The sequence below is a fragment of the Streptomyces sp. NPDC043738 genome, from assembly GCF_056436545.1.
On sequence record NZ_JBWKCJ010000006.1, the window covers coordinates 115343 to 230685 of the forward strand.

The following is a 115343-nucleotide window of genomic DNA, read 5'->3' on the forward strand; positions in this document are numbered from 1 at the left end:
GCCTCGCCCTATCTGCTGCATCTGGCCGTGGCCGCCTCGCTGTTGACGGCGCCCGCCGCGGCCCCGCCCCTCGCGACGCCCGACGTCCCCCGACTCTCGACGCCCGAGGTCCCCCGACGACGCATCCCGCGCTGGGCCCGGAAAACGGAGGTGACCTGAGCATGCACGTCCTCGTGGTGCACAACCGCTACGCCTCGGCGCAGCCGAGCGGGGAGAACAAGGTCGTCGACCAGGAGGTGGCGCTGCTGCGCGGGGCCGGCCACCGGGTCGAGGTGTTCGAGCGGCGCAGCGACACCATCGCCGGCCGGTCCCTGCTCGCCAAGGCCGCGGTGCCGCTGCTCGTGCCGTGGAACCCGGCGGTCCGCAAGGAGCTGGCCGCCCGGCTTCGCACCGAGCGACCGGACGTGGTCCACGTCCACAACGTCTTCCCGCTGCTGTCGCCCGCGGTGCTGGCCGCCTGCGCCGACGCCGGCGTGCCCGCCGTCGCCACGCTGCACAACTACACCCAGGTCTGCCCACCCGGCACGCTGCAGCGCGACGGCCGGCCGTGCACCGAGTGCGTCGGAACGGCGCCGCTGCCCGCCGTCCGGCACGGCTGCTACCGCAACTCCCGTCTTGCGACGGTGCCGCTCGCGGTCAGCCTGTCGGTCAACCGGCGGCGGTGGTGGTCCGGCGTGGAGCGGTTCTTCTGCATCTCCGCGGCGCAGCGCGACGTCCTGGTGGGGGCCGGCATGCCGGCCGAGCGGCTGGCGGTGAAGCACAACTTCGTGCCCGACCCGGACGCCCGCCGGGCGGGCGCCGGCGAGCACCTGCTCTATCTCGGCCGGCTCGCGGAGGCCAAGGGCGTGCGGCTGCTCATGGCCGCATGGGACGAGATCGCAGCGGGCGGCGGTGTGGGCGTGCCGCTCGTGCTCGCCGGCACGGGGCCGCTGGAGCGGGAGGTGACCGCCTGGGCGGCCGGGCGGGGCGACGTGCGCTACGTCGGCCTGTACGACACGGCGCAGTGCCAGAAGGCCATCGCGCGGTCGGTCGCCGTGGTGGCGCCCTCGACGTGGCTGGAGGCGTTCGGCCTGGTGGTCGTGGAGGCGATGGCGGCTGGAGTGCCGACCGTCGCCGCCGGTCACGGCGCCTTCGTCGAACTCGTCGAGGACGGCGTCACCGGGCTGCTGCACCGGCCGGGCGAGCCCGCCTCGCTCGCGTCCTGCATACGCCGGATCGCGGCCGAGCCGGCCCGCAACCGGGAGATGGGCCAGGCGGCCCGGCGCCGTTACGAGCAGGGCTTCAGTCCGGCCGTCGGCCTGGAGCGCCTGGTGGAGGGGTACCGCACCGCGATCGCGGTGCGGACGGAATCACTGGGGGAACCAATCAATGGGGGGCAGTAAATGACAAGTTGCCGACTCTGCGGCTCGGCGACGCTGGCGAGCGTCGTCGATCTGGGGGCGACCCCGCCGTGTGAGAGCTTTCTCGCCGCGGACCAACTGGACGAGCCGGAGCCCGCGTACCCGCTGCACCTGCGGGTCTGCACCGACTGCTGGCTGGCGCAGATCCCTCCGCTGATCACGCCGGAGGAGACGTTCAAGGAGTACGCGTACTTCTCCTCGTACTCGACCTCCTGGGTGGAGCACGCACGCACCTTCGTCGCCGACGCCGTACAGCGGGTGGGTCTCGGCCCCGACTCCTTCGTGGTCGAGGTCGCGAGCAACGACGGGTATCTGCTCAGGCACGTGGTGGACCGGGGGATCCGCTGCCTGGGCATCGAGCCGTCGGTGAACGTCGGCGCCGCGGCACGCGACGCGGGTGTGCCCACGCTCACGGAGTTCCTGAGCCCGGACACCGGCTCGGCCGTCCGCGCCGAGCACGGCCCGGCGGACCTGGTCGTGGCCAACAACGTGTACGCGCACATCCCCGACGTGGTCGGGTTCACCCAGGGGCTGCGCGCCCTGGTCGCCGACGACGGCTGGGTCTCCATCGAGGTGCAGCACCTGCTGACCCTGATCGAGGACAACCAGTACGACACGATCTACCACGAGCACTTCCAGTACTACACGGTCGCCTCCGCGATCCGGGCCCTCGCCAGCGGCGGACTGGCGCTCGTGGACGTCGAGTTGCTGCCCACCCACGGCGGCTCCATCCGGCTGTGGGCCCGGCCGGCCGAGGTGGCAGGCGCGCCGTCGCAGGCGGTCGCCGACGTACTGGACCGCGAAAAGGCGGCGGGCCTCGGCGAGCTGTCCGGCTACACCGAGTTCTCCGCGCGGGTCGCCAAGGTCCGCCGCGACCTGCTCAAGTTCCTCGTCGAGGCGGCCGAGCAGGGCAGGACGGTCGTCGGCTACGGCGCCCCCGGCAAGGGCAACACCCTGCTCAACCACTGCGGCATCCGGCCCGACCTGCTCGCGTACACGGTCGACCGGAACCCCTACAAGCACGGCCGGTTCACCCCCGGCACCCGCATCCCGATCCTGGCGCCCGAACAGATCGCCGCCGATCGGCCGGACTACGTCCTCGTCCTGCCGTGGAACCTGCGGACCGAACTGGTCGAGCAGCTGTCGTACGTCCACGAGTGGGGCGGCCGTCTCGTCTTTCCCATCCCGGAACTGAGCATCGTCGAGGTCACGTCGTGAAAGAGGTCACAGCATGAAGGTGGTTCTGTTCTGCGGCGGCTACGGGATGCGGATGCGCAGCGGCGCCGCGGACGACGTGCCCAAGCCGATGGCGATGGTCGGCCCCAGGCCGCTGATCTGGCACGTCATGCGCTACTACGCGCACTTCGGGCACACCGAGTTCATCCTGTGCCTCGGCTACGGCGCCCACCACATCAAGGACTTCTTCCTCCACTACGAGGAGACGACGTCCAACGACTTCGTCCTGCGCGGCGGCCGCACCGAGCTGTTGTCGACCGACATATCGGACTGGACGATCACGTTCGCCCAGACCGGCATCGAGTCGCCGATCGGGGAGCGCCTGCGCCGGGTGCGCCATCACCTCGACGGCGACGAGATGTTCCTCGCCAACTACGCCGACGTGCTCACCGACGCCCCGCTGCCCGAGATGATCGACCGGTTCGAGCAGCGTGACGCCGGTGCGTCAATGATGGTCGTGCCGCCCCAATCGTCCTTCCACTGCGTCGAGTTGGGCGAGGACGGCCTGGTCGGCGGGATCACCGCGGTGAGCGAACTGCCGCTGTGGGAGAACGGCGGCTACTTCGTGCTCCGCCAGGAAGTCTTCGACCACATACCTGAGAACGGTGACCTCGTCGCCGACGGCTGCGCCCAACTCGCCAAGCAGGGAAGGCTCGTGGCACATCAGCACCGCGGCTTCTGGAAGCCGACCGACACCGTGAAGGAACGGGCCGCGCTCGACGCCGCCTACGCCCGGGGCGAGCGCCCGTGGGCCGTGTGGGAGCGGGACGGCGCCGGGGTGAGCGCGTGATCCGGCTCGGGGCCGGCCCCCTGAACCGGATCGTCGCGGTGGGCGCGCACTGCGACGACATCGCCATCGGTGCCGGCGGCACGCTGCTGACGCTGTGCCGCGCACGGCCGGGACTCCGCGTCGACGCCCTGGTGCTGTCCGGTGGCGGCACCGAGCGCGAGCAGGAGGAGAAGGCCGCCCTCGCGGCCTTCTGCCCCGGCGCCGACCTGCGCCTGACCGTGCTCAAACTGGCGGACGGCCGGATGCCCGTGCACTGGGACGAGGCCAAGGCCGCCGTCGAGGACCTGCGCGCACAGGCCGACCCGGACCTGATCCTGGCCCCGCGCACCGACGACGCGCACCAGGACCACCGGGGCCTCGCGCAGCTGATCCCCACCGCGTTCCGCGACCACCTCGTGCTCGGCTACGAGATCGTCAAGTGGGACGGCGACCTCGGCCGGATGGCCGCGTACCAGCCGCTGTCCCCCGAGATCGCCGAACAGAAGGTACGGCTGCTGCAGGAGCACTACCCCTCGCAACGGCACCGGCCCTGGTACGACCGCGAGGCCTTCCTGGGTCTCGCCCGGATCCGCGGCATCGAATGCCACGCCCGCTACGCCGAGGCGTTCGCCGTCACCAAACTCACGCTCGACCTGGGCGCTTTCGCCCCGGGCACTTCCAATCTGGGGGAATGAACCTTGCGCGTACTGCTGACCGGACACCAGGGCTACCTGGGCACCGTGATGGCCCCGGTCCTCAAGGCCGCGGGACACGACGTCGTCGGCCTCGACTCCGGCCTGTTCGCCGACTGCGTCCTCGGCCCGGCACCCGCCGACCCGCAGGGGCACCGCGTCGACCTGCGTGACGTCACCGCCGAGCACGTGGCCGGGGTGGACGCCGTGATCCACCTCGCCGCGCTCTCCAACGACCCGCTCGGATCGCTCGCGCCGCAGCTCACCTACGACATCAACCACCACGCCTCCGTCCACCTCGCCCGACTGGCCCGCGACGCCGGTGTGAAGCGGTTCCTCTACGCGTCCACCTGCTCGGTCTACGGCGCGGCGGGCGGCGACGAACTCGTCGGCGAGGACGCCCCGTTGCGCCCCGTGACGCCGTACGCGGAGTCCAAGGTGCGGGTGGAGGACGACCTGCACGCACTGGCCGACGGCGACTTCACCCCGGTGTTCATGCGCAACGCCACCGCCTTCGGCCACTCGCCCCGGCTGCGCGCCGACATCGTGCTGAACAACCTGGTGGGCCACGCCCTGCTGTCCGGCGAGGTGCTGGTGCTCTCCGACGGCACCCCCTGGCGCCCGCTGGTGCACGCCGCCGACATCGCACGGGCCTTCACGGCCGCGCTGACCGCGCCGCGCGAAGCGGTGCACGACCGGGCGTTCAACATCGGCAGCGAGACCAACAACGTCACGGTCGCCGAGATCGCCGAACAGGTCGCCGAGGCGGTGTCCGGCGCGAAGGTGGTGATCACGGGGGAGACCGGTGCCGATCCGCGGTCGTACCGGGTGGACTTCTCCCGGTTCCGCGATGCGATCCCCGGCTTCGACTGCGAATGGACGGTGAAGCAGGGCGCGCTCGAACTCGCCGACGCCTACCGGAAGTTCGACCTGACCCGGGAGGACTTCGAGCGACGCTTCACCCGCCTCGCCGTGCTGCGCGCGGCGTCCGACGCCGGCACCGTCGACGACACCCTGCGGCGGCGCCGATGACCACGCCCGGCGAAGAGATGTACGCGCTGGTGGAGCGGCTGTACCCGCTCTGCCGGAGCATCACCGGCGACGGTGTGCGCGCCACCCTGGAGATCGTCGGCGAGTACGTCCCGCTGCGGGTGCACGAGGTACCGACCGGGACGCAGGTGCTCGACTGGACGGTGCCGCAGGAGTGGAACATCCGCGACGCCTACGTCGCCGACACCGCCGGCAACCGGGTCGTCGACTTCGCCGCGTCCAGCCTGCACGTGCTCGGCTACAGCGTGCCGGTGTCGCGGACCATGCCGCTCGCCGAGCTGCGCGAACACCTCCACACCCTTCCCGACCACCCGACGTGGGTGCCGTACCGCACCAGCTACTACCAGCCGGAATGGGGATTCTGCCTGGCCCAGGAGACCCTGGACGCGCTGCCGGACGGCGAGTACGAGGTGCGCATCGACTCCACTCTCGCGGACGGCCATCTCACCTACGCCGAGCACGTCGTGCCCGGGCAGGTCCCCGACGAGGTGATCGTCTCCTGCCACGTCTGCCACCCGTCGCTGGCCAACGACAACCTGGCCGGTATCGCGGTGGCGACGTTCCTGGCCCGTGCGCTGGCACAGGAAACGCCGTACTACACCTACCGGTTCCTGTTCGCGCCCGGCACCATCGGGGCGATCACCTGGCTGGCCCGCAACGCGGAGCGGGTGGACCGGGTCAAGCACGGGCTCGTGCTGGCCTGCGCCGGGGACCCGGGCCAACTGACGTACAAGCAGAGCAGGCGAGGCGACGCGGAGATCGACCGCGTGCTGCGGCACGTCCTCGCCGCCTCCGAACGTCCGCACCGCGTCGCCGAGTTCACTCCGTACGGCTACGACGAGCGGCAGTTCTGCTCGCCCGGGTTCGATCTCGGGGTGGGCTCGCTCACCCGGACCCCGTACGCCGGCTACCCCGAGTACCACACCTCGGCGGACAACCTGGACTTCGTCTCCCCGGAGGCGATGGCGGACACCCTCGCCGTCTGCCGCGAGGCATTCGCCGTGCTGGACCGCAACCGGCGGTACGTCAACCTCAGTCCCTACGGCGAACCGCAGCTGGGCCGGCGTGGGTTGTACGACTCGCTCGGCGGCCGCAGCGACGCCAGGCAGGCCCAGATGGCCATGCTCTGGGTGCTCAGCCTCTCCGACGGCGAGCACGGTCTGCTGGACGTCGCCGAGCGGTCCGGCCTGCCGTTCGACACCGTCGCCGCCGCGGCCGGTGCCCTGCACGGCGCCGGGCTGATCAAGGCATGACGCCGATGACCACCGAGGGGGAGAAGGCGACGGCACCGGCCGGATCCGTCCGGCGGGCCTTCGTCGGCCGGCTGTCCTGGGGGCTGGCCGACCAGGCGGCCTCCAGCATCAGCAACTTCGCGGTGGGGATCTATGTGGCGCGCTCGCTGGGGGTGACCGCGTTCGGCGTGTTCAGCCTGGCCTGGGTGACGTACGGCGTGGTGCTCAACGTCTCCCGGGGGCTGGCCACCGATCCGCTCGTGGTGCGCTTCAGCGGCGTGCCGGACGCGTCCTGGCGCGGGGCGGTGGCCCGGTCGTCGGGTACCGCGCTCGGCGTCGGTGCCGCCATCGGCGCGGCGTGTCTGGTGGTCGGCCTCGCGCTCGGCGGGCGCGTGGGGCCCGCGTTCGCCTGCCTCGGTGTCATGCTGCCGGGGCTGTTGCTCCAGGACGCCTGGCGGTACGCCTTCTTCGCCGCCGGCGCCGGGCGGAAGGCGTTCGTGAACGACGTCGTGTGGGGCGTCGCCCTCGTCCCGGCCATGGTCGTGGCGGCCCGCGTGGGCAGCGTGGCCGCCTTCGTGCTCGCCTGGGGCGCCTCCGCCGCGGTGGCCGCGGGGTACGGCTACGTCCAGTCCGGCATCCTGCCCCGGACGGCCCGGGCACGCGCGTGGCTGCGCGAGCAACGCGACCTCGGCTACCGGTACCTGGTCGAGAACGTCAGCCTCAGCGGCGCGAGCCAGCTGCGGGCGTACGGGCTCGGCGCGATCGCCGGGGTCGGCGCGGTGGGTGCGGTCCGGGGCGCCGAGCTCCTGCTCGGCCCGTTCCTCGCCGTGCTGATGGGTCTGTCGCTGGTCACGGTCGCGGAGGCGGCGCGGGTGCTGCGGCGGGCCCCGCACCGCCTCGGCACGTTCTGCCTCCTGCTGGGCGGCGGGCAGGCCGTCGCCGCGCTGCTCTGGGGCGGGGCGCTGCTGCTGATCCCGGACCGGCTCGGCGAGCTCGTGCTCGGCGACGTCTGGCACTCCGCCGCACAGCTCATCGTGCCGGTGACCCTCGGCGTCGCGGGCGCCGGCCTCGGCACCGGCGCGGCGGCGGGGCTGCGCGCGCTCGCCGCGGCCCGGCGCAGCCTGCGCTGCCAGCTGTTCGCCTCCGCCTGCTACGTCGCGGGCGGGCTCGGCGGGGCGGCCCTGGCCGGCCCGGTCGGCTCGGCCTGGGGGGTCGCCGCCGCCACCCTCGCTGGCTCGGCGGTGTGGTGGCTCCAGTTGCGGTCCGCCCTGCGCGAGCGCCTGAAAGAACCCATCCCTGAAGTGAGGACGTCATGACCGCCCATCCCCGGCTGAGCATCGGCCTGCCCGTGTACAACGGCGAGGAGTACTTGGCCGAATCACTCGACGCCCTGCTCGGCCAGACCTACGAGGACTTCGAGCTGGTCGTCTCCGACAACGCCTCCACCGACGGCACCGAGGACATCTGCCGCAAGTACGCCGCTCAGGACTCCCGCATCCGGTACGTCCGGCTGCTCCGGAACATCGGGGCCGCACCCAACCACAACTACGTGTTCACCCAGTGCCGCGGCGAGCTGTTCAAGTGGGCCTCGCACGACGACCTCTACGCCAGGGACCTGCTGCGGCGCTGCGTGGAGGCGCTGGACGAGCGGCCGGACGTGGTCCTCGCGCACTCCGACCAGGCGGTCATCGACGGCGAAGGGCAGGTGAAGGTCCCGTACGAGTACGGGCTCGCCACCGCCTCGCCGCACGCACCGGAGCGCCTCCGCAGTTTCCTGTTCGAACCCGGTGGCGACGACTTCTACGGGGTGATGCGCGCCGAGATGCTGCGCCGGGTGAAGCCGCACGACAGCTACCACCACGCCGACCGGACGTTCGTCGCCGAGATCGTCCTGCACGGTCCCTTCCATCAGGTGCCGGAGCTGTTGTACTTCCGCCGCGACCACCCCACCCGCGCCGAGCGGGCGAACCCTTCCAAGCGCTCCCGGTGCGTCAACCTCGACCCGCGCCGGGCGGGCCCGCTGCACCCGACGCCGCGGCTGCTCGCCGAGTACGTCTGGGGCTTCGCCTCGGCCATTCGGCGGGCGCCGCTCTCCGCGGCCGACCGGCGGGCCTGCTACCGCCACTTGGCCGCGTGGATGACCAGCCGGGTGCGGCCGGGCGCCGGCGAGCGCGTCGAGGACCGCGCCCCGGTCGACCCGGCGAAGCTCACCGTCTCCGTCGACGCCCTCGTCGCCGGCCGCGAGGGGCGGCAGACATGACAACTCCGGTACGCGTCGGGGTGTTCGGCCTGCTCGGCTCCGGCAACCTCGGCAACGACGGGTCGCTGGAGGCCGTGCTCGGCTACCTCCGCGCGGAGCACCCGGAGGCGGTCGTGGACGCGCTGTGCGGAGGCCCCGAGGCCGTCGCGGCCCGGTACGGGATCCCCGCGACGCGGCTGCACTGGTACCGAGGGGAGTACCGGACCGCGTCGCGCGCGGGCGCGATCGCGGCGAAGGCCCTCGGCAAACTCGTCGACGCCGCCCGGACCGCCGCCTGGGTGCGCCGGCACGACGTGGTGATCGTGCCGGGCATGGGCGTCCTGGAGGCCACGCTGCCGCTGCGGCCGTGGGGCTTCCCGTACGCGCTGTTCCTGCTCTGCGCATCCGGCCGGCTGTTCGGCACCCGGGTCGCGCTGGTCGGCGTCGGCGCCGCCCCGATCGGCAACCGGCCGACCCGGTCCCTGGTGCGCTGGTCGGCGCGGCTGGCCGCGTACCGCTCGTACCGGGACGCGCCATCCCGCGACGCGATGCGGGAGATGGGCGTGGACACCGCGCGCGACGCCGTCCACCCGGACCTGGCCTTCGCCCTGCCGGCGCCGCGGAAACGGGACATCCCCGGCTCGGAGCTTGTCGGAGAGCTTGGGGAAGCGCCCTCAGCGCCTGTTCCGAGTCCGCCGGGCCCGGTCTGCGTCGGTGTCATGGCCTTCCACGGCGGCAACGACGACCGCGCCCGGGCCGAGGAGATCCACCGGCGCTACCTCGACGGGACGACCCGCTTCGTCCGCGCGCTGGCCGAGGACGGCAGGCCGGTCCGGCTGCTCACCGGCGACGAGTGCGATGCGCCGGTGGTCGCCGCGATCCTCGACGCGGTGGACTCGCCGCTGGTCACCGCCGCCGAGACGGCCTCGCTGGCCGACCTGATGAAGGAGATGGCGGCTGCCGACACCGTGGTGGCGACCCGCTACCACAACCTGATCTGCGCGCTGAAGGTCGGCGTGCCCACGCTCGCACTCAGCTATGCGGCCAAGAGCGACGCGCTCATGGCCCAGATGGGCCTCGCCGCGTACTGCCACCCGGCCCGCGAGGTCGACGCCGACCGGCTGCTCGTACAGTTCCGGGCGCTGGAGCGGCGATCGGCGGAGCTGCGGCGGACTCTCGACGAGCGGAACGCGGTGGCCGCCCGGCGCCTCGAGGACCAGTTCACCGAGTTGACCGCGGCCCTGTTCCCGGCGACCACCCAGGCCCACGCCCACACCATCCGGGAGGCTCCATGAAAGCGACCGCAGTCCCGGCGATCGACGGCGCATACCTCTTCGAGCCGACCCCGTACGCCGATGAACGCGGCTTCTTCTGCCGCACCTTCGACGCCGACGTGGTCCGCTCGGTGGGCATCGACCCGAACGCCTTCATCCAGGACAGCCTGTCCCGCTCGGCCCGGGGCGTGCTGCGCGGCCTCCATCTGCGCTCCGGCGCCGGCGAGGCCAAGCTGGTGCGCTGCTCGTACGGGAAGATCTTCGACGTCGTCGTCGACCTGCGGCCCGGCTCACCGACCTACCGCAACATGGCCTCCTTCGAGCTGTCCGGCGAGACACAGACGACCCTGTACATCCCGGCGGGATGCGCCCACGGCTTCCAGGCGCTGACCGAAACCGCCGACACCTCGTACCGGATCGACCGCCCGCACGATCCGGCCGAGGACGTGACGATCGCCTTCGACGACCCGGAGCTCGCCGTTCCCTGGCCGCTTGTGCCCACATCGATGTCCGAGCGGGACCGGAGGGCGCCGAGCCTCGCCGAGGTCCTGAAGCAGAAGGAGAGCTGAAGTCGCCGTGGACACCGAAGAGGTCAGCCTGCCCCGGTCGCGGGCGGCGAACGAACGGCTGCACGCCCTGATTCCCGGCGGCGCACACACCTACGCCAAGGGCGACGACCAGTACCCCGAGGACCTGGCCCCGGTCATCAGCCACGGCCGCGGTGCCCACGTGTGGGACATCGACGGCAACCGCTACATCGAGTACGGCTCCGGTCTGCGGTCGGTCAGCCTCGGCCACGCCCACCCACGCGTGCTCGAGGCGGTGCGACGGGAACTCGACCGCGGCAGCAACTTCGTCCGGCCGTCCATCGTGGAGGCCGAGGCCGCGGAACGCTTCCTGGCCACGGTGCCGACCGCCGAGATGGTCAAGTTCGCGAAGAACGGCTCCGACGCCACCACCGCCGCGGTGCGCCTCGCCCGCGCCGTCACCGGGCGCCCACGGGTGGCCCTCTGCGCCGACCATCCGTTCTTCTCCGTCGACGACTGGTTCATCGGCACCACACCGATGTCCGCCGGCATTCCGACGACGACCAACGACCTCACCGTGACTTTCCCGTACGGGGACCTGTCCGCCACGGAGGAGCTCCTGACCCGCTACCAGGACCAGGTCGCCTGCCTGATCCTCGAACCCGCCACCCACTGCGAGCCCCCGCCCGGATACCTCGCCGGCCTGCGCGAGCTGGCCGACCGGCACGGCTGCGTACTGGTCTTCGACGAGATGATCACCGGCTTCCGGTGGTCCGAGGCGGGCGCCCAGGGCCTGTACGGCGTCGTCCCCGACCTCTCCACGTTCGGCAAGGCGCTGGGCAACGGGTTCGCCGTCTCCGCGCTGGCCGGGCGCCGCGAGCTGATGGAGCGAGGCGGGCTGCGCCACTCCCACGACCGGGTGTTCCTGCTGTCCACCACGCACGGCGCGGAAACGCACTCACTGGCGGCCGCGATGGCGGTGCAGAGCACCTACGTCGAGGAGGGCGTCACCGCGCGGCTGCACACCCTCGGCGAGCGGCTGGCCGCCGGTGTCCGCGAGGCCGCGGCGGGCATGGGCGTCGGCGACCACGTCGTCGTCCGGGGCCGGGCCAGCAACCTGGTCTTCGCCACCCTCGACGAGAGCGGGCGGCCGTCGCAGCAGTACCGCACCCTGTTCCTGCGCCGGCTCCTCGCGGGCGGAGTGCTGGCCCCGTCGTTCGTGGTGAGCAGCGCGCTCGACGACGCCGACATCGACCGCACCGTCGAGGTGGTGGGGGAGGCGTGCGCGGTGTACCGAAAGGCGCTGGATGCCGGGGACCCCACACCCTGGCTGGCCGGCCGACCGGTGAAGCCGGTGTTCCGCCGCTTGGCGTGAGGCGACGCCGATGGTGCTCCGGCGCTTGACGTGAAGGTGACGTGAGGTGACGTCAGTGCTGCTCCGGCGCCTGGTGTGACGTCAGCGGCACCCCCGCCGACCGGCGCCGGACAACCGATCGGTCAGCCGGTCGGCCGTCCGGTCGACCAGCCACGCGGTCGCCGGCACCACCGCCAGCGCGGTGCACCACCCGCCCAGGACGTCGGTCGGATAGTGCGCGCCGAGGGTGACCTGCGCCCAGCCCATGACGGCGCCGGCAACCAGCGCCGCGGCGAGCACGAGGGACGTACCGGCCGTCCTGCCGAGGCCGAACCGGCCCGTCACGAGCAGCGCCACCATGAGGGCGAGCGCGGTGAGGAAGGCGGTGTGCCCGCTCGGGTAGGACAGGTTGTCGTCGCCGTGGATGGTGCGTCCCACCAGGTGCTTGAGCAGTGTCGCCGTCCCCACGGCCATGCCGGCACCGGCGACGAGGAGCACCGCCGCGCGAGGGCGCCGAAGCAGCACGCAGCCCGTCACGGCGGCCACGACCAGCACCGCAGCTCCCAAGGGCTCCCCCAAGAAGTCCGTCGCCAGGGCGACATACCGCCACGCCGGCCCCACACCGTCCACCGCCGCCCAGATCCGCGCGTCCACCGCGCCGGGCTCGCCGGCGTCGGCATACAGGACCCCGAGCACGACGACCACCAGCGAGGCGAGGGCCGCAATCAGCCCGAGCCACGCGCGCAGCAAGGGGGGCAGCACCGCGGGCACCGGCCCGCCGTCCACCCGCCCACCGCGTCCGGTCATCCGACAGATGCGACGCACCTTCCCCTCCCCTTGGGTCCGTTGACGCCATGTCACCCGACGCTGGCGCGGTGCCGCGCCCCGGGAGGCTCGACGGAGTGCTGAGAGCCCTTCTCGTACCCGAAGTCGATCAAGCCTCCCGATCCCCCGTTACAGCCAATCCCTCCGCTTGAAGACGAAGTACAGACTCACGCACACCACACCCATCAGCAGAATCGCGAACGGGTACCCGAACGCCCACCCCAGCTCCGGCATCCGCTCGAAGTTCATCCCGTAGATGGTCCCCACCAGTGTGGGGGCGAACAGGATCGCCGCCCAAGAAGAGATCTTCTTGATCTCCTCGTTCTGTTCGAAGCCGGCCTCCGCCAGGGCGCGCATCTCGGCGTTCTGCTGCTGGTTCACCAGCGTCGCGTTGACGGTGAGGATGTCCTGCAGGGCCTGCCGGAACCCGTCCACGCGCTCCGTGGTGTGCAGCACGTGGTCGGCCACGTCGCGCAGGTAGCGGCGGAGCTCCGCGTCGATCGCGTACTTCTCGAAGCCGGCGGTGAGGCTCTCCAGCATGGTGTTGAGGGGGCGGGTCGCGCGCTGGAACTCCACCACCTCGCGGGAGAGTTCGTAGATGCGGCGGGAGACCCCGGGGTCGCCGCCGAAGACCTCGGTCTCGATCTCGTCGATGTCGTTCTGGACGCCGGCGACGACCGGTGCATAGCCGTCGACGACCGCGTCGAGGATGGCGTAGAGCACCGCTTCGGGGCCGCGCTTGAGGAGTTCGGGGGTGTCCTCCATGCGGCGGCGCACTGCTGACACGTCGGGGGCGCCGCCGTGCCGGACGGTGATCACGAAGTCGCGGCCGACGAAGACGTGCAGCTCGCCGAAGTCGACCTCTTCGGGGTCGTCCAGATAGCGCGCGGCGCGCAGTACGACGAAGAGGGTGCCGCCGTAGCGCTCCAGTTTGGGGCGCTGATGGGCCTCCAGGGCGTCCTCGACGGCGAGCGGATGGAGGTCGAACTCCGAGGCGAGGGTGACCAGTTCGGAAGGGGTGGGGCGGTGCAGTCCGATCCAGGCCAGGGTGTCGGCGGTGGCACGCTGCTGGCGGAAGGCGTCGGCGAGGGTGTCGTGGGTGCTGACGCGGTGTCCGTCCCGGTAGAGGGCGGCGCTGATGATGCTGCTGTTGTTGTTCTCGGTTGACGGTTCGGGGGCCCCGGCGCCGTCGGCGGGCTCGGCGGGCGGGGGCGCGGCGGCCCCCTTCTTCTTCGCGGGTTTGCGCAGGCCGCGCAGGCCGCGTGGCCGGCGACCGGGAGGTTCAGTGCTCACGACAGAACCGACCTCCGTCACAAGGGGGGATGAACGGGCACACAGAATCTCGACGCAGGATATCTGCCGAGGATGTCAGCACAGGTCAGGGGGCATGGTGCAGGATGGAACGGGCGCGGCGCGGCGTGTGTCGCGTCCATCAGGCTTTGTATGTTTATCTCTAGAATTGTGCGATGCAGATACCGCAGATAGCCAGCGCTCCTCTGAGTGAGGTGATTCGGTGAACGGCCCCGATGCCACCGACGAGCAGTGGGAAGGGCTCGCCGAGGTCGTCCCGCTCCGCAGCAGCAGTGAATGGCCTTCCTGGCCCGACCACCGCGCCCTCCCCGAGGACGAGCCGGCGGAGGAGATGCGGCGGTTCATCGTCATCCGCGTGCAGACCTTCGCGGACGCCCGTGAGGTCGCCGAGTACTTGATGGCGCAGATCCCGGTCCTGCTGGACCTCAGCAGCGCGGACACCGATGTCGCCAAGCGGATCCTGGACTTCTCCAGCGGCGTCGTCTTCGGGCTCGGCAGCGGGATGCACCGCGTGGACACCAATGTCTTCCTGCTGGCCCCGGTGGGCACCGAGGTCGACGAGGCCGCCACGGGGGCCGTCCCCCGTTCGTAGGAAGAGAGATCGGGCGTAACGGTTCTCCGGCCGGGCTGCTGCATAGCGTCCACGCATGAATACCGACAGTGTGCGGCCGGCCGTCACCGAGTTACGGCTGTCCGCCTTCAAGACCCATCGCGGCGTCACCCTGCCGCTCGGCCCGCTGACGCTGCTGAGCGGCGAGAGCGGCACCGGCAAGTCCAGTGTGCTGCAGGCGTACGAGATGCTCGCCCGGCTCGGTAGCGGGGAGCCGCTCGCACGTGCCGTACAGGAGGTGGTGGGCGGCCCGTCGGCCTGTGTGCCGGCGGGGGCACGCCCCGACGGACAGGGGCGGCGCGGGTTCCGCATCGGCTGCACGGTCGACGGCCCGGCCGGTCCGGTCAGCCTCGATCTCGCCGTACAGGCCGAGCCCGAACTGCGCATCGTCGGCGAGCGGTTGACCGGCGGCGGTGAGACGCTGCTGACCACCGCCCTCACCGACCCCACCCGCCCCGCCGTCCAGGCGGCCTGGCACACCGCGGGCGCGACCCCCGTGACCCGCGCGCCACTGCCCGACGACCGGCTGGGCACGTCGCTGCTGCCGCTGCGCGTAGCGGGGAAGACGGAAGGACAGCGGCTGGTCCTGGCCGCGGCCGAACAGGTCGTGGTGGCGCTCCGGTCGGCGTTCGTGTGCGACCCCCGGCCGGAGGCCATGCGGGGGGCGGGAGCGGGCGGGACGAGCGGGGGCGGCGATTCCGGTGGACGGGGTCCGGACGGCGCCGGGGGGCGGGCAGGCGGGGCCCGGGGCGGCCGGGCGGCCAGCGCGGGAAGCTGTGCGACCAAGGCCGGCGGGGGTACACGGGGGCGCAGGGGGAGCGGAGGGGGCGGCGAGGCCGGTGGCTGGGGCCGGGACGCGGAGGAGGACGAGGGGCGGTTGCGGTCGTCCTGCGACAACCTGCCCGTGGTCTTGGAGCGCACCAGCCGCGAGTGCGCGCGGCGGCACGCGGTGCTGGTCGCGGCCGTGAGGGAGGCCTGCACGGGGCCGGTCGACGGGCTGCGTGCCGTGCCGCGCCAGGCGGGGGCCGCGGCGGAGGGCGCGGCCGCCGCCCCGTCGGCGCCCGGCCGAGGCGGACCGGCGGCCGTTCGGCACACGGGGCAGGAGGCATGGGAACCGGGCGTACGGGCCGTCCTTGACCGGGGCGCCCTGGGGGAGATGCCCGTCGAGCAGCTCGGTGACGGGGAGCTGCGTTTTCTGGCGCTGGCGCTGGTACTGCTCACCGGGCCGGGGGTGCTGGCGATGGACCCGGCCGGGGAGGTCCCGTCGGCCCAGCAGCAGATGACGGTGATGGCGGACGGTATGGACCGCTGCATGGACCACAGGCAGGCCCGCGAGCTGGTGTCGCTGGCCGTCCGCATGGCGGAGCGGGGGCATGTCCGGTTGCTGGGGACGGTGCGGGATCCGTCGGTCGCCGAGGGGCTGCCCGGTGTGCAGGTGCTACACCTAGGGACATGAGCGAGGATCTTCATGCGCTGCAGCGACGGCTGGCCGAATTCGCGGCCGCCCGGGACTGGCAGCAGTACCACACCCCCAAGAACCTGGCCGCGGCGCTGAGCGTCGAGGCGGCGGAACTCGTCGAGATCTTCCAGTGGTTGACGCCGGAGGAGTCGGCGAAGGTGATGTCCGATCCGCGGGCGGCCGGCCGGGTCGAGGACGAGGTCGCGGACGTGCTGGCGTATCTGCTGCAGTTCTGCGAGGCGCTGGGGATCGACGCCCTGGCGGCGCTCGCCGCGAAGATCGAGCGCAATGAGTCGCGATTCCCCGCGGTTCGCAGGGCGCGGCCGGACCGGTCCGGGGAGGACGAGGAGTAGGAAGCGGAGCCGTCGTGGCGGAGCAAGGGGGCGCCGGGCGGGGCCGGGTCGGGGCGGATCGGGTCGGACCGGGGCGGGGGTGGGAGCGGCATCAGCTCCCACCCCCGCTTTTCATCACGGCGGGCTCCGGGCTCGTTCGGTCCGTACCGGCGCGGCGATTCAGGCCGTTCGGGCGTTTTCCGTGACTTATGTCCGCCGTGTGAGAGCTGGGGGCACTGTGTCGGGTGGGGAGGGCGAAGAGTCCGCACCCGCCAATCGTCACTCTCCGGAGTGATTGATCTCTCCACAGCGCCTTGGTTGTCCACAGATTTGCGAATTCCCCTGGCTTTTTTGGGCGTTCACCCTCACTCTGGGTAGTGGAAGAAGTGCAGGGTGCATGCGAATGGAGCGGGAAGGAGGGGAACGGATGGATGCGGTGCGGATCATCGCGGCCGGTCGACGCGGTCTGGCGGAGGCGACGACGGTCCAGGAAGTGATCGTCGAGGCGTGGCAGGCGCAAGCGTTGGCGGAGGCGATAGGAAGCCATCTCGCGATATTCGGGCCGTACGAAGTGCGGTCAAGGGCTCAGAGTCTGGGCGACGCGGGCGGGCGGTTCAGCGGGGGACTGCTGTGCCCGGCATCGGTCACCGGCGGCTTGCGAGCGGCTCAGCTGACCGAGGTGCGCGACGTCAGAGCCGCCTTGACGAGCCTGAGCCGGCTCTTGCGGGAAGTGTGCGAGGCGCTGGTGGGAGTGGTGTTGCTCGCGGACGAGGAGGGGGCGTACTGGACCTGTGTCGAGGCGATGGACACGGTCGACGAATCGAGAGATCGCGTCGCCGGAATCCTGGAGAAGCTGGAGGTGCGCGACCGGAACCCGGCCTGAGCGGGGACCGGACAAGACAGGAATGCTTACGCCCGGCGCGTCGACGGTGGGACGTCACGCCCGCCGACAGGTGACGGTAGGCCCACCGCCGTGCTTGCCTTCACCACTGCCACTGCCACTGCCACTGCCACTGCCACTGCCACTGCCACTGCCACTGCGCGGCTGCTTGCGCCCTCCGTCTCATCTGCCACTGATGTCAGTGACCGCCGCCTCCGCGTCCTCGCAGCCGCACTGCCTACCGGGAGCCGGCCCGAACGTGCCACGCCGTGCCTTGCCAGGCCACGCCTTGCCGCGCCACGGCGACGGTCGCTGCACACCGCCCACACCCTCACCGTGACAGCGGCTGACCCGATTTCACCCGGCTCTGACCAGCTCTGACCCGAACTGACGTAGCGACTTGATGCCTCGACACACCTAACGGTTGGTTTCCCGTTCGGTGTGCAGGATGGAGGTATGGACCTACGAATCTTCACCGAGCCCCAGCAGGGGGCTTCCTACGACACCCTTCTGACGGTCGCCAAGGCCACGGAGGATCTCGGCTTCGACGCGTTCTTCCGGTCCGACCACTACCTGAGCATGGGCAACGTCGACGGGCTGCCCGGTCCGACGGACGCCTGGATCACACTGGCCGGCCTCGCCCGTGAGACCCGGCGCATCCGGCTCGGCACGCTCATGACGGCCGGCACCTTCCGGTTGCCGGGCGTCTTGGCCATCCAGGTCGCGCAGGTCGACCAGATGTCCGGCGGGCGGGTCGAACTCGGCCTCGGCACGGGCTGGTTCGAGGAGGAGCACAAGGCGTACGGCATCCCCTTCCCCAGGGAGAAGTTCGCGCGAATGGAGGAACAGCTGGAAGTCATCACCGGCCTGTGGGCCACAGACACCGGAAGGAGGTTCGACTACCACGGGACCTACTACCAGCTGGAGAATTCGCCCGCACTGCCCAAGCCCGCTCAGGGCAAGGTGCCGGTGCTGATCGGTGGACACGGTACGACGCGCACCCCGCGCCTTGCGGCGCAGTTCGCCGATGAGTTCAACATTCCCTTCGCCTCGCTCAAGGACACTGAAGCCCAGTTCGGGCGGGTGCGGGCGGCCGCCGAAGCCGCCGGACGGAAAGGGGATGAGCTGGTGTACTCCAACGCCCTCGTCGCCTGCGTCGGCAAGGACGACGCCGAGGTGGCACGCCGCGCCGCGGCCATCGGGCGGAACGTGGACGAACTGAAGGCCAACGGGCTGGCGGGCTCGCCCGCCGAGGTGGTCGACAAGATCGGATGCTATGCCGCTGTCGGTGCCTCCCGCGTCTACCTGCAGATCCTGGACCTCGATGATCTCGACCACCTTGAGCTGATCTCGGAGCAGGTCCAGTCGCAGGTGAGGTGAGGTGAGGTGAGGTGAGCTCGGGCGAGGTGGGCTGAGGTGAGGTGAAGCGAGTCGGGCCGGGGCCGGTGAGTCCGGCCGGGCCGGGCCTGCCGGGCCGGGGTGGTGGGCGGTGCTGTGGGAAAACTGGTGGGGAATCGGGACGGACTGCGGCAATACTCGGACGCGTGTTCCTGACGATAACCACCACCGGCAGCGCCGAGCGTCCCGCGACCGACCTCGGGTTTCTGCTGCACAAGCATCCCGACAGGTCGCAGCAGTTCTCGACGTCGCACGGCACCGCACACGTCCTCTACCCGGAGGCGGATGCGGAGCGGTGCACGGCCGCACTGGTGCTGGAGGTCGATCCCATCGCCCTGGTCCGCCGGGGCCGGGGAAAGGGCCGCGGCGGCGCTCCGGACTCGGCGCTCGGACAGTATGTGAACGACCGTCCGTACGCGGCCTCCTCGTTGCTGGCGGTGGCGCTGCGCAGCGTCTTCGCGAGCGCGATGAAGGGGCAGTGCACGGCGCGGCCCGAGCTGGTGGCACGGGCGATGCCGTTGCGCGTCGAGGTGCCGGTGCTGCCCGCCCGGGGCGGCGCGGAGCTGGTGCGCAGGCTGTTCCAGCCGCTGGGCTGGACGGTGCTGGCCGAGCCGGTGCCGTTGGACGAGACGTTCCCGGAGTGGGGCGACTCCCGCTACGTCCGGCTCGTCCTGGAGGGCGAGCGGACGGTCGCCGAGGCGCTGCGGCACCTGTATGTGCTGCTGCCGGTGCTTGACGACGCTAAGCACTACTGGGTCGCCCCGGACGAGGTCGACAAGCTGCTGCGGGCCGGCGAGGGCTGGCTGGAGGACCACCCGGAGCAGCGGGTGATCGTCGGACGCTATCTCGCACGGCGCTGGTCGCTGACGCGCCAGGCGATGGAGCGGCTGGAGCTGGAGCGGCTGGCCGAGTCGGACGGGGTGGCGGCCGAGGAGATGGACAACGCGGTGGACGAGGAGGCGGATACCGAGGACAAGCCGGTGCCGCTCGCCGTACAGCGGCGGGAGGCGATTCTCACCGTGCTGCGCAGGGAGCAGGCGGCACGGGTGCTCGATCTGGGCTGCGGACAGGGCCAGTTGGTCGGTGCGCTGCTCAAGGAAGGGCAGTTCACCGAGGTCGTCGGCGTGGACGTGTCGATGCGGGCGCTGCACGAGGCACGGCGTCGGCTGCGGCTGGACCGGATGTCCGAGCGGCAGGCCGAGCGCGTACGGCTCGTACAGGGGTCGCTGGCCTACACGGACAGCAGGCTGAAGGGGTATGACGCGGCGGTGCTGAGCGAGGTCGTCGAGCATGTCGATCCCGCGCGACTGCCGGCCCTGGAGTACGCGGTGTTCGGTTCGGCCAGGCCGCGGACGGTGGTGGTGACGACGCCGAACGTCGAGTACAACGTGCGCTGGGAGTCGCTGCCGGCCGGCCATGTGCGGCATGCGGACCATCGCTTCGAGTGGACCCGAGAGGAGTTCCGGCAGTGGGCGCAGGAGGTGGCCGCGCGGCACGGCTACGAGGTGGTCTTCGGCCCGGTGGGGCCGGACGACCCGGAGGTGGGCCCGCCCACCCAGCTCGCGCACTTCCGCATCTCCGGCGACGACGGTGACGACGGCAAGGCAGCAGGTGGCAACGGCGCCCGTAACAGCGATGCGGGTGGCAGTAATGCACGGAACGGCGGCGCACGGAACGGCGGCGCACAGGGAAGCGGTGCGCGTGGTGACGGTGGTTCGGTGAGTGGGAAGGAGGTCGCGGCATGACGGACGCGGATCGTACGGAGTCCCAGGACGGGAAGGCGCACGGGCACGGGCACGAGGAGAGCCGGGAGGCGGTGCGGCGCACGCTCGGCGTGCCGGATCTCTCGTTGGTGGTGCTGATCGGGGCCACCGGCTCCGGCAAGTCCACCTTCGCCGCCCGGCACTTCAAGCCGACCGAGGTGATCTCCTCTGACTTCTGCCGGGGGCTGGTCAGCGATGACGAGAACGACCAGAGCGCGAGCGGCGATGCGTTCGACGTGCTGCACTTCGTCGCGGGCAAGCGGCTGGCGGCCGGGCGGCTGACGGTCGTCGACGCCACCAATGTGCAGTCCGAGGCGCGGGCGCAGCTGGTGCGGCTGGCCAGGGAGCACGACGTACTGCCGGTGGCGATCGTGCTGGACGTGCCCGAGCAGGTCTGCGCCGAGCGCAACGCGGCGCGCGCCGACCGGGCCGGACTCCCGCGCCGTGTCATCCAGCGTCACCAGCGTGAACTGCGCCGCTCCCTGAGGCACTTGGAGCGCGAGGGCTTTCGCAAGGTGCACATCCTGCGCGGCCAGGCGGAGGTGGAGTCCGCCGAGGTCGTCCTGGAGCGGCGGTTCAACGACCTGCGCCATCTGACCGGCCCGTTCGACATCGTCGGCGACATCCACGGGTGCCGTTCCGAACTGGAGACGCTGCTCGACAGGCTCGGCTATGCGCTGGTGCGCGACGAGCTCGGCAGGGCCGTGGACGCGGCGCACCCCCAGGGCCGGACGGCCGTCTTCGTCGGCGACCTCGTCGACCGCGGACCGGACAGCCCCGGAGTGCTGCGCCTGGTGATGGGCATGGTCGGGGCCGGGCACGCACTGTGCGTCTCCGGCAACCACGAGAACAAGCTCGGCCGCTACCTCAAGGGCCGCAAGGTCCAGCACACCCACGGGCTCGCCGAGACCGTCGCGCAGCTGGGCGAGGAGGACGACGCCTTCCGCGCCGAGGCCGGGGCGTTCGTCCACGGCCTGGTCAGCCACTACGTCCTGGACGGTGGCGGGCTGGTGGTGTGCCACGCCGGGCTGCCGGAGAAGTACCACGGCCGGACGTCGGGCCGGGTGCGGTCCTTCGCGATGTACGGCGACACGACCGGTGAGACCGACGAGTTCGGCCTGCCGGTGCGCTACCCGTGGGCCGAGGACTACCGAGGCCGCGCCGCCGTCGTCTACGGCCACACGCCCACCCCGCGGGCCACCTGGCTCAACAACACCATCTGCCTGGACACCGGCTGTGTCTTCGGCGGCGCGATGACCGCGCTGCGCTGGCCGGAGCGCGAGCTGGTGGACGTACCGGCGGAGCAGGTCTGGTACGAGCCCGCGAAGCCGCTCGCCACGGAGGCACCGGGCGGGGCGGACGGCCGTCCCCTCGATCTGGAGGACGTGGCCGGCCGACGGATCGTGGAGACCCGCCACATGGGCCGGCTCGCGGTCAGGGAGGAGAACGCCGCGGCCGCGCTGGAGGTCATGAGCCGTTTCGCCGTCGACCCGCGGCTGCTGCCGTACCTCCCGCCGACGATGGCACCCTGCGCGACCTCGACGGGGCGGACCCGTGAGGGAGCCGGTGACGAGGGTTTCCTGGAGCACCCGGTGGAAGCGTTCGCCGGATACCGGGCGGACGGCGTACGGGAAGTGGTGTGCGAGGAGAAGCACATGGGATCGCGCGCGGTGGTCCTGGTGTGCCGCGACGAGTCGGTGGCCGGCGAGCTCCCCCATAGCCCTAAAGGCATGGGAGGTACCCCCATCGGCGTTCCGAAGGGCGTGTCGGGCGCCCTGTACACCCGCACCGGCCGGCCGTTCTTCGACGACCCGGAGACGACCGAGCGGATCCTGCGACGGATCGGGGCGTGCGTCGAGGAGGCCGGTCTCTGGGCGGAGCTGGAGACGGACTGGCTGCTGCTGGACGCGGAGTTGATGCCGTGGTCCCTGAAGGCGACGGGCCTGCTGCGCAAGCAGTACGCCGCGGTCGGCGCGGCGTCCGGCGCGGCCTTCCCGAGCGTGCTCGGCGCGCTGGAGGCGGCCGCCGCCCGCGGTGTCGAGGTGGGGCCGCTGCTCGACCGGCAGCGCGACCGGGCCGCGGACGCCGCGGCGTTCACCGAGGCGTACCGGCGCTACTGCTGGCGCGTCGGGGCGGCGGAAGGGACGGCGGAAGGCCCGGCGGAGGGACCGGCGGCCGGCGCGGATGCGGCGGGCGGCGGCACGGAAGCGGCCGCGGCCGCACCGTCCGGCGAACTCGGCGACCTGGAGGGTGTCCGGCTCGCGCCGTTCCAGATCCTCGCGGTGCGGGGGCGCAGCCTCGCGGGGCTGGCGCACACCGAGCAGCTGACGCTGATCGACCGGATCGTCGCGGCCGAGGACGCGGTGACGTCCCGGGGCGGTGCCGCGCCACGGGACGGCGCGCGGGAGCGTCCGGGGCTGCTCGCCACGACGCGGCGCATCCTCGTAGACACCGAGGACGAGGCGTCGGTCGCGGCCGGTGTCCAGTGGTGGCTGGATCTGACCGCGGACGGCGGTGAGGGCATGGTGGTCAAGCCGGTACAGGCGCTGGTACGGACGGCGGACGGACGGCTGGTCCAGCCGGGCGTCAAGTGCCGTGGCCGCGAGTACCTGCGGATCATCTACGGTCCGGAGTACACCCGCCCGGAGAACCTCAGGCGTCTGCGCATACGCCATCTGGGGCACAAGCGTTCGCTGGCCCTGCGGGAGTACGCGCTCGGCCTGGAGGCACTCGACCGACTCGCGGAGGGCGAACCGCTGTGGCGGGTGCACGAGGCGGTCTTCGCGGTGCTGGCGCTGGAGTCGGAGCCGGTGGACCCGAGGCTGTAGGCGGACCGAGGGGGGGGGGGGGGGGGTGCCGTTCCTCCCCCGCCTCGGTCCGTCATGCCGCCCGTGCCGCCCGTCGTGGCGTCGGCTCTCGCAGGGATCCGGCGTCCTGATGGTCGCCCGGCAGGTCGGTACGGCGCTCGGCGTGGCCGTGCTGATCGCCGTGATGGATGATCAGCAGGGCTGGGCTGATGCGGAGTTGTGGGGCAGCCGGCGCGTCCTCGCGGTGGCCTCGGCGGCGGTGGCCGCGGCAGCGCCGACCCTGCGACGGTCCGGCAGACGATCTGCGACGGTCCGCCCAGTGCCCCGGGCCCGACCAGTGCCGCGAGTCCGGGGCACTGGTCGGCCCCGCCGCCCCGCCGCCCGCCGCCCCCGACCAGCCGACATCGCCCGACTCCCTCCCCCCGGCACCGGAAGCGGCCAAGATGGGTGGATGGGATTCCATGTTGACTCCGAGGCCGGGCTGCTGCGCCGGGTCATCCTGCACCGACCCGACCTGGAGCTGAAGCGGCTCACACCGTCCAACAAGGACACCTTGCTCTTCGACGACGTGTTGTGGGTGCGCCGGGCGCGGGCCGAGCACGACGGGTTCGCGGATGTGCTCCGCGACCGTGGTGTGGAGGTGCACCTCTTCGGGGATCTGCTGGCCGAGAGCCTGCAGATCCCCGAGGCGCGGACGCTGGTCCTGGACCGGGTCTTCGACGAGAAGGAGTACGGGCCGCTGGCCACCGACCATCTGCGTGCCGCCTTCGACGAACTGCCGGTGCCGGAACTCGTCGAGGCGCTGGTCGGCGGCATGACCAAGCGCGAGTTCCTCGAACGCCACCCGGAGCCGACCTCGGTCCGCTTCCATGTGATGGACCTGGACGACTTCCTGCTGGGCCCGCTGCCCAACCACCTCTTCACCCGCGACACCTCGGCGTGGATCTACGACGGGGTCTCGATCAACTCGATGCGCTGGCCGGCCCGGCAGCGCGAGACCGTGCACTACGAGGCGATCTACCGCCACCACCCGCTCTTCCGCGACGAGGACTTCCACGTCTGGTCGGAGGGGCAGGCGGACTTCCCGTCCACGATCGAGGGCGGCGACGTCCTGGTGCTGGGCAGTGGCGCGGTGCTGATCGGGATGAGCGAGCGGACCACCCCGCAGGCGGTCGAGCTGCTCGCGCGCGGGCTGTTCGCGGCCGGTTCCGCGCGCACGATCGTGGCGCTCGACATGCCCAAGCGCCGCGCGTTCATGCACCTCGACACCGTCATGACCATGATCGACGGAGACACCTTCACGCAGTACGAGGGGCTCGGCATGCTCCGCTCGTACACCATCGAGCCGGGCTCGGGCGACCAGGACCTGAAGGTCACCGACCATCCGCCGGAGCATATGCACCGCGCCATAGCGGCCTCGCTGGGCCTGTCGGACATCCGGGTGCTGACCGCGACCCAGGATGTGCACTCCGCGGAGCGCGAGCAGTGGGACGACGGGTGCAATGTGCTGGCGGTCGAGCCGGGGGTGGTCGTGGCGTACGAGCGGAACGTCACCACGAACACGTTCCTGCGCAAGCGCGGCATCGAGGTGATCACGATTCCGGGCAGTGAGCTGGGGCGGGGCCGGGGCGGCCCGCGCTGTATGAGCTGCCCGGTGGCGAGGGACGCGGTGCCCGGGGCAGCCTGAGGCGTGGCAACCGCCGGTGCACCCGCCGATGCACCCGACCGCGCGTCCGGAGGGTACGCCGGACGCTCCGTATATAGATACGGCTGTTCGTATACACTTCCAGGGTGCGGGGCCGCGTGCCCCTCCCTTCATGCGACCGTACGCCTTCCGTACGCACCCCCGTCCCACCGCCGCGAATCAGGAGCCCACCCATGGCGATAGATCTCAGGGGCCGCCACTTCCTCAAGGAGCTGGACTTCAGCGCCGAGGAGTTCCGCCGACTGATCGACCTGGCGGCCGAGCTCAAAGCGGCCAAGCGCGCCGGCACCGAGGTCCCCCGTCTCCAGGGCAGGAACATCGCCCTGATCTTCGAGAAGACCTCGACCAGGACCCGCTGTTCCTTCGAGGTCGCGGCCGCCGACCAGGGCGCCTCGACCACCTACCTCGACCCGTCCGGCTCGCAGATCGGGCACAAGGAGTCGGTCAAGGACACCGCCCGGGTCCTGGGCCGGATGTTCGACGGGATCGAGTTCCGCGGCAGCCGGCAGTCCGACGTCGAGGAGCTGGCCGCCCACGCCGGCGTACCGGTCTTCAACGGGCTGACCGACGACTGGCACCCGACCCAGATGCTCGCCGACGTGCTCACCATGGTCGAGCACGGCGGCGGCCGCCCCCTGGAGGAGACCGCCTTCGCCTACCTCGGCGACGCCCGCAACAACATGGGCAACTCCTACCTCGTCACCGGAGCCCTGCTCGGCATGGACGTCCGGATCGTGGCCCCGCGGCAGCTGTGGCCCGAGCAGTCGGTGATCGACCGGGCGCAGGCGCTCGCCGAGGGCAGCGGTGCCCGGATCACGCTCACCGAGGACGTCGCCGAGGGCGTGCGCGGCGCGGACTTCGTCGCCACCGACGTCTGGGTCTCCATGGGCGAGCCCAAGGAGGTGTGGGGCGAGCGGATCGCGCTGCTCGCTCCGTACGCGGTCACGATGGACGTGCTGCGCGCCACCGGCAAGCCGGACGTGAAGTTCCTGCACTGCCTGCCCGCCTATCACGACCTCGGTACGGCGGTCGGCCGGGAGATCCAGGCCCGGTACGGCCTCACGTCGCTGGAGGTCACCGACGAGGTCTTCGAGTCCGCGCACTCCGTCGTCTTCGACGAGGCGGAGAACCGGATGCACACCATCAAGGCGGTGCTGGTGGCGACGCTCGCCCGTTGAGCGGCGGTATCCACCATGTGCGGCGGCATCGCATGAAAGATCGCATTGCATAGGCATACGTCCGGATGGGCGATCATGCGGATGGAGCGGCTACCATCGAGCCGCTCGCGGGGTTCGGACCCACCGGTCCGGACCCCGCTCCTGTGTGCGGCCCACCCCCGCCGCGCGCACCGCACCACCAGAAAGAGAACCGCCCCCATGCGCCCGCCCGTCTCCCGCCCCCGTCCCCAGGAGGCGCTGCGCGCCGCACCCGGCGCGCCAGGTCCGTCCGGACTGCGCATCAAGTCCCCCGACGTCCTCGTCGCCGAATCGGGCGCGGACCTCGAAGGCAACGGCCTCAAGCGCAGCATGGGGCTCTTCCAGCTCGTGTGCTTCGGCATCGGCGCCATCGTCGGCACCGGGATCTTCGTCGGCCTGTCCGACACCGTCGCCGAGGCCGGCCCCGCGGTCCTGGTGTCCTTTGTGCTGGCGGCCGTCACCTGCGTGTTCACGGCCTTCTCGTTCGCGGAGCTGGGCGGCGCGATACCGGTCTCCGGCAGCTCGTACTCCTACGCCTACGCCACCCTCGGCGAGCGCACCGCCTTCCTCGTCGGCTGGTGCCTGCTGCTCGAATACGGCGTCTCGGTCTCGGCGGTCGCCGTCGGCTGGGGCCAGTACCTCAACGAGCTGCTGGGCAGCCTGATCGGCTGGCAGCTGCCGGCCGCGCTCGCCAGCCCGCCCGGCGACGGCGGCATCGTCAACATCCCGGCCGTCGTCGTGATCCTGCTCGCCGCCCTGCTTCTCGTCCGCGGCATCCGGGAGAGCGCCCGGGCGACCGCCGCGATGGCCGTGCTGAAGCTCGCGATCCTGGTGCTCTTCTGCGCGATCGGCTTCAGCGCCTTCCGGGCCGGCCACCTCTCGCCGTTCGCGCCCGAGGGCATCGCCGGCATCACCTCCGGTGCCTCCCTCGCGTTCTTCTCCTACATCGGCTTCGACGCGATCACCACGGCCGGTGAAGAGGTGAAGAACCCGCGCCGCAACATCCCCGTCGCGATCATGGTCTGCATCGGCGTGGTCACCGTGCTCTACTGCCTGGTCGCGCTCGCCGCCATCGGCGCGCTCTCCTCCGACCAGGTCGCGGGCCGGCCCGCCGCGCTGTCGCTGATCGTCAACCGGGTCACCGACTCGGCGCTCGGCGGCGGGGTGATCGCCTTCGGCGCGGTCGTCGCCATCGCCTCCGTCGTCCTCGCCGTGATGTACGGCCAGACCCGCATCCTGATGTCGATGTCCCGGGACGGCCTGATCCCGCGGGTCTTCGAGCGGGTCTCGCCCCGTACGTCCACCCCCGTCACCAACACCTGGATCGTCGCGGCCGTCTTCGCCGTGCCGGCGGCGGTCGTCCCGTTGGACGTGGTGATGAACCTGACCACCATCGGGACGCTGGCGGTCATGGCTGCGGTCAACCTCAGCGTGATGGTGCTCCGCCGCACCCGCTCCGATCTGCCGCGCCGCTTCCGCGTCCCGTTCTTCCCGGCCAGCCCGCTGCTGGGCATCGGCTTCTGCCTCTACCTGATGTACGGGACCGGCCCGGCCACCTGGCTGCAGTTCGCCGGCTTCCTGGTGGCCGGCGCGCTGGTCTACGCGCTCTACGGGCGGCGCCACTCCAGGCTCGCGGCGGCCCCGCAGCCGACCGGTGAACCGGCCGTCAGCGGCGTTGGTGCCGCTGCCGCAGCTCGGGAAGGGTGAACCAGACGGCCTTGCCCCGCGGCGTCGGGCGGCAGCCGGACGCGGAGCTGAGGGACCGGACCAGCAGCAGACCGCGGCCGCGGGCACCGGCCGGGGCGGCGGTGCCGTCGCCCGGGGGAGGGGGAGCGGACGGAGCGGCGGGAGGCGCCCCGAGCCCGTCGAGGTGTCTGCCGTCCCCGTCGTGCACCTCCACCCGGCAGCCCCCGGCCCCCAGCTCCACCACCAGCTCGACGGGGTCGGTGCCGCGGGTGTGCTTGAGGGCGTTGGCGACCAGCTCGGCGGCCAGCAGCTGAGCGGTGGTCCGGTCGGCCGTGGCCCGCAGGTCCTGCATGGCGCATCGGACCATCGCCCGGGCGATGGGGACCGCGGTCGCGCCCCGCGGCAGCGCGATATGCCAGGTCGTGGGGGTGGGCGGTGCCAACATGAGCGGTACGTCCCGTTCGCAGACGGCCGGATCGGATGCCTGGGACCGGATCGGGTGCCCAAGGCCCGCGCCGGGTGGCCGCGGCTCGCGCCGGGGACCTGCCGGTCCGGTACGTCCACCGTAGGAAGCGCGGCGGAGCCCGGGGCAGAGGCGAGCGGCCGGAGCCGGGGGGACCTATGGCCCATGGCGGACGGGACCTTCGTCCGGGTCATGGCCGAGAAACGGCGTATCGCGCCATCGTGACGACAGTCACAAAGCGGTGATAACTTCGAAGGGCATCCGGAAGAGCATCCACCGGCCGACCCGCCAAAGGGGGCAGGCAGTCCGATGAGCCCGTTCACAGGATCCGCCCGCAGCACAGACTCCTGGCAGCACATCCGCGTGACCAGGAAGGACGGGATCGCCACGGTCACCCTGGCGCGCCCGGACAAGCTCAACGCGCTCACCTTCGAGGCCTACGCCGACCTCCGCGACCTGCTGACGGAGCTGTCCAGGGAGCGCTCCGTACGCGCCCTGGTGCTCGCCGGGGAAGGCCGCGGATTCTGCTCCGGCGGCGACGTCGAGGAGATCATCGGCGCCACCCTGGGCATGGACACCGCACAGCTGCTGGACTTCAACCGGATGACCGGCCAGGTCGTACGGGCGCTGCGGGAGTGCCCGTTCCCGGTGATCGCGGCCGTGCACGGCGTCGCGGCCGGCGCCGGCGCGGTGCTCGCGCTGGCCGCGGACTTCCGCGTCGCCGACCCCTCGGCGCGCTTCGCCTTCCTCTTCACCCGGGTCGGACTGTCCGGCGGCGACATGGGCGCGGCCTATCTGCTGCCCCGCGTCGTCGGACTGGGCCACGCCACCCGGCTGCTGATGCTCGGCGACGCCGTACGCGCGCCCGAGGCCGAACGCCTCGGCCTGATCAGCGAGTTGGCGGAGGAGGGGCACGCCGACCAGGCGGCCGCCGCGCTCGCCCGCCGGCTCGCCGAGGGGCCCGCGCTGGCGCACGCCCAGACCAAGGCGCTGCTCACCGCCGAGCTCGATCTGCCGCTGGCCGCCGCGGTGGAGATGGACGCCGCCACCCAGGCGCTGCTGATGAACAGCGCCGACTACGCCGAGTTCCACGCCGCCTTCATGGAGAAGCGGGCGCCCAAGTGGCAGGGGAAGTAGCCGTGCGGGTCGCCGTCATCGGCGGTGGACCGGGCGGGCTGTACTCCGCGGCGCTCCTCAAGCGGCTCGATCCCAGCCGCGAGATCACCGTATGGGAGCGCAACGCCCCCGAGGACACCTTCGGCTTCGGCGTCGTGCTCTCCGACGAGACCCTCGGCGGCATCGAGCACGCCGACCCGGAGGTCTACCGCGCACTCCAGGCGGAGTTCGTCCGCTGGGACGACATCGACATCGTGCACCGGGGCCGCACCTTCACCTCGGGCGGGCACGGCTTCGCGGCGCTCGGACGGCGCCGGCTGCTGGCCGTACTGCACCGGCGCTGCCGCGACCTCGGCATCGACCTGCGCTTTCGCACCGAGGCGCCGCCCGCCGCCGAGCTGGCCCGCTCCCACGACCTGGTCATCGCCGCGGACGGGGTGCACAGTGCGACCCGCACCGCGCACGCCGACGCCTTCCGGCCGCGGCTGACCACCCACCGCTGCCGCTACATCTGGCTCGCCGCCGACTTCGCCCTCGACGCCTTCCGCTTCGAGATCGCCGAGACCGGGCACGGTGTGGCCCAGCTGCACGCCTACCCCTACGCCCGCCCCTCCGGGGCGCCGTGCCCGAGCGGTGCCAGCACCGTGATCGTCGAGATGCGCGAGGAGGTCTGGCGCTCGGCCGGACTGGACCGCTGCGACGCGCGGGCCTCCGCCGAATGGTGCGCCAAGACCTTCACCGAAGCGCTCGGCGGCCGGCCGCTGCGCTCCAACAACTCCACCTGGACCGCCTTTCGCACGGTCGTCAACGACCGCTGGTCACACGGCAACACGGTGCTGCTCGGCGACGCCGCGCACACCGCGCACTTCTCCATCGGCTCCGGCACCAAGCTCGCCGTCGAGGACGCGCTGGCGCTGGCCGCCTGCCTCCAGGAGCAGCCCGACACCGCCGGCGCGCTGGCCGCCTACGAGGCGGAGCGCCGCCCCGTCGTCGCCTCCACCCAGCGCGCCGCCCGCGCCAGCCTGGCCTGGTTCGAGGAGCTGGCCACCTACATCGGCCAGCCGCCCCGCCAGTTCGCCTTCAACCTCCTGACCCGAAGCCGCCGTGTCACCCACGACAACCTGCGGCTGAGGGACCCCGGATTCGTCGCGGCCGTCGAGGGCGAGGCGGACACGCCGGCCGGCACACCGCCGATGTTCACGCCCTTCCGGCTGCGCTCGCTGAACCTGCGCAACCGCGTGGTCGTCTCGCCGATGGACATGTACTCGGCGCGGGACGGCGTCCCCGGGGACTTCCACCTCGTCCACCTGGGCGCCAGAGCCCTGGGCGGGGCGGGCCTGGTGATGACCGAGATGGTGTGCGTCAGCGAACAGGGCCGCATCACACCGGGCTGCGCCGGGCTCTACACCCCGCACCAGGCCGCCGCCTGGCGTCGGATCACCGACTTCGTGCACACCCAGGCGCCCGGCACCGCGATCGGTCTCCAGCTCGGCCACTCGGGCCGCAAGGGCTCCACCAAGCTGATGTGGGACGGCATCGACGAACCGCTCGACGACGGCAACTGGCCCCTCGTGGCGGCATCCCCCCTTCCGTACAAGCCCGGCAGCCAGCGCCCCCACGAGCTGACCACGGGCGAACTCGCCATGATCCGGGACCAGTTCACCTCCGCCGCGCGCCGCGCCGTCGACTGCGGCTTCGATCTGCTGGAACTGCACTGCGCCCACGGCTATCTGCTGTCCGGATTCCTCTCCCCGCTGACCAATCAACGCACCGACGCCTACGGCGGTTCCCTCTCCCGCCGGCTGCGTTTCCCCCTCGAAGTCTTCGACGCGATCCGCGAACTGTGGCCGGACGACCGGCCGATGACGGTCCGCATCTCCGCCACCGACTGGGCGGAGGGCGGCACCACCGCCGAGGACGCGGTGGCCATGGCGGCGGCCTTCGCCGACCACGGTGCCGACGCCATCGATGTCTCCACCGGGCAGGTCGTGGCCGACGAGCGCCCCGACTTCGGCCGCTCGTACCAGACGCCGTTCGCCGACCGCATCCGCAACACCCTGGGGGTGCCGGTCATCGCGGTCGGCGCCATCTCCTCCTGGGACGACGTCAACTCCCTGGTGCTCGCCGGGCGTGCGGACCTGTGCGCGCTGGCCAGGCCCCATCTGTACGACCCGCACTGGACGCTGCACGCCGCCGCGGAGCAGGGGTACACCGGGCCGGGCGCCCCGTGGCCGCCGCCCTACCAGGCGGGCAGCCGTACCCCGCCCACCGGTCGTACCGACGCGCCGAAGCCCCGCCTCACGCTGCGGTGACGGGGAGACACGGGCAGCGGGGCGGGGCCGTCCGCGGAGGAAACGGTGGGCCTCCGGCGGCTCCACGGCGGCGCCTCAGCGAATCGGCAGGCCGGTGACACGCGCCGAGATCACCGGTTTGCCGTGCTGTTCCACGGCCACGTCGACCGGCATGCGGCCGTCGGGGTCCTGCGCCGAGGCCCGCCGCGTGGCGGTCCGCGCCCGTACCCAGCACGGTGCGTCCAGTTCGGCGTACCGCTCGAAGGTGCACTCCATCGCTATCGGCAGGGTGACCCCGGGCGTCGCCGCCTGCGCGGCCTGGCGGGCGGCCTCGATCATCAGCATGCCGGGGGCGTGGTCGGCGGGCTGGTCGAAGAGCACCGGATGAGAGGTGTCCACCCGCAGGCGCCACAGGCCGTGGCGGCCGGTGGGGGAGAGCACCACATCGTGCTCGCGCTCCCGGGCGACCAACTGCGGGGAGACCGGCGCGGGCAGCGGCAGCCTGCGGGCGTTGGGCGTCGGCTCGCTGTACCTGCCGCGCAGCCGGCGGTAGACGGCCGGGCTGTGGCACGCGTAGTCGAGCGTCGCGGTGGCCAGGTCGGCGCCGTCGCACCGCACCCGGAAGTCCTGGCGCGCGCTGAGCAGCCGCTTGCCGCGGCGGACCACCTCATGGTCGGTGACGTGCAGTTCCACCTCCGCCGGCGCGCCGGCCGTGCCCAGCGCCTGCGGCGCGAGGTCGTAGGCGATCCGCTGCCAGGTGATCGGGTGGTCGAGCGGCACGCGGTGGGCGAGATGGCTGAGCAGTATCCCGGCCTGCCGCATGGTCTCGACCAGCAGCAGCGGATCGTGCAGCCGTTCGCGCCCGTCGACCGGTCCGTAGAAGCCGTGTGCGCGCGGCCACCGGGCGCTGACGACCCAGCCGTCGGCGGTGTCCCGCCGCCAGTTGGTCAGGAACACCTCCGGCATTGCCGCACGGCGGCCGTACCCCTGCGGCGCGGTGGTACTCAAAGGGGACGTTCGGTTTTCGTCGGCGAACCCGCCTCTGCCGTCGTGGCGCTGATCCGGAGACGACGGCATGAGGATGGCTCTGGCCATAGGTGTCCTCTCTGAAGTGCGGCCCTCGGTGCCCAGACGGGCCGAGCCGCGCTGGCGGTCCCCGCGGCTCCAAGATACGGACCCTGCGGGGGGTTCACCAGTGCTAAGGGGCGCTCCTCGGCCAGGCTCGGGAGGGCGGCGAAGCCGGACGGGCGGACGTCAGACGGAGACCCGCGCCGAACGGCCGTGCGGGTCGAGATGGCTCATCGCGCCCGGCGAGGCGAGACCCGGCAGGGTGTGCTTCCACAGCGCCGTGACCCGCTCGGGGAGATCGGCGCGGTTGGTCGCGGCGCGCGAGAACAACTGCACGCCCATATAGGCGGCGACGAAGAACTCGGCGGCCCGGTCCGGCACCACACCGGGCAGCAGCTCCCCCTTGTCCCGGGCCTCGCTGAACATCGTGCTGATGATGTCGGTCCAGGCCTGGTAGGGGACCAGCGGCTCGTCGCTGAACGTCGTCTCGACCGCGATACGGGTGCCGGCCTGCAGCAGCGGGTCGCTGCGCAGCGCCAGCGCCACCCGGTGGGTGAAGTCGATGGCGTCCTGCAGCCGGGAGTCGCTGATCTGCGGAAGGAACGGGTCGGCCTGCTCGGTGATGACCGCGCGGGCCAGTGCGCCCTTGGAGGTGAAGTGGAAGTACACGGCTCCTTTGGTGACACCGGCACGCTGGATGATCTCGGCCATGGTGGCGGCCTGGTACCCGCGGCTGCCGATGACGTGAGCCGCGGCTTCGAGGACCGCGCGCCGGGTGCGCACTGCACGTTCCTGCTTGACCACCGAACAGCCTCCGTATGCTCTCTTGGAGTTGCGCCGAGTGCGACCCGTCGCACTGGCCGCGCAGTCTCTTTCGGCATCATAAGGAAGCCAACCAGGCGGTATTGAATCTGCGCGCCGTGGCGTGTACTACGACTTCTAGGAGCTGTCCGATGTCCCCCACCGCTCTGCCCGCCGCGCAGCGCGAGATCCGGCTCGTCCGCCACGCCGAAGGAGAGCTGACCAGCAGGCACTTCGTCGTCGCCGAGGTGCCGCTGCCCGAACCGCAGCCGGGACAGGTCCTGGTGCGTACGCGCCTGATGGCGGTGACCGCGGCGATGCGGACGCAGATGTCCGGTGACTCGAAGCCGATGCCGCCCTTCGTACCGGGTCAGGCGCTGTGGGGCTCCGCGATCGGGCAGGTGGTGGCGGCGCCCGGCGGCGGCTTCACGCCGGGCGAACTGGTACACCACCGCTACGGATGGCGGGAGTTCGCGGTGGTCGACGAGTCGCAGGTGCGCCGGCTGGACCTGGACGCGCTACCGGATCCCGCCGCGCACCTCTCCCAGGGCGCGACGGCCTGGGGCGCGCTGCGCAGGGCCGCCGAAGTCCGGCCGGGGGACACGGTGTTCGTCTCCGGCGCGGCCGGCGGTGTGGGCAGTCTGGCCGGGCAGCTGGCGCGCCGGATGGGCGCCGCCCGGGTGGTCGGCAGCACCGGCTCGGAGCGCAAGGCCGCCCGGTTGCGCGCCGAGTTGGGGTACGACGACACCATCGTGCGCGGCGCCGGCCCGATCGAGCGGCAGCTGCGCCGGGCGGCTCCGGACGGCATCGACGTACTGCTCGACACCGTGGGCGGCGAGCAGTTGACCGCGGCACTCGAGGTGGCCCGCCCCGACGCCCGCTTCGCGCTGGTCGGCGCGCTCTCCAGTCAGCTGGGCGCGACAGGCGGCAGCACCGCCCCGGTGGAGCTGGACACGGCGCTGATCATCACGCGGCGGGTGGCGCTGCGCGGTTTCGGGCTGCGTGCGCACCCGGATCTGCCGCAGGAGTGGGCGAAGGAGTTCGGTCAGGGCCTGCGGGACGGCTCCCTGGTCTTCCCGCACGCCCTGCTGAAGGGCATCGAGCAGGCCCCGCGGGCGCTGTGCGAGCTCACCCAGGGCCGCCATATCGGGGCCGTGCTGGTCGAGTTGTGATCCGCTCGCGCCCGCTCGTGGCGTACGGCTCCTGACGGCCTGCCGGGTCAGCCGGCGGCGGGGGCATGTGCCGGCTCCGGGATGCCGGCTGCCGGGATCCGCTCCGCCGAGGCCGACAGCAGCCCCCACAGGCCGACCACGGCCTCCCGGTCCCACCACGTCCCGTCCTCGCCGCCCAGATGCAGCAGTCCCACCACGATGGAGGTCAGCAGCTGGGCGGTGCGGCGCGGTTCGGCGTCCGGTGCCGCCGCCGCGGTCGGCCGGCCCGGCTCCCCGGTCCCGCAGGTCACCGCCTTGTCGAGGAAGAGCGCGTACCAGCGCTGCTCCAGGGCGTAGATGCCAAGACCCGGTGCGGTCTCCGGCCGCAGGCGCAGTCCGGCGCGCAGTACGGCGTCCGTCTCCACCCGGCTGAACAGCTCGACGGCGAAGTCCTGCACGGCGGTCGCCAGCGGCCGCGGGGAGCGGGCGAAGCCGTTCTCGATCTCCTGCAGCGTGGCGAGTGCGGCGTCGCGCACCGCGAGGGTGAGGTCGTCCTTGGACGTGAAGTGGAAGTAGAGGGCTCCTTTGCTCAGCCGGGCCCGCCGGCTGATCTCGACCATGCCCGCGGCGGGAACCCCCTTCTCCAGGAAGGTCTCTGCGGCCGAGCGGATGAGTGCCTGGCGGCTCTGGATGGCGCGATGCTGGGTGGGCACGGTGTCCGTCCCGTCTCTAGTACGGCTGCGAAGCTGATTGCAGTCTACATAGAAAACCAACCATGCGGTTCGATATGGTCGGGGTGAATGGCCTGAACTGGTACGCCCTGGCGAGAAGCCGATGTTCGGCCGCGGATTCCGGGCCTCCGGTGGCGCCTGCGCGTCCTGTGTTGCCAGTCTGGGCTTGCGGGGGAGCGCTGTCGACCCGTCAGGATGTGACAAAGGCACATTGACAAACAGCGCAGGCGGTTTTTAAATCTCCGAAGGCGGTAAACGGGACGATCCGTTCCGATGGAGCCGCCGCGACGGTCGCGTACCGCCCTTGGACAGCGTGTGCGCCATGGCGAGACCGCCTCCGCCCCTTACCAGTCGCCGACCGCAGGCCGCCCAACCAGCAGAGCCAGCAACGTCACCCGAACCCCCGCACCCCGCACCCCCATCGGAATCCGGAAAGGTCTCCAGCCATGCGCGTAGCAATGGAAGTCGGCGAACGTCCCGCGAGAGGCGCACGGGTCGCAGGAGGCGAGACGATCAGGGCCGCCGTCTTCGATCTGGACGGCACCCTGGCCAACACCTTGCCCGCGATCAGCAAACTGCTGGTCAAGGTGGCCTCGGAGCAGGGCTGTTCGGTGACCGCGCGGCAGGCGGCCTCCGCCATCGGCAAGCCCCCCGGCCCCGCCTTCGGCCGGCTGCTGGGCAAGCCCGAGGACGACGGCCGGGTGCAGGCCGCCATCTCCCGCTACCGCGAGCTGTTCGCCTACGAGGTGCTGTGCCAGGGGCCGCAGCTGCTCTTCCCCGGCGTGACGGCGGGGCTGTCCGCGCTGCGCGCCCATGGTGTCGAGCTCGCCGTCGCCACGTCCAAGACCACCCGCAGTGCCGAGGCGCTGCTCGACGTCATGGGCATCCGCGACCTGGTCGGCCCGGTCATCGGCCAGGACATGGTCCGGCGCGGCAAGCCGCATCCGGAGATGGTGCTGCGGGCGGCCGGCCGGCTGGGCGTCGCACCCTGGCAGAGCGCGTATGTGGGGGACACCGTGGGGGACATGAGGATGGCGGTCACCGCGCGCATGGCGCCGGTCGCGGTGACCTACGGCGTCGGCACGTTCGGTGAGCTCGCCGCGGTCGCCGGGACCCGGATGTGCAGTTCGTTCAAGGACGTGGTCTCGGTGATCGCCGCGGCCAGGCCGCGGCCGGCCGTCGCGGTGGGGGCTCAGCAGCGCCGCCGCTGAGCCGCGGCTGTCGCCTTACGGACCGGCCGTCGCCTGGTGCGCGTAACGGGCGCCGGTGGTCCGCAGCATGCCGTGCAGCCTGCTGAACACCTCTGCCGCGCGGCCACCCGGCCAGTCCTCCGGAAGGAGGGGAGAGGGCAGCCCGGGATCGGCGTACGGGAGGTGGCGCCAGGCGTCCAGGGCCAGCAGATAGTCGTGGTAGGCCGCCTCCGGCGGTACCGTGCGCCGTCGTGACCAGCGCCGCAGGACCGGCTCCTGTTCGTCCAGGAAGGCGCGGTACTGCGCGGCGATGGCGTCCAGGTCCCACCAGCGTGCCACCGCGTCCGCCGTGGCGGCGAAACCGGCGTGCGTGCCGGTGAACAGATCGACGTACGGGGCCAGTTGCAGCCGTTCCAGGGTGTGCCGGGTCTCCTCGTAGAGCTGTGCGGGGGCGATCCACACTCCCGGTGCGGCGGTGCCGAAGCCGAGCCGGGCCAGCCGGGAGCGGAGCAGGTGCCGTTTGTGCCGCTCCTGCTCGGGGACGGAGAACACGGCCAGCACCCAGCCGTCCGAGGGCCGCGCGGCAGGCCGGCCGAAGATCCGCCGATCGCCGTCCTCCAGGAGCTCGTGGGCCGCGTCGGACAGTCCGTAGGCCGCCGCACCGGTGGCCGTACGCGCGGGGACCAGCAGCCCGCGCCGCTTGAGCCGGGAGACCGCGGAGCGCACCGACGGCGGATCCACCCCGAGCCCCCCGAGCAGCCGGATCAGCGCGGCGACCGGCACCACGGCGGCCGCCTCGTCCGTCGCGCCCGGTTCGCCGCGACCGTAGGCGCCGTAGAACGTGACGATCAGGGACCGCGGGGTGTGCTGTGTTTGCTGGTCGGTCACCGGGTCACTCTAGATCGGCGCACGCAGCCGGAAGCGCTGGAGCTTGCCCGTCGGGGTGCGGGGGAGGGCGGTGTGGAAGACGATCTCGCGGGGGCATTTGTAGGGCGCGATACGGGTCTTGGTGAAGGCGCGCAGCGCGGCGACCGTGTCCTCTTCCTCAGGGACGCCGGACCGCAGCACGACATGGGCGACGACGACCTGTCCGCGGTCCTCGTCGGCCCGCCCGACCACCGCGGCCTCGGCCACGTCGGGGTGCTGGAGAAGGGCGTCCTCCACCTCGGGGCCGGCGATGTTGTATCCGGCCGAGATGATCATGTCGTCCGCGCGGGCGACGTAGCGGAAGTAGCCGTCGACCTCGCGGACATAGGTGTCACCGGTGAGGTTCCAGCCGTCCCGGACGTACTCGGTCTGCCGGGCGTCCGCGAGGTAGCGGCAGCCGGTCGGGCCGCGTACGGCCAGCAGGCCCGGCTCGCCGTCCGGTAGCGGTGTGCCGTCCGTGCCCACCACCCGGGCCTGGAAACCCGGCACCGGCAGTCCCGTCATACCCGGCCGGATCGCCTCGTCGGCGGCCGAGATGAAGATGTGCAGCAGCTCCGTGGCGCCGATGCCGTTGATGATCCGCAGGCCGGTCGCCCCGTACCAGGACTGCCAGGTCGCGGCGGGCAGGTTCTCGCCGGCCGACACGCACCGGCGCAGCGAGGAGACGTCGTGCCCGTCGAGTGCGGACAGCATCGCCCGGTAGGCGGTCGGCGCGGTGAACAGCACCGAGATGCGGTGTGCCGCGATGTCGGAGAGCAGCCGCTCGGGCCCGCCCCAGTCGGTGAGCAGCGTCGAGGCACCGGCCCGCAGCGGGAAGACCACCAGCCCGCCGAGTCCGAAGGTGAATCCCAGGGGAGGGCTGCCGGCGAACACGTCGTCAGGGGACGGGCGCAGCACCCGCGCCGAGAAGGTGTCCGCGATGGCGAGCACATCGCGGTGGAAGTGCAGGCAGCCCTTGGGGCGGCCGGTGGTGCCCGAGGTGAAGGCGATCAGCGCGACGTCGTCGGCCGCGGTCGCCACCGCGGTGTACGGCGCGCCGGGCCGGGCGAGCCGGCGCAAGTCGTCCGGTCCGTCCCCGCCGTAGGTCGTGATCCGCAGCCCCGGGACCCCGGCCGCGGCGAGGTCGTCGACACAGCGGACGTCGCACAGCGCATACCGCACCTGGGCGATCTCGCAGATCGTGGCGAGTTCCTTGGGGCGCTGCGCGGCCAGGACGGTCACCGCGACCGCCCCCGCCTTCATCACGGCGAGCCAGCAGGCGGCCAGCCACGGGGTGGTGGGGCCGCGCAGCAGCACGCGGTTGCCCGGCAGCACCCCCAGCCGGTCGGTGAGCACCCGGGCGATCGCGTCGACCTGTGCCCGCAGCTGCCCGTAGGTCCACACCGGACCGCTCGCGTCGCGCACCGCGGGACGGTCCGCGCCGAGCCGTGCGATGGTGCCGTCGAGCAGTTCGGCGCCGCAGTTCAGGCGGTCGGGGTAGCCCATGTCGGTGAGGTGCGGCCACTGCTCGCGGGGCGGCAGCCGGTCGCGCGCGAAGGTGTCGGCGTGGGCCGAGGACCGTAGCTCCATGGCGGATGCGCCCCCTAGGGCGGCCGGGTGGCCGACTCGGTTGGCTGCTCGTCCGGCCGGCCGGGGCCGGTGCGACGAGTGGTCGAGGACTGCCGTTCGGATGCTTCGTCAGCGTAACGTGTTGGTGACGGCAGTCAACAGACCGCGATAGAGGACCGCTACCAGGGAGCCGCCTCGTGACTGTATTCGCGCTGGGACCGGACGAGCGGCAATGGTGCGCCGAGCTGCGTGCCATGACGGCCGAACGGCTGAGCCCGCTGGCGGAGAAGGGCGCGGCGGGCCGGGTCAACCGCCCGCTGGTCGCCGCCCTCGGCGAACTGGGTCTGCTGCGCCGCCTGTTCCCCGCCGACGGAGCGCTGCGCGCCCTGGACCTGTGTCTGCTGCGGGAGTGCCTCGCCCAGGAGTGCACGGAGGCGGAGACCGCGCTCGCGCTCCAGGGCCTGGGCGCCTACCCGGTCGTCCAGGCCGGCACCGATGCCCAACGTGCCCGTTGGCTGCCCGAGGTGGCCGCCGGGCGTGCCGTCGCGTCCTTCGCGCTGAGCGAGCCCGGCGCCGGCTCGGACGCCGCCGCGCTGTCCCTGGCCGCCGAGCCGGACGGCCCGGACGCCTGGCGGCTGACCGGCGAGAAGTGCTGGATCTCCAACGCCCCCGAGGCCGACTTCGCCACCGTCTTCGCCCGCTCCGGGGGCGCGGCGGGCGCACGCGGCGTCACCGCCTTCCTCGTCCCCGCCGACCGGCCGGGCCTGACCGGCGAGCGCCTGGACATGCTCAGCCCGCACCCCATCGGGACGCTGGTGTTCGACGGTACGCCGGTGACCAGGGCGGATGTGCTGGGCGAGGTGGGCGGCGGGTTCGCCGTCGCGATGGCCACCCTGAACCTCTTCCGGCCGAGCGTGGGCGCCTTCGCGGTCGGTATGGCGCAGGCCGCGCTGGACGCGGCGCTGGCGCACGCGGGCGCGCGCACCGCGTTCGGCGGCCCGCTGAAGGACCTGCAGTCCGTGGGCCACCAGCTCGCCGAGATGGCCACCCGGGTCGAATCCGCCCGCCTGCTGGTGTACGCGGCCGCCTCCGCATACGACACCGGGGCCCCGGACATCGCCCGCCGCTCGGCCATGGCCAAACTGCTGGCGACCGAGACCGCCCAGTACGTGGTCGACGCCGCGGTCCAGATCCACGGCGCCCGCGCGCTGCGCCGCGGCCACCTCCTGGAGCACCTCTACCGGGAGGTCCGCGCCCCGCGCATCTACGAGGGCGCGACGGAGGTGCAGCGCTCCATCATCGCCAAGGAGCTGTACCGGCACTGAACGTCAACCGCCCGTGCCGGTACCGGACTCCGCCGCGCGGCCCGACCCTTGAGGCCTCAGCCGTTGACCTTCCACACGCTGCCCAGCGTGCACTTGCCGGACAACGTGCCCTGCTCGCTGGGGCTCTTGATGAACGTGCCGGTCACCGTGGTGGGCAGGGTCTGGCCCGCGGCCACCTTGAGCGAGGAGATCTGCACGACGCCGACGTAGCCGCCGGAGGCGTCGGTGAACCGCACACTGCCGTTGTAGGTCGCGGGGCTCGTGGAGTTGCCGTTGGTCACGCTCAGCTTGGCGGTCAGCGTGGCGGCCGCGCTGTCGACCTGGCAGTCGGTGATGCGGATGTCCGACTCGGGCGGCGTGGTGGAACCGGAGGACGGCGAACCGGTGGTCGTGCCACTGGTGGTGGTGCCACTGGTGGTGCTGCCGGAGCTGCTGTATCCGCCGCTGGACGTGCTGCCGGAGCTGTACTCGCCGCCGGAGCTGCTGCTGGAGCTGCTGGAGCTGTGGCTGCCGCCGCAGCCGCCACCGTGCGAACCGCGCGCACCGGTCAGCGCGACGACCACCAGCGCGCACACGGCGACAGCGCGAACATGGCGAATCTTCATCCCGAGTTCTCCCCCGTGACAAGCGGCCGCCTCCGTGGGCGGCCGCTGCGTACGCGTAGCCGTACGCGTACCCGATTGATGACGCGCCCGCCGGGCCCCTCGATGCGGGATTCCTTGACGAGCGCGCGTCAGGCTAGCAAGCGGACGCCCGCAGGCCGAATCCCGGGCGGTGGGCGGCCGACGGGCGAGTGTCAGTGGCGGATGTCAGGCTGAAATCACGAAGGATCCGCGAAGGGAATCGTCATGATCACTACTGACTTCGTCCCTGGCTCCCCGTGCTGGATCGATCTTGGTGCGCCCGATGTCGAGGTCGCGGCGGCCTTCTACCGAGCGGTGTTCGGCTGGCGGGCCGAACCGCACGGTGAGCAGGGCGCGAGCGGATACACCCTCTTCCGGCTCGACGGGAAGGCGGTGGGCGCGGTCGGCCCGCTCACCGAGGACGGCGCCCGCTCCGCCTGGACGATCTACTTCCAGACCCCTGACGCGGATGCCACGGTCGAGGCGGTGGCCCGGGCGGGCGGCTCGGTCCGCTCGGCGCCGGCCCCGGTGGGGGCGGACGACGGCCGGCTCGCCCAGCTCACGGATCCGCAGGGCGCGGAGTTCGCCGTCTGGCAGCCGGCGAGACATCCGGGCATCGAGGCCGCGGACGGCCCGGGCACTCTGGGCTGGACGGAGCTGTACACCACCGACCCGGCCGCCGCGCAGACCTTCTACCGGACCGTCTTCGGCTGGCACACCCAGGACATGCAGCTCCCCGGAGGCGGCGGCACCTACACCCTGCTCCGCCCCGCGAACTGCAGCGAGGAACGGATGCACGGCGGCCTCATAGGCGTCCCCGCCGACCTGCTCGGGCCCGGCGGAAAGCCGTACTGGCACCCGGTGTTCGTCTCGAAGGACTGCGACGCCACGGTCGGGCTGGTGACGGGCAACGGCGGCACGCTGTCGATGGGGCCGGAAACCGCCGAGGACGTCGGCAGGCTCGCGGTCTGCACCGACTCCTCGGGCGCGGAGTTCGTCGTCCTCACACCGCAGGCGGGCGCGCTGGGCTGACCGCCCTTCGCCCCCCCCGACGTTCGACGACGCCCCTCCCGCCCCGGGCGGAGGCACCAGGCCCGCGCCTTCCCGTATCCCCCGCTGCACGAACGCGGCGTGCCGCATGCGGTGTTCGGCCCGGACGCCGCCGCCCTCGCACGGGAAGCCCGACAACGCCGACCACGCCGAGACCGCGCGCCGTTGCGGGCGCCGCTGACCGGTGTGCCGCGGCCGCGCCCAGATTCGGCGCGTCGCTCGATGCGGATGGGGACTTTCCGATTAGCCTTTCGTAACTGTACGAGGTTGATCAATTACTGATCGCATCCGTTCAGAACACCGGAGATGACATGCACAAGCTTCGTAAGGCTGCCGTCGTGGCGGCCGTCCTCGGCAGCGTCGCCTTCCTCGGCGCCGGCTCGGCCTCCGCCGACGGCGGCCAGCACAAGGGCCGCACCGAGTTCAACATCAAGCAGGGCAGCTCCTGCCGGTCGCACGACCTGAACGTCGACGTCCTCGGCGAGGTCGGCATCCTCAACGGCGTGCTGGGCAACGCGCTCGGCGGCGAGGGCGCCCCGGGTGCCCAGGAGACCAAGATGGGCTCGTCGATGGGCTGCAACAACGCCTTCGGCGACGGCGGCGGCAAGGACGGCCGGGACGACAAGGACGGCAAGGAAGACAAGGGCTACTAAGAGTCCGCGACGGCCCCGGGCATCCGCGTCACCGGCTGGGTGCCCAGGGCCCGCTTTCGCCCTTCGGCAGGGGCCGGGCGTCGTCACCCGGCCCCTGCAGGGCAACGGAAAGACCACTGGCCAGGCTTCCCGGGGGAATCCTGGCCAGTGCTTGTCGTCAGGGGCCGGGTCGGGTGGGCCCGCACGGGGGAGTCCGCCGCTTCTGGCTCAGCGGCATTCTCTCGTCAGATGTCCCGGAAGAGACCAGGGGGCGCCGTGACCTGCTGCGATGGGTGGATACACGTCGCTGACCTGCGCGGATGGTCTTTCGGCTGTTTCACGCTCGTGCCCGTTGGTGCAGCCGGAAGTCCCAGAAAAGTCCCAGGGAACTCCCACTGCCGAGGTCCGCTCTTTCGGCTCTATACAGGGTGAGGGGGTGCGGTGTGGGCTGGGGCTCGTGCATCGGTGGTCCGCCTTGAACGAACGCCAGCGCGCGCTTCTGGAGCGGCTCGCGGCCGGTGAAGAACGTGGAGCCTGGGCGCCGGGGGAATGGCGCTCGGCTTATGCCCTGCGCGACCGTGGTCTGCTGACGGTCAGCAAGAGTGGTGGGGATGTCCACGCGGAGGTCACTGCGGCCGGCCGGTTCTACCTTCGGCACGGTCGTCATCCTGACGATCCGGCGTTCGCGGACGACGGCGTTCAGGTGGCGCCCGTCGGACCTTCGGGGCTGGCGAAGGGCCGAGCACGGCGCGAAGCGACGGGTCCAAAGCGCAATCCGACGCCGTACAGTGAACGGCCCATCGCGCGTGCTCGACGGGCGAAGGCCCAGGAGCTGGTCGATCGTCTGGTTGCCGAGGGGCGGGTCCGCCTTGCCGACCCCGATGACGACGAGGTCGCGGAATGGCGACGCGTCGTCGATTACGCGAAGCGGCACGGTCTGGAACCGCAAGGCAGACGCATCGAAAAGGCCCGCTTCGGCACACGCGGGCTGGAGATGTTCCTCGCCGAAGGCCCGCATCCCAACGCACGGAGTCAGCGTCCGAAGACCGACTCCCCGGTGGTTCCGGTTCCCGCACGACTGAGTTCCCTCCATCCAGCTGTGGCTGCTCTCAGGGACGATGATGGACAGCTGGTCATTCCCCCGGTGCTCCGTCGCCGTTCACTCCTGATGCTGCAGGCGCTGGCTGCCGAGGCAGTACGGCGAGGGTACGAGGTCAGGCAGGGCCGATCGTACTATTCGCGGCGCGAGGGCGGAGTGGACGTGCTTGTCGATGGCTTCCCGTGCACCACCACTGTCAGGCAGGAGTTCCCGCAGTCCACGAAACCAGAGCGGTCCGCGCGTCTCGTCGTCGAGCTTGACCATGGCCGATCCGGTCGGCCGGGCCGCTGGCGCGATCGGAAGGCCCGGGCGCTTGAGGATGTGTTGGGCGTAATTCTCGGGGAGATCGAGGCGCGAGCGCTGGAGGACGCTCAGCGCAGAGAGAACGAGGAGCGGACCAGGGCGGAGCGGGAGGCTCGCCGGCGTACGGCCATGGAGGAGGCGAAGAAGCGCGCTGTTCGGGATCAACTCGCCGAGGTGCTTCGCGAGGAGGTCGGACGCTGGCAGGAGGCCGCCGTACTGGGTGCGTACTGCGATGCTCTGGAACGGCGTCTTGCCGAACCGGGCAGCATCGTGGACGCCTCGGCTCTGGAATCGGCCAGACGCTGGTTGGAGTGGGCACGTGAATTCGTGTGTGAGATCGACCCGTTGAACCAGCTTCCGGAGATGCCAACTCCAGGGGAGCCGACGCCGGACGAGCTCAAGGCGCACCTGAAAGAGTGGAGTCCCTACGGCCCAGAACGCCGAGGTGGAGGGTGAAGCACAGAACGGGCGGTTCGCTGACTGGCTCCATGTGTTCCCGATGACGCATCATGTGGAGTGCGTTGTGGTGCTGGAGAAGGCGGCCAAGGGCGCCTGACCTGCGGTTTCGTGTGTGCGCATTATGTGCGTTGTGGGCGTTACGGGCGATATCTTGACGCTGAATTGACGCTCGTGACGCTCGAATGACGCTCGTTCTGACGGGGCGTCACCTGACTGATCGTGCAGGTCGTGCCAGGTGGAGGGCGTGTTTCCTGCGGGCTGTCTTTGCAGGAACTTGAAGGAAACTCGGCCGAGTTCCTGCATGCCGTAGTTCGGCGGGCCGGACGTTGGCGGAGCGGGCGCTCAATAGGTCGGTCCGTAAGGGCTCCAGTGGCCGAGGAAGGGCCTTAGGTCGTCGGCTTGCGGTTCGGGGACATCGGGCAACCGGGGTGGTGAGCTCAGCGGGTCGAGGCGCTCGACGGTGGCCGTTGCCCAGCTGATCCATGCTTCGGCGTCGGTTCTGGCCTGCCCCGGCGGCATGGCCTCGACTCGCGTGCGCACAGCGCTCACGTACTCGGTCAATCGGGTGGCGTGGCGCCAAGCCTCTTCCTGCGCTTCGAAGTGCCTGATGCGGTACGCCTCCGCGTACCGGATGCGGGCTTCTTCCATGGCAGCTTCCCAGCGAATGCGCTTCTGGCGTGCCGCTTCGATCTCGTCCTGGCGTCTGCGTTCAGCGTCCTCGCCGCGGAGAGTGACCTCTTGGGCGATCTCGGCGAGCTGCTCTTCCAGGGAGCGGCCGAGGGTGTCGGCCCATTCGCTCGCCCGGTGCGGCTGGCCGCCGCTGAGCACGAAACGGAGCCGTTCGGACGGGGTGTAGTCGAAGTGGGGGATCCTGACCCAGGAGTCCTTCTTGGCCGCGGCGAGTTCCTTCTCGGTGGCGACATGCTCGGTCCGGTCTTGCTCCTGGAGGACAAGGAACCCCACGGCCTGGCTCCGTGCGGTGATGGTGAAGTGGGGAGATGCTCTGCGACGGCGATGAGGCGGGGGAGCGAAGCCGGTCCGTCCAGCAGAAGTGGAATGTCCTGTGGCCTCGGCAGCGGTGATGAGCGCTTGGATGAGCCGGAGGGCACGTCCTTGGACGGGCTTCGTGAGGCCCAGCGGTTGGGTTTCGCTCTGCATGACCCGTACCACGGTGTGCGGACGCGCGAGCCGCGACGGCACGGAGATGGGTTTGAGGACGGTAAGGCGCCAGGCGGGGATGTCGACGAGCTTGATCTCGTACCCGCCACGGCACCAACCCCCGCATAGCTCCTTCGTCTCCGGGACCCTTCCGGACCTACGTGCCGCGGCGACGCGGGACGGCCACTTCTCCAAGTCCGGACCGCTGCCGCTCTTGACGATCCGGCCGCCGGCGTCCGCGAGCTCCTGCAGCAGCTGTTCCGTGAACGTCACACGAGGCTGTGACGGAGGGCTTGGCGACCGCCCGGCGGCCGGGGTTTCGTGCGCTCGGGGGGACCGGGGTCGTGGAGCGGTGGCTTGGGACTTGCGGGGGTGTGACCCGCGGGGAGGGTAGGTGCCGTGCGCCAGGTAGTGCTGGCCTGCACCCGTCAGGGCGACGCTCCACTGCCCGCCCTTCCGGGAGACAGTGACCAGGCCCCGGTTCTGCAGTGCCTGACACGTGGTCTTGTAGGAGCTGGTCGCCCAAACGCCAGCGGGACACCCGGCTCCCACCCACTGCAGCACTGACAGTTGCCGCTCATTGACCTGTCGCTCCAATGGTCCGCCTTCGACTTGAGGTTGACATACGACGGCGGCATGTTGTCAGTTCCGTTTGTAAGCGACGGGCGGTTCGAAACAATTCGCTCGAACGAACTGGGGCTGACGCGGGCCGTGTGTACGCGGCGATGGCGGCGTAGCGCCGACCGGTGCGTGGCCGGCTCTTCGCCGAAGGGAGCGATGAGCTGCCATTGAGCGGGCGAACTGGATGTCCGTGCGGGCGGCGAATTCAGCCGTTGCCGTCTGTTCGGCCTCCGTGAGCTGCTGGCGAGTCACCTCGGGGGCTTCGGTCAGAGCCTTCAGCCACTGAGCTTCGCGCGCAAGCGTCGGCTCGTGGTGCCCAGGACGGGGTTGATGGCGTGCTCCAGACCGGGAACGGGCGGGGATGAGCCACCCGAGCAGACTCCCCGCTGCCACCCGGAGGACGTCGACCTCATTCCGGGCTTCGCCCGAGACGTGTCCGGTCTCGGTCACCATAGGACGGGTGATCTGGAGGTGCAGCTCCGTACGCCGCGGGACGTGGAGCGGGCTCAGCATCTGTTCCGGGCAAGCTATGGGCGGCGTGATCGGCTGCCGCTGCCTGCTTCGTAGCGGGCTGCGCTTCGTGTCGCGTGCGGTCGTGGGTGGAGCCTCGCGACGTGGGGGCCGGGTACGGCGGTGGACTATCTATGGTGCGCGGGATCGCCGGTTTGGCCAACCGGTCATCCCGCGCTGTTTGTTGCCCCACATCTTGCCCGCCAGTGATTAGCTCGAACAGCTGGCGGCTACCCCGGCCGTGACCGCCGGAACCATCACTCCAAGGGCGACAACAGGGCCGCCTGGCGCTCGGTTTCCCAGAAACTTCGAACTGTGCCAGAGGTACAGATCTCATGCACGATGGCGATGGGGCTACCCGGCCCACCCGCCTTGGAGCACACCCCCTCAAGATCCGAAAGGTAGTGGCTTCTACCGGTCATCGGCTCGGGTGTCCCGTATGGTTCGGTGCTGTCGCATGCTGGCCTGTTCGTGGATTCAGGGGATGCCGATGACACAGCAGCTTTGGAGCAGCCGGAGGCATCAGACCGCGATCGGCCGAGTCGGCCTCTCGATGCCGGCCCGTCGCGCCCTCGGCGACCTACAGCTGGAACCCGCCATGCGAGTACTGGACTACGGGTGCGGGCGTGGCGGCGATGTACGGGCACTGCAGTACCTCGGCTTCGATGCCGCGGGGTGGGACCCGATGCACTTTCCGGACGGGCGGCGCGAGCTGGCCGAGGTGGTCCTTCTCACCTATGTCCTGAACGTCATTGAGAATCCCGCCGAACGACGAGAGACACTTCTACGGGCTTGGGACCTCGCCAAATCGGCGCTCGTGGTGTCCGCGCGGTTGAGGTGGGAGCGCAACCAGATCAAAGGCACGGAGTACGGCGACGGCATCCTCACGCAGCGCCGCACCTTCCAGCACCTTTACGCCGCCGGCGAGCTTCGCGACTACGTCGAGGAAGCCACCGGTGTGCGCTGCGTGTCGGCGGCGCCCGGCATCGTTTACGCGTTCAAGGACGATGCGGCCCGCCTGAGCTACCTGGCCCGCCAGGTCGCCCCCGAGGGGGGATGGCTGGCGTCCGAGGACACCGCCTCGGCGATCACCTCGGTCGTCGATCATCTCGAACAGCGCGGCAGGATGCCTCAGCTGGAGGAAATGCCGCAACCCATCATCAGCCTCCTCGGCCACCTGCGTCCCGCTGAGCTCAAGCGCCTTGCCGAGCAGGAAGCCGACCCCGTGAAGGTCGAGCGGAGCGCCGAGTGTGGAGCCCTCGACACTCTGCTGTTCCTCGCGCTGGAGCTGTTTCACGGCCGAGGCCCGGTCAGCAGTCTGCCTCTGCCGGTTCAACTGGACATCCGTGCCTTCTTCCCTTCGTACACCGAGGCGTGCCAGCGAGCGGATCGGCTGCTGTTCAAGTTGCGTGACGACGCATACGTCCGTCGGGCGATGAACGGATCGATCGCCGGTAAGTTCACCGCAACCGCCCTGTACGTGCACCGCCGCGCGCTCCACCGGATCCCGGCCGTGCTGCGCCTGTACGAGCAGTGCGCGAGTATCGCTGCCGGCCGCCCTGGCGAGTGGTCCGTCGTCAAGCTCCGCCATCAGGGTCGCGGCGTCAGCTGGCTCGACTACCCCGAGTTCGACACGGATCCCCACCCGCGGATCGCGGCCTCGTACGCCGTCGACCTGAAGACCCTCAAGTCCTCCTTCACCTCGTACGCGGAATCCACCAATCGTCCCCTGCTGCACCGTAAGCACGAGTTCCTTGCTGAGGACGATCCCGACGCACCCAAGTACCGGAGGCTCACGGAGGCCGAGGTGCGCGCCGGCCTCTACGAGAGTCCGCACCTGATCGGCACGGAAGAGGGTTGGGAGCGCGAACTTGTACGCTGCGAGCGGGAGTTGCGGGGTCACCGGCTCGTACGCCGCACCACCAGCACCTGAGCGTCGCACCGGCTCTCGGCACCGGAGCGATTGTCAGTGTCGTGTGCCACGCTCCACCCATGACCACTACCCGGATGCAGAGCCCCTGCCTTCCCTCATACCGCACGCTGTCCGCCCTCGCGCTGTCCGAGCCCGAGGACCACGTCCGTGAACTCACCGACTGGGTGGAGCACGCCTCCGCCGTTGCCGCCCTCCCCGGGGCACAGAACAGCTGGGATACGGCCTACAAGTGGCTGCGACTCGCCCAGGGCCTGCGCACGGTTACGTTGGACATGTCGTACGACGACGGCGGCATGTGCTCGGCGGGCCTCGACTTCGACGCTGTCTGGACCGAGATGATGGAGGAGTGGCAGCAGCACCAGGTCCGTCTCGGCTATCTGCGTGCAGCACTTGAAGGATTCGGCCGGCTGCTGCACCCGGACGCTGCGGAGCCTGGACTGGCAGTCGAGGCCGCGGAACAACGGCTGCACCATCATGCCGACGCATGGCCAGTGCACGCTCGCGCGGTCGCCGACCACCTGCGGACACATGCCCCGGACGGGGTGCCAGGCGCCGGCATGCCGGTGGCGGCAGCGGTGACTCAGGCGATTGCCTTGCACGAGATGGTCGTTCACGGCCGTGCTTTCGTCCCCGAGCCGGACAGCGACGCGGACGGGAAGGTCTTTCCCACCGGGCACGCTGAGGTCTGCGCGGTCAAGGAAGCCTCCACAGTGCTGCTGCTGGGGCTACAGCTACTGATGGCGGCAGCGGTGCAGGAGGACCGCGTCGCCGTTTTCGACGACAAGTACCTTCTCGACGGCATGTGGATTCCCGACTCCTCGGGCGGCAGCCGCTGGGTGGATGAAGAGATGCCCTACGGCGAGTACCTCGCCGTCCTCCACCTTCAGCCCGGTGAGCCGCCCGAGCTCTGACTCCGCCACAGAGCGGCCCTGCGGCGGCCACGTCGGCACGCCAGGGCAAATGGTGGGTGGGGCCCGCACCCATGGCTGCGGGCCCCACCCATCGCGGCCTGCTCGGCGGGTATCAGGTCATGCACCAGCCGGAGTCGCAGGCCCCCTCATCGTCATCGACGCCATCTACCCCCGGGCCCCGGTCGGGGATGGCCTGCGTGAGGGGGATGCCGTACCTCGTGAGATACACGGCATCCCGCCCGAGTGCGGCCCGCCGATGGTTGATTGTCTCCTCCAGTCGGACCGACTGAGCGAACAACTCGGGCTCGTGCCGACGCTGGTGGCGCCAGGCGCCAACGGTGCGGAAGGGGCAGAAGAAGCAGGAGCTCTTGGGCGGTACTGGCAGGCCGGCCTCGGCGATGATGCGCTCGCAGTCGTCCCGGCGCAGCCCGAGGTCGAGGAGGGGGTACTCGATGACCTCGTGGGCTTCCCTCCGCCGGCGGTTGGCGCGATGGATTTCGTCGACCGATATGCCGATACCGACCGCCGCCGGGCCCTCAGCGGTGGCGCCATGCTCCCGAAGCCACTGACCGACCACCTTGATCTTGAAGTCGGCGGTGCAGTTGCGGCGGCCAGGAGCGCCGTTGGCCATGCGGACCGGGATGGGGATCGACCGGGTGTCCGGCCGGTTCAGCCGCTGCATGAGCGTTTCCGCGGCCCCGTCGCGGCGGCGCCGCTTGAGCTCGTGGACGTCCAGTCCCGCACGTGTGGCGTACGGGATGGCGATCTCGCGGATGTAGGCAAGGGTGGCGGGGTGCTCGCTGTCGTCGCCGACGTTAGCGAACAGGAAGGTGCGGAAGTCGATCTCACCCTGAGCGGCCAGCACGAGAAGGGCAGTGCTCTGGACACCGCCTCCGTAGGAGACGACCTTCATCGGACGGATGCTGGGCTTGCTGGAAGCGACGCGTGAAATGGAGTCGGTGGGATCGGCGTGATGGGCTCCGGAGGTCTGCTGCAAGATCGTCATGTGAGAGAGAGTATGGATAGGGCAGCGAGTGGGCAAGTGTTTCTCTCACTGCTGTCGGCGAACGCGGATGCCGGTCGAGGGCTATGGCTGAGGCTTGATAGTGACGGAATAGCCTTGGGCCAGGACGGACGCGAGGAACTCGGCTGCGGCGTCATGGTCGGCGCTGGTGAAGGTTTGTGGAGCTGGCCGTGGCTGACGAGGCGGTCGCGTCACCGGGGCGGTGAGCCTTCGGCCACGAGGCTTCTGAGCACGGCGCTGTCCTGCACGGAGGGCGGCGACTTCGGCGGCAACGATCGTTCGCTGTCGCTGCCGCCCGTCGTCCAGGATCGTCTCAAGGAGCCAGAGCGGAGAGCCGGAAAGGAGAAGGTCAGCCTCAGCGATCCGCTGCCGGTTGCGCCAGCGTGAGATCGCCTGCGCGTCCTGACCGAGAACGCGTGCTGCCTCCTGGATGCCAACGACAACCGGGAGTTGTTCCTTGTTCGGTAGGTCATAGCCGAGAGGGATACCGGCTTTATACGTCGCCAACCGTTCCCGGTCGACCGCGCGATCGCCCTCGCCATCGAGTCGCATGACGGTACTCAACAGCCAGTACGGATTGCCCGATGCGATCAGATCGGGCTCGTCGAGCGTGCCTTCCGTCCGCCACCGTTGGGACGTCTGCCGCTCTATGTGGAAGAGGAAGGCGATCTCGGTGTGCCCGAGGAGGAACGGGACACGTACCTCTGCCATGAAACGGCCTTCCCCATCACCTTGTGTCCGCGTGCGTCGGCGACGCGCTGGCAGGCCACGCCGTGGCTGTGATCTTAGGCGTGCTCTATGCCAGGTCGCAGCTCCCACGAGCCCACTTCGGTGTAGTACCGGCCGAAGTGCTGGAGCCAGGCCGAGAGTGTCTCAGTCGTCCTGCGCGCCTGATCTTCCGTATCTCCAGTCCGCTCAGCGATGGCGCGCTGGAGCTCGACGTTGCTGAGACGCTGTTCTGCGGTCAGCTGACCGAGTTCCGGGATCGCATGCAAGCGGGCCTCGACCTCGGCGTTGAAGGCGCCTTCAAGAAGGCCAGCGGTCACATCGAGCATGGCCAGGTCCCGCACGATGCCAGCCTCCACTCGCGACGTGAAGCTCTGCCGCCCGCTGTAGAGGGCGTAGACGTTCTCCGGTCTCCTCGTTTCGGGGAACCAGTAAGGGGCCGCTTCGTCCTCAGACGGCGGAGTGACGCGCTCGCTCCTCAGGAGTTCTGCCTGCTCTCGTACGAGGGCTGCCATGTGGGGTGTGGCTCTTGTCGAGAGGGCGTCGATCTGAGCGAGGACGCGCTCTATCTCGGGGTGATCAGTCGCCACCTCCAGCAGGAGTTCCACGTTGGCGTTCGGCACGCGCCCAGTGGCCTTGCCAGTCAGGTTTGCGGAGCCCACCAGACAGCGGCCGTCGGCACGGTAGAGCTTGGCGTGCAGAGACGGACACAGGGCAATGGAAATGCGGTCGTCGTTCTGGGCAGCTTCGATGATCTCCGGGTCGGAAACCCCGGCGGCTACCTCCGCCGGAGTCCAACGAGTGACGCACGTGATCTTCCGGACTGACGAGGGCACCGAGGCGATGGTCTCCTCGAAGATCGCCTTCTTGATGAAGGGGGCGATGACGACCACCTCCTCGGTGGCGTCCTCCATCAGGTCCGCGATCTGCTGCCAGACATAGTCCGGCTGCGTCACTCCTCTTCGCTCCCGTCCTCGATGAAGTCACGGGCGTAGCGTCCCCAGTCGCTGCGGGCATCCGCGATCACCCGGCGCTCCTTCTTGCTTGGGATCTCGTCCTCCATCCGTGCCCAGCTGAAGATGAGCAGCTTGAAGGTCTCGGTCGCACGGGCGAGCCGCTGGCGGAGCTCTGCGTCGTTCGCGTCCTCGGGCACGTCCTCAAGGACGGCCATCAGTTTGCCGTGCAGGGGGTGTTCCGTGTTGAAGGACACCTGGAGCATGCCGGCGAGCAGGTCGATGTTGAAGAAGGCCGAGGAGTCCTGGGGGCTGGAGATCCATCGCACTCGCCAGTCGTTCTCCAGGGCCTCGTCGACCAACGTCTGGGCGGTGTCCTCGTCGACGTGGTGTCGCTCGGTCAGCGCAGCGAACTGCTCCTGGCGCTTGTCGGTTTCCGTCGCCTCCTCGGCGAGGCGGTCGGTCGTGCCGGTGTGCCCGTCCTCCTGGCGGCGCTTGACGGCGTCCGTCGCCTTGGAGGCGACGTCCTCGTCGTGCCGCTTCTTGCCCTTGCGTCCGCCGAGCGTCTGCTGCTTCAGCTTCTTGCGCATCTTGCCGAGCAGGCCCTTGAGGTACTGGGCGAGGTCAATCAGCGGCAGACGGGGGTCGCCCAGTTCCCGGAGACGGTCCTTGAACTGTTTGGGAGTCTCGTCGGGGTCCTGCTCGGCCGACCAGTCGAAGTCGGCGAGTGAGGAGAACACGACGGCGGTCTGCTTGTTGTTGGTGACGCCGAACACTTCGTCGAGCTCGGGCGGGAAGTCCACCTCGACGCCCCACCAGCGCTCCACGGGGTCGTAGCCGATCGCCCACGAGGTGTCGAGATCGAGTTCGCGGCCCTTGCGGACCAGCGAGACGCCGACGTTCCGACGGGCGTGCTTCCCCCACTTCTGGAAACCACCCTCCCGGTTGGGGATGGCGGAGTCGGGCCATGGGTGGCCGGCTACATCGGAACGGCGGGCCTCGGGCCGGGCGATGGATGCGCGCACCGTGACGGTGTGCTGGGTGCCGTCGACCGTGATGGGATAGCGGTAGACCCCGGGTTCGGCGTCGTTGCCCATGTGGAAGGGCTCGAACATGGGAGTGCTGCTGAACGGCGCGGGCGTGCCGGTCTCCGCCATCAGGTACAGAGGGTCGTTGGGCTCGGCGTAGTAGGCGCCGTTGTCCCCTTCGGTGACCTTTTCGATGACCTTCCCGTCACGAACGGGGGCCATCTTGATGTCCACGGATCCGTCGTGCAGGTAGTGCCGGTACACGCGCCCTATCAACTCGGCGGTGTTGCGCAGGGTAGCCCCGGCACTGTGCCACTTGACGCGGTCCAGGTTCGTCCAGACGACAAGGGTGCCGCTGGTGCCCAGCTGCGCTTCGCTCAGGTCATCCCACTCGTCCGGCACACGGCGAGGTACAGGCGCGGGAACCTCGTCCTGCCCGTTGGTGATCGCGTCCAGGTCGAGGTAGGTGTACAGAGCGTTCGCGGCGCCGTACTTCCAGGACCAGACCTCGACCTTGGTGCACTGGGACATGCTGGAGTTGGGCAGGCCCATGCCGAAGCGGCCGATTCGGTTGCGGTCGTCACCGAGGCCGTCTCCGTACTTCAGGGCGCGGCGCAGGAGTTCGCTATCCATGCCCTTGCCGTTGTCGAGGACGGCGATCTTGTCCACCCGATACCGAGTCTGGGTGGCGCCTGCGATGGGGCTCTCGCATGCGAAGACCTGTACGAGCGTGGCTTCCGCGTCGATGCTGTTGTCGATCAGCTCGGCGAGCGCGTAGGCGGTGTTCTTGTAGCCGCTGTCGCGCATGGCCTTGACGGTCAGCGAAGGGCTGACGATCCGGTAGTTGTATCCTTCGCCGGTCACGCTGTCTCCCATACATCTTCCCAGTTGGTGAATGCTTCGGCGACGTCGCCGAAGCCGGGGAGCTCCGGGTCGACGACGGTGACGATCTCGCAGGTTTCGGTTCCGCCGGCCTTGGGGCCGCGGATGACCCGGCCGACCATCTGGCTGTAGAGCACCAGGGACTTTGTCGGCCGGGCGATGACGGCGGCGCTGGCTGCGGGCGCATCGAAGCCCGTGGTCAGGACTCCGAAGTTGCACAGGATCATGGGCCGGCGTGCTGCGCTCTTGAAACTACGGATGGCGTCGCTGCGGTGTCGTGGAGATGATTCCCCAGTCACGAACACCGCGTGGAGGCCGGCCGCGGACAGCACCGAAGCGATGAGCCGGCAGTGCTGCACCGATGCCGCGAACACGAGGATCCGGCGGTGCTGCTTCTCGAGCAGCTCCATGATCGTCTGGATAACCTTGAGGTTCCACTGCTCGTCCTTCGCGAGCTCGGCGATGATGCTGTCCGGGATCTCGAACGCTCGCGCCAGGTTCTGTTGGTCCCGGGCTGACAGGTGCATGCCGGCTTCCGCGGCCACCGTGCGCATGATCGGTTTGGCCAGGTAGCCCTGGTCGATGAGGGCTGTCACGGGATTCGTGTAGCCCTCGATCTGCAGCATGACCTTCTGGCGGGAGAAGAAGTCGGCGAGTTCCTCATCCTTGCCGATGTCCGCCCACGTGCGGCCCGGGGTCGCGGTGAGGCCCAGCAAGCTGGAGTCGTGGCGCACTGTCAGGTCGTCCACCACGCCCTGAAACGTGGGGGCGATGATCTGATGGGCCTCGTCGAACACGGTCAGAGTGGCGCGGGATGCCAGCGTGCGCAGGAACTGCGGGTCGGACTTGGCGGTTGCGACGGCCTTCTCCAGCCCGAGAACGACCAGTCCGTCGGTCACATCCGCAAGGTCCGGGGGAGCACTGCCCCACACGCGGAGGACCGGCAGGGGACGGTCGCCGATCCTGCCCCAGGCGCGTTCGAACTCGGCCGCGGCCTGCTCCAGCAGCTCCTGCCCATGAGCCAGCCACACCACCAGGGTGGGCCCGTGCTGCCGCAAGTGGTCGCAGATCATGCTCATGCCGGTCCGCGTCTTGCCCACGCCTGTCGGCAGATGGAGCACGGCCCGGCGGGGGCCGTCATACAGCAGCTCCTTGACCCGCCGTGCCGCCCGGAGCTGATGAGGAAACAGGGCGTAGTCGGGGGCCGTCTCCTGTCTGAAGGAGGGCAGTTGAGGCCGAACGCGCTCGACCGTGAAGCCGAAGAACTCGAGCAGGGCCCTGCGCTCGTCTGGCGTCCACTTCAGTGCCTGCAGGTACTGAAGCGGCTGCTCGTCACCCAGCGACCCAAGCCGTTGCGCCAGTTCCGCCTGCTTGGGGCCGGGAACGAGGTAGAGCACTACGGCGCGCTCGTCCTCGTCCGCCACCAGGAGCTCAGCGTCGATCGCGATCGCGGCGACGGCTCGCAACCGCTCATCACCCGCCGTTCCTCCTTCGATGAGGTCAAGGAGGCCGCACAGCTCCTTGCCGAGGTGCCGGCGGATGTAGTCCATGGGGGCGTTTGCCAGGACTGCCTCGAAGGGCATTCCCGGTGACCACGTCGTCACAGCCTCACCTGACCGATGCGGCTGACGGCAAGTCGTGAGCCGCTCGCACAGGACCGACCATCATCGCGAAGTTCCTCCCCAGCTCGACGCACACCAAGCAGCGCTTCAACGTGCAGATACTGCGCCGCTTCAACATGTCGACCACCCTAGACGGGGCCACTGACACCAGGAGCACCATCAGACTAAAAGACCAGCCACCGAAGGCATTTGGCCACACAGTCGTCCCGTCTTTCCGCCGCGAGACGGCCTTTTCGGGAGTGGTCCGTACGCGAGGCGCGCAATATAGAACATGCATTCGGTAAATGGCTTGCGACACCACGCGTTGGAGTGATTCAAAGAGTGGATCTCGGCTCGCGGCTAGGATCACGCGAGCTACTGGTGGAACCCCGGATGCGGGAGAAGGTTTCCACCAGCAGTACATTGGTGTGCGACACGAGCGAGGCGGGGTGGCAGATGATGAGCGGGCCGAATGGGCCGGATACGTCCTATTTTGACTACAATGCCACCGCTCCGATCCGGCCGGAGGCCCTTGCGGCCGTCGTCGAGGCCATGCAATCGGTCGGCAATGCCTCAAGCATGCATCAACCGGGACGGCAGGCGGCTGATCGGGTCGACGTCGCCCGTCGGCAGCTAGCCGACCTCCTCGGCTGCTCACCCGGCGAGATCATCTTCACCTCTGGGGCGACCGAGGCGAACAACCTGGCACTCCGGGCCTCGTACTGCGCCGGAAATCCCCTGGTTACAAGCCCCGTTGAGCATCCGGCTGTCCTGGAAACAGCCCGCGCGGTCACCGCCGGAAGCCCCGAGGATCTTGTACTGCTGCCGGTCGGCACCGACGGCCTGGTGGATCTCGACGCCCTCGATCAGGTCTTCGCCTCGCGTCATGGGGGGGTGGTCTCCCTGATGGCGGCGAACAACGAGACCGGCGTCCTCACCGATCTCCGCGTCGCGACCAAGGCGGCCCGTGAAGCCGGCGCACTCGTCCACACCGACGCCACGCAGATCATCGGCCGCCTCCCCGTGGACGTCGCTGAACTCGACGTCGACCTTTTGTCGCTGTCGGCCCACAAGTTCGGCGGACCGCAGGGAGTCGGCGCCCTGTATGTACGGCGCGGCTCAGCACTCCCGCACCGGCCGCTCCTCGTGGGCGGTGGACAGGAGCGCGGCTGGCGCGCAGGCACGCTGAACGTGGCAGGGATCATCGGCATGGGGGCAGCGGCCGACGCCGCGCGCCACGGCCTCGGTGAGGAGGCCGAGCGGATCGGGGCCCTGCGTGACCGCCTCGAAAACCTCGTGACTGGCGCCCTGCCCGGCTGCCGTATCAACGGCCGACGCGATCAGCGCCTGCCTGGTGTGACGAGCATCACCCTTCCAGGGGTGCCTGCGGACGCGGCGCTGGCGGCCATGCCTGACGTCGCCGTCTCGGAGGGCAGCGCATGCGCGTCCGGTGCTCCGACGCCGAGCCACGTCCTCCTGGCAATGGGTCTGTCCCGGGAAGACGCCGACAGCACGATCCGCTTCTCGCTGGGCTACGCCACCACGAACGCCGAGATCGAGCACGCCGCGCACGCCGTCAAACGCGCCGCGACGCAGGTACGTGCCGCGCTGGCCGAAGCCCGCGGCCCCCGCTGACCGTTATCCCGTTTACCACCTCGTTAGAGCAATCGCATTGGACACAGAGAGGTCCCGGATGTCAGACAGCCGGCTTGGGGAAGCCGCCCATTTTGCCTTCGCGCGACACGAAACGTTCGCGCCCCGCTTCGGCTGGCTGCACAAGGCGTACATGCGGGTCAAAGATGACCAGAGCGCGTTCCTCGCGGACGAAGCGCCAGTGAAGTTCGGCGTGGGCAAGAACATGGTCAACGCCATGCGCTACTGGTCGCGCGCATTCAAACTGACACGCGAGCAATCGCCCACGAAGAAGGGCGAAAAAGGCACACAGGCTAAATTCTCCTACCCCACCTGGGAGGCCCGCTGGCTCCTAGACGAGCTGGACGGAGCGGACCCGTACCTGGAAGAGAACGGTAGCCTGTGGCTGCTGCACTGGTGGCTCGTCTCTTCCCGTCCCGGAGCCAGAAGCCACGCGCCGGCCTGGTACACGGCCTTCCACCTCGCGCCGTTCTCCCGGTTCACAGTCGCGGACATGACGCAGGTGGTCACCCGGCATGTCAACTTCTCCTACGACAGGAGCCCGGAAGAGGCGTCGATCGTCCGAGACGTCGAATGCCTCACCAAGATGTATGCGCGCAGCGCCCCAGAGAAGGCCGGCTCGCCGGGCAGCTACGAGGACCTACTCGCTTGCCCCTTCCGCGACCTTGACCTGCTCACCTTCGTCGGGACGCGCGGCAAGCCCGAGTGGCAGTTCACCAGCGGGCACCGCACCACCCTGCCCGCCCGGGTCCTGGCTTACGCCTGCCTCGACTACGCCGCAAAGTTCTCTCGCCAGGCCAACTCCATCTCTGTAGCCCGCCTCGCCAACGAGCCGGGCTCCCCGGGGCGCGCCTTCCGGGTCCAGGAGAACGAGATCGTCATGGCGCTGCAGAAGATTGCCGCGGACCACCCGCAGCTCAACCTGACCGAGGCCGTGGGACAGCGCAGCCTCGCCTTCACTGCCGACCCCTTCGATCTGGCCTGGGAAGTGCTCGACGAGCAGTACGACTTCGTCACCCGCCGTCCCGGCTTCCCCACCCGTGAGGAGTGGGCCGCCAAGTTCCCCAAGCTCGCCGAGGCCGAGCAGAGGGAACTCGCCGAGGCCGAGCAGCGCGCCACGAAGGCCACGGACACATCCGACACCACCGAGACACTCTTTGAGGAGACCGCGTGACCACCGCAACCCCCACGCGGACCCCGAGCAGCCCGGCGAGCTCCGCCCCGCAGTTCCCCGCCGGCATCGAACTCGTCGGCTCCCAAATGCGCTCGACCAACCTCGAGCGCGACGTCGAGGACACCCTGCACGACCCCTACGTCGGCGCTCGGGCCGTCGACGTCCTGGAACGCATCGCCAGCGCGCTGGCCGACCAACGCCGCACCCGCGCCTGGTCGTTCACCGGCCCCTACGGCTCCGGCAAATCCACCCTGTCCAACTTCATCGACGCTCTGCTTGGGCGGGATGCCAACCGGCGCAGCGAGGCCGAGCGCATCCTCGACGAAGCCAGCCCCGCCCTCGCCCACCGCCTTGCCACAGCACGCGACGCCATTGCCCCCGAGGGATTCCTCGGCGGCGTGGCCACCGCGCGCCGCGAATCCGTCGTCGCCACGCTCGCCCGCGCACTGCACACGGCGGCAGCGCGACGCTGGGGCAAGCGCGTCCCGAAGACCATCGCAGCAGCCCTAGAGGCGTGCGCCGACCCGGACCGCGCCGGAGCCAAGGAGATTCTCGCCGCCGTCACCGCACTGACCTCGGACGGCCAGCAGCCTCTGCTCCTTGTCATCGACGAGTTCGGCAAGACGCTGGAACACCTAGCCGGTCACAACGAGTTCGCCGACGCTCAGCACGACCTGTTCCTGCTGCAGGAACTCGCCGAGAAGGCGGCCGGCCCCAATGGGCTGCCTGTCTACCTGATGACCTTGCAGCACCTGTCGTTCATGGACTACGCCTCGCGGTCCAGCGAACTCAAGACCCGTGAATGGGCCAAGATCCAGGGGCGCTTCGAAGACATCACCTTCGTCCCCCACCACGGCGACTCCCTGCACATGCTGCGCCGCCGCCTCGACCACTCGGCTGTCAACTCCGCGGGGCAAGCTCTGATCACCGCCTCGGCCGAGGCGTCCGCGGACATCTGGACGCAGCACGGTCTCGGCGTTCTGGCCGAACTTGGCCCCGACCACTTCGCGGATCTCTACCCGCTGCACCCGATCACGGCCCTGGCCGCGCCGATCCTTGCCGCTCAGATCGGCCAGCACGACCGCAGCCTGTCGGGCTTCCTCAACAGCGGGGAGCCCAATACCGTCCGCCACTCGCTGGCCCGGCACGGCAAAGAGAAGGCCGTCCGCGCCAGCACGGTGCGGCTGCCGCAGCTGTACGACTACTTCCTCAACTCCGGACGCACCACCCTGCTCGCCTCCGCCAACGCGAGCCGGTGGATCGAGGTCGACTCACGCATCCGAGACGCCAACGGCCTTCCGGAGGCCGATCAGGACGTACTGAAGACCATCGGCGTTCTCAACCTGATCGACTCCGACGGGGCCCTGAGCGCCACCGCGCCGATGATCCACTTTGCCCTCCATGACCCCACCGACGTCGCTGACCCCGACGCCTTCAAGGCGCTCGAAGAGCGCCTCGCCGACCTCGTCAGCCGGGGCTTCGTGGTCCACCGCGAATTCAGCGGCGAATATCGGGTCTGGCAGGGCACGGACGTCGACATCGACGGTCGACTTAAGGACATCATCAGCCACTTCGATGACGCATCGGTCATCGACCGGCTCGGCAGCCTCGTACCGCAGGCATTCGTGGCTGGCCGTCACAGCCAGGTCACCGGCATGATGCGCGTGTTCTACACCGCGGTCAGCGGCCCAGAGACCAAGACCGTCGCCGCCCCGGACGAGTTGAAGGAGCCGGCCGACGGCCTTGTCGTCTTCCACCTCGGCACCGACGCCGACCGGCCCGAGGTCCACTCACCCCTGCCAGTGCTTGTCGGTACCACCCCCAACCCCGACGTGGTGCTGACTACAGCCACCTACCTTGTCGCGCTTAAGGAACTCAGCAACCAACAGGACATCGACCATGTCGCCCGACGGGAAGTCATCGAGCGGCTCGTCCAGGCCGAGGCCGAGCTGCTAGAGCTGCTGCAGGACGCCTTCTACCCGCCGTCCTCCGAAGCGACCTGGAACTTGTGGCACACCGGCATCGCCGCTGGCGAAGAACCCGCCGCCTCCGAGCTGACGGCCCGTAGCCTGAGCGGACTGGTCTCGCTGGCTTGCGAGTCGGTGTATCCGGGCACGCCGCACATCCGCAACGAGATGCTCGGCCGTCACGTCCTGACCAGCCAGGCCGCCCAGGCCCGCGGCATACTGCTGACGGCCATGCTCTCCGCCTCGGGGCAGAAGAACCTCGGCTTCAGCCGCGGCTACCGCGCTGAGCGCGCTATGTACAGCGGCGTGCTGGCCCACCTCGGTCTACACCGTCAGAACGGGGGGTCCCAGGCGGAGAGTCAACAGGAGAGCCTGATCCCGTACGGCTTCTCGTCGCCTGGCGAAGGCCACGAGCACGCCCAGCCCGCCTGGAATGCGCTGAACGAGGTGCTGACAGGGGCCACCGAGCGCCTGAGCATCGAGGAGGTCATCCGGACTCTGATGAGCCCGCCCTTCGGGCTTAAGGCGGGCGTTGTCCCGGTGTTCCTGGTGCCGGCTCTGATCATCCGCCGGCATGACGTTGCCTTGTTCGAGGAAGGCACGTATCTGCCCCGGTTGACCATCGACGTGGTCGAGCGTCTCGTCAAGGGGCCGGGACGCTTTGAAGTGAAGTACACGCCGGCTGGAGAGGGTCAGCGCGGCAGCATCGTCAAGAAGCTGATGGTCTCGCTCGGTGTGGAGGCGCCGCGGTCAAAGGCCCTGCGTAACCCTGACCTGCTCGCGGTCGCGAGCGCCCTGGTCGTGCGGGTGGCCGATCTCAACAAGTACGCACGCAAGACCAAGAACATCTCCAGCGACGCTCTCGCGGTGCGCTATGCCATCGACAAGGCAGTAGACCCCGACGAGATGATCTTCCACGCGCTGCCGAAGGCTCTCGATCTGCCAGAAGTCACGGCGCGCACGCGCGTCAACGCAGAACAGGCGAACGCGTACGTCGAACGTCTCACCGCGGCGGCGGACGAACTCGTCGCGATCGACAGTCGGTTGCGCGCCGACGTCGTCCGGGTCCTGGCCGAGGAGTTCCGCCTGCCGGACGAACTGTCCAGGTTGCGCACTCAGCTCGCGGCGCGTCTGCGTGGGTTCGCAGACGCCGTGCTGACGTCGGAACTGAGGGGTTTTGTCGACTTTGTTCTCAGTGACAGTCTTGAGGACGACGACTGGCTGGAGCCCATCGTCGTACGCCTGACCAACTCCGCTCTCGGCGACTGGGACGACCACGAAGCCAAGGTCTTCCCCCAAAAGGCCCGGGCGATGGCTGCAGCCCTCGACCGCGTCGGGCACCTGCACCATGCCGAGCGTGAGACCCGCAGCCGGGAAGAGAAGCTCGATGCACAGTTGTTGACTCTGACGGACAGCGCCGGCGTGGAGCAGCGCACCCTGATTTACGTACCCGAGCAGTCCCGCAGCGAGGCCAGCACCCTCGCCGCCGACGTCCTGAAGCAGGCCGAGAAGGCACTTGGCCCGGACGGAGCACGGATCCTGCTCGCTGCCCTCGCCCAGCGCGTTACGGATGCCTCGCCTGCGGCGAGTGAAAGGAAGGCACAGGGATGAGCGACGAAGCCGACACCCAGAAGGCTCGGCACGTGCTCGGTATCTCCGGCGGCAAGGACTCTTCGGCGCTCGCCGTCTACATGCGCGACCGAGTCCCGGAGATGGAGTACTTCTTCTGCGACACCGGCGCCGAGCTGCCCGAGACCTACGAGTACCTCAACCGGCTTGAGGCCGCCCTAGGCAAGTCCATCGTGCGGCTCAACGCCGACCGCGACTTCGACCACTGGATGGAGGTCTACCAGGGCACCCTGCCAAGCCCGCAGATGCGCTGGTGCACCAAGAACCTCAAGATCAAGCCTCTGGAGGACTGGGTCGGCGACGACAAGGTCATCTCCTACGTCGCCATCCGCGCCGACGAGAACCGCCTCGGCTACGTCAGCACCAAGCCGAACATCGACGCCGTCTTCCCCTTCCGTGAAGACGGCATCGACAAGGACGGCGTCATGCGCATCCTCGACGAGGCGGGCATCGGCCTGCCGGACTACTACGAGTGGCGCACTCGCTCCGGCTGCTACTTCTGCTTCTTCCAGCGCAAGCACGAATGGGTCGGCCTCAAGGAACGCCACCCCGACCTCTTCGACCGCGCTGTTGAGTACGAGGACAAGGTCCGCTACCGGCACACCGCTATGAAGGGCCGCAACTACACCTGGTCTCAGGGCGAGTCGCTGCCGGAGCTGATAGAGCGCAAGGATGAGATCGAGGCCAAGCATGAGGCGGCTCTTGAGCGTGCGGCCAAGCGCATCAAGCCGAACCGCCCCTTGCTAGAGGTTCTTTCCGACGCACTCGACTCAGACGACGACGAGGCCGGCTGCTCCGTCTGCCACCTCTGACGCGCAACCACACACAGCGGTCCCAGCAGCTCGAGCTGGGGCCGCTGTTGCTTTCCCGACTTCCAATCACGCTTGTCCGGCTCGTGGTTGTGGCCTCGCCCAGACTGTGTCCCAGACCTCCCGAAGCAACGCGGCGCACTCGCCCACGACAAGTCGAGTTTCTCTGTGATGGAGTGACGCAACGTCACATGTGCGGCATGATGGGCGCATGGCGCTCCTGCTACCTCTGTCGACCACTTATATGCCACCATGAGTGACGACTCACTCACAGGCGCGGAACGGTGACGGAGAGAAACCGGGATATGCAAACTCGCAGGTATTTGATGCGGCACGGATGTCAGCTTCTCAGTTCTTCAGTGAGCCCAGTCAGTGGCTCTATGTTCCTTCGTATCGGTGCCCATGCAGCTGGAGCTGCCAGAGATAAGGCGCCTTCTGGGTGGGGTCGCGCATGGCCTTGACCAGCTTGCTGAGTTCGAGGACTCGATCTGTTTCCTCGATACCGTCATCGCGCTTCGCAACACCAACTACACGATCGTTGAGCATAAAAGCAGGTTGCAGGTCCCTTCCAAGGCGATGCCGCATCTGATCTGAACAAACCCGCTGAACGAAAAGGGGCTACGCATGCCTACGCAGGCCAAGGAAATATTCGAGGCGCAGAGTAAGAGTGTCCGCGAGCTGCTTTCTGACAATGGCTTGGGCCTCTACCTGCCGCCCTACCAGCGTCCGTACGGCTGGGGCAAAGACAAGGTCGAGAAATTGCTCGACGATACACTGCATGGCCTCAAGAATCTAGGTAAGGCGCCGGACAGCTTCACCTTCTTGGGGACCGTCATCACCATCCATGATGTCAACCACGTCACGGTGAAGCCAATCGTCAAGTCCGAGGTCCCGTCCAAGGTCCTTACTGTGATCGATGGGCAACAGCGTCTGTCGAGCCTTCTTATCCTGCTGGTCGGCCTGCACAACCTCATTCGTCAGCGTGCATGGAAGATCTTCAAGGGCAAGACGCCGGATCCGACCGACAGTGCTCGGACTCACCTCTACTCGGAAACGAGCGACATCCTGCAGATGCTCGGGGCGGCGTTCTACGAGCGAAAGAACTTCGGAACTACGCCGATCTACCCGCGCCTCATTCGAGCCTTCGATGATCAGTGGGCCAGGGACGAGAAGCTCAAGAAGTATGAGTCGCCGATCGCCAACCTAATCTACCAGTACTCATTGCTGGTCGATAGCGAGCCGGCAACCTCTAATCCGACGGACTTCAAGCCGACAGCGCGACAGAATGCGGGCGACGGCGAAGGTGACCTCATCAAGAGGTACAACGAGATCCGCACGGGGTTGAACAAGCTGTCGCAGCGAAAGTCCATCGAGGAGCTGGAGGATCTGCCGCCGCTAGCAACCCTTGCCACCAACATCGAGTTCCAGCGTGCGCTCTTCAACCATGAACTTGACTCCGAACTTTGCGCTTGGCTGGGAGAGTTGGAAGACCAGCCCGAGGCCGAGCTGATGCGACTCGTCATGTTTGCCGCCTATGGCTTGAACCGCATCGCTCTGACGGTCGTCCAAGGCAAGGACGAGGACTACGCCTTCACGATCTTCGAGTCTTTGAATACCACGGGCGAGCCTCTGACCGCCTTCGAGACCTTCCTCCCTCGGGTGGTGATGGCAGAGAAGATTCAGGACTACCAGGAATCGGACGCACACGAATACATGAAGGCGGTTCAGGGCTACCTGGACCGTTTCGCCGTCGGAGACAAGCTTCAGAACGCAACGCGAGACCTGCTGGTCACTTTTGCGCTGGCAGAGACTGGAGAGAAGCTCTCCAAGCGCCTCCCGGATCAGCGGGTCTACATGCGCGATACCTTTGAGCGCCACAAGGGCTCGGCCGATGATCGAAGCGCGTACCTGCGCCACCTACGCGACACCGCGGCCTTTATCGGAAATGCCTGGGAACCCGCGAATAACTCGCCTCGCGCGCTACCCGGGCTAGAAGCGTCCGCCATGACGGACACCGTGAAGTTGTGTCTGGCCTTCCTTAATTCACTCAAACACACCATTGCCATCGCGCCGCTCGTGCGCTTCTACTCCGAGGCTGTCCACGCGGACGAAGGTGAGGCGAGGGAAAAGCGCATCGCCGAGTTCGAGAAGGCGATCAAGGCAATCACTGCCTTCACAGTCTTCTGGCGAGCAACCCGCCGCGGCACGGGTAACATCGACAGCCAGTACCGGGCCGTCATGGCCGGGGCGGACTCACTCACGGGCATTGGACCCCTCGCCCGGCAGTGGGCAGAGCCCGATGCAACGAAGCCTGATCCGGTCGTCGACGCTGAGGCGCTGAAGAAGGAACTTGCGGCGCGTTTGTCGGACCCTGAGGGTAAGGGCGGCGTCCCGAACTTGGCGTCGTTCCTGGCAGATGCTTCCGCACTGCCGCTCTATAAAATTAGCCCCTCGCTGGCGCGTTTCCTTCTTCTGGCTGCATATCACGACACAATTGAAGATCCGGATAACCCGGGACTGATCATCCAAGGTAAGGCGGGGGTCGCCTCATGCTTCACCGCAGACGGTTGGGAGGACGAGACGCACCTCACGATCGAACACATCGCACCGCAGTCGGCCACGAGTGGGTGGGATGAGGAGTTCTATAGCGATAAGGAGACCGTCCACAAGCTGGGTAATCTGGTCCTGGCACCAGGAGCTGCCAACGCGTCCCTCAGCTCGCGGCCTTGGGCAGAGAAGAAGGTCCTGTACGCGGCACTCGGTGCCTCGACGGCCGACGACGCCGAGTCAATCCTCAACAGTTCTGGCTTCACTTTCGCGCAGACGACTGAAGACCTAGCGGCCATGTCGCGCTATCTCCCGCACCTGCGAGCACTGGGCCAGCGTGAGGACAAGTGGAATCCGACGTTCATGGAACAGCGTGCTGACGTCCTCCTACGTCTGGCCTACACACGACTCAAAGGCTGGCTCGGCCTGGAGTTGTCTGACTCCAGCAGCGAACCGGTGGTCAAGGTCGAGGATTTGGAGATCGAGAACGATGAGCTCGACGAGAGTGCGGATGCCGGGGGAGCGGTCGCAACGGCGTAATGCCACGGGCGAGTTGGGTGGCGTTACGGCCCGGATTCCGTGGGGCCGACCGGAGTGGGTGGGTTCATCGGAGTGCTCGTGCGCCGGCGGCGATGGCTCGCGGTGGCGGGCCGGGCCGGGAGACGGCCGGGCTGCGCGACGCGCGAGGCGCGGCTGGTGTGGCGGCGGTGCTGCGCTGCCACCGGGTTCGCAGGGCGGTGAGATCTGCCAGGGCGCGGCGGCTACTGGTGATCAGCTGGTGCGGCGTGTTGGCCAGATCCTGGGCGTAGGCGGTGATCCGAGTGGCGACGTCGAATACGCGGGGCCGGTGACTAGCGGGTCACCGATGTCGGCGTCAGGGCCCAGGAGCTGTTCGGCGACCTTGGCCGCGTCGTACGCTTCCTTGACCACGCGGCTGGCCAGCTTGTAGCGCACCAGTCCTGGCCCGGCTTCCACGAGTGGGATCGCGGCAGCCGACGTTCATCTCGCGCAACTCGCTCTGGCGCATCCCGGACAGCGCCACGATGACCAGGTGGGTGGCGGTCTTCACCACCCCGGTCAGCGTTCGCAGGTCCCGCTACGCCAGCGTCAGCGACCAGGGCACCTGGCCCCGGCCGTCTGCCCGTTGCATCAACGCGGCGTTCCGGCAGAAGGGTTCGGCCACCGAGCGCGCTGCCTTCGACCGGGCGGCGGAGATCCTTGAGACCCTGCCGGACGCGTAACGGCTGGTTCTGTCAGGTCCCGGCCTGGCGCGCGATGGAGCGGGACGACGACGCAGTGGCCGGGTGGGTCAAGGAGGTGTGGCCCTGCGCGGAAGAGAAGCGGCGGCCCGTGGAGCCTGGCTCGTCTTCGAGGACGAAGCCGGATTCTCCATGACGCCGCCGCAGGCGAAGACCTGGTCGCAGAGCGGCCGGACCCCGGTCGTGCGGGTTCGCGGCCGTTCCCTAGGCGGATATCGATCGCCGCGCTGACCTGCTACAAACCCGGACACCGATCGAGGCTGATCTACCGCCCGCGCCGGGACGACGGCCGGGGCGACGGGCGCAAGAGCTTCTCTTGGCGCGACTACTGGGACCTGCTGATCGCAGCCCACCAGCAGCTCGGCGGCCCGATTGCGCTCGTCTGGGACAACCTCAACGTCCACAAGGCCACCGACCTGCGAGAGTTCGCCGTCTCACGGGACTGGCTGACCATTCACTGCCTGCCGCCCTACGCACCCGATCTCAACCCCGTCGAAGGGATCTGGTCCCTCCTGCGACGCGGCTGGCTCTCCAACGTCGCCTACAGCACCCCCGAACACCTCATCCAGCGCATCCGACGCGGCTTACGGTACATCCAGTACCGAAACGACCTCATAGACGGCTGCCTCGCCGAGAGCGGCCTGAACACGACACGACACCACGAGTTCAGCCTCAGTAGTCGCGCGCGACCCGACATTCGGGCTGGACTGATCCCGGACACGGACGCGTACTGAGCCCGGTTCAAGCCCTGATCGCCACATGCTTCGCGGGAATGGGCCTGGCCCAGGTTAACGGGAAACGGGCGAGGATCTCGAAGGATCTGTTTCTACCGATAAAAGCTCGATGTTCAGTTCACGCGTGTGGGCCGGATTAAACGCCCTTTACGATATGGCCGTTGCGGTGTTCAGCTCTTCGAGGAACTGATCGGTTAGCGATTTTCGGTCTTTACGGGATAGCGCTCTGATGAACCTTGATCCGGGAGGGTGTATTGCAGACGCGCGCTTTGGACTGGGGGGGCGTGGCTGCCGATAGAGCAGGCGCTTAGAAGGCACCTGGTGATATTCGACGAGTAGGGCCTCTGACATGCGGTGGCAGGGGTGAGCGTTGGTTCACCGACCGGATTTTCGGTGTTTTCGGGAAGATGGGGATACCGCGATGTACCTCGGCGAGATCGTGGCAGCACGATTTCCTGCCTAGATAGCTGAGCGACCCAGACGCTCGGGCGTGCTGGGCACATTCATCAGCGGGCTGCTAGTCCTCGAATGCTGGAGGGCCAGCGGTCATGGGTGTGGTCGTCGGCCCTTGGGTGCTGTTCTCCGGCGGCACCTTACGGCTGGACTGCCGATGTTCTGTCCGGGGAGGTTGTGGACAGGTGAGGCAGGTCTCGGCTGAGGGATCTTGAAGGGTGAGGGCCTTCCGGGTTCGGTGTGGATTGCGACGTCTACACCGACCGAAAGGCCCTCGTGCCCCACCGTAATGCACCCCTGACCGAGACCGGCCGTCTGCGGCTGGCCCACTGCGTCGTGGAGGACGGCTGGCCGTTGCGACGGGCTGCCGAACGCTTCCAGGTCTCGCCGACCACCGCACAGCGGTGGGCACAGCGTTATCGCGAACTCGGCGAGGCCGGCATGAGCGACCGCCCCTCCCGTCCGCACCACAGCCCGCGCAGGACCCCGAGCAGGACCGAACGCCGGATCATCAAGGTCCGCCTCCTGCGCAGGTGGGGCCCTGCCCGAATCGCCCACCTGCTCGGCCTGGTGCCTTCGACCGTGCACCGGGTCCTGGCCCGTTTCCGTCTGGCTCGCCTGTCCCATTTGGACCGGGCCACCGGACGCGTCATACGCCGCTACGAACGTAACCGCCCGGGCGAACTGGTCCACGTGGACATCAAGAAGCTCGGCAACATCCCCGACGGCGGCGGCCACAAGGCACTGGGCCGGCAAGCGGGCCGCAGGACCCGTTCGGGCGCCGGATAGAGCTACATCCACACCGCTGTCGACGACCACTCCCGCCTCGCCTACAGCGAGATCCTCACCAACGAGAAGAAGGAGACCGCGACCGCCTTCTGGACCCGGGCCCAGGCGTTCTTCACCACCTGCGGCATCACCGTCGAACGGGTCCTGACCGACAACGGCGCCTGCTACAAGTCCCACACCTGGCGCGACGCCCTCGCAGCAGCCGGGATCACCCACAAACGAACCCGGCCCTACCGGCCACAAACCAACGGCAAAGTCGAACGCCTCAACCGCACCCTGCTCGACGAATGGGCCTACGCAAAGCCCTACCGCTCAGAACAGGAACGACGCGACGCCTACCCGCAATGGCTGCACTCCTACAATCACCACCGCGGACACACCGCGCTCAAGGGCAAACCACCCGCCAGCCGCGTCCCCAACCTCACAGGGCAATACACCTAGACCGCGAATTCGGTCGGCTTTCGGCATCGCATGTTGGTGCAATGGTGACCGCAAGGGGCAAAATTGCACTTATGCAGGCACTTTTAGGCAAGGTTGATCACGGTCGAGGCGCCTGCGGGTGAGAATGCCATGATCGTCACGTGTCGGATGAATTCGAGATTCCACCGAGCCAGCCGTTCATGCGCATCGTGGAGATCACCCCCGAGTTAGCCGCCGAACTGCTGTCCAGGGAGAGCCCCAACCGCCGTCTGGACCGCGGATACATCGCTACGTTGGCGGATAGCGTCGTGCGTGGCCACTGGCAGCTGACCCACCAGGGGATCGCCCTGGACGGTCCGTTGGCTTCCGGCGCCGTCATCGACGGGCAGCATCGCCTGCACGCCGTGGCGAAGGCGGGCATCCCCGTCCGCATGATGGTCTTCGAGAACATGGCCCGCCAGACATTTCCCGTGCTCGACACGGGACGTCGGCGCAGCGGAGCGGACGCCCTGTCGCTGCAGGGTGAGAAGGACCCGGCGCTTCTCGCCTCCACCGTGCGCCACGTCCACCTCTACCTGAACTCGCCGGACTCCCTATGGAGCGGGCACAAGTCTCGGATGACGAACGACCAACTCCTCGAAGCCCTCGCAAAGGACCCGGACGGCTACCGGCAGGCCGCCTCCGTCGGACGGAACCTCGGGAAGCAGATCTTCGTCATTCCCACTGCCGCCGCCGTCGGGTACTACGTCACGGTGGACGGCAGCGCCCCGCCGGCCCGTGTCGAGGAGTGGGTCTACGGGCTCGCTTCCGGGGCCAACCTGGGGCTGAGGGATCCACGACTGGCACTGCGCACGACCATCAACGCGATCCGTGGTAACTCCGCAGGCCGACGGCAGAGGTCGACCCGCACCCAGGCAGGTCTCTACGTAAAGGCGTGGAACGCCTGGGTCCTCGGCAAGGAATTGCGCACCGTGCGGTTGCGGAAGGGTGAGAAGCTGCCGCAGCCCGTTCGTCTGGGGGCTTCGTCCCTCGGCGTAGCGGAGTAACGGCGACGTTAACTGCCGCTCCAGTCGGGGCCGTGGCCGATCAGCTTCCACGTCTCCTGTGTATCGCCGCCCGACCCGCCGCCACTCAGCCCGGCTGTCGACGCGGCAAGGCGATCGACGATGTCTTGCCGGAGCATCGGCCAGCCGGGCGGACCGGCGTCTGGACCTACCGCCAGGTCGTGGAGCAGGCGCGGTCCACTGGCGTTCGGCCGGAGGCCCGTGCACCCGTCAGTTAGCCGTTCCGTCCACGGGGACCGGTGGATGCTGGCGCGGAGCGAGCGGTCCAGGAACTGGTAGCCCAGCCCGCGCAGCCACGCGGCGATGGTGTTGACCGGCAGCGGACCGGAAGCGGCATAGAGCGTCAGCCTGGCGGCCTGTTCCAGCGTTCGGGGTCCCGGCAGCGGTCCGTGCCGGTAGAGCGCGTAATGGCCGGCGCCCGCCCAGCAGAACCGCGGATCCCGGTACAGGAGCGTCGAGGTGGTTCGGCTGGAGATGTCCCTGTCGTACACCGTGCGCGTCTGCTGAACCAGCTGCGCTGCGGTCTGCGGGACCTTAGCTGTGCAGGCCGCGGCGTATAGCAGGTCCGCGTTGCGGGATCCGGCAGGCCCGAGGCAGCCGCACCGGTCCACCTCCCATGGGCTGAGGGTGGCGCGGCAGTGTCGGCATGCGTTGCCCCAGTGTCCGGCGCCTCCGGTCGGACGGCGCCATGCGCCGGTCCGCTCCTGTACCAGGCTTTCCAGGGTGTACAGGGTCACCCCTCGCTCCAGTCGATGGTGCCCGGGGTGCCAGTGAGCCCTGTCTCGCGTGGCCTGGGCGGGGCCGATTCCTCCAAGAAGCGCTGGACGTCTGCGATGTCGATGCGCGGGAGGTTTTCCGCCGCGGCGGACGACAGGACGATGTGCGCCTTTCGGAGGACGTCGCGCGGCTTACGCGTAGAACGGTCGAAGAGGTAGGCGATCGCATCGGGCGTGAAGGGGAAGAGTTCGTCGCTGCTATCCCGGATCGCCCCGTTCTTGGTGGCCGCCGTCAGGTAGGGCCTAAGCAGCTGCGTGGCCTGGGAGGCGTCCCGGAGGGCGGGAAGCTTGACCGTGCTTTGGCGGTTCGCCTCCGTCAACTCGAACGCTGGCAGGTCAGCCAGCGCCCAGGCCGTGCCGATCGTCAAGGAGGCGCGCGGATGCATGGTCACCACCATGGTGACCATGTCGGCCATTGGGAGCGTCTCCACAAGCACGTCGCGGAACCTCTCCACTTCCAAATTGCGCTTTGCCTTGGCTGTCGTGGTACTCGCGAGATCCTCCAACTGGTCGCAGAAGACCAGTACGTGCTTGACACCAGCCGCCGCCGTAAATAGGAGAAACGTTGCCATGTAGGACGCACCGTTGCGGCTGCGCGACATCGGCGTTACCAGTCTCAGATGTTCCGCTGCTGGACCCCGGTTCTCCTCGCACAGCGCGACGATGAGCTTGTCGTCCGGCGGGCCGAGAGTCCGGCCCCTAATAGATCGATGCTCGTCGGTGACCGCTTTTACCAGGTCGCGCAGGTCGTCGCTGCCCACCCGCTGGATCAGTCGATCGCGAAGGCGCTCTGCAAGGGTTTGCTCGCCCGCCGCTGTGGAGTACGTGATGGCGTACTCCACAGCGGCGAAAAGCGCAGCCCCAAGGGATCTCACCTGGGCCGTGTCGAAACTAGTGAGCAGGCAACAGATTGGGACCTCCGCCGCGTCCTCCTCGTCCAAGCCGGCGGAGAGGTAGGCCCACGTGCCGAAGTCCTCGTTGATGCGCCCGGCCAAGTGCTGCATCAGCACAGACTTGCCGAAGCCCCGTGCGTCCGAGTCTCCTGGCACGATTCCGACCGACCACAGATAGCCGAATTTCAGGCCGGAGTACGACATGCCGAGAATGAATTTATCAATGGCTTCCCGGAGTTGCTCGGCGTGGACCCCTGGCTCGTAGAGCAGACCATTTTCGCGTGCGTCCTGACCTCCGATCCTGGCCATGCCTGTCGAAGGGAACGGGTTTTCTCTCATCTGCCATTCACGTTTAATCCAGACAATGCCGGGGACCGTGTGCGATGTGGTCATAGGGTGGTGACCTCCTCTCGGCGTACGTCGTAGAGGCGCATGACGTGGAAAACTCGTGGAACCCCCGAGGAGGTCTCCAGAACGAGTGGTTGGGTGGATCCGGGGGTTCGGGTAGATGACGCCTCGTCCAGGTGTACCCGGAAGGGAAGCCCGCGAATGTCACCGCGGTAGGCGGCGATGAGTGCCGCGTCGAACTCCCGGTCGCTGATGCGCTGCTCCCAGCACACCGCTGCCCGGATCTTCCATACCGCGCAGTATCCTGTGCTCCCTCCCGAGCGCTCCGTCTCTTCGTGGCAGATGCGGGGCAGGGCGGTCAGCGCCGACTGTCGCACGGTAGGCCCGACGGAGCGTTCGAAGGTGGCGTGGTCGCCACTCCCGACGACAGTCCCGGTGGCCCACAGTCGAAGGGCGGAGGGCCCCGGCGCGTAGTAGCTAAAGTTAGCCAGGCCCATGAACCGGCTCCAGCGGCGGAGCAGTTCGTGGCTGATGTAGTCCATGGCGCAGCCGGCTGCTGTGAAGGCGAGGCGTACAGCGGCCTCCTCACATAGGGCGGCGATCCGCTTGTGTGTCAGAGGGGGCGGCGGCTTGGCCGCTTCCCCGCACTCGTTGCAGTCGGCCGCTCCATGTGTCCGCTTCGCGTCCCGGGCCTGGCGCTGCTCCTTCTCCCACCGTGCGATGCGTAGCTCCGCCCGACGCACGGCCGCGGTCACATATCCATGTACAGCTGCTTCGACGGCGGTCGACTCGGCGAACCAGCCGAGGTCGCCCTGTCGGACGGCGTCCACCAGGTGTGTGACAAAGCCGCGCAGGAAGTCCTCGGCGCTTCCGTAGGCCGCCCCCTCCCAACGCAACAGCGGGATGGTCAGTTGGTCGTTCTCGCTGTTCGGCCGTGCTCCAACGAGCCGTAGAAAACCTTCGAACTGAGGGTGGGCGTCCAGGAGTGCGCCGGCCAGGGCGTTGAAGCCCGCTCTGATATCGCTCGCTACGAGTTCGGTCCAGGCGCGGCCCGAAGAGGTGGTCTCGAATACCACGTGCGCGTGCGCGTACGCAGACCGAGGCGAGGAGGGCAGGATGTGGCGCTCAACCCACCCCAGCCGCATCAACTCCTTGAGGACGTCGACCGTGTTGCGCACGTATCGGCGATGATCCGAGCGCAGCGCAGCCCACTTGCCGGTGTCGAACGACCCGTCGCGGTCCGCCTTGCGTGCGGCCTTCTCGGCTTGGTCCACCATGGCCACCCTGATTTGCTCGAACGAGTCGCCCCGGGCCACGGCCAGTGCTGCGGTCTCGATGTAGGTCAGCTCCTGGAGACGGGGAATCCCCGCCCCACCGACGCTCACCGAGGTTTCTCGCTTCGGCGGGGCCGTTCGGGTGATCTGGTCATGGGCGTCCTTCCGGGAGTTTCCGGGGTCTCATTGCGAGAAGTGCTCGAACAGGTCTAGGGCGGAGCGGCTGGAATACGTAGAAGTGACCCCCGGGAACACCGAATCCACCCAGTAGAGGGAAATTGCTCTCATGGCCCATGAGAGCCCGCTGAGAAACTTTATCGGGCCGAGGGGTATCCAGAGTGCAGCGAAACGCGACCGCTTTTCCTAAAGTCGTTATGCGTTCGATCGGTGTCCCAGAGCGGAGGAGCGACAGCTCGGACGCGCAGTTCGGACACCGGGGAAACGCGGACGCAGCCGTCCCGTCGGGGCAACCGGGCCACCGGCACTGCCCGCCCCACCGACGGCAATCCGACACGCCCCTTCTCGGGCATTCCCATGCCCGGAACAACCCCAGGGAGAGGTCATGACGCAGGTAACAACCAATTCGCAAGCCACCGCTGAGCCATACGGGATGCCCGAGTCGTACGAGTCGTGCCCGCCGCAGCCCACCGCCCTGGCCGGCGGCGGTTCCTTCTCAGTGGAGCTGCCCGTCTCCTTCGATCCCAGGTGGAATCGGCTGCCCGGGGTCACCGTTCACGGGCACCGCATCACTGTGGACGCGGAGCGCTACTTCTTCCGTTTCGAGTCCTCAAGCTGGCTCGTGGCGGACTGGGAGCTGGTCCGGTCCCGGCTTCTGCCAATCCAAGAGTCCACCACCAGCGCCGTCGAACAGATCGCCCTGGACTTTGTCAGGTCCTACGCCCGGCCAACCGACAGCCCCTCGCTGGTGCTTAGTACCGCTCACGAGGTCTACGCCTACCTGTTCCGCGAGGAGCATCTCAACGGCCTCGGCATCGCACGGTTCAACCGAGCACACCTGCGGATGCTCCGGGAGGCAGCCACGCTGATGGCCTTGAACAAGGTCGAGTTGGACGGGCACATCTCCAACGTTGGACCGTGCTGGTTCTTCCCGGCGGCCACCTCCATCGTCTTCGACCTCGACGACGACACGGGTGCCATGCTCGACGAGGTCTACCACGGCAGCTGGTTCAACGAGCATCGGCGTATTGAGTCGATCAAGGCTCACGCCGCCCTTGGCGGGCGCCTGGTGCACGGCTGCCAGGCAGTGCCCGACCAGTCCGGCGGTGTCGTCGCTCCTTATGGGACCTCCATGTCTGCCTTCCGTGAGGACCTTGGAGCCTTCAAAGCTGAGTGGCTGGACCGGGTCCACTCCTACCGCGCTGCCATCAGGCGATGAGCATGTGCCTCCTGCCGGGTGCGGCCGTCCGGCCCGGCAGGAGGCGTCCAACGAGGCGTCAATGCTCTGACGCCACCTTGTTCCCTACCTATGCCTCCACGACCCTGTGCCCTCGGCGGGCGCGCCGCATGCCCGCGCAGGGGCACGCCTGTCCTCTTACTGGAGCCGATGTGATTGATCTGACTTCACCGTGGCACGCGTACGCAGCGCAAGCCCCGGCGCCGTCCCCCGGCCCTGGGCCCGTACCCCAGCGAATGGAATGGGGCACGTTGCCCGGCAGCGGCCCCGGAGCAGCCGCCCTCGGAGGGGAGCTGATCGGGCGCCGGATGCTTGAACTGGGCTGTGGCCAGGGGCACAACGCGGCGCACCTCGCAGGACGCCACAGAGCACGGGTTGTGGGGATCGACGTGGTCGAGCTTCACGTCCGCCGGGCCCGTGAACGGTACGGGCATCTCGGCGACGTTACGTTCCTCACCGCCGACGCCCTGCGCTATCTCACCCACGGTTCCGAGTTGTTCGATGTTGTCTACTCTGTCTTCGGTGCCGTCGGTCTGGTAGCCCCGGACCGACTGTTTCCGGCCATTGCCCGTCGTCTACGTCCGCATGGCCTGCTGGTCTTCTCTGTCCCACACCCTCACCGCTCCGGCGTCAAACCTGTTGCCGGGGCAGGTCCCCGTAGGGACCTGCTGCTCCTCCCGGACGGCGCCCGACGTCCCGTCATCCGCTGGGAACTCGACACCCCGCAATGGACCAGGGCGCTTCTGCGATCCGGTCTGCGCCCGCTAGGTGTACGCGAGTTGGGCGACCCTCGCCGATCCCGGGCGACGACGCTCATGATCAGCGCGCGGCGATTCCTGCCCGCATCGCGGACTGGCCTTGGGTGACTGGCGTGTCGCCCTCGTGGAACGCCGGCGGTCGAGGCCCTCGGTGCCGAACCCATGGTGCTTGTCTGGTGCGTCGGCGGTCAGGCGACGATCAATACGTCCATCTCTGCGCGGTGGATGAGCCGTTCGTAGAGGAAGGCTGACGAACCGGGCGGCGCACTTGGCCTTCTACTCTCCGTGGGGCAGGTCCCTCGCTGTGCTGTGTCCGCTGCCAGCAGACGTGGTCGGCCCGCACCATGCTGGACGGTGCGGACCTTCGCGATGTGCTACGCGTCGAATTCACCTTCCCAGGCAAATTCGAGCAGTGCCTGAGGGAGGTAGGGAGAGTCGATTTCGATCGGAATGCTGACCGCTCGGGCTAACAGAACAGCGGTATCGAACATGGAGTTGATCATCTCCGAGAACTGCTTGAGATCGTCGATGTCCTCGGTCAGGTCTTGGCCCAGCTCCTCTGCCCACTCCGCGGCATTGGGTCCTGGCGCACCATGCCGGGCAAAAGTGACGGTCACGGAAGAGTCCCCTTGCTTATGCCGAACCCGGGCAGGCGCTCAGGGCGCCTGGTCCAAGACGGCTGGGGCGAGGCTTGCCCGTGGTTCCTCATTTGCATATGACCGCTATGTGCCGAGGGGTACCCTGAGTTCGCGTATCTCGACGGTGAGCACGCCGCCCTCGCTCGCGGGGCACAAGCAAGGGATCGGAGGTGTCCATATGGCGCCGCGCGCTTTCAACGCCGACGTCCTAAGGGGCCGCCCAGGGCGCAGCGAATCAGCACAGCTTCCGCGTCCGACCGAGTTCATGCTCACTGGTGAGCGTCTAATCCTCGTCCAAGGCGTCGAGTGTACCCACGTCAAGCGAAGTCAGCGGTTCGGTGGCGATATGTTCCTCCCACGTCGTCAAGCGAACGCGACTGGCCACAAAATCGATGAACCCATTCTCGACCCAGAACCCTCCACCTCGTTCGAAAAGCAAGATCAACGGCTCGAACGGGTCCGGCAGGTTGGGGAACTTCGCGAGCGATTCTTCTGGAAGTGACGCCCAATTCAAGGCAGCGCGACAGACCCTGCCTGTAAGCAAGCTACTCGCATGTTCGGACAGAAATTCGTTAAGGCGGCTTGCAACCTCTTCGTCGGCGCGCACCAACGGGTCGACCCGTTGTGCAATGTCGAAGAAAGGCCAGCGGTCCGACTGGGCTACGTCAAAGAACGGGCGATGCTCTTCTTTTTGGAGCTCCTGGACCCAGAGTGCCGCTCGGCGAAGATACTCGCGCATCAACCAAGCGCGCGATGTCCCGTGCTCGAAGCTGTCTTCAGCTCGCCAGTTGATGGCGATGATTCGTTCCACCAAGGCATTCGCACGTCCATTGCTCATGGCAACTTAAAACCCTTCTTCGCCGCTTCTACCAGGATGTCCAGGTTGGATAGATCGTCGGCGAGAGTGAAGTTAGGAATCTCCAGCCCCATCTTGGGCCAGAGGACCAGGGTACCCTTCGCGGTGGGCGGGGCGCCTCGGAAGGAAATCGGCGCCACATCGTGTGCGCCTATATGCCCATTGGACCAATCGCGATTGTCCGCCCAGGCCGACGGGTGACCGGACGTGAAGGGCGCCCCTGCCTCCAGAAGCCGACTTTCCACGTACTCGTGAATCAGTAGCCCGCGGAAGGATCCCTCCATATCCTTCAAGGTTCCCTTTTCTGCCCGAGTCCACAGATCGGCAATTTCATCGTATGCGGTAAAGTAGACACCCGACTTGAAACCCTCGGGGCCGGGGCCGTTGTAGATGTCATGCTTTTCTAGGAAAAGGTTGCTCTTGGCTCGCTCCACCACTGCCGGGTCAATTCCATAATTCTCTGCGATTCTGGGTACATCGTCCGTCGTCGCACGGATGCGCTCGTATGCCGCAACCGCATCTTCGTCAGGCTTGAGCGCATAGTTGACCGGTTCATCGTTGTAGGTGCCCCAATTCTCCGATTCATCGGCACCGTGCGGGCCCGTGAGCTGGTCAGGCGCCTCCTCGTGCGGCGGACGTGTATCCGTGTGCTCATGACCAGGCGCGCCAGTTGGACCGCTATCAACATGTTCACCGTGCGGAAGGTCCTGGCCAGGATGCTGCACGTCATGGCTGCCCTGGTGCGGAACGCTCGGGCCGTGGCCACTGCCTGAAGGTGTGGTGTCCGTGTGGGATCCGACGCCGCTCGGTGTGGCGTCACCGAGACCCCCGCTTGCAGGGGTGACGTCGTTGCCGGCGCCGTTCCGACCATCACCATGGCGGCCGCTCGACGGTTCATAGCTGGCCGAGGGGCCCCGCCCAAGGTCGTCGGCGTGGTTGCCTGGGCTGTGGCCCGCGTTGTCGCTGGCGCGGGCCGGGTCGGGTATCTCCGAGCCGACGCGTGTGATGTCGTCGCCGCGTCCGCCGACGCCTGCCGGGACTCGCTGTTCCTGGCGGGCCGGGGTCTCGACGCGTGGGTTGTCCGCGCCGGTGGCGGGTTGGGTGGGGTTTTCCTTGTTGGCGTCTTCGGCGCGGTGGAGGAGGCTGCCGTCCTTGCTGTAGACGTCGCCTCTGGGGGTCATGTACCCGCCGGTGGCTGGATCTTGCATCGCGCCTGGCGGGAGGGTGGCCGTGTCTTCGGGCAGCTTGATTCTGTCGCCCGGGAGCCTGGTCGCCCCGTCTGGGATGGCGGCGTCCTTGGGGAGCTGGATTGTGCCGTCCGGCAGTTTTTGGGCGCCTTCGGGCAGGCTGTAGGCGCCGTCGGAGATCTTGGGGACCTCAAGGTGGCCGGCGTCCTTGAGGCCGGCCACTACGCCGCGGAGCTTGGTCAGGCCGGCGCCTGCGCCCTTGGCGACGTAGGTCATCGGGTCGATGGCCTGGGCCACCTTGCTACCGACAGAGATGACCTTGGCCGCCGTGGCGGCCTTGCCCGCGCCCGCCACGGCGCTGCCGCCGCCCCGGGTGATGACGGCGCTTAGGACGTTGAAGGTGACAGCGCCTGCGGCCCGAGAGTTGTTCTCTTCCCACTGGTCCCAAGCGACGAACGCCTTGCCGGTCTCGACCATCGCGGTACGCGATTCCCGCAGCCAGGAGGGGAGCATGTGCCCGGGTGTCGTGAAGTAGGCGGGGGCTAGGAAGGGCATGGCGGTGGTGATTGTGATGCCGGTGGAGAGCTTGGCCAGGCCGAGCCATGCCTCGCCGGCGGCGTCCCCTCCGTTCCCGCCGAACAGGGTTTTCAGCGCCTCGACGCCGGCCCCGGCGCCGTCGACGACGAAGCCTTTGCCGAATTCCCAGGCGTGCTCCCACACCTGCCACCCGGGAATGGATTCCTCGACCGCTTCGCCCCAGGGCAGGCTCTTGGACTGCTTGAGGTCTTCGGCGTTGTAGCCGTACCCCGTCTTGTGGGTGGCGTCGATGACGTGGAGTGCCTGGCCGTGGACGAGGCCGATGATCTTGGCGTGGCAGTTGCGTTCGGCTTCCTGGAAGCGGGTCCAGACTTCGGCGATCTTGTTGCGGCGGGCCAGGTTCTCGTCGGTCAGGTCGCCGTCTTCGCTCCAGTCGTCTTCGGCGGCCTCGTTGGCCTGGAAGTCGGCGGCTTCTTTCTTGAGCTGCTTGAGCTGCTCGATCAGCGGGGTGATCTCGCGGGCGTAGGTGCCCAGCGCTTTGGTGATGACGCGCATGTCCTCGCTGAGGTCATGCGCGGTGTCCGCCACCGGTTTGGTGACGCCGAACAGCTGCTCCGCCTCGGGCGCCTTGTAGAAGGCGGCAAGTCCGCCGAAGGACTTGTGGACGTCCGAGCCGGCGGTTTCGATCGTGGAGCCGCCGTGGGAGAGCGCCTTCACCTTGGATTCGAGAACGTCCAGGTCACCGGTGAAGACCGGTACCTCGGCCGGGTCGACCGGTCCGCCGCTCACTGCTTCTTCCCCCCGAAGTCCTTGAGAGCCTCCAGCCGCACCTTGTGGGCGGCGCTTTGGGCGTTCTTGGCCGCTTCCAGGTCTCCCTGGACGTATTCATTGGTGGCTTTGGCGGCGCCCAGGACGGCGGCCTGGCAGCGGTCGGCCATCGCCTTCATGCCCTTCATACGGCCGTTGACATACGCGACCAGCGCGGCGGCGACCGGGCCCGTTGCCTTCTTCGGCAACAGGTCCGGGGCTACCGGTCCCACCGGCTTGTACCCCGACGCCGTCATCAGCCCGCTCGGCGACCTTGTGGCTTGCGAGCCCGGCACGGCCGTACCGGCCGCCTGGGCTGCCTCCTGGATGTCGGCGAGCAGTGTGTTGAGGGCCTTGCCGAGGTCTTCGGCGTGCGTGCCGACGACCTTCAACTGGCCCTGAACGCCCTGCGGCTGAATGTCCCATGACGCCATGACGCCCCCTGCATTCCTCTCTTGCACCGCCGCCACGACCCGCGTGGCGGCGTCCCCCTACGTGCCGACAGCCGTCGGCACACCCCGAAGAGAGTGCTTCTCCTGCGGGGTACGCTCGGACCGGCTCAGCCGATGTTGTCGACCGCCGCCTTCGCGCGCGCCAGCGTCTGGTGCGCGGTCCCGTCGTTCTTCTCCAAGGTCGTCTTCAGCAGCTGGATGATGCTCCGCACCTCCTGCGAAGCGCGGTTCCAGCGCAGTTCCTTGCCGTGGTACTCCTCGGCGACACCGTCCGCCGCGAAGTCCGCCATCGCCGCCTTGACCTGCGCATCACGCGCCGCGATCACCTGCTCCAGACGGCCGATCACCGCCTGGATGTTGCCCTGCGCCTCCGCCGATGCGCCCGAGTCGTACGAACGACGGTCCATGCCAGCAGCCATCACAATCACGCCCCCAAGAAAGATCTGTGTACTTCCGCAGCTATCGGGCTGTCAGCGGCCTGAGAAGCGAGCCGCGTCGAAGTTCGCCGCTGCCATCTGCGAGCGGGCGTTGTCGGCCTGCTCCTGTACGCCCGAGCCGAACGCCGACTCCATCCCCGACTGACCGCCCACAATCGCGGACAGTGCGCTGTTCAGCGACGCCGTGATCTCGTCCGCGTTCGACTTGAACGAGTCGAACGCCGCCTTGCCGGCGCCGTTGAACTTGCCCTCCAGCGGCTGCGCTGCCTGTACGAGCTGGTGGATCAACGTCCCCAGCTCCGTGCTCGATCCCTGCGACTTCGACCTCAGGGTCGAGAGCGTCTGCGCTCCCATGTCGAACTTCATCGGGCTCCCCCTGCCGCACTTGACGATCGTATGTACGGTCATGCCTATCAACCGGGACATGACCGGTGCAATTCACAATCCCGATGCTATGACGAGGGTGTGACAATGGCTCAAAGGTGACAGGAGCCACACCCGCCACTTGCGGCGAGCGCCGGGCGTGGAGATGCATCCATTCACGGTGCCGGTCCGAGCGACCAGGCGCTCTCACGCGCCTTTCAGATGCCGCATCAGGCGTTCGAAGTCCTGCCAGCCCGACAGGTCCGAGGGGTCGCCGGGCAGTGGGTAGTACAGCGCGGGGCGGGTCTTGGGGCCGAGGGGGACGGGCGGCTGGGACAGCGGGGTGTTGCGGGCGTGGTCGTCGGGCATCTGGTGGACTTCCTCTGCGCCGAGGACGAAGGCGAAGGGGACGCCGGGGCCTTCGAAGCGGGGTGGCACGGCCAGGTCGCGGCGGGCTTTGCGGATCTGTACGAGCATCGAGGTGAGGCGGTGGCGGGTCGCGAGCACTTCCGCAGCCCTGGGCAGGGCCTCCAGCGGCGGTTCCTCGTCGGGCCCGTAGCCGAACGCCAGCGTGACGTACTCCTCCACGCCTGCCTTCGTGCGCTTGACGCGGAGGGTGGCGAGGCCGGGCCGCTCCGGGCTGCCGACCACCACGAACCAGGTCGGCGCCGGTGCCCGCTCGTAGGCGATATCGGTCAGCTGACGTGGTGACCAGGGCAGGGTGGCGGGTTCCGCGGTTCCCCATCCGGCTGGGGGCTCGCCGGTGAGTTCGCGCCATATCGCTTCGAGCGCGCCGCCGAGCACCAGGCGTTCGTCTGCGGGGTGGGTGGTGCGGAAGGTGATGGCCAGCTGACGCTCACCTGTGGCCGTGACTTCCTGGTAGGAGGCGGCCAGTGCGGTGCCGGGGGCGTCGGCGGTGGCGTCGGGCGACGGTACGGGGGCGAACATGCCGTCCTGCCAGGACAGTACGGCTCCGCTCAGCCCGTCGTAGTAGCCGTCGCGTTCGTCCCGAAGGACCCAGCGGGAGGGCCAGTGGCTGAGGCTGTCGCGTACGGCCGGGGAGAGTGTGGTTCCGGGCGGGGTGACGACCTGCAGACCCAGCTCGGCGTTGGCGGCTGTCTGGTAGGCGTGCGAGAGCCAGGCCGTCATGGCGACCACGGGGCGGTCCTGGATGACGACGGCGACGTTGTCGGTCAGGACGTCGACGGTGGCCTGCCCGGCGGCGGGGTCGGTGGGGGTGGGTGCGACGTTTACGCCTTCGGTCTTGACCACGGCCAGGTTGCGGGCGGCTTCAGGGGGCCAGGCGGAGCCGTCGGCCAAGGTGGCCAGACGGGCGGCGAAGGTGCCCGCGAGGCGTTCGGCGTGTTCGACGCCGGTGGTGGCGCGGGCTTCCGTCCACCAATATGGGACGGGTGGTGGGGTGGCGCCGAGGAGCCGTTCGGCTTCGCCGGCGACCTGGACGAGTAGCGGGGCTTCGACTGAGACGAGGGGGCGGCCTTCCTCGTCACACAGGCGTATGACGGCGCCTTCGCCGGTCGTGTCGACGAGATTGTCGGGGCCTCCGGAGAGCAGGCCCGCGAGCATGGTGGCTGGGTTGGGCATGCGCTGGGTGAGGGCGATGACGTCCTTGGTCATGTTCTCGTCCGGTCCTAATTCTTCGTCTGGTGCGGCATGGATGCCGTGGCTCTCGTGTGCGTGCGCGGGAAGGACTCTCCCTAGTACGTCACTGGGCGGTGTACACGGTCTGGATCAGGCGGTTGGACTGTCCCCTGCGGATGAGGACGCCGCGGCCCGGCGGCTGCTGGGAGGCGTAGACGCCGGGGAACAGCTGGCCCTCGCCGCGATCCCCCGCCATGAGCAATGCCGAGGATCCGGACTCGCGCAGGCCCTGGACCAGGGGTTCGTAGATGCCGCGTGAGGCGCCTGCGACGCGTCGCGTGAGGACGAAGTGCAGGCCGATGTCGACCGCGGAGGGGATGTAGGGCAGGAAGGGGGCGAGGGGTTCTTGGCCGGCGGTGGTGAGGACGTCGTAGTCGTCGACGAGGACCACGATCCGTGGGCCGCCGCCCCAGCTGCCGGGCTCCAGGTCCTCCAGGCGCGCGCCGTCGTCGGGCAGCCGCTGCTCCAGCACGGTGGCGATGCCGGTGGCGAGGCCCGCGCAGAGCTTGGCGTTGTAGGCGTAGCCGCCGTTGAACTCTTCGGGGATGGCGCCGCGGAGGCTGCGCCGTGGGTCCATGACGGCGAAGACCAGCTCGTCCTCGCCGTAGCGGTCGATGAGGCCGCCGGCGATGGTTTTGAGGAGGTTGGTTTTGCCGCATTCGCTGTCGCCCAGGATCAGCAGGTGCTGGTCGTGCTGGAACAGGTCGAGCAGTACGGGTTCGAGGGCTGTCTGGTCCAGGCCGATTGGCACGCGCTGGGGTTCGGCGACCGGGCCGGGAAGGAGCTGGGGCTCCAGGAGGTGCGGCAGGACCCGTACCGGCTGGGCGACGTCGCCGCTCCAGGTGGCGCGGATGGTCCGGGCCGTGCGTTCCAGGACCGTGCCCAGGTCTGCGGTGTCGGCCAGGCCGTCTGTGCGGGGGAGCGCGACCTGCGCGAAGAGTTTGCGGTCGGTCAGGACGCGGCCGGGCTCGTCGGGGGAGAGGGTCTTGGCGAGGTTGTGGTCGATGCTGGATTCGCCGGGGTCGTTGAGCCGCAGCTCGATGCGGGTGCCGAAGTTGGACTGGACGGCGATGCGTACGTCATTCCAGCGCAGCATGCCCGCAACCACATGGATGCCGTAGCCACCGCCGCGTTTGAGGATGTCGGCGACAGCATCGTCCAGCTCCTCGAAGTCGTCGCGCAGCGCGCCGAAGCCGTCGATGACCAGGACGATCTCGGCAGATGCCAGCTGCGGTAGGTGGCCTGCGGCATGCAGGTCGCGTAGCTGTGCGAGGGAGTCGATGCCGTGCTCGCGGAAGAGGTCCTCCCGGGCCGCGAGCATGGCGCGTATCTCGTCGACGGTGCGGGCTGCGCGTTCGCGGTCGGCGCGGCCCGCGATGCCGCCGACGTGCGGCAGACCCGATAGCGCTTGGAGGCCGCCGCCGACTAGGTCGAGGCCGTAGATGCCGACCTCCTGGGGGGTGTGGGTCAGGGCTAGGGAGAGGACGAGGGTGCGCAGGAGCGTGGTCTTGCCGGACTGCGGGCCGCCGATGACGGCGGCGTGCCCGCCCGCCACCGTGAGGTTCAGGTACCACTGGCCCTGCCACTGCCGGGTCGGGTCATCGAGCAGGCCCAGCGGTATCTCCAGCGGGCCGCGGCGCTTGGCCAGCTGCATGCCGCGTGTGCTGACGTCCAGGGGGCCGGCGACGGTGTCCAGGGCGATCGCGTCGGGCAGCGGGGGCAGCCAGATGCGGCGCACCGGGGCGGCGGCGTTGGTGAGCTGATTGACCATGACGCCCAGCTCGGTCGGGCCCATCTCGCGGCGCCGCACCGTCGGCTCCTGCGCGTCCGCATCCTCCGCGGGGGAGAGGGTGTTGAAGGCGTCGTAGGGGAGGGCGAGGGGCCCGGTGTCCTCGTCGTCCGGACGCTGCACGGGGCCGCGGTAGGCGCCGGAGACGTAGCTTGCCTTGAAACGGGCGTAGTGGCTGGTGTCGACCTTGAGGTAACCGAACCCGGGCAGGGGCGGGAGGTGGAAGGCGTCAGTGGTATCCAGGACCGTACGGGACTCGTCGGCAGAGAAGGTCCGCAGGCCCAGCCGGTAGGACAGGTAGGTGTCCAGGCCCTTGAGATTGCCGCCCTCGATGCGCTGGCTGGACAGCAGCAGGTGCACGCCGATGGAGCGGCCGATGCGGCCGATGGACAGGAACAGGTCGATGAAGTCCGGTTTGGCGGTGAGGAGTTCGCCGAATTCGTCGATGACGACGAACAGATGCGGCAGCGGCTCCAGGTCGGGGCGTCGGCTGGCGCGCAGTGCGGCGTAGTCACCGATGTCGGCGACGTTGCCGGCGTCCTTGAGGACCTGCTGGCGGCGCTTGACCTCGCCGGCGAGCGAGGCATGGACACGCTCCACCAGGCCCGCCTGGTTCTCCAGGTTGGTGATGACACCGGCGACGTGCGGCAGGTCGGCGAACGGCGCGAAGGTCGCACCGCCCTTGTAGTCGACCAGGACCAGGGCCAGGTCCTCCGGCGGGTGGGTGGCCACCAGGGCCAGGACGAGGGTGCGCAGCAGCTCCGACTTGCCCGAGCCGGTGGCACCGACGCACAACCCGTGCGGTCCCATCCCCAGCTCCGAGGACTCCTTCAGGTCCAACAGCACCGGCTCGTGGGAGTCGTTGATGCCGATGGGCACGCGCAGGAAGGCACGCTCGCCGCGCGGCGCCCACAGGTGCGAAAGGTCCGCGTGCGCCACGTCGTCGACGCCAAGCAGCTCGGCGAAGTCGACGGGCCCGGTCAGCGGGGCGTCGGTGAGCGACTCGGCGGACAGGCGCAGCGGCGCCAGCATCCGGGCCAGACCCTCGGCGAATGCGATACCGACCTCGTCCACGGTGCCGTGGGCGCCGACCGGCTCCTGCGCGCGCAGGTCCTCGATGACTATCTGGTCGCCGTCGACTGTGATCCGGACGGCGACATGTCCCGGCTCCTGCACCCGCTGCTCCAGCAGGTGCAGGACGGTGACGCCCATCTCCCGGAGGCCGACCGCCTCATCCGGACGCGGCAGGTCGACGGCGTCGTCGCCGTGTCCGTCGGCGATCACGAGTAGCCGCGACGTCATGGACAGGGCGTCGTTGCCGGACAGGCCGCGGCGCACCTCGGCGGCATAGGAAGCGCGGCGGCGCAGTTCGGGGCCGACCTGTCGCGCGAGCTGCGGGATGGAGGGGGCGATACGGCGCGCGGCGACGGGACCGTCGAACTGCTCGCCATCGAGCAAATGCGGCAGCCACTTCGCCCACTCCCAGTCGACGAGCCGGTCCCTGGGCACCGCCAGCGCCATCGCCGCATCGTCAGGCGCGTGCAGGGCTGCGGCTTGGACGAGCAGGGCACGGGCGACGCGCAGGCAGTCCTCCCGGGGGCCGATGACACTGACATTGCCGACGCGGTCGAGCGGCACGGTCAGGGGAAGTTCGATGCCGGTGCGGAAGCGGGCTCTGAGCGCTGATGCCTCATTGAGCATGAAACGGTCCGGCGGGGTGAGGACCGACGAGCCCTGCTGCGCGATCTGCAAATCGCGCACCGGCATCTCACCGGTGCCCACGCGCACGCGCAGGAAGTCACCATCGATACGGCGGCGCTCCCACAGGCGCGCCGGGTCGCGCACGATGTCGTACAGGGCGGCGGGCTGTGGGTTGAGAACCTCCGCGCGCTCACGCCGCTCACGCTCCTCGGCAGCCAGCTCCTCGCGCAGGTCCTCCAGGTAGGCGAGATACGCCTCGCGCTGGGTGCGGCGGGTGCGTTGGGCCTTGCCGCGCTGCGAGAAGACCAGGGCGACGGAGCCGATGATGGTGACGACGAGGATGATCGCACCGAGCCCGGCGAACTGGCTGTTGCGCACGACCGTCATCATCACAACCGACGACATGACCCCGGCAACCGGTAGCAGCGACATCGCGATGTTGCCAGCCTTGCCCTCGGGGAGGTTGGGCGGCGCCTCGATGATGCGCGCCTCGGAGGCGGCCGGGGGCCTGGTGGTCCTGGCCGGGCGGTGGATCAGTCGGGTACTCATCGGCGTCCGTCATTCACGGTTCGTCGTCCGTTGTTCACGGTCGGGCTCGGCATCCGGTCAGTAGCGTGTCTGGGAGAGTTGGAAGGCGTCCGCGGCGATCCGCGCGGCGGCCTCCCTGGTCGGGGCGGCGAGGAACTCGGTACGGACCGGCCCGCCGGCCGCCAAGTGCCTGTCGTACGGCAGGACCTGGACGCTCACTCCGGTGGACTGGAGTTTCTGGGCGGCCTCGTTCAGGTCGAGTCCCGAGTGGGGCACCAATTCGGTGAGCACGACCACCGTGCCGGCGAGCACATGCCGGGGCAGCCCCTGCATCCACTGCAGCACCGAATACGTACTGTTGACGCCCTCCGGCGTGGCAGGTGTGGTCAGAACGCGGCCGTGGGCGGCGGCGAGCGCGACCCGGGCGACCTCGGCGGGCAGCGTCTCGCAGTCGATCACCATCAGACCGAAGTAGCGGCGCAGCGCGACCACGGCTCGCTCGTACGCCTTGCTGTCCAGCTTTACGCCGATCTGTCCCTGGCTCGCGGGCAGCAGCCAGGCGTTGTTGGGGAGCTGGACGAGGTAGCCGGTGACGTCGAGCAGCGACATGTCTGGCTTGACGAGGTCCGTGATATCGCTGGTGGTCCAGCGCCCCGCGTGGGCGCCGAGCCGCAGCGGCAGCGAGCCGAGTGCCGGATCGGCCTCCAGGAAGAGGACCGGGTCCTGCCGGTAGTGCGCGTACGTGGTGCCGAGCAGCGTAGCGACGGTGGACTTGCCGGATCCGCCTCGGATGGAGGTGACGGCGATCTGCCGCCCGGTCGTCACGGACTGCTGGAGCACCGCGGCGGTGCGGGTGACCTCGGCGACCTCGCGCGCCGCTGACGAGGAAAGCGTGCGTCGCAGGGCGCGTGCGGCACGCGCGGCGAAGGACTCGCCGTGCTGCGGCTTGAGCCGCACCGCGCCAGCCAGGCCCTCGTCCACCACGGGCCGAGAGCGGGGGGCGCTGTGAGGTGGTTGGGGCCTCGGGGCGTTCGTGGGGGCGGGACCCTGTTGCTGCTGCGCGTGAGCGCTGACTTGCTGCGGCCAGCCGCCCTGATGGCTCGCCTGCTGCTCCTGCCCTGGGTACGGGTAGCTGGCCTGCCGGGACGCACCACCCCCATGGGCGGTGTCCGGCGCCTGGGCATTCTGTGCAGGCAGGCCCGGACCCGATGCGGAGGCACGATATGCCTGCTGCTCGAAGGGGCCCTGTGCACCCTGCTGTGCGCCGCTTCTCAGGTCGCGCAGCACATCACCCTGCCAGCTGTCTCCATTCGGCATGCCTGCCCCTCACCCCCAAACCTGTCTGCTGCCCCGCCCGGACCGCCTGCACCTCGACTCAGAACTGGTTGAGCAGCTGCCCATACACACCGAACACACCGAAGGCGAGCGGAAAGAGCCCCACCATGCCGACGGACTCGACCAGATCGGCCATGCGCCGCAAGCGCACCTGCAAGTGCTCAGGCACTCGCACCGCCAAGGCGACCAACGGCAGCACCGCAGCCACACACAGAACGGCAAGCGGCCCACCGCCACCCGCGTGCTCCATCCACAACATCACGAGACGCACGAGGAGGCACGACGCGGCAAGGAAGAGCATGACGACCTCGGCGGCCAGCGGGAAAGCCCGCGCCCTCGACACGAGGACCACCACGACGAGCGATGCCAGCATCACTGTCCATACGGTCGGCACCTCGGCCAGGGTGAGCAGCCAGCCGGCGGAGACTGCCGAAACCGCGGTGACCGTCGTCGACAGGGCAAGACCGCGATGCGTCGCTGCAAGCGCGGTACCCACCTGGTGACGGCTGACAGAGACGCCGCCCGAGCGGCGGTCGTCGAGCGCGGTGAGCCCCGATGCCATCAGAGCCAGCCGCGGCAGCACACCGAGCAGCACGAGAGAGAAGACAGCCATCACGGCGCCGAGCCGTGCCGGGTCACCCTGGAGGGCAGCGACTGCCTCCCACACGATGCTGATCGAGGCGGTGGTCACGGCGCCAACGAGCCCGCCCTTGCCGAGCGGCGAGAAGTAACCAAGGAACACAAACGTCACGACCAACGCGCCCGCGACGGCAGCGAACCGCGCGGTCCCCGGCCAGACGTACGCATCGGCGGCCGTCCACGCAGTGAGAACGCCAAGCCCACCGGAGGCGACCAGAAGCGCGGTCGCCAAACCCCGATTTCCCCGTCCCACCTTGGCGACGAGCGCACCAGCCGCCAGCAGCACGACCGTGACAGCCGAGAAAGCACCGGTCAGGGCATCGAGTGCGAACTCACGTCGGGCGAGCAGCGCAGCGATCACCGCGAAGGTGACAGTCGCCACGCCCGCGCTCGCCCGCCGCGCGGCGGGGCGCCAGCGCCAAGCCCGCAGATCGAGGTCGTCAGCCACCTGGTCAGTGACGTCGTGGACTACGGGGGCGGGCGGCGCGGAGTGCATCGTGACGAGCCGGAGCACGGCACCATCGGCTATCCCGGCCGACGCAAGCGTGCTCTCATGCGGCAGGACGGAGCCGTCGGACGTAACCAACTGCCGCGTCATCGGCTGCGATGCCGGCCGGTCATCCAGCAGCTGCAGGACTTCCGGGATCAGTTGCCCTACCGGCGTATCGGAGAGCAGAACGACATCAGCCCGGCGTCGCTCACCGACCAACGTCACTCGGCTCAGCTGCCCCCGGGAAGTCATTGCTCTGCTCACCACTTACGGGAACCTATCATCGCGGCGTTGACGAACTCTCGGGCCAAACCGGACATGCCTGTGCTGCTGACTTCCACTGACTTCCACCCCGGCCCCGCTTCAGGGAACCCTTCGCGCATTTCCCAAGAATGCTGCGACTCTGTCCGAATCTGATCCCTGGACTTCTACGATTTCGCCGACCTCGTCGGCTGCTCGTAGTTCTGCACCTGACGCTGCTGTTTCTCCTGCTCGGCCTTCTGCTGTGCCAGCGTGTGCTGCAGAAAGGACCACCCCACGCACCCAGCGCACAGAACGGCCGTGATGGCGATCCCCGCGAAAACCTTCCCGAGTCGCTCATCCGCCGTACGCCGCCCTCGCTGGGCGCCGAACAGCAGGGCATCCCGCATCCTGCGTCGGCGTACTGCTACCGACTCCAGTAGCTGGCTGTCGTAATCCCGTGCCATTTCGTCGTCCGTCGCCTCAGTCGTCCGTCATCTCAAGTCATTGTCGGTGACTCCTCGGTCGTCGGCGGACACGTGTGCCCGGCCGTCAGCCCGAGCGCCTCCTGCACGACGACACTCTTCCGCGTCAGCCGCCGCGCGGTCGGCTCGACCGGCACCATAGTGTTCCGGCCCTGGGAGGGCGAGAGAACGCCGCGCGCTTCTGGTTCCCCGTCGGAGCGCTTGTTCAGGGCACGCATAACGCCCATCGGATGCTGTGTGCGCCCGCCCCGGGCGGGCGGCACCCGCAGTGGTTTGTCGATAAGTGGCCATTTTAGGTGGCCCCGCTTTCAGGCGGTCTTCGGCAGTCTCGATGCGGCTCGCTCTCGTACAGCTGGGTCGGTGCTCAGCGTGGCATCGGCGAGTAGGTGAATGTGCCAGTAGAGGTGGAGCAGTCCTTCGGCGGCGGGGTCGGACTCTTCGGCGATGGCGATGGCGATGGCGAGGACGGGGGTGGGGTCGTCGAGGCCGAGGCGTACGGCTAAACGACCTAGGTCGGAGTGCCTGTCTCCGTAGATGGCTAATTCCCAGTCGATCAGGAGCCGGCGGCCTGCCGATTCGTCAAGCAGGTGTCCCGGCTGCAGATCGTGGTGCAGTAGCACTGGCCGGACGTTCATGTCGGCGAGCTCGATCTTCTGGTGAAGTTGCCGCGCTACAGGGCTGAGATCTGGTGCGACCGCCGCGTACCGTCGCAGACGGTCGTGGAGGTAGTCGGACCATCTGCGGTGTCGTCGGGCGCCTGCCAGGCGACCGACGTGTGTGCCGGCTATGCGGTGCACGGCGGCCAGCGGCTCGGCGAGTTCGTCCAGGAAGCGGTCGGCAGGTATTGGCCGTGCGATGACCAGGGACTGCGCGGTCCACGAGGGTGTGGCCTCCGCCTCCGCCTCGGCAGCGAGTAGCTGGGGTCCGGCTACTCCGTGCTTGGCGAGTAGGCGGAGTGCGGCGGCTTCGTTGGCGGCGCGGGCGGGGTCGTCGTAGTGCTTGAGGATGTACGGGGTGGGTGCGTCCACCGACCAGACGCGGTTGGCCTGGCCGGTGGTGAGTTCGCGGGCGCCGGGTGGTACGCGGCCGTCTATGCCGTGGACGGCGGCGTCAGGCGACATCGCCGAGGTAGGCATCGGGAGCCGTGGGGGTGTTTGAGAGGTCCGCGACGGGCTGCCGGATCGTGCGCGGCAGCAGGTTAAGGTCCGGGACTTTGTGCAGCGGCACCCATTCCAGGCCGGTCTGTACGTCGTCTTGGGCATGGCCGCCGAGTTGGTGAGGGTCGCTGGTGGGGGTGCACAGGAAGATCGCTTCGATGCGGTGGGTCTTGGCCTCCTGCACAGGACGGTCGTGGTTGACGCCGATGTATTCGCGCAGCCACAGCAGCCGGTCGACGGTGACGGTCAGGCCGGTTTCCTCGTCGACTTCGCGGCGGACGGCGTCGCTGAGGTTTTCACCGGGGTGTTGGCCGCCTCCGGGGAGGAAGTAACACTCCTGATCGCTCCATGTGGCCCGCATGAGGAGGACGTGGTCGTCGCGGAGGACGACAGCCTTGGCGGAAGTGCGGATTTCGGGGGTGACGGGGTCGCTCACGGTGCTGGTCCAACTTCCTGTTTCAGCTTGGGTGATGGCGTCTCAGCGTTCAGTCTTGCCGAAGGTGGTGGGGCGTCGTGTGATGCGGCGGAGAATCATCCGCCAGGGGCCGGCGAGGCGGATGAACGGCTGGACGGGGCTGGCAGCGATCAGCGCGGTGCGGCGGCCGGGGACGAGCTGTGGTGCCGCCGCGATGTGGCTGTTGGTGGGGAGTACTGCGGCGTGGAGTAGTGGGCCCAGCCGGAGCAGGCGGGTAGTGAGGACGGGGCCATGGGTCAGGACGCCTACGAGGGCGACGACCAGCCACAGCGGCCCGGCCCACCAGGAGCAGACGATCGCGGCGGTGATCAGTGGGGCACCGGCCAGCCAGGCGATCTCGTCAGCCCATTCCCGGAGTATCAGGAGTCTTCTGCTGGTGCGGGAGAGGGGGCTGGGTAGGTGGGCGACGGCTCTCGCGTGGCGGTCGGGGTGGGCTGATGTGCGGAAGGCGAGGGCGTGGAGGTTGGCCAGGCCGCGGGGCTCTGTGTAGGGCTCGTCGAGGACGGCTACGGGGGATGGTGCGATGTGGGCGCCGAGGAGGGAGAGGCGATGGCCTGTGCCGAGGTCTTCCATCGGTTCGGGAAATCCGCCGAGGGCCCGCATGGCGGGGAGGTGAACGGTCATGCCGCAGCCGACGCCGTAGATCATCGGCCGTAGCAGGGCGGTGATAGTGGGCGGGAGTTGGGCGGAGGAGAGCCAGTGGTTCAAGCGGATCCGGGCGAGCTCGATGCCGAGTGAGCGGCGGAGCTGGTAGAGCCATTCCTCTGCCAGGAGCAGGCCGGTAGGTCCGGGCGGGAAGGGGCGGCGAGCCAGGAGCGGGAGCCGCTGTTGCTGGATCAGCGCAGGCGGTCGGCCTGTGCGGGCCTGGTGGCAGGTGGCGGTCTTGGCGAAGGCGTAGAGGGTGCGGACGTCTGGGATCGCGTCGGCGTCGTATACGCAGAGGTAGGTGTTGTCCGCGTCGGTCTCGTCCTGCCAGCCGAGAGGGCCGAGGATCTCGTCGAGGTGTTCGGTGGCGTGATTGAGCTGACCGGGCTTGCGACCGCCGCGATCCGGCTGGTGCAGGTGCACCAGACGCAGGCTGGCGGCCGCCTGCTGTTCGACGAGGGCGGTCACGGTCTGACGGGTAGTGGGTTCAGCGTCGTACAGCGCGGTAAGGATGGCGAGGCGTTCGTCGACGGGGGCGGTGTTGATCTCGTGGGCGACATCTTGGCAGCGGGCGCGGGGGAACAGTCCGTGCAGCTGTGCCTCGGTGAGGTGGCTGGTGGCAGCCAGGGCGGGCAGGCGAGCGCGGGCGCGGCGGCGGGCGTTCTCTTCTCGTTCGGTGGTGATGACGACGACAGCCGTACGACCTGGCGGGTAGTCGAGGGATGTGAAGGCACTGATCGTCTCGGCAGCGACGGTCTGTTCGCGCAGCATGGGCAGCAGGACGACCAACCACGGCGCCTCCTGCCCCGCAGTGGCGTGGTCTCGGTGGGAGTTGGCCAGTAGCCAGCGCGCGGATAGTTCGGTCGCGACAAGTGCCCACAGCGCGCGGGCCAGCAGCAGGGTGAGCAGGGCTGGAACGGTGAGGTGGAGCCAGAGCCCGGCGGCGGTCATTGTTCGGCCTCCAGCAGGTCGTAGACGGTTCGGATCTGGTCGGCGATGCGTGGCCAGGAGAAGAGTTCGGCGCGTTCGCGGGCTGCGGCACGTCGTAAGGCGTGGTCTGCGGTGCCGAATTCTGTGAGGAGTTTGTCGACTGCCTCGGTGGCGACTGGTCCGTCGCCGGGTGGGGTGAGGATGGCGGCCGGACCGGCTCCGGCGTAGTGGGGGATGCCGCCGATGTCGGTGGCGACAACGGGGGTGCCGCAGGCCAGGGCTTCCAGGAGGGCGTTGTTGGCGGTGGCGTCCGTCAGCGGCAGCAGGACGGCTGTGGCTCGGCGGTAGAGCTGGGTGAGGGTGAGCTCAGAAATGCCTTCCAGTACGCGGGCGGCCGGGTGCCAGGTGCGCTGATTGGCCTGGCGGGTGACGACGAGAAGTTCGACAGCGTTTCCGTACCGGCGGTGGAGCTGGTCGTGGACGGTGTCCAGCACCTGCCAGTCGCGTAGCCACCAGCCCACGGTCAGGATCAGCGGGCGGGAGGCGGGCTCCGGCAGGCCGGCGGGGGTGAAGGCGTCGGTGTCGATGCCGTGGGGGACGAGGTGGACGCGGTCTGCGGGCTGGTAGTTGCAGAAGAATTCCTGCTGGTCGGGGGCGAGGGTGATGATCTGGTTCGCGCGTGGGGCGAGCTTCTGCCAGCCCGCAGCCGTCATGAAACGGGCCAGGTGCGTGGGTGGCTGGTGGTAGGTGACGGCGGTCGGGCCTGACCGGTGGCGGGAGAGCCAGAACTGCTCGTCCCCGTAGAGCACATGGGCGGGACCTCGGCGGGCGAGGACACGCCAGTCCGTGGCGAAGTGTTCCGCCGGGTAAAAGGGCAGTGGGCACCGGCGGCGTACGAGATGGTGGGCTGCTGCGGCGATCTTCTGGCAGGTGCTGCTCTGCGGCTCGGTGATGCGGTGGGCTTCGGGGAGGTAGTCGAGAAGGCGGTCGTAACCTCCGTGCTGGCTGTGCCACGGCACGCGGACGGCTGAAGCGATCACGGTGTGTGGCACGGCGCCCCCTGAATCGCGGCATCGGGCAACAGGCTGTGGCCACGGAGGCATGGTGCGACGGCTCGGGGGTGGACGAGACGCAGTATCGGCAAGCCGTGGGCCCTGGCAGGGACGAGATGGTGCTGCCAGCGCTGGCGGTGCCTGCGGTGATGGGCCGGGCCCCAGATGAGGATCGAGTCGCGGGCGAGCAGATGCCGGAACGTCTCCCGGTTTCCGGCGAACAGTTCCTGGCGATGGGCGGCGCGCTGGAACGAGCGCCTGAGGAGCCTGGGCAGGCAGGTGCGCAGGGGGAGGTCGAGCCAGATCGCCAGCTCGGCACGAGCCAGCAGCATCTCGCCCACGGGGCCGCTGTAATTGCCGTCGGCGATCCAGGTGTCGGCGGCGAGCGCGTCCCTCACCCTGCTCTGGAAGTTCTCTGTCCGGACCGGAGTCCAGTTTGCTGCCCAGAACAGTTCGTCGAGGTCCAGATGGGGCAGTCCGGTGTGGGCCGCGATCTCGGCAGCCAGGGTGGTCTTACCGGAGGCCACGGGGCCGACCAGGGCGATGCGGTTCGGCGTCACGGGAGCCTCCTGGCGATGGTGTCGGCGAGGCGTTCCATCAGGTGGGGGATGTGGACGCCGGCGGCGACCCTGAAGACAGGGACTTTGGCCACCAGGTCGTCGAGGGCTTGATCTGCTTGAGCGCACAGGCTCTCCACCGGCCGGGTCCGGTAGGCGAACCATGGGTGGAGCCAGTCCTCGTCATCAGGCGTGCAGCACACCGAGGCCAGCTCTGCCCGTGCGGCTTCGGCATCGAGGTACTGGACGCTCAGGTCGGTGTCGTCGTCGCTGAGGCGTGGCAGGATCGCGACTCGCAGGGGGACGGTCTCACGAACCTTGGCAGCGAAAGCGGAGGCAAAGTCCTCCGGGGTACAGCTGGCCTTCTGCGCGGTACCGAACTGCCGGGGGAGCGTCCGGTGAGGTGGCAGGGCTTCGCGCGGCGTCAGGGCGGACAGGGTGCCGCCCGCGATCCGGACGGACAGCGGGACCCCGACAACGTCGGCCGCGTGCTCGGTGAGCGGTGCACGGTCGGAGGCCACCAGGTCCGCACGGCGGTGGCAGGCAAGGGCAGCGAGCACGGTGGTCTTGCCCACCGCGGTGGGGCCGGCGATGAGAACTCCTTGCCCGTCGACAGCGGCCGCCGCGGCGTGAAAGGCAGTCCAGCCCCTGTGCTCACCGCAGCGCAGGACGGCTTCCCGGATGACGCGGAGCAGGTAGCGCTCTCCGCGGTGGGCTTCGGGGTGCAGGACGATGTGCACGCGACCAGTGGCGTCGAGCGCGTAGAGATGGTCCTGGGGCAGGTGCGATCGGGGGTCGGGACGCCACCAGTCCACGTCACCCACGTGAGACCACAGATACGGTTCGCCGCGGAAGGGTTCGACGCCCACGCTCCATACCGTCTGAAGGCGGGTGGCGCGGTCCACGAACAGCTCACGATTGTGCCGGACCCGGATCTCGCTGAACTGGCCGCAGGGCTGGGCCGGATCGCGTTCGGCAGCGAAGCTGTGCAGATGGGCGGACTGTTCGACAGCGAAATCCTCATCCACCTCGATTTCGAAGTGGTGGCCGGCAAAGGCAACGGGCGCAAGTGTCCTGGCACGGGTCATGAGCGGCTCACCGCCGCTACCGTTTCCTGGCCCGTGAGGAGTTCCTCGGCTGTCCCGGTAGCCAGACGCCGGGCAATATCGATGCCCATCTTGACCGCGTGGTCCATGTTGCCGATCTCGTACCGCCAGGTCCCGAACCGGCCACGGGGGTAGATCCCTCGCGCTTCGAGCCAGGGCACCATCAGCGCCAGGGCGTCGTCGCGGTCGAGCGTGGGGATGGGGTACGCGTACGGGATCGTCTCCACATGGGCGCTGGCCAGTTCAGCCAGTCCGGGGACCAGGCAGTGTCGCCGGAGAGCCGCGCCACAGGCGTTCACCAGGTCACGCTGGTTGACCCGGGTGCCGGGCATTACAGAGGTTTCCGTCATCCAGGAGCTGTAAGCGGTGGTGTCGCCGCCGGGGACGTTGGCTGGGGCGTACTTGCTGAAGTTGGTGGCGCGGTAGAACGGCACGTCGTCTTGCGGGAAGTAGAACCACGAACGCTCGTCCAGAGTGGGGGCGCGGTAGCCGAGGCCGACCATGGCAACGGTGGTGTGCTGTAGTCGGCGGGCCGCCTGACGGACGTCGGATGGTGTAGTGGTGATCATTGCCGTGAGACGGTCCAGCGGTAGGGTCGACATGAGCTGGTCGTATGGCACCACCTTGCCGTTTTCCAGCCGCACGAGGCGGGCGTCAGGGCTGATGGAGACGGCGCGGGCGCACGTGCGGATGCGGTTGCTGAGGCGGGCGCCCAGGCGGCGCCAGATTTCCCCGGTGCCACCATGGGCGGGGAAGGCGAAGGTGGCATTCGGTCCCCAGCGGGGCGTGGGCGCCTTGATGCCGTAGAAAGCCCCCAGGATCTCGTCGAGGTCGACTGGGGCCACGCGCTCGGCGACCCAGCTTGCGCTCATCTTCTCCGGGGAGATCGCCCAGACCTTGGTGTTGTACGGGGCGAAGAACCGCTCAACGAGGCCGCTGCCGTACTGGGCCTGCAGCCAGGTCGCGAAGTCCGCACCGCCCGGCAGGCTCTGTTCACGGTGCTGGCAGGCATGGGTCAGTGTTCGCAGGCACTCCTCGGCGTCGGTGTGCGGCAGACAGTGGAGATGCTGCTGGAAGGGGTAGGGGACCCAGCGGTCGCGGAATCGGATGTATGAGGACCGGTCGTGGTGCAGCAGTTCGTGTGGGGCGAAGAGTTCCTCCAGCAGCCGGTCGAATTCGCCGAAATGGGAGAAGACCACATGGCCGCCGAGGTCCCAGGTGAAGCCCGCCTGGTCCACCACTGACGACGCCAGTCCTCCGACGGTGGGGCTGCCTCCAGCACGGTCCAGTTGCGGTGGCCGAGTCGGTCGAGTTCGTCCGCGCAGGCCAGTCCGCAGGGGCCGGCTCCGAGGATGACGATGCGGTCTGGCTGTAATGGCTGTCGGGTTTGGGGCATGAATTTCTCTTTCTGCGAGGGAAGTTCGTGATCTGCCTGTGCTGCGAGACGTCCGGCTGTGAAGGTGCCGCGGATCGGCGAAGCCACTCAGAGGGGCGGGCCGGTCGGGACCGGAGGCGCTGGGACGCGCGAGCCTCTGCTGGCGATCTTGAAGGTGAGCCAGACCGTCTTGCCGATCCGGTGGTCGGCCACTCCCCACGCATCGGAGAGCTCCTCAACCAGGAGAAGGCCACGGCCGCGCGGATCGTCGGGACTCGGGTTCCGTCGATGGGGTCGGCCTGCGCCTCGGTCGTGGACTTCCAGCCGGATTCCGGCAGCATTGATGCTCAGCCGCGCCTGAAACCCCGAGCTGGGTGGCACCGCATGCACGAGTGCGTTGGTGGCGACTTCCGACAGACACAGGCACACGTCATCCAGCCGGTTGCGCACTCCCCACGAGGAGAGGGCCTCGAAGGCGAACTTCCGTGCCTCACCTACGGATGAGCCGTGGTGAGGGAAGCTCCGCTCCCGGCACAGGTGCACATCGGTTCCGCTCACGCCGACCTCCGTGCTGTGTGCCTCCGTACGGGAATCGATCTCCTGCTGCGTCTGTTTGTCTCCTGCTGCTGGCACGGTGGATCACCACCTCATCGCTCATCTCCAGGACGGGCACCGAGCCTGGCGGCGAAGCAGCACGCATCACCACGACGCGGGTGCCGACGTCTGATGTGCGCTTGAGGAGGCGGGCGACATGGGTACCGTCACGATGCCGCCGTCTCCACCGTCATCTCCTTGTGCAGGGCACCTTTCGCACCCGGATGACGGCCTTGCGGGACTAGGGTCGAACCGACGAGCCGACCGGAACCCATCGGGGGGATTGATGGCTCAAAGTCCCACATTGCTGAGGGCGTTGGTGACCAGACGCCACTGGCAGGTGTTCGAGACCTTCAAGCTCCACTTCGAGCGAACGGCTAACGAACTCGCCGAACAGGAGAAGGACCCGGCGCTGGTCGGCTTGACGGTCTCCAAGAGGCAGTTCGAGCGGTGGTATGGCGGCGAGGTGAAGACACGCCCTTACCCGGCCCTGTGTCGGGTGCTGGAGGCGATGTTCCGATACCCCGTCGACGTTCTGCTCAGCCCGGCCGACGACAGTGGCGCGGCTCCCGATGCCAGCCCCCGGCTCCGGCTCGTCATGCCGACGCAGCCAACGTCGTCCTCGCTGGAACTGACCGGCGAGGAACGAGGCTTCGACGGCGTCGAGTTCACCAGCAGCCCCGGTTCACGCGACAGCGCCGGCCGGGACACGTTAGAGAGGCAGGTCGCCATGGCGGCTCGTCGTGCATTCCGCTTCAGTGCGATGGCAGAAGGCAGCAGCATGGGTCCCGAGACTCTCGATGAGCTCCAGCAGGAGGTGCGACGACTCTCCGTCGCCTATCCGCGACTGCCGTTGGCTACCCTCCTCGGCGACCTTGTCGAGGTACAGGACCTCTCCTTCCACTTCCTCGAACACGGTCGCGTCCGCCCCGCCCAGGCCCGCGAGCTGTACCTGCTCTCCGCCGTCACCTCCGGCATGCTGGCCAAGGCCAGCCATGACCTCGGCGACCCACGCTCGGCGATGATGCAGGCCCGTACCGCGTACGTATGCGCGGACAACGCAGACCACCACGCCATGCGCGCCTGGGTCCGCGGCCTGCAATCCCTGATCGCCTACTGGGACGGCCGGCACCAGGAAGCGTCCAAGTACGCCGCCCTCGGCACCTCCCAGGCGCAAGGCGTCACCGGCACCAGCGCCGTATGGCTGTCCTGCCTGCACGCCCGCGCCGGCGCCGCATTGGGCGACGTGGCGACCGTACGGGAGTCCCTCACGCAGGCCGAACGGGCACGCGACGCGGCGACCGCCGACGACCTCGACGAATTCGGCGGCATCATGACGTTCCCCGTACCCCGCCAGCTCTACTACGCCGCCGACGCCACCGCCTGGCTCTCCGATGCTCCAGAGGCCGAGCAGCAGGCCGAAGCAGCCGTCGCCGCCTATCGTCAAGCAGACCCCGAGGACTGGGCATTCGGCGACCAGGCCGGCGCACAGACCGACCTCGCTCTCGCCCGCGTCCACGCCGGAACCCTTGACGGCGTGGACGAAGCCCTCCGGCCCGTCTTCGACCTGCCCACCGAACAGCGCATCAACGGCATCGTCGCCTCGGTGCGGCAGGTCCACACCGCGCTGCGCGATCCCCGCTGGCTCACCACACCCGAAGCCCGCACGGCCCGTGAGGAGATCGAGGCGTTCACGGCGGCCCCCGTCGCCGCCCTGCCCAGGTAGCACCGCCTGCGGGTAGGGTCCGGGCCATGCACCCGGTCGACATCGCCGGTCTCCGGCTCAAGCTGCGCGAACTCACCCGCGACGACATGGACGCCGTCCACGCCATCTACGGCGACGCCGAGGCCACCCGCCATCTGAGCTTCGAGCCCCGCACCCGTGAGCAGGTCGAAGAGATCGTCTCCCGCTCCATGGCCTCGGCCGACGAGCAACCCCGCACCGAATACGCCCTTGCCGTGGTGCGTCCGGAGGAGGGTGACCTGGTGGGATTCACCCGTCTGGCACTCGATCCGCATGCCCAGAAAGCCGCCACCATCGGCTTCGCCCTGCGCCCCGACACCTGGGGCGTGGGCCTCGGCACCGAAACCGTCCATTTGATGTGCGCCCTCGCCTTCAACCACCTTGATCTGCACCGCATCTGGGCCGCACGTGCCCCTTTGAACGCCGCCTCCGCGAAGACGCTCCTGCGGGCGGGGATGACCGAGGAAGGCCGCATCCGCGAGCATGTCTTTGTACGGGGAGCGTGGAGGGACTCGGTCACCTACTCCATCCTCGATCATGAATGGCGGGCGGCGGGAGCCTTCGCGGCGGCTGGGAGTCGCGGGTAGCAGTTGCGTGAGAGGAAGACACCGCTCTCGTGAGGGACCGTCGGCGGATTGATCACCAATCCCGGCGAAGCCCCGGTGGCCTCCCTCCCCGTTGCGGCTGCCACTGCGCAGCCCTGTGTGGGATGGCTCCCCAGGTCAGAGTGTGAAAGACATACGCCAGGGGGTACAGGATGAGGGAAGCTGTCAGGCCACGGGGGCTGCTCGGGAAGCGAGCGGCTTCAGTCAAGCCCTTTTTCGCCTATCGCGATCTGACCTGCGACAACGCAGTCGAAAAGGGGGTGGTGTGGCACCTGCCCGTACGCGGTGCAAGGACGTCGGCTCGCTCCCTTATTTCGTCGGCGACGCCAGGTCGAGAGTCCGCTGCGCATTCTCGATCAGACGGTCGTAGGTCACGACGCTCACGCGGGACAGATACGAGTTGTAGGTTCGGACGGTCTCGTCGACCTCCCTCGAGGTAGCTCCGTTCGTGACGAGTCCGCTGTGTCCTATCACCACGGTCATCGAGGCCCGTCGACAGTCGATGCCCAGATCGGCCAGGATCTGAGGGCGCTTCTCATCCAGTTCTCGCAGGTAGTTCATCGCCTGCCCCACTGCTGCGTGGACCTCGGGACCGACGATCAGATGGCTACGGTGTCCCGTCACGAGCTTCTTGATGCCGGCTTGCTTGAGTTCGACACCGTGCAGGGTGCCATCCGGCCGGAGCAGCGCCAGGTCCAGCTGATCCCGCACGGTGAGGTTGCGGCGAGCAGTTCCGGGAAGAAACTCGCCACCAAAGATCCAGGTCATGCGCTGGACGAGCTTCTGCAGGGTTCCCTCGCAGCTTGCGGGATCTTCAACCGCCGCCCGCAGTTCGTCCAGGTGCGCCTGCCGTCGGGCTCGTTGGACCACGGCGGCGAGAAGTTGGGCTTCGTCAACCTCGCCGAGCGACGCGGCGATACCCGGGGTGCGCTCCAGCAGGGCGAGCAAGCCTCGGATCATGGTGGCGGGCGGCACGTCGCTGGAGGGGTTCAAGCTGAGATTGACCCGGGGTGCGTCCCGGAAGGGATCCGTGCTGCCGACAGAAACCTGCACCCCGTTCAACTGGCGCACTCGGAAGATCGGCGTTCGCACGTCACCTTCTAGCTCGGGGAAGTACGGGCTCCTATACGTGCCCGTAACCACCCAGCGCGCTACGGGTTGATCCGGATTGACGGCGAACTCACCCAAGTAGAGGCATTCGGCGCCTCGGACCAGGAACCCCCTCAGAGGGATCCCACGTCGTAGATGGGCGAGCATCGCCAGGTTCTCCGTCGATGGTTCGTCCCCCCACTGGCCATGCCCTGGGGCTCTCAGCCCGGATTCGCCCCATTCCAAGCCAAGTTCACTGGCGCGCTTGGGGTCAAGAAAGAAGAACGCGTTCGGTGTCCTCCCGCTGGGGCCGGCAGCCACCCTTCGGTTGCCGCCGTACACCTCATGCAGGTTCGACCGCTGCACGACCGAACCGGGCGGGATGTTCCACGAAGCAGGCCACTCAACTGGATGCCGTTCTGGCCCGCCAGCTGCACCAAGTCCCGCCACTGGCGGTCTGTCATGCCGAGCGAGATGAGCCCGCTGTCCGCATCACCGGACCGCGCACGTCTCCCCACGTCTGCGAAGCCGGCGGCCTGCAACACATCGGAAGAGACCGGGGTGGCCAGCATGAGGTTCTTGAACTCAACGGATACCCTGACCAGTGCTTCCTCTGAGTCGTTAACGTCCTCCGTATCCTGAGATCCGAGCCGAAGACGTCTTCTGGATGGCGTCGGCGTCGTGCTGACGATCTCACCCATCGCGACGATGCCACCGCCCTTCCCGCCACGCCAAAGGAGCACGGCGTCCCCCTTGTCGGCGTCGGGGCTGGCAATAGCCGAAAAGGACGGATCCCAGTCCTTCAGTCTCCGCGCCATCTCGTGCGTGGACGCCTTGTACTCGGCGTTCATCAGCCAGTACTTCACATGTCCCTCCCCAGTCTCGATTCCATGCACCCTCATGCTGCCGAACGGCACTGACAGGCCCGCCCCAGTGCCATGGCACTGCAACAACACCCGTATGTCGGCAGGGATGCGAAGGCCCATCTGGCTAACAGCCAGCGCGATCCGCCCCGGTCAGGTCAAGGCCGCTGCGCAGGGCAGCCGACCCCGCCCGGGAGCCACCGCATCAGTCCTGTCCGTTGACATAGAACCCAGTCGTTTTGCCATCGAACCGAGCCCTGCCGAATCCGGCATGCCGCGCCCGCAAAGGCTGGCGATCTATAGACCGCTACGTCGTCGCTATAGACAACCCAGACCCCAGTCCGTAACGCTACCTATAGCGATCGCTAGAGACCACATAGAGTGCTGCGGGAAGGTTCTTGTGCGGATCACCATTGAAGGCGCGAGCGAGGAGTTCGAGCGCAAACTGCTCGACCTGCTCGCCGAGCATCGAGACGAACTGGCCGTCTCCGTCGACACCGCATGGGACGTCGACAGGGCGATGGTCTTCCTAAACACACTCAATGAGGACGCCCGCCTGTTCGTGCGCCTGGTCGTAGAGTCCGACGGCCATCTGGAGGCCGCCGTGCTGCGCGAGGCATTCCCGCGCGGACTGCGCGGCCCCACCGTGGCCCTGACCTACGCCCTCAAGCGCGGCGTCAAGCACGGTTGGTGGCCCGAAGGCACCGAGGCGCCGGTCACTGTGGTCTACGGTGGCGGCCCGCAGGACGGATGGCGGCAGGCATCGGCCTACGAGATGTCCGGTGAGGATCTACCCGTCTTCCGCGCCGCCCTCGCCCACTACGACGCCGCGCCCCGGCCCCCCTGGGACGGGGAGGCACCGTCCGCGTTCGCTGTGCATCCGAGCTGGGCGGCCGATGCCGACGTACCGCGCGCACTGGACGACGATCCGCCGACCGCTCCCAACTTCCCGGACGGAGCAACCAGATGAACGGGGGTTGCGCGGCTAACCCCCGCCTGCCGCATTGTCGGCGCGGCCCGTCACCGCGGCGGGCCCTACCCGCCTCGCAGGAGTGATGCCGCCGTGTCCGCGCTCTTCGACAAGTTCCTGATTCCGACTGCAGTCGGTCTGGTCGTCACCGGTCTCGCCGCCGCAGCCGGCTGGCTCTACCGGCGTCGCCGGACCACCCCGACACCTCCCCGGGTGCTGCGCCGCTTCAGCCTGCTGGGCACCACCGGCGCCGACGGCATCCCTCTGTACTACGAGACCACCCGGGCCCCCGGCAGCGTCGTTACCCGCCGGGTCGGCAGCTTGTCCCAACGCTTCGAGCTGACCGATGCCCCGCTCGGCGACGGCACTTACGCCGCCGAACCCCTCGACCACCTGTAGGACAACCAGAGTATGGAGTGTGTGTGACCGCGAGCGCCCTCGGGCAGGGCTGCCCACCAGCACTTTCACCGCACGCGATTAGGTTCATAACCACAGCCAGACGAAGCGGCTGCGTTCGCTGTCAAACGACTGGGTTGAATGACAGCGGACAAGTTCGCCGGTGGCAGACAGAACAGACCCCGGAAGGACTGGTGCGCCGCGACAAGGCATGTCAACGTACAACGCCCTGCCGGAAGACATACCCCCGAGCCCACGGAGGCGCCCCTGCACCCGCATCACCCCAGCGACTCCTCCCGCCCCGACACGCAGGACCCGGTGTACTGGGTTACCCCGCGCCACCTGGCCGGTGACGACGACGCTCTCGCTGAGCAGGTCGGTGACACCTTGGCTGGCCTCGGCTGGCGCATGTGGCCCACTGCCCGCCACACCCTGTTGTACGTGAGCCCGGACGAGTTGTGCGGTGCCGAGTGGATTCTCGCCAGCCACCCGTTCGAGCTGGGTGGACTGCCCGTTGCCTGGCAGCTCAGCGCCCGCCCGCATGCCACCTCCGCGATGACGGAGTGGAACGCATACTTCACGGCCGGCGCTCCGTATGAGGCACTCGTTGATCTCCTCGTTGCGATCGACGCCCGTGAGACGCCCGACGCTGGATTCGAAGGGCCGGAGACGGTCCTCAACGCTCTGAGCGCCCAGGGCTGGGTCCGCGACGTGGACCGGCCCCGCACCACCGCCACGGATCCCGGCTTCTCCACCAGTGTCTCCCTAGAGGTGCTGCCGCCGCTCATCCAGGACGCCGACCCGCGCCCTGACCTCGTGGGCTGGCAGGCGTGGGCGGAACCCGTTCTCGGTGCCCCGTACCTGTGGTGCGCCAGCTTCAGCGCCAGCGTCCCCCATGACTTGGTCGCCGCGTTCGCCTCCTCGCTCGCCTCGGCGGTCCCGGTGCCCCGCCGTACCGTGCCCAAGTGCGCCGAGGATCGGCTCAGCGTCGTCCGTCGCAGCTGACGCCGGTGCCCTGGAACGGCCTGGGCTGCTCGACCCCAATTCCCTGAGCTGCCTGTTTCCTGTACCCGTCAGATGAAGAGATGGAGACTGCATGTTCCGACGACGTGCTCGTGCCGACCGTGAGTTCCGTGATGCCCAGCGTGCGGGTCAGGCGTTGCTGGCGATGCACGCTGAACTGCCGGTGCCGGACTTTCCTGGCCCGGTCTCCGGCGCGGCCACGGCCGCTACGCCGGAAGCGGTGGTGCCCGACTTCCTGCCACCGGACTTCAGGGCGCCGTCCCGGCAGGACGTGGCCGGGTTCATGATGCGCTGGGACCAGCCGCTCGTCATCGACGGGGAGGTCCGTGAGTGCCCTGTGTGCGGTGCGTACCGGAACTGGGTCGTCTTCAACATGCGCGACGGCTCGGTGTGGCTGCGCTGCACGGATGGCCACGAGACGCAGGAGCCGCGGCTGGACACGGCCTGGTACAACCGCAACTCTGGTCCAGTCGACCACTTCCACTCCACCGTCGAGGACGGCCTTCGCCACCTCGGCCACTGAGCTCCACGAAACCCCTTGTCCCTGTCCCCTGCGTATCGCCGGAACCTGGAGGCCCGGCCTGGTCAGACCGTCCGCTCCGCACCAACCTTGGGGTTTCACATGCGCCTTCACACCGCAGCCGTGCTCAGCCTGAGCTCTCTTGCCGTCCTGGGCCTGGCGGGCTGCTCCGACGGCAGTACCTCCGCCGTCGACCCGACGTCCTCCGGACCTGCATCCGTGCGCCAGGAGGGCAGGAATGTCCGGAATCCCGTGCCGCTGTCCTCGGTCGCGCTGAGCAAGCGGCTCCTTGACGAGAGCGACTTGGGCCAGGGCTACGTCCGTAAGCCGGAGCCGCTCAAACGGCATGACGACGTGACCGTGACCGACTGCCCCGCGCTGGAGAAGCTCGGCGGTGACGCCGCAGTCGGCGGCAGCTTCGCCTTCCCCCGAAAGGCGAAGGCATCCTTTTTCTATACGGGCAGCAGCGACTCCGAGGTGTCCGAGGAGCTGTACAGCGACACCGAGACGAAGCTCTCCGACGACGTGGGCCAGATCTTCGAGGCGATGACCTCCTGCCCTACGTACCAGGTGCTTGCTGGCAGCACCCCCGTCACGGTCACGACCCAGAAGGCCCCGCCCCGCGGTTGGGTGACGAGTGGTGGAGCCAACTGCTGACCTTCACCGTTGGCCGACGCAGCAGCGTCGTTAAGCAGACAGCTGTGCGCACCGGGGCTGTGGTCGTCGTGGTCTCAGGTAGCCCTGGACTTGTCGACGCCTACTTGGCGAAGGCGGTCGACAAGGCTCACCGCGCGGGCTGAGCCCACCCCTTGGAACTATCGTGGGCCTTCGGCGCACGCGGCGACTGCCTTCTGCAGGCCGGTGAAGTCGGTCTCCAGCGGGTTGAGGCGCTTGAGGCTGGACGGCCTGATGCTCTTCTGGCTCGGGCACCGCTCGTCCAGGACGCGGGTGGGCAGGACGTAGAAGGTCCATTGGTCGAGGTCCAAGGGGTTGAGGGTCTGCTTGTCCTGGTGGTGCAGCAGGCAGAAGACGTACACGTCCGAGCGGCGCAGTTTGTCGGGCAAGGTGGTGTTGGTCTTCGGGTCCCAGCCGGAGGTCGGTGCGATGTTGAACGAGACCGTCGACGGCTTGGACTGTGTCCACGACTGCAGGTAGGCCGTCGACTTCACCTCGACGCGCCACTTTTCGGCCGTGCGGATGTCGGCGGTGTCCCATTCGGTGCGGGTACCGGTGGCGGCGCCCAGGGCAGTGGCTACGAGGTACTCGGCCAGGACACCGCGCATGGTGTTGTTGGCCAGGTCGGAGCATGCCCAGCTCCAGAACTCGCCGAGTTTGCCTACTGTTTCGCTGCTGGCCCGTATCGGCTCACTGCCTTGCGGCGTGTGATGTCCAGCGGTCCAAGATCGGCGGCGCTCATCTGTCCTCCTGCGACGATGCTCTGGGGCGGGTGATGCTCAGCCTGACATCAGCCACTGACAACGGAGTTGGGATCGGCCCGGGGCGTGGGCCGCGACCGTCGCATGCCGTAGGGCGAAGACAGCTGACGGGCCCGACCATGAGTGGCCGGGCCCGTCAGTCGTTTGCCGGCCGCTATCCGGGCTCTCCCCATCGGGTCGGCGTCTTCGCCGTGATCAGCGGCGCGGTGTGGGAGGTGTTGACGGTGTCGGCACCTGCCGAGCGGCAGTCAGCCGATCGTTGGCCAGGTTGGCCCGGGTGCCTTCCGGAGCCGGTGCGTATCCGGGGAGGTCTGACGTGCGGCGCAGGCGCCAGACGAGGACGTCGCTGATGGACTCGGCGGTGTCCAGCTCCCGGCGGGCGGCGGCCTCGGCGAGCAGGGCACGGGGATCATGACCTGCGAGTTCGGCGTCGGCGAGGGTAGCCGCCAGGGCGTCCCAGTCAGGCTCGGCCAGGATGGTCTCGGCGAGCTCGGGGAGGGCGGCGCGCACAGTGGTGGCATGGTGGCGACGTAGAGATGGGGCGATACGGCGGCCACGCTCACGCAGCACCATGAGGGGCTCGCCAGCTGCCTGATGGTACGCAGCCCGCAGATGCTCGGCGGCCCGGCGGGCAGCCTCCGCCTGCTGTGCGTGCTGTCGCTGGGCGTGCCAGTGCGCGGCGGTGACAGCGAGGAAGAACAGCATGTCCAGGACCATCGCGGTGCCGGCCCCGTCCTCGCCCCGGCCGAGCGCGGACCCGCCTCGGACCAGATCGCGGGCCGCGCGTCGCAGGTCCTGCGCGTGACGAAACTCGGCTCGGGTGTGGGTGCGGGAGGCCCGCTCGAACTCCCAGGCTGCCTGACGCAGTTCGTTGCGGGTGTGGAGCGCGGACGTCTTGGCCAGGGCGTCGAGGACTTCGCCGGTGGCGGCGATCTGGGCGGCCGCCGCGCCGTCGTCGCTGTGGTCGAGGACGAGCAGCGCTTGCCACGCCGCGTGGGATGTGGTGCGTCGTGCCGCGGCGGGTGCAGAGGGCACGGCCGTGCGTTCCGGCTGCTCGCTGTCGGTGGTACCGAGTAGGCTGGCGTCGGTGGCGAATCGTTCCTGGATGCGAGGCAGGGACAGGTCGGGCGCGAGGGTGGAGCCGGCATAGTAGATCGGCTCCTTGTCCTTGTTGCGGTCATCCGGCAAGGCCACTTTGTAGCCCTTCAGGTCCCCGGAGGGCAGGACTTTGGTGCGTACGAGAAGCCCGGCGTTCTTGAGGCGGTCGAGGAACTCGTCCGTGGAGGAGGCGCCGGCGACTGCGCGGCGGACGGTCTCACGTAGTTCCTCGCGCGCGGCGCGGCCCCGACCCTGGCGTTCGGCCTTGTGACGTTCGGCGCTGGTGGGGCGCTTGGCGGCGGTGCCGTCACCGGGGGTGACGCGGTGGAGGCCGTAGTCGGCTTCAATGAGGCGGGCTTCGGCCTGCGCGCGCTTGCCGGAGAAGTGGTGATCGGGACGACGCCCGTCCTCGCGTACCAAGGTGGCGATGATGTGGATGTGGTCGTCGGCGTGACGGACGGCTGCCCAGCGGCAGCCCGCGCCGTCGCCGGGGTCGATGCCGGTGGCCGTAACCATGCGGCGGGCGATGTCGCCCCACTGCTCGTCGGTGAGGACCGGGTCGTCGGGGGCGGCGCGCACGGAACAGTGCCACACGTGCTTCTTGGGCCACTGGTCGGCGTCGAGCAGGTGGAGGGGCTGGTCGAGAAGCTCCTGGAGGTCCTCCTCCGTGACCGCTGGGTCGCGGCCGGGGTCGGGCGCCATGGCGTCGAAGGAGGCGACCAGGTGCGGGTCGACGTGTTCCTCGTGAGTGCCCGGGCCGTAGAGGTAGAAGAGCAGGCCGAGAGTCTTGCTGCCCTGCTTGTGGATACGGGGTATCAAGTTGCCTCGCCCGCCTGGGGGTTTGCGACGCGGTCAGCGGCCTCCTTCACCGCGTTGGCCGCCCGTCGGATGTCGGCGATCACCTCGTTGAGGTGTGGTACGTCGCCTCCCGAGTTGAGAGCCTTGGCGACCTGGTTGAGGTTGCCGCCCGCCCAGCCGAGCTCGCGGCGCATGGCGAAGAGTGCGATGAGCACGTCGCGTTCGCTGGCGATGACCGCTGCTGTACGGGACTGGTTGCGGGCGGCAGCCAGAGCGGAGTGGGCGAGGAAGCCGGCCAGGCTCATCTCGACCGCGTCCGCGCCGGCCTGGATGAGGGCGTGCTCTTGATCGTTGAGACGCACGCTCTGGGCAGGGCGCTGCTTCTCGTCGCGCGGACGCGCCTTCCCTTTCCCCTTGGCCTTGCTCGGCTGCGATCCGCCCTCGGTCGCAGCCTTCCCGTCCGGCGCCCCCGGGCGCCGGTCGGGACCCGCCACTCCCGGGGTGGGGCTGGGTTCGGGCGCTCCCCCTGCGGGGGAGTGTCCGGGCCTACAACTTGCTCCCGCTGAGGCGGGTGTGTCGGTCATCTGCTTCTGGGGTGTGGGGTGTTCGGGGTGCTGGTCGTGCATGGGAGGGGTCTCCATGGGGTTGTGCGGGGTGTGCGCGTACGTGCGGTCGTAGAGCAGGGGCAGGCGGCGTTGTTCGTTGCCGGCGATTGCTGTGAGGAGGTGCCTCGGCGCGGGTGACTGGGCAGTTGGCGCCACCGGGTTGGATGGCGGCGAGTGGTGAGCGCGTCGGCGGCGAAGTCCAACTGGCGGCGCCCGGCGTCGGCGGGTGGCGTTCCGTCAACGCCACCCGCTCCGCCATGGCGTTTATGCGGCGGTGGCGGTGTTGTTGGCGGAGGCGAGTTCAGCCGTGACGGCCTTGGCGACCTCCTTGGCGCGGTCCTTTTGGATCGTGTAGCCCCGGTCCCTGACCGCGTCCTCCAGAGTGGTGCGGGGGACCGTACCGAGCTCGGAGCCGACAGCGCGGGCCGTTGCCCACAGCACCTCGTCGGGAACGGTCTTGCGGCCGCCCTTCTTGGGTTTCGCCATGGGCTGAGGCGCCACGGCGATGGCGGCCTTCGCGTCGGGCTTGGGTGCGTCGGCCTTGGCGGAGGGAACGGTGTTGGCGCCATCCGTCGGTTCTTGGCGGACTTGGCGGTTCGGCTTTGGCGGGACCGGTCGGGCGGGCGGTGTGGCGGATGGTGCTTCCGCCGCCTGCGCTTCCCTGTTGGTGGTGAGGTGGCGGTTGATAACGAGGTAGAGGTGAACGGCGCCAGCGAGGGCGAGCGGGGCGATGGCGGACAGGGCGCCGACGGTGGCGTTGTTGAGGTGGAGCCGGGTTTGTTCGTTGAGGCGGATGGCGTGCAGGGCGTTCGCCCAGATGCTGGCGAGCGTGGCCAGGCCGACGAGTGCCCAGACATACAGGCGAGAGCGCGTCGGGGCGGTACGCAGGATCAGCAGGGCGATCACGCCGATGGCGATGAACCCGTCGATCACGAGGGGGAAGAGGTAGGTGAGCACTCCGCGGATGTGGGCGGCGACGGCCATCTGGCGCAGAGCGTCGTAGGACAGCACGAAGCCGAAGACAGCGAGCAGGACGATGCCGACGCGGATGCTGCGGCCGCCGCGCACGACGGCCGGGTATACGAAGGAGGGGCGGTGCAACGCGAGGGGCTCCTGGGTGGGGAGTTGGGGCTGGAGAGCAGGGAAGATAGGGGTGGAGGGGCAGTGCACGTGGCTCCCCGCTGAGAGGTCTAGTTGCGTGAACGCCTGGGTGCCTGCAGGGTCGCGCGACTCGTCTGACCAGGGATTTCTCGGTGACGGTGGACGCTGCGGCGCTATTACGCGCACGGGCGCATCAAGGGAAATGAGGGGGCGCCGGAAGTGCCGAGGTGGTTTCGTACCTCCGGCGACTGGCCTCAGCCGATCTCATCGACGGCGTCCCACAGCGCGTCTTGCTCGTCCTCCACCAGCTCGATGACCTTCTGCAGCTGGCGGTCAGCGACCTCCAGGCCGTGGACCTCCCGGATCTCCCTTGCGATCTCGCTGCCCTCGATATCGCCTATCCGCGCTACCACTGAGCGGGCGATGGCCAGGAGTTCGTCGATCGAGGCGCTGGGAGGTTCTTCGGCGCGGCGAGTCGTTGACGCCCCCTTCGGTTCTGGCGCAGGCTCGGATGAGCTGTGCGGGCCCCCGCTATGGCTGTGACCGTCTTCCGGTTCGCGGTCGCGCGCCGGATGGGCCTGGTTGTCGGCACGCGGAGCGGTACCGGAATCTGGCTCCTGTGGTGTCCGGGAAGTGGCGGCTGGTAGATCGCCGGGGCAGGTGGAAGAGGTAGCCAGTGGCTCCGGTGGCTGATCCGAGACGGGTCCCGGGCAGTCGGTGGTCCGGTCGACCAACTGGTGGATCTGGCGCATCAGGATGCCGAAGGCCAGCAGTGCGGCGGTCGGGGGAACCGCGGCGACCACGTAGTCGAGCAGGGACACGCTGCTGGTGTGGCCCACGCTGCTGACCCCGGCCACGTTGAGCGCGATGGAGCCGACCGATCCGGCGGCGGTCAGTGCGATGGCCCAGCCGTCGGTGACCCGGCGCAGGCCCGCCCGGAGCATCAGCAGTTCGCCCGCGACGATGATTGCGTACAGGGTCGCGGGCCAGGCCCAGCGGCGACCGGGAGAGCCGCCGAGCCTGTGTGCTCCGGCGACCTCGGCGAGGTGTGCGTACGAGAGCCAGAACCCGCCGATGGTGAGGGCGACGATGACGGCGCCCGCCGCGATGAGCGCAAACTTCTCGGGAGCGTGCTTGGACATCAGCGGCTCCGCCACGGGGTGACGTGCACAGCTCCGGTGTACGGCCGTGCGAAAACGTGGGTGGGCAGGTGTGGGGTGTTGAGCGATGGGAGTTCTCCAGGGGTAGGGGAGGGGCGTCGGAGGGGCGGTGGCCCGGCATGACGCCCAGAGCCAGGTCCGCCATCACCGGGCCGGCCAAGGCACGCACGGTGCCGAGGGGCGGAGCGGGAGTGACGGCAGAGGGGGCGGGAGACGCGGATCAGGCAGCCGTACGCCGTGCGAGCTCTGCGGCGGCAAGGTCCACGCGGGTCGGGTGGGGTGTGGTGCGGGGTGCGTTGCCCCGGGCACGGCCGTCGGGGCTCACACGGCGGGTGCGGCAGGGCTCACCCTCGGCGGCGTGGCACCACTGGCAGCCAACGCTGAGGGCGTCGACCTGTCCCGCGGCAACGACAGCTTCACGGGCAGCGCGCATCGGCCGGAAGCGGGCGAGCTCGGCCCGGACAGTGGGCGGGACGCACGATCCGATGGCAGAGAGGCGGGCTGCGATGTCGGGGGGCGGGCCGCCGTGGGTGAGCTGCCGGTGCGTCGCCGGCGCGGCCGCACCGGCGGCGACCGCGTGCCGGGTGGCGAGCAGTTCGGCTCGCCAGGCGGCCGGATCGTCCGGGTTGGCGACCGGGGTGGGGTCGGTGTGCCGGCCAAGGCGGTCGCGACGGTAGGCCCGCCACTTGCGGGCGACGTCCACGGGCAGGATCGGGTACGGGGAGGCGAGCACGTGGGCCCGTATCGCCTCGCGGGCATCCCAGCCGTGGTCGGTGGCCATGGGCACCTCGCTCAGCAGCTCGTGCCATTGGGCGATTTGGTCACGGGCCTCGCCAGCATCCGTTCGGATGGTGCGGGGGTCGAGGCGGCCGATGTAGGCAAGGACGGCGGCAACTTCGCGGCGATCCAGTGCAGTCACTCCGTTCCGGTTGGATCTTCGAGGGCGGCGAGCAGGGCGGCGGTGTGCGCCTCGGCGTGGGTCATGCCGACCGTGGGGGCGGGGGTGCCGCCGGGCAGGGCGTAGAGGTTCGGGCGGCTCGATGTGGGGCTGTGCTCGCGGGCGATCCAGGCGCGCCAGTCGGCAGCCCACGCGGCGGCGGTACGGGGCTTCCCGGCCGCCCGGTAGGAGCGCCACTTCGCGTCGGCGGCGCGGATGCAGTGCTCGCCGAGGCGGGTGAGGTGCCCCTGTTGCTGGGCCCAGGAGCGGGTCTCGTCGTCGATCTCCCAGTCGGTGGCGGAGGTGAGAGTGGCAGCACTACTGCTGTACCTACGGTTCACCTTCGGTTCACTACGGTTCTGGGGTCCGGATTCCGGTACATCGGCGGTCCAGTTTCCGGTACGTCGAGGTACCGGTTTCCGTCGTGGGGGTCCGGTTTCCGGACCTGCCGGTTTCCGGGCCATGCTGGAGGAACCCGGTACTTCACGAGGCCGGATTCCGTACCGCCGCAGGACCGAGACGCGGAGCGTCAGGTCGGTTTCGGGCTCGTCTGCCGGTTCTGCCGGAGCGGTGGTGTCGTCCTCCTGCTCCCTTTCGGTGTTCGCCACGGCCCTCGCGGCGAGGGGCAGGCGGTAGACCGTGCTGCGCTGCGGGCCGGTGAGGTCGTCGAGCCGCTCCAGTTCGTCGCTGTCCAGCAGGCGTTCGAGGGCGTCGCACACCGTGGACTTGGAGGCGTTCGCGCGCTCCGCCAGGCTGGCCAGGGAGGCCCAGGCGATGCACTGCTTGTCAGCCACCCGGTCGGCGATCGACAGCAGGACCAGACGCGCGGTTCCTCGGCTGGAGCTGTGTTCCCAGACCCACTCGCGGGCGTCTCGGCTCATCGGTTGGCGGCTCCTTAAATCAGGTGGGGTGGTGCGGGTGTCTGCTTCGGGATTTCGGGGGAGGGCTGCGGTGTGGAGTTCCCGGCGAGGCCCGCGCGGGTGTGCATGAGGACTCTTTGGCCGCAGCTGTGGCGTGCCGTGCCGAGTCCCCCGTGCCCCGGAAACAGCATTCCGGGCGCCTGGACAAGACAGCCACACCCGCCCGCGCAAGTCCAGCATTCCACCGAGAAAGCAAACAGCTCACGGCGAACACGTCGTGCGCGGGGGAATCAAAACGTTAGACCCGGATCCCCGGTTGGCGAAATCGCCCGTGCGGTGGTGAAGGAAAAGGGGCATCTGATAACGCTTCGATAGCGGTCCCGCCAGGTCCCACGTGCAGCCAGGTGTAACAGTCCTGCCATGGTGGTTGTACATCGAGACGGCGTCGGGATGGGTGGCCTGACGCACCGTGATTTCGTCAACCGGGGGTCCCGTGCTATTTTCCGCCCTTTGTTGCGGTGACGTAGGGGATCTGACAACAAATCGGCGGAAGATGGTAGCGGATCCTCGGTTAGCAAGACCGCTCTTCCAGAGTTACAACAGATCCCATGCCGCAAAACCCTCTGGAGCTAGGTCGGCCGGAATTCGGGCTGCCCGCGCCATCGTGCGCGCCCGCACTGTACGCGGAATCGCCTGACGAAAGCTGGTCGCCCGCGCGACCGAGCTGGGCTGCCCCATGACCGTCACGACGGTCTTCCGCATCGAACGCCGACGGCGACGCTGCGACACCGACGACCTTGTCGCTATCGCAGCCGCCCTCGGGACCTCCCCACGCACCCTCCTCGCAGAGTCAGTCCGGTCCCCGCGCTCGGTCGGCGCGGGCGGAATATAGCCGACGATCCCCGGTTAGCGAAACCGGGGATTCTCCGCATTATTGGTTTTCCCAGCGCGCCCCGTCGTGCTGCCCATCCGCAATCTGTCTCATTCCTCACGAGGAACCTCTTGCCCCGATCTGCAACATCCGCTGTCCCTTCCGCCGCCCCCACCACCGCTCGCGCTGTACGCACGGCCTTTCTGAACGTGAAGGACGCTGCTGAATACCTCGGCCTCTCACCGCACACGCTCTACGTCTGGCGGCACCGGCGGCTGGGACCGCCGAGCTTCCGCATGGGCCCACGTGGTCGCGTCATGTACCGGGTGGAAACGCTCGACGCTTGGGTTTGTGAGCAGGAACAGGCCGACTCGCGCTCGAACATGGCATTGAGTCCCCTGAATGCGGCTCCCCGGAATCGGTCCGCTCGCGTTCCCAGCGCCTGACACGCCGCGCGCAGTAGACCGAAGTTTTCACCCCCTTCGTCAAGGAGTTCCCTCTGGCTGGCTACATAGAGGACCGGTGGCTGAAAAAGCGCCCCAACCCCGAAACCGGTAAGCGTGAGCGCACAGCGATGTACGGCAAGTGCACGCGCTATCGCGTCAAGGGCATCCCGGGCGTCAAGGACCGTTCATTCGACACGGTTCAGGACGCCAAGACCTGGCTTGCCCAGGCTCAGACCGACGCCCGGCGAGGCGAGTTCGTCGATCCGCGCGACGGGGCCATCTCCCTCAAGGAGTACGTCGAGACCCACTGGTGGCCCACACAGAGCGGCGACCCGTCCACCCTTGAGCGCATCGAGCAGCGGGTACGCCGGCACATCCTCCCGCACCTTGGCGCTCTGCCGCTGAACAGCGTGGGTACGGAAGCCCTGCGAAGCTGGAAGAAGCGGCTGGAGAAGGACCTCGGTCCCACCTCGATCCGTCTCGTCTGGGCGACGCTCTCCGGCGTACTCCAGGCCGCCGTCGAGGACCGTCGCCTCGCACGCAACCCCTGCCGCGCGAGTACGGTCCGGCCCCCAGCCGCCGCGCCGGGCAGGGTCGAAGCGTGGCCGCCAGAGCGGGTACTGGCCGTACGTGCAGCTCTATCGGAGCGCTACCGGGTCCTCGTCGAGATTGGTGCCGGCCTGGGACTCCGGCAAGGAGAAGCGTTTGGCCTCTGCTTGGACGACATCGACTTCGAGGAGGAAGTCGTCCATGTCCGTCGCCAGATCAAGATGGTGCGGACGAAGCTGTGCTTTGCGCTGCCCAAGGGACGCAAGGTCCGAGACGTTCCCCTCCCCTCAAGCGTGGCCAGGGCTCTGCGGCAGCACATGGCGGACTTCGCACCGGTGCCGGTCACGCTGCCCTGGGACGACCCGAGTCCTCCCAAGACACCGGTGGAGGCCAAGCACAGGCGGCCGA

Annotated in this window: 97 protein-coding genes and 2 pseudogenes (2 of these 99 running past the window's edge); 53 read left to right on the forward strand and 46 right to left on the reverse strand. The window is 69.0% G+C overall.

Annotated features, from left to right (window positions below; translation table 11 throughout):
• The 12 genes in view from AC0680_RS11060 to AC0680_RS11115 are tightly spaced (at most 13 nt apart) and all read left to right on the forward strand, a layout consistent with a single transcriptional unit that may run on beyond the window.
• Positions 1-159: the final stretch of an O-antigen ligase domain-containing protein gene (locus AC0680_RS11060; protein ID WP_478627117.1), read on the forward strand. 1170 nt of this gene lie to the left of the window's left edge; the window shows 159 of its 1329 coding nt (coding positions 1171-1329); the start codon falls outside the window, past its left edge; its stop codon occupies positions 157-159.
• 2 nt (positions 160-161) lie between these two features.
• On the forward strand, positions 162-1382 hold the full coding sequence (locus AC0680_RS11065) for a glycosyltransferase (RefSeq protein WP_478626864.1): 1221 nt from the start codon (positions 162-164) through the stop codon (positions 1380-1382).
• Complete coding sequence (locus tag AC0680_RS11070; RefSeq protein ID WP_478626865.1) at positions 1383-2618, forward strand: class I SAM-dependent methyltransferase; 1236 nt, start codon at positions 1383-1385, stop codon at positions 2616-2618.
• Between the two features lie 13 nt (positions 2619-2631).
• A complete protein-coding gene (locus AC0680_RS11075; protein WP_478626866.1) occupies positions 2632-3426 on the forward strand; it encodes a sugar phosphate nucleotidyltransferase in 795 nt (264 codons plus the stop codon).
• Positions 3423-4100, forward strand: a complete 678-nt coding sequence (locus AC0680_RS11080) for a PIG-L deacetylase family protein (RefSeq protein ID WP_478626867.1) — start codon at positions 3423-3425, stop codon at positions 4098-4100. Before AC0680_RS11075 ends, AC0680_RS11080 begins: the two co-directional genes overlap by 4 nt.
• Before the next feature lie 3 nt (positions 4101-4103).
• Entirely contained in the window at positions 4104-5129 is a 1026-nt protein-coding gene (locus AC0680_RS11085) for an NAD-dependent epimerase/dehydratase family protein (RefSeq protein WP_478626868.1), read from the forward strand.
• Entirely contained in the window at positions 5126-6400 is a 1275-nt protein-coding gene (locus tag AC0680_RS11090) for a DUF4910 domain-containing protein (protein WP_478626870.1), read from the forward strand. The genes AC0680_RS11085 and AC0680_RS11090 overlap by 4 nt, the downstream gene beginning before the upstream one ends.
• Positions 6401-6405: 5 nt before the next feature.
• Positions 6406-7695 (forward strand): hypothetical protein, encoded by a 1290-nt coding sequence (locus AC0680_RS11095; RefSeq protein ID WP_478627119.1) that lies wholly within the window; start codon positions 6406-6408, stop codon positions 7693-7695.
• Entirely contained in the window at positions 7692-8639 is a 948-nt protein-coding gene (locus tag AC0680_RS11100; RefSeq protein WP_478626871.1) for a glycosyltransferase family 2 protein, read from the forward strand. The genes AC0680_RS11095 and AC0680_RS11100 overlap by 4 nt, the downstream gene beginning before the upstream one ends.
• A complete protein-coding gene (locus tag AC0680_RS11105) occupies positions 8636-9913 on the forward strand; it encodes a polysaccharide pyruvyl transferase family protein (protein WP_478626873.1) in 1278 nt (425 codons plus the stop codon). Before AC0680_RS11100 ends, AC0680_RS11105 begins: the two co-directional genes overlap by 4 nt.
• The gene (gene rfbC, locus AC0680_RS11110; protein WP_478626874.1) at positions 9910-10461 is read left to right on the forward strand and encodes a dTDP-4-dehydrorhamnose 3,5-epimerase; all 552 of its coding nucleotides are present in this window, start codon (positions 9910-9912) and stop codon (positions 10459-10461) included. The genes AC0680_RS11105 and rfbC overlap by 4 nt, the downstream gene beginning before the upstream one ends.
• A gap of 7 nt (positions 10462-10468) precedes the next feature.
• Positions 10469-11794 (forward strand): glutamate-1-semialdehyde 2,1-aminomutase, encoded by a 1326-nt coding sequence (locus AC0680_RS11115; protein WP_478626876.1) that lies wholly within the window; start codon positions 10469-10471, stop codon positions 11792-11794.
• A gap of 81 nt (positions 11795-11875) precedes the next feature.
• Here the strand turns inward: AC0680_RS11115 and AC0680_RS11120 are convergent, their stop codons facing one another.
• Complete coding sequence (locus AC0680_RS11120; protein WP_478626877.1) at positions 11876-12580, reverse strand: phosphatase PAP2 family protein; 705 nt, start codon at positions 12578-12580, stop codon at positions 11876-11878.
• Between the two features lie 147 nt (positions 12581-12727).
• Positions 12728-13891 (reverse strand): magnesium and cobalt transport protein CorA, encoded by a 1164-nt coding sequence (locus AC0680_RS11125; RefSeq protein WP_478626879.1) that lies wholly within the window; start codon positions 13889-13891, stop codon positions 12728-12730.
• A 220-nt stretch (positions 13892-14111) separates the two neighbouring features.
• Here AC0680_RS11125 and AC0680_RS11130 point away from each other — a divergent pair, with 220 nt between their 5' ends.
• The 10 genes from AC0680_RS11130 (at position 14112) to AC0680_RS11175 (ending at position 27766) form a co-directional block, all read left to right on the forward strand.
• Positions 14112-14501, forward strand: coding sequence for a cell division protein SepF (locus AC0680_RS11130; RefSeq protein WP_478626881.1), 390 nt, complete (start codon positions 14112-14114; stop codon positions 14499-14501).
• A 55-nt stretch (positions 14502-14556) separates the two neighbouring features.
• Complete coding sequence (locus tag AC0680_RS11135; RefSeq protein WP_478626883.1) at positions 14557-15975, forward strand: AAA family ATPase; 1419 nt, start codon at positions 14557-14559, stop codon at positions 15973-15975.
• Positions 15972-16331, forward strand: a complete 360-nt coding sequence (locus AC0680_RS11140; RefSeq protein ID WP_478626885.1) for a nucleotide pyrophosphohydrolase — start codon at positions 15972-15974, stop codon at positions 16329-16331. The genes AC0680_RS11135 and AC0680_RS11140 overlap by 4 nt, the downstream gene beginning before the upstream one ends.
• Positions 16332-16737: 406 nt before the next feature.
• Positions 16738-17193, forward strand: a complete 456-nt coding sequence (locus AC0680_RS11145) for a DUF6099 family protein (protein ID WP_478626888.1) — start codon at positions 16738-16740, stop codon at positions 17191-17193.
• Between the two features lie 453 nt (positions 17194-17646).
• Entirely contained in the window at positions 17647-18570 is a 924-nt protein-coding gene (locus AC0680_RS11150) for an LLM class F420-dependent oxidoreductase (protein ID WP_478626890.1), read from the forward strand.
• A gap of 164 nt (positions 18571-18734) precedes the next feature.
• Positions 18735-20333 (forward strand): 3' terminal RNA ribose 2'-O-methyltransferase Hen1, encoded by a 1599-nt coding sequence (locus AC0680_RS11155; RefSeq protein ID WP_478626893.1) that lies wholly within the window; start codon positions 18735-18737, stop codon positions 20331-20333.
• Positions 20330-23179: a polynucleotide kinase-phosphatase gene (locus AC0680_RS11160; RefSeq protein ID WP_478626894.1), complete on the forward strand. Its 2850-nt coding sequence runs from the start codon at positions 20330-20332 to the stop codon at positions 23177-23179. The genes AC0680_RS11155 and AC0680_RS11160 overlap by 4 nt, the downstream gene beginning before the upstream one ends.
• A 430-nt stretch (positions 23180-23609) precedes the next feature.
• The gene (locus tag AC0680_RS11165; protein WP_384489982.1) at positions 23610-24845 is read left to right on the forward strand and encodes an arginine deiminase; all 1236 of its coding nucleotides are present in this window, start codon (positions 23610-23612) and stop codon (positions 24843-24845) included.
• Positions 24846-25036: 191 nt separating this feature from the next.
• A complete protein-coding gene (gene argF, locus AC0680_RS11170) occupies positions 25037-26041 on the forward strand; it encodes an ornithine carbamoyltransferase (protein WP_384431418.1) in 1005 nt (334 codons plus the stop codon).
• A 198-nt stretch (positions 26042-26239) separates the two neighbouring features.
• Positions 26240-27766: an amino acid permease gene (locus AC0680_RS11175; RefSeq protein WP_478626897.1), complete on the forward strand. Its 1527-nt coding sequence runs from the start codon at positions 26240-26242 to the stop codon at positions 27764-27766.
• On the opposite strand, the gene AC0680_RS11180 is transcribed toward AC0680_RS11175, so the two are convergent.
• Positions 27726-28190: an ATP-binding protein gene (locus AC0680_RS11180; protein WP_478626899.1), complete on the reverse strand. Its 465-nt coding sequence runs from the start codon at positions 28188-28190 to the stop codon at positions 27726-27728. The genes AC0680_RS11175 and AC0680_RS11180 overlap by 41 nt on opposite strands.
• Before the next feature lie 327 nt (positions 28191-28517).
• Between AC0680_RS11180 and AC0680_RS11185 the strand changes: the two genes are divergently transcribed.
• Together AC0680_RS11185 and AC0680_RS11190 are read left to right on the forward strand one after the other, a co-directional pair.
• Entirely contained in the window at positions 28518-29345 is an 828-nt protein-coding gene (locus AC0680_RS11185) for an enoyl-CoA hydratase family protein (RefSeq protein WP_478626901.1), read from the forward strand.
• Positions 29330-31636 carry a bifunctional salicylyl-CoA 5-hydroxylase/oxidoreductase gene (locus AC0680_RS11190; RefSeq protein ID WP_478626903.1) on the forward strand — a complete coding sequence of 769 codons (2307 nt, stop codon included), beginning with the start codon at positions 29330-29332 and terminating at the stop codon, positions 31634-31636. The genes AC0680_RS11185 and AC0680_RS11190 overlap by 16 nt, the downstream gene beginning before the upstream one ends.
• 75 nt (positions 31637-31711) lie before the next feature.
• Here AC0680_RS11190 and AC0680_RS11195 read toward each other — a convergent pair whose 3' ends face one another.
• Both AC0680_RS11195 and AC0680_RS11200 read right to left on the reverse strand, forming a co-directional pair.
• A complete protein-coding gene (locus AC0680_RS11195) occupies positions 31712-32710 on the reverse strand; it encodes a ScbA/BarX family gamma-butyrolactone biosynthesis protein (RefSeq protein WP_478626905.1) in 999 nt (332 codons plus the stop codon).
• Positions 32711-32869: 159 nt separating this feature from the next.
• Positions 32870-33487: a ScbR family autoregulator-binding transcription factor gene (locus AC0680_RS11200; protein WP_478626907.1), complete on the reverse strand. Its 618-nt coding sequence runs from the start codon at positions 33485-33487 to the stop codon at positions 32870-32872.
• A 149-nt stretch (positions 33488-33636) separates the two neighbouring features.
• Between AC0680_RS11200 and AC0680_RS11205 the strand changes: the two genes are divergently transcribed.
• A complete protein-coding gene (locus AC0680_RS11205) occupies positions 33637-34656 on the forward strand; it encodes an MDR family NADP-dependent oxidoreductase (protein ID WP_478626909.1) in 1020 nt (339 codons plus the stop codon).
• A 47-nt stretch (positions 34657-34703) separates the two neighbouring features.
• Here the strand turns inward: AC0680_RS11205 and AC0680_RS11210 are convergent, their stop codons facing one another.
• Positions 34704-35348, reverse strand: coding sequence for a TetR family transcriptional regulator (locus tag AC0680_RS11210; RefSeq protein ID WP_478626910.1), 645 nt, complete (start codon positions 35346-35348; stop codon positions 34704-34706).
• Positions 35349-35812: 464 nt separating this feature from the next.
• Between AC0680_RS11210 and AC0680_RS11215 the strand changes: the two genes are divergently transcribed.
• Positions 35813-36577, forward strand: a complete 765-nt coding sequence (locus AC0680_RS11215) for an HAD family hydrolase (protein WP_478626913.1) — start codon at positions 35813-35815, stop codon at positions 36575-36577.
• 15 nt (positions 36578-36592) lie between these two features.
• Here the strand turns inward: AC0680_RS11215 and AC0680_RS11220 are convergent, their stop codons facing one another.
• Both AC0680_RS11220 and AC0680_RS11225 read right to left on the reverse strand, forming a co-directional pair.
• Complete coding sequence (locus AC0680_RS11220; protein ID WP_478626916.1) at positions 36593-37444, reverse strand: PaaX family transcriptional regulator; 852 nt, start codon at positions 37442-37444, stop codon at positions 36593-36595.
• 9 nt (positions 37445-37453) lie between these two features.
• Positions 37454-39052, reverse strand: a complete 1599-nt coding sequence (locus tag AC0680_RS11225) for an AMP-binding protein (protein WP_478626918.1) — start codon at positions 39050-39052, stop codon at positions 37454-37456.
• Positions 39053-39228: 176 nt separating this feature from the next.
• Between AC0680_RS11225 and AC0680_RS11230 the strand changes: the two genes are divergently transcribed.
• Positions 39229-40356: an acyl-CoA dehydrogenase family protein gene (locus AC0680_RS11230; protein ID WP_478626920.1), complete on the forward strand. Its 1128-nt coding sequence runs from the start codon at positions 39229-39231 to the stop codon at positions 40354-40356.
• 56 nt (positions 40357-40412) lie between these two features.
• Here AC0680_RS11230 and AC0680_RS11235 read toward each other — a convergent pair whose 3' ends face one another.
• Positions 40413-40961 (reverse strand): hypothetical protein, encoded by a 549-nt coding sequence (locus AC0680_RS11235; RefSeq protein WP_478626921.1) that lies wholly within the window; start codon positions 40959-40961, stop codon positions 40413-40415.
• A 243-nt stretch (positions 40962-41204) separates the two neighbouring features.
• Between AC0680_RS11235 and AC0680_RS11240 the strand changes: the two genes are divergently transcribed.
• From AC0680_RS11240 to AC0680_RS11250, 3 genes are all read left to right on the forward strand, one after another.
• A complete protein-coding gene (locus tag AC0680_RS11240) occupies positions 41205-42011 on the forward strand; it encodes a VOC family protein (RefSeq protein WP_478626923.1) in 807 nt (268 codons plus the stop codon).
• Between the two features lie 329 nt (positions 42012-42340).
• Positions 42341-42682, forward strand: coding sequence for a hypothetical protein (locus AC0680_RS11245; RefSeq protein ID WP_478626924.1), 342 nt, complete (start codon positions 42341-42343; stop codon positions 42680-42682).
• Between the two features lie 454 nt (positions 42683-43136).
• Positions 43137-44519 carry a hypothetical protein gene (locus AC0680_RS11250; RefSeq protein ID WP_478626925.1) on the forward strand — a complete coding sequence of 461 codons (1383 nt, stop codon included), beginning with the start codon at positions 43137-43139 and terminating at the stop codon, positions 44517-44519.
• A 345-nt stretch (positions 44520-44864) separates the two neighbouring features.
• Here the strand turns inward: AC0680_RS11250 and AC0680_RS11255 are convergent, their stop codons facing one another.
• A complete protein-coding gene (locus AC0680_RS11255; protein WP_478626928.1) occupies positions 44865-45953 on the reverse strand; it encodes a hypothetical protein in 1089 nt (362 codons plus the stop codon).
• A 1348-nt stretch (positions 45954-47301) separates the two neighbouring features.
• Between AC0680_RS11255 and AC0680_RS11260 the strand changes: the two genes are divergently transcribed.
• Complete coding sequence (locus AC0680_RS11260; RefSeq protein ID WP_478626931.1) at positions 47302-48744, forward strand: DNA phosphorothioation-associated putative methyltransferase; 1443 nt, start codon at positions 47302-47304, stop codon at positions 48742-48744.
• Positions 48745-48803: 59 nt separating this feature from the next.
• Positions 48804-49655, forward strand: coding sequence for a hypothetical protein (locus tag AC0680_RS11265; RefSeq protein WP_478626934.1), 852 nt, complete (start codon positions 48804-48806; stop codon positions 49653-49655).
• A gap of 112 nt (positions 49656-49767) precedes the next feature.
• Here AC0680_RS11265 and AC0680_RS11270 read toward each other — a convergent pair whose 3' ends face one another.
• The 5 genes from AC0680_RS11270 to AC0680_RS11290 all read right to left on the reverse strand — a co-directional run bounded on the left by AC0680_RS11270 (position 49768) and on the right by AC0680_RS11290 (position 55818).
• Positions 49768-50568 carry an adenine nucleotide alpha hydrolase family protein gene (locus AC0680_RS11270; protein ID WP_478627121.1) on the reverse strand — a complete coding sequence of 267 codons (801 nt, stop codon included), beginning with the start codon at positions 50566-50568 and terminating at the stop codon, positions 49768-49770.
• A gap of 174 nt (positions 50569-50742) precedes the next feature.
• Entirely contained in the window at positions 50743-51390 is a 648-nt protein-coding gene (locus AC0680_RS11275) for a hypothetical protein (RefSeq protein WP_478626936.1), read from the reverse strand.
• Between the two features lie 74 nt (positions 51391-51464).
• Entirely contained in the window at positions 51465-52361 is an 897-nt protein-coding gene (locus tag AC0680_RS11280; RefSeq protein WP_478626939.1) for a phospholipase D family protein, read from the reverse strand.
• Positions 52358-54250, reverse strand: a complete 1893-nt coding sequence (locus tag AC0680_RS11285) for an ATP-binding protein (protein WP_478626941.1) — start codon at positions 54248-54250, stop codon at positions 52358-52360. Before AC0680_RS11285 ends, AC0680_RS11280 begins: the two co-directional genes overlap by 4 nt.
• A complete protein-coding gene (locus AC0680_RS11290) occupies positions 54247-55818 on the reverse strand; it encodes a DEAD/DEAH box helicase (RefSeq protein ID WP_478626944.1) in 1572 nt (523 codons plus the stop codon). The genes AC0680_RS11285 and AC0680_RS11290 overlap by 4 nt, the downstream gene beginning before the upstream one ends.
• Before the next feature lie 444 nt (positions 55819-56262).
• Between AC0680_RS11290 and AC0680_RS11295 the strand changes: the two genes are divergently transcribed.
• The 10 genes and pseudogenes from AC0680_RS11295 to AC0680_RS11340 all read left to right on the forward strand — a co-directional run bounded on the left by AC0680_RS11295 (position 56263) and on the right by AC0680_RS11340 (position 70349).
• Positions 56263-57504: a cysteine desulfurase family protein gene (locus tag AC0680_RS11295; RefSeq protein ID WP_478626946.1), complete on the forward strand. Its 1242-nt coding sequence runs from the start codon at positions 56263-56265 to the stop codon at positions 57502-57504.
• A gap of 58 nt (positions 57505-57562) precedes the next feature.
• Positions 57563-58696 carry a DUF4007 family protein gene (locus AC0680_RS11300; protein ID WP_478626948.1) on the forward strand — a complete coding sequence of 378 codons (1134 nt, stop codon included), beginning with the start codon at positions 57563-57565 and terminating at the stop codon, positions 58694-58696.
• Positions 58693-62274, forward strand: coding sequence for an ATP-binding protein (locus AC0680_RS11305; RefSeq protein ID WP_478626950.1), 3582 nt, complete (start codon positions 58693-58695; stop codon positions 62272-62274). Before AC0680_RS11300 ends, AC0680_RS11305 begins: the two co-directional genes overlap by 4 nt.
• Positions 62271-63104: a phosphoadenosine phosphosulfate reductase domain-containing protein gene (locus AC0680_RS11310; protein ID WP_478626953.1), complete on the forward strand. Its 834-nt coding sequence runs from the start codon at positions 62271-62273 to the stop codon at positions 63102-63104. Before AC0680_RS11305 ends, AC0680_RS11310 begins: the two co-directional genes overlap by 4 nt.
• Before the next feature lie 399 nt (positions 63105-63503).
• The gene (locus AC0680_RS11315; RefSeq protein WP_478626956.1) at positions 63504-63695 is read left to right on the forward strand and encodes a hypothetical protein; all 192 of its coding nucleotides are present in this window, start codon (positions 63504-63506) and stop codon (positions 63693-63695) included.
• 30 nt (positions 63696-63725) lie between these two features.
• Positions 63726-66188, forward strand: coding sequence for a DUF262 domain-containing protein (locus AC0680_RS11320; protein WP_478626957.1), 2463 nt, complete (start codon positions 63726-63728; stop codon positions 66186-66188).
• 437 nt (positions 66189-66625) lie between these two features.
• Entirely contained in the window at positions 66626-66889 is a 264-nt protein-coding gene (locus tag AC0680_RS11325) for a hypothetical protein (protein WP_478626960.1), read from the forward strand.
• A pseudogene (locus tag AC0680_RS11330) lies at positions 66879-67551 on the forward strand (transposase); the annotation flags it as partial. The gene AC0680_RS11325 and the pseudogene AC0680_RS11330, both read left to right, overlap by 11 nt.
• Positions 67552-68370: 819 nt before the next feature.
• Positions 68371-69324, forward strand: a pseudogene (locus AC0680_RS11335) (IS481 family transposase).
• A 140-nt stretch (positions 69325-69464) separates the two neighbouring features.
• Positions 69465-70349 carry a hypothetical protein gene (locus tag AC0680_RS11340; protein ID WP_478626961.1) on the forward strand — a complete coding sequence of 295 codons (885 nt, stop codon included), beginning with the start codon at positions 69465-69467 and terminating at the stop codon, positions 70347-70349.
• Positions 70350-70357: 8 nt separating this feature from the next.
• Here the strand turns inward: AC0680_RS11340 and AC0680_RS11345 are convergent, their stop codons facing one another.
• From AC0680_RS11345 to AC0680_RS11355, 3 genes are read right to left on the reverse strand one after another with little or no spacing between them, the layout of a single operon-like run.
• Positions 70358-71104, reverse strand: coding sequence for a hypothetical protein (locus AC0680_RS11345; protein ID WP_478626964.1), 747 nt, complete (start codon positions 71102-71104; stop codon positions 70358-70360).
• Positions 71101-72429, reverse strand: coding sequence for a hypothetical protein (locus tag AC0680_RS11350; protein WP_478626966.1), 1329 nt, complete (start codon positions 72427-72429; stop codon positions 71101-71103). The genes AC0680_RS11345 and AC0680_RS11350 overlap by 4 nt, the downstream gene beginning before the upstream one ends.
• On the reverse strand, positions 72426-73769 hold the full coding sequence (locus AC0680_RS11355) for a hypothetical protein (protein WP_478626968.1): 1344 nt from the start codon (positions 73767-73769) through the stop codon (positions 72426-72428). Before AC0680_RS11355 ends, AC0680_RS11350 begins: the two co-directional genes overlap by 4 nt.
• Before the next feature lie 499 nt (positions 73770-74268).
• On the opposite strand from AC0680_RS11355, the gene AC0680_RS11360 reads away from it, so the two are divergent.
• Positions 74269-75054, forward strand: a complete 786-nt coding sequence (locus tag AC0680_RS11360) for a hypothetical protein (protein ID WP_478627124.1) — start codon at positions 74269-74271, stop codon at positions 75052-75054.
• 170 nt (positions 75055-75224) lie between these two features.
• The gene (locus AC0680_RS11365) at positions 75225-75938 is read left to right on the forward strand and encodes a class I SAM-dependent methyltransferase (RefSeq protein WP_478626970.1); all 714 of its coding nucleotides are present in this window, start codon (positions 75225-75227) and stop codon (positions 75936-75938) included.
• Positions 75939-76204: 266 nt separating this feature from the next.
• Here AC0680_RS11365 and AC0680_RS11370 read toward each other — a convergent pair whose 3' ends face one another.
• From AC0680_RS11370 to AC0680_RS11460, 19 genes are all read right to left on the reverse strand, one after another.
• A complete protein-coding gene (locus tag AC0680_RS11370) occupies positions 76205-76447 on the reverse strand; it encodes a hypothetical protein (RefSeq protein WP_478626972.1) in 243 nt (80 codons plus the stop codon).
• Positions 76448-76751: 304 nt separating this feature from the next.
• Positions 76752-77306, reverse strand: a complete 555-nt coding sequence (locus AC0680_RS11375; RefSeq protein ID WP_478626974.1) for a hypothetical protein — start codon at positions 77304-77306, stop codon at positions 76752-76754.
• A complete protein-coding gene (locus AC0680_RS11380; protein WP_478626976.1) occupies positions 77303-79837 on the reverse strand; it encodes an ICP22 family protein in 2535 nt (844 codons plus the stop codon). Before AC0680_RS11380 ends, AC0680_RS11375 begins: the two co-directional genes overlap by 4 nt.
• Positions 79834-80289 (reverse strand): DUF6507 family protein, encoded by a 456-nt coding sequence (locus AC0680_RS11385; RefSeq protein WP_478626979.1) that lies wholly within the window; start codon positions 80287-80289, stop codon positions 79834-79836. Before AC0680_RS11385 ends, AC0680_RS11380 begins: the two co-directional genes overlap by 4 nt.
• Positions 80290-80414: 125 nt before the next feature.
• Complete coding sequence (locus AC0680_RS11390) at positions 80415-80726, reverse strand: pore-forming ESAT-6 family protein (protein ID WP_478626981.1); 312 nt, start codon at positions 80724-80726, stop codon at positions 80415-80417.
• A gap of 51 nt (positions 80727-80777) precedes the next feature.
• Positions 80778-81110, reverse strand: coding sequence for a hypothetical protein (locus AC0680_RS11395; protein WP_478627125.1), 333 nt, complete (start codon positions 81108-81110; stop codon positions 80778-80780).
• A 204-nt stretch (positions 81111-81314) separates the two neighbouring features.
• A complete protein-coding gene (locus AC0680_RS11400; protein WP_478626983.1) occupies positions 81315-82742 on the reverse strand; it encodes a DUF6177 family protein in 1428 nt (475 codons plus the stop codon).
• Positions 82743-82830: 88 nt separating this feature from the next.
• On the reverse strand, positions 82831-86805 hold the full coding sequence (gene eccCa / locus AC0680_RS11405; RefSeq protein WP_478626984.1) for a type VII secretion protein EccCa: 3975 nt from the start codon (positions 86803-86805) through the stop codon (positions 82831-82833).
• A 57-nt stretch (positions 86806-86862) separates the two neighbouring features.
• Entirely contained in the window at positions 86863-87768 is a 906-nt protein-coding gene (locus AC0680_RS11410) for a MinD/ParA family ATP-binding protein (RefSeq protein WP_478626986.1), read from the reverse strand.
• A 391-nt stretch (positions 87769-88159) separates the two neighbouring features.
• Positions 88160-89500 (reverse strand): type VII secretion integral membrane protein EccD, encoded by a 1341-nt coding sequence (gene eccD, locus AC0680_RS11415; RefSeq protein ID WP_478627127.1) that lies wholly within the window; start codon positions 89498-89500, stop codon positions 88160-88162.
• Between the two features lie 176 nt (positions 89501-89676).
• On the reverse strand, positions 89677-89955 hold the full coding sequence (locus AC0680_RS11420) for a hypothetical protein (RefSeq protein ID WP_478626988.1): 279 nt from the start codon (positions 89953-89955) through the stop codon (positions 89677-89679).
• A 326-nt stretch (positions 89956-90281) separates the two neighbouring features.
• Positions 90282-91094 (reverse strand): phosphotransferase, encoded by an 813-nt coding sequence (locus AC0680_RS11425; RefSeq protein ID WP_478626990.1) that lies wholly within the window; start codon positions 91092-91094, stop codon positions 90282-90284.
• A complete protein-coding gene (locus tag AC0680_RS11430) occupies positions 91084-91566 on the reverse strand; it encodes an NUDIX domain-containing protein (RefSeq protein ID WP_478626992.1) in 483 nt (160 codons plus the stop codon). The genes AC0680_RS11425 and AC0680_RS11430 overlap by 11 nt, the downstream gene beginning before the upstream one ends.
• A gap of 42 nt (positions 91567-91608) precedes the next feature.
• A complete protein-coding gene (locus AC0680_RS11435; RefSeq protein WP_478626994.1) occupies positions 91609-93201 on the reverse strand; it encodes a hypothetical protein in 1593 nt (530 codons plus the stop codon).
• Positions 93198-94232, reverse strand: coding sequence for a glycosyltransferase family 4 protein (locus tag AC0680_RS11440; protein ID WP_478626997.1), 1035 nt, complete (start codon positions 94230-94232; stop codon positions 93198-93200). Before AC0680_RS11440 ends, AC0680_RS11435 begins: the two co-directional genes overlap by 4 nt.
• Entirely contained in the window at positions 94217-94792 is a 576-nt protein-coding gene (locus tag AC0680_RS11445) for a P-loop NTPase family protein (protein WP_478626998.1), read from the reverse strand. Before AC0680_RS11445 ends, AC0680_RS11440 begins: the two co-directional genes overlap by 16 nt.
• Positions 94789-95877, reverse strand: a complete 1089-nt coding sequence (locus AC0680_RS11450; protein ID WP_478626999.1) for a hypothetical protein — start codon at positions 95875-95877, stop codon at positions 94789-94791. The genes AC0680_RS11445 and AC0680_RS11450 overlap by 4 nt, the downstream gene beginning before the upstream one ends.
• On the reverse strand, positions 95874-97136 hold the full coding sequence (locus AC0680_RS11455) for a protoporphyrinogen/coproporphyrinogen oxidase (protein WP_478627002.1): 1263 nt from the start codon (positions 97134-97136) through the stop codon (positions 95874-95876). Before AC0680_RS11455 ends, AC0680_RS11450 begins: the two co-directional genes overlap by 4 nt.
• Positions 97137-97378: 242 nt before the next feature.
• Complete coding sequence (locus tag AC0680_RS11460; protein WP_478627004.1) at positions 97379-97828, reverse strand: ATP-binding protein; 450 nt, start codon at positions 97826-97828, stop codon at positions 97379-97381.
• A 355-nt stretch (positions 97829-98183) separates the two neighbouring features.
• Here AC0680_RS11460 and AC0680_RS11465 point away from each other — a divergent pair, with 355 nt between their 5' ends.
• A complete protein-coding gene (locus tag AC0680_RS11465; RefSeq protein WP_478627006.1) occupies positions 98184-99590 on the forward strand; it encodes a hypothetical protein in 1407 nt (468 codons plus the stop codon).
• A 26-nt stretch (positions 99591-99616) separates the two neighbouring features.
• Complete coding sequence (locus AC0680_RS11470) at positions 99617-100195, forward strand: GNAT family N-acetyltransferase (RefSeq protein WP_478627008.1); 579 nt, start codon at positions 99617-99619, stop codon at positions 100193-100195.
• 327 nt (positions 100196-100522) lie between these two features.
• Here the strand turns inward: AC0680_RS11470 and AC0680_RS11475 are convergent, their stop codons facing one another.
• Together AC0680_RS11475 and AC0680_RS11480 are read right to left on the reverse strand one after the other, a co-directional pair.
• Positions 100523-101305, reverse strand: coding sequence for a Shedu anti-phage system protein SduA domain-containing protein (locus AC0680_RS11475; protein WP_478627010.1), 783 nt, complete (start codon positions 101303-101305; stop codon positions 100523-100525).
• A 218-nt stretch (positions 101306-101523) separates the two neighbouring features.
• Complete coding sequence (locus tag AC0680_RS11480) at positions 101524-102168, reverse strand: hypothetical protein (RefSeq protein ID WP_478627011.1); 645 nt, start codon at positions 102166-102168, stop codon at positions 101524-101526.
• 397 nt (positions 102169-102565) lie between these two features.
• Between AC0680_RS11480 and AC0680_RS11485 the strand changes: the two genes are divergently transcribed.
• The 5 genes from AC0680_RS11485 (at position 102566) to AC0680_RS11505 (ending at position 105731) form a co-directional block, all read left to right on the forward strand.
• Entirely contained in the window at positions 102566-103135 is a 570-nt protein-coding gene (locus AC0680_RS11485) for a hypothetical protein (protein ID WP_478627013.1), read from the forward strand.
• 93 nt (positions 103136-103228) lie between these two features.
• Positions 103229-103534, forward strand: a complete 306-nt coding sequence (locus tag AC0680_RS11490) for a hypothetical protein (protein ID WP_478627015.1) — start codon at positions 103229-103231, stop codon at positions 103532-103534.
• A gap of 315 nt (positions 103535-103849) precedes the next feature.
• The gene (locus AC0680_RS11495) at positions 103850-104536 is read left to right on the forward strand and encodes an SPDY domain-containing protein (RefSeq protein WP_478627018.1); all 687 of its coding nucleotides are present in this window, start codon (positions 103850-103852) and stop codon (positions 104534-104536) included.
• Between the two features lie 91 nt (positions 104537-104627).
• Positions 104628-105077, forward strand: coding sequence for a hypothetical protein (locus AC0680_RS11500; protein WP_478627020.1), 450 nt, complete (start codon positions 104628-104630; stop codon positions 105075-105077).
• Between the two features lie 99 nt (positions 105078-105176).
• Positions 105177-105731 (forward strand): hypothetical protein, encoded by a 555-nt coding sequence (locus AC0680_RS11505; RefSeq protein ID WP_478627021.1) that lies wholly within the window; start codon positions 105177-105179, stop codon positions 105729-105731.
• Between the two features lie 158 nt (positions 105732-105889).
• Here the strand turns inward: AC0680_RS11505 and AC0680_RS11510 are convergent, their stop codons facing one another.
• The 7 genes from AC0680_RS11510 to AC0680_RS11540 all read right to left on the reverse strand — a co-directional run bounded on the left by AC0680_RS11510 (position 105890) and on the right by AC0680_RS11540 (position 113090).
• Entirely contained in the window at positions 105890-106357 is a 468-nt protein-coding gene (locus AC0680_RS11510; RefSeq protein WP_478627022.1) for a hypothetical protein, read from the reverse strand.
• Between the two features lie 348 nt (positions 106358-106705).
• Complete coding sequence (locus AC0680_RS11515) at positions 106706-108427, reverse strand: relaxase/mobilization nuclease domain-containing protein (protein WP_478627025.1); 1722 nt, start codon at positions 108425-108427, stop codon at positions 106706-106708.
• Positions 108424-108768, reverse strand: coding sequence for a plasmid mobilization protein (locus tag AC0680_RS11520; protein ID WP_478627027.1), 345 nt, complete (start codon positions 108766-108768; stop codon positions 108424-108426). Before AC0680_RS11520 ends, AC0680_RS11515 begins: the two co-directional genes overlap by 4 nt.
• 507 nt (positions 108769-109275) lie before the next feature.
• Positions 109276-110112: a DUF2637 domain-containing protein gene (locus AC0680_RS11525; protein ID WP_478627028.1), complete on the reverse strand. Its 837-nt coding sequence runs from the start codon at positions 110110-110112 to the stop codon at positions 109276-109278.
• A gap of 254 nt (positions 110113-110366) precedes the next feature.
• Positions 110367-111254, reverse strand: coding sequence for a DUF2637 domain-containing protein (locus AC0680_RS11530; RefSeq protein WP_478627029.1), 888 nt, complete (start codon positions 111252-111254; stop codon positions 110367-110369).
• 238 nt (positions 111255-111492) lie between these two features.
• Positions 111493-112182, reverse strand: coding sequence for a zinc finger domain-containing protein (locus tag AC0680_RS11535; RefSeq protein WP_478627128.1), 690 nt, complete (start codon positions 112180-112182; stop codon positions 111493-111495).
• 5 nt (positions 112183-112187) lie between these two features.
• A complete protein-coding gene (locus AC0680_RS11540) occupies positions 112188-113090 on the reverse strand; it encodes a helix-turn-helix domain-containing protein (RefSeq protein WP_478627031.1) in 903 nt (300 codons plus the stop codon).
• 1059 nt (positions 113091-114149) lie between these two features.
• Here AC0680_RS11540 and AC0680_RS11545 point away from each other — a divergent pair.
• On the forward strand, positions 114150-114386 hold the full coding sequence (locus AC0680_RS11545) for a helix-turn-helix transcriptional regulator (RefSeq protein ID WP_478627034.1): 237 nt from the start codon (positions 114150-114152) through the stop codon (positions 114384-114386).
• Positions 114387-114514: 128 nt separating this feature from the next.
• Positions 114515-115343: the 5' portion of a tyrosine-type recombinase/integrase gene (locus AC0680_RS11550; protein WP_478627036.1), read on the forward strand. Its footprint extends 344 nt past the window's final position; the window shows 829 of its 1173 coding nt (coding positions 1-829); it begins with the start codon at positions 114515-114517; the stop codon falls past the right edge of the window.

What these genes read in the sequence shown, in the direction of transcription:
- AC0680_RS11065 (WP_478626864.1), top strand. Translation starts at nt 162, where the DNA reads ATGCACGTCCTCGTGGTGCACAACCGCTACGCCTCGGCGCAGCCGAGC.
- AC0680_RS11070 (WP_478626865.1), top strand. Translation starts at nt 1,383, where the DNA reads ATGACAAGTTGCCGACTCTGCGGCTCGGCGACGCTGGCGAGCGTCGTC.
- AC0680_RS11075 (WP_478626866.1), top strand. Translation starts at nt 2,632, where the DNA reads ATGAAGGTGGTTCTGTTCTGCGGCGGCTACGGGATGCGGATGCGCAGC.
- AC0680_RS11090 (WP_478626870.1), top strand. Translation starts at nt 5,126, where the DNA reads ATGACCACGCCCGGCGAAGAGATGTACGCGCTGGTGGAGCGGCTGTAC.
- AC0680_RS11095 (WP_478627119.1), top strand. Translation starts at nt 6,406, where the DNA reads ATGACCACCGAGGGGGAGAAGGCGACGGCACCGGCCGGATCCGTCCGG.
- AC0680_RS11100 (WP_478626871.1), top strand. Translation starts at nt 7,692, where the DNA reads ATGACCGCCCATCCCCGGCTGAGCATCGGCCTGCCCGTGTACAACGGC.
- AC0680_RS11105 (WP_478626873.1), top strand. Translation starts at nt 8,636, where the DNA reads ATGACAACTCCGGTACGCGTCGGGGTGTTCGGCCTGCTCGGCTCCGGC.
- rfbC (WP_478626874.1), top strand. Translation starts at nt 9,910, where the DNA reads ATGAAAGCGACCGCAGTCCCGGCGATCGACGGCGCATACCTCTTCGAG.
- AC0680_RS11120 (WP_478626877.1), bottom strand. Translation starts at nt 12,580, where the DNA reads ATGACCGGACGCGGTGGGCGGGTGGACGGCGGGCCGGTGCCCGCGGTG.
- AC0680_RS11135 (WP_478626883.1), top strand. Translation starts at nt 14,557, where the DNA reads ATGAATACCGACAGTGTGCGGCCGGCCGTCACCGAGTTACGGCTGTCC.
- AC0680_RS11140 (WP_478626885.1), top strand. Translation starts at nt 15,972, where the DNA reads ATGAGCGAGGATCTTCATGCGCTGCAGCGACGGCTGGCCGAATTCGCG.
- AC0680_RS11145 (WP_478626888.1), top strand. Translation starts at nt 16,738, where the DNA reads ATGGATGCGGTGCGGATCATCGCGGCCGGTCGACGCGGTCTGGCGGAG.
- AC0680_RS11150 (WP_478626890.1), top strand. Translation starts at nt 17,647, where the DNA reads ATGGACCTACGAATCTTCACCGAGCCCCAGCAGGGGGCTTCCTACGAC.
- AC0680_RS11160 (WP_478626894.1), top strand. Translation starts at nt 20,330, where the DNA reads ATGACGGACGCGGATCGTACGGAGTCCCAGGACGGGAAGGCGCACGGG.
- AC0680_RS11165 (WP_384489982.1), top strand. Translation starts at nt 23,610, where the DNA reads ATGGGATTCCATGTTGACTCCGAGGCCGGGCTGCTGCGCCGGGTCATC.
- argF (WP_384431418.1), top strand. Translation starts at nt 25,037, where the DNA reads ATGGCGATAGATCTCAGGGGCCGCCACTTCCTCAAGGAGCTGGACTTC.
- AC0680_RS11175 (WP_478626897.1), top strand. Translation starts at nt 26,240, where the DNA reads ATGCGCCCGCCCGTCTCCCGCCCCCGTCCCCAGGAGGCGCTGCGCGCC.
- AC0680_RS11180 (WP_478626899.1), bottom strand. Translation starts at nt 28,190, where the DNA reads ATGTTGGCACCGCCCACCCCCACGACCTGGCATATCGCGCTGCCGCGG.
- AC0680_RS11185 (WP_478626901.1), top strand. Translation starts at nt 28,518, where the DNA reads ATGAGCCCGTTCACAGGATCCGCCCGCAGCACAGACTCCTGGCAGCAC.
- AC0680_RS11195 (WP_478626905.1), bottom strand. Translation starts at nt 32,710, where the DNA reads ATGGCCAGAGCCATCCTCATGCCGTCGTCTCCGGATCAGCGCCACGAC.
- AC0680_RS11205 (WP_478626909.1), top strand. Translation starts at nt 33,637, where the DNA reads ATGTCCCCCACCGCTCTGCCCGCCGCGCAGCGCGAGATCCGGCTCGTC.
- AC0680_RS11215 (WP_478626913.1), top strand. Translation starts at nt 35,813, where the DNA reads ATGCGCGTAGCAATGGAAGTCGGCGAACGTCCCGCGAGAGGCGCACGG.
- AC0680_RS11225 (WP_478626918.1), bottom strand. Translation starts at nt 39,052, where the DNA reads ATGGAGCTACGGTCCTCGGCCCACGCCGACACCTTCGCGCGCGACCGG.
- AC0680_RS11235 (WP_478626921.1), bottom strand. Translation starts at nt 40,961, where the DNA reads ATGAAGATTCGCCATGTTCGCGCTGTCGCCGTGTGCGCGCTGGTGGTC.
- AC0680_RS11240 (WP_478626923.1), top strand. Translation starts at nt 41,205, where the DNA reads ATGATCACTACTGACTTCGTCCCTGGCTCCCCGTGCTGGATCGATCTT.
- AC0680_RS11245 (WP_478626924.1), top strand. Translation starts at nt 42,341, where the DNA reads ATGCACAAGCTTCGTAAGGCTGCCGTCGTGGCGGCCGTCCTCGGCAGC.
- AC0680_RS11260 (WP_478626931.1), top strand. Translation starts at nt 47,302, where the DNA reads ATGACACAGCAGCTTTGGAGCAGCCGGAGGCATCAGACCGCGATCGGC.
- AC0680_RS11265 (WP_478626934.1), top strand. Translation starts at nt 48,804, where the DNA reads ATGACCACTACCCGGATGCAGAGCCCCTGCCTTCCCTCATACCGCACG.
- AC0680_RS11270 (WP_478627121.1), bottom strand. Translation starts at nt 50,568, where the DNA reads ATGAAGGTCGTCTCCTACGGAGGCGGTGTCCAGAGCACTGCCCTTCTC.
- AC0680_RS11275 (WP_478626936.1), bottom strand. Translation starts at nt 51,390, where the DNA reads ATGGCAGAGGTACGTGTCCCGTTCCTCCTCGGGCACACCGAGATCGCC.
- AC0680_RS11290 (WP_478626944.1), bottom strand. Translation starts at nt 55,818, where the DNA reads ATGGACTACATCCGCCGGCACCTCGGCAAGGAGCTGTGCGGCCTCCTT.
- AC0680_RS11295 (WP_478626946.1), top strand. Translation starts at nt 56,263, where the DNA reads ATGCGGGAGAAGGTTTCCACCAGCAGTACATTGGTGTGCGACACGAGC.
- AC0680_RS11300 (WP_478626948.1), top strand. Translation starts at nt 57,563, where the DNA reads ATGTCAGACAGCCGGCTTGGGGAAGCCGCCCATTTTGCCTTCGCGCGA.
- AC0680_RS11310 (WP_478626953.1), top strand. Translation starts at nt 62,271, where the DNA reads ATGAGCGACGAAGCCGACACCCAGAAGGCTCGGCACGTGCTCGGTATC.
- AC0680_RS11315 (WP_478626956.1), top strand. Translation starts at nt 63,504, where the DNA reads ATGCAGCTGGAGCTGCCAGAGATAAGGCGCCTTCTGGGTGGGGTCGCG.
- AC0680_RS11320 (WP_478626957.1), top strand. Translation starts at nt 63,726, where the DNA reads ATGCCTACGCAGGCCAAGGAAATATTCGAGGCGCAGAGTAAGAGTGTC.
- AC0680_RS11350 (WP_478626966.1), bottom strand. Translation starts at nt 72,429, where the DNA reads ATGACCACATCGCACACGGTCCCCGGCATTGTCTGGATTAAACGTGAA.
- AC0680_RS11360 (WP_478627124.1), top strand. Translation starts at nt 74,269, where the DNA reads ATGCCCGAGTCGTACGAGTCGTGCCCGCCGCAGCCCACCGCCCTGGCC.
- AC0680_RS11375 (WP_478626974.1), bottom strand. Translation starts at nt 77,306, where the DNA reads ATGAGCAATGGACGTGCGAATGCCTTGGTGGAACGAATCATCGCCATC.
- AC0680_RS11385 (WP_478626979.1), bottom strand. Translation starts at nt 80,289, where the DNA reads ATGGCGTCATGGGACATTCAGCCGCAGGGCGTTCAGGGCCAGTTGAAG.
- AC0680_RS11390 (WP_478626981.1), bottom strand. Translation starts at nt 80,726, where the DNA reads ATGGCTGCTGGCATGGACCGTCGTTCGTACGACTCGGGCGCATCGGCG.
- AC0680_RS11395 (WP_478627125.1), bottom strand. Translation starts at nt 81,110, where the DNA reads ATGAAGTTCGACATGGGAGCGCAGACGCTCTCGACCCTGAGGTCGAAG.
- AC0680_RS11400 (WP_478626983.1), bottom strand. Translation starts at nt 82,742, where the DNA reads ATGACCAAGGACGTCATCGCCCTCACCCAGCGCATGCCCAACCCAGCC.
- eccCa (WP_478626984.1), bottom strand. Translation starts at nt 86,805, where the DNA reads ATGAGTACCCGACTGATCCACCGCCCGGCCAGGACCACCAGGCCCCCG.
- eccD (WP_478627127.1), bottom strand. Translation starts at nt 89,500, where the DNA reads ATGACTTCCCGGGGGCAGCTGAGCCGAGTGACGTTGGTCGGTGAGCGA.
- AC0680_RS11420 (WP_478626988.1), bottom strand. Translation starts at nt 89,955, where the DNA reads ATGGCACGGGATTACGACAGCCAGCTACTGGAGTCGGTAGCAGTACGC.
- AC0680_RS11425 (WP_478626990.1), bottom strand. Translation starts at nt 91,094, where the DNA reads ATGTCGCCTGACGCCGCCGTCCACGGCATAGACGGCCGCGTACCACCC.
- AC0680_RS11435 (WP_478626994.1), bottom strand. Translation starts at nt 93,201, where the DNA reads ATGACCGCCGCCGGGCTCTGGCTCCACCTCACCGTTCCAGCCCTGCTC.
- AC0680_RS11450 (WP_478626999.1), bottom strand. Translation starts at nt 95,877, where the DNA reads ATGACCCGTGCCAGGACACTTGCGCCCGTTGCCTTTGCCGGCCACCAC.
- AC0680_RS11470 (WP_478627008.1), top strand. Translation starts at nt 99,617, where the DNA reads ATGCACCCGGTCGACATCGCCGGTCTCCGGCTCAAGCTGCGCGAACTC.
- AC0680_RS11500 (WP_478627020.1), top strand. Translation starts at nt 104,628, where the DNA reads ATGTTCCGACGACGTGCTCGTGCCGACCGTGAGTTCCGTGATGCCCAG.
- AC0680_RS11505 (WP_478627021.1), top strand. Translation starts at nt 105,177, where the DNA reads ATGCGCCTTCACACCGCAGCCGTGCTCAGCCTGAGCTCTCTTGCCGTC.
- AC0680_RS11510 (WP_478627022.1), bottom strand. Translation starts at nt 106,357, where the DNA reads ATGCGCGGTGTCCTGGCCGAGTACCTCGTAGCCACTGCCCTGGGCGCC.
- AC0680_RS11530 (WP_478627029.1), bottom strand. Translation starts at nt 111,254, where the DNA reads ATGTCCAAGCACGCTCCCGAGAAGTTTGCGCTCATCGCGGCGGGCGCC.
- AC0680_RS11540 (WP_478627031.1), bottom strand. Translation starts at nt 113,090, where the DNA reads ATGAGCCGAGACGCCCGCGAGTGGGTCTGGGAACACAGCTCCAGCCGA.